Genomic DNA, 97910 nt, shown 5'->3' on the forward strand with positions numbered 1-97910 from the left:
TCCCAAATTACATCGCTTGCATTTGCATGCATTTGAATTGACTTGGTTCCTGTTCGGACGTCTGCGATGGACAACTATCCACCCGCCAGACGGCCGCACAAGTCACCTGCGCACACTGTCAAAGATCTTCGGAACCGGCCTCAGCGCCGCGTTCCGCCTCGTCACCAAAGTGCCCGAGGGAGCCGCACATCTTACAGCAGATTTCAGGGCCGTCAACACCTTTCGAAACGACTTTTTCCCGAAACCCCCGCGCCGTTCATCCTACTCGTCCCGGCAGCGGGCCGCGCATCTTACAGCAACTCCCGGGACCGTCAACCGCTTCCCGACAACCGCCTCCAACACACCCCCGACGCCTTCACTCTTACCCGGCAGCGGGGCGCGCATTGTGCACACTCACAAACACTTTGGGAAGCTTTTTTTTCGCCCCGTCCCGGCGGACGGGCCTTGACCTTGCCGGTCGCCTGCCGGAAGGTCGCTCCACCCCCTGGTCGAGCCATCCCATGAACGCCTTTTCGCCGTCACTCCGTTTCCGCCCGGCGCTGCTGCTCTTGCTGCTGTGCTGCGCGTCGTTGCCCGGCTGCGCCAGCGGTGGCGGCCTGTGGGTCGAGATCGCGGGCACGCGCTATGCGGTCGAAGTGGCGAACGACGACGCCGAGCGGGCCCGCGGCCTGATGTTCCGCGACGAGATGCCGGCCGACCACGGCATGCTCTTCATCCACGAGAGCGAGGCGATGCAGGCCTACTGGATGAAGAACACACGGATCGCGCTGGACATCCTGTACTTCGACGACGAGCGACGACTGGTCTCCCAGCAGCGCGACGTACCGCCCTGCTCGCTCGGCAATGGCTGTCCGCCCTACCCCAGCAGCGCGCCGGCGCGCTACGTGCTCGAGCTCAATGCCGGCGAGGCAGCGCGACTGGGCCTGCGCGACGGCATGGAAATGGTCTTCGGGCCGGACATCCAGAAAGCGGACTGAACCGCTTTCCCGGGGCCTCAGGCCTCGACCATCTCGAAATCGTCCTTGGTCACGCCGCAATCGGGGCAGGTCCAGGTGTCGGGTACATCGGCCCAGCGCGTGCCGGGGGCGATGCCCTCTTCCGGCAAACCCTCGGCTTCGTCGTAGATGAAGCCGCAGACAACGCACATCCAGGTGCGGTAGGGCGCGGTCACTGCTGTGTCGGACATGGGCGGATAATGGTCTGGAATGAAGTTCGTATTGTCCCATGTCCCACTTTGCGGGGCACGGGCAGGAGGAAGCCTCGCATGAAACCGCCCTGGCCGGCGCACGGCCTGTATGCCATCACACCTGACGAAATCGACAGTGCACGCCTGGTGTCCCGCGCGCAGGACGTACTGGATGCCGGCGCCGCCTGGCTGCAGTACCGCAACAAGACGGCCAGCGCCCGGGACCGGCGGGAACAGGCACTGGCGCTGCTGCCGCTGTGCCACGCGCGCGGCGTGCCACTGATCGTCAACGACGACTGGCGGCTGGCGGCGGAGATCGGCGCCGACGGCGTGCACCTGGGCGAGGACGACGGCGACATCGCCGCCGCGCGGGCCGCCCTGCCCGCGGACGCCCTGCTGGGCGCCTCGTGCTACGACGACCTGGCCCTTGCGCGGCGCGCGGTCGCGGCGGGCGCCAGCTACGTGGCCTTCGGCGCGTTCTTCCCGTCGCCGACCAAGCCCGGCGCGCGCCGCGCCAGCCCCGCCCTGCTCGCGGCGGCGGCATCGCTGGGCGTGCCGCGAGTGGCCATCGGCGGCATCACCCCGGACAATGCCTCCTCCCTGGTCGACGCCGGGGCCGATCTCCTGGCGGTGATCAGCGGCGTGTTCGATGCGCCCGATCCGGCCGCGGCGGCCCGCGCCTATCGCGCCTGCTTCGACCGTACGCCTTCCCCGCTCCCCCACGGAACCACGCCATGAACCAGAACCGCTCGCACGCCCTTTTCACCCGCGCCCAGGACCTGATCCCGGGCGGCGTCAATTCGCCGGTGCGCGCGTTCAAGTCGGTCGGTGGCGAGCCGTTCTTCGCGCAGCGCGCCGAGGGCGCCTACCTGTTCGACGTGGATGGCAACCGCTACATCGACTATGTCGGGTCCTGGGGCCCGATGGTCGCCGGCCATGCGCGCCCGGAGGTGCTCGCGGCGGTGGAAACGACCATGCGCGACGGACTCAGCTTCGGCGTGCCCAACGCGCTGGAAGTGGAGATGGCCGAAGCCATCACCCACATCGTGCCCAGCTGCGAGATGGTGCGCATGGTCAACTCGGGCACCGAGGCGACGCTGTCGGCGATCCGCGTCGCGCGCGGCGTCACCGGGCGCACGCGGATCGTGAAGTTCGAGGGCTGCTACCACGGGCATGGCGACAGCTTCCTGGTCAAGGCCGGCAGCGGCGTGATGACGCTCGGCCTGCCCAACTCGCCGGGCGTTCCCGACGCGCTGGCGGACCTGACGACGACGATCCCCTACAACGATTTCGAGGCCGCCAGCGCGCTGTTCGAGGCGACCGGCGATGAGATCGCCGGCCTGATCATCGAGCCGATCGTCGGCAACGCCAACTGCATCCTGCCCCGCGACGGCTACCTGCAGCACCTGCGCGAGCTGTGCACGCGACACGGGGCATTGCTGATCTTCGACGAGGTCATGACCGGCTTCCGCGTGGCGCTGGGCGGCGCGCAGGCACGCTACGGCATCACCCCCGACCTGAGCACCTTCGGCAAGATCATCGGAGGCGGCATGCCGGTGGGGGCCTACGGCGGCAAGCGCGAGTACATGGCGCAGGTGGCGCCCAGCGGCCCGATCTACCAGGCCGGCACGCTGAGCGGCAATCCCGTGGCCATGGCCGCCGGCCTGGCGACGCTGGCGCTGATCCGCGAGCCGGGCTTCCACGACGAACTCGAGCGGCGCACCCACCAGCTGTGCGATGGCCTGGAAGCAGCGGCGCGGGAAGCCAACGTCGCCTTCCACACCACGCGGGCGCCGGGCATGTTCGGGCTGTACTTCCGCGAAGGTCCGGTCGAGACCTTCGAGGACGCCAAGGCGTCGGACGCCGCGAAGTTCAAGCGCTTCTTCCACGGCATGCTCGAGCGCGGCGTGTACCTCGCGCCGTCGGCCTTCGAAGCCGGCTTCATGTCCAGCGCGCACGGCGACGCCGAGATCGCGCACACGGTCAAGGCCGCGCGCTCGGTCTTCAGCGACATGGGTTGAGGCCGGGCGCGCCCGACGCCGCCGCAGCGGTCAGGCGGCGGCGTAATCGCGCAGCGCCGCATGCAGGCGCTGCATGCCCTCGGCGACATCGGCGTCGCCGATGTTCAAGGCCGGCACGAAACGCAGTACGTCCGGCCCCGCTTGCAGCAACAGCAGGCCATGGGCGACGCACAGGTCCAGGATCGCGGCGGCCTTGCCGGCGTGGGCCGGTCGCAGGGGCGCACCGATCATCAGGCCACGCCCGCGGACCTCGCCGAACAGGCCCAGCTCCGCGTCGATGCGCGACAACGAGGCCCGGATCGCATCGGCCTGCCGCGACACGTTGGCGAGGATCGCGTCCGACGACAGCTCGCGCAGCACCACGCGCGCCACGGCGGCGGCCAGCGGGTTGCCGCCGAACGTGGTGCCGTGGGCACCGAAGGTAAGCGTCTCGCTGACGCGCGGACCGGCCAGCATCGCACCGATCGGCATGCCGCCGCCCAATGCCTTGGCCAGGGTCAGGACATCGGGCACGACGCCATAGCCTTCGCAGGCGAACAGGCGGCCGGTACGGCCCATGCCGCACTGGATCTCGTCGAGCATGAGCAGGGCGCCGTGGCGGTCGCACAGCGCGCGCAGGCCCTGCAGGAATGCCGTTGTCGCCGGCATCACTCCGCCCTCGCCCTGCACCGGCTCGACCAGCACCGCGCAGACGTCGCCGGCGGCCATCGCGGCCTCGGCGGCGGCGAGGTCGTTGAAGTCGCAGTAGCGGAAGCCACCGGGCAGTGGCTCGAAGCCCTCCTGGTACTTGGGCTGCGCGGTCGCGGTCACGGTCGCCAGGGTGCGGCCGTGGAAGCTGCCCTTGAAGGTCAGGATGACACGGCGCTCGGGCGCCCGGCCCTCGCCGGTCGCCCACTTGCGCGCGAGCTTGATCGCCGCTTCATTGGCCTCGGCGCCCGAGTTGCACAGGAACACGCGGCGTGCGAAGCCACTGGCCTCGACCAGGTCGCGCGCCAGCTCGAGCGGCGGCGCGCTGACGAAGACGTTGCTGGTGTGCCAGAGCCGCCCCGCCTGTGCGGTCAACGCCTCGACGAGTGCCGGGTGGGCATGGCCCAGCGCATTGACGGCGATGCCGCCGCCGAAGTCGACGTACTCGCGGCCGTCAAGGTCGTGGATGCGCGAACCCTGCCCGCGGTCGAGGACGATCCGGCGCGGGCGGTAGACCGGCACGTAGAAGTCGTCGGCGAGGGCGCAGAGGGCGTCGTTGGCGGTACTCATGGTGTCGTGGGACCGGCGAAGGGATGGATGGAGGTGCATTCTCGCCGATTGGAGGGCCGAATGCGGCACAATCCGGGGCCGGAGGGTCCCATGCGCCTGCTGTTCACGCCCCAACTCAATCCCGCGACCGAGACCGGCTGGCGCCGGCGCTGGTTCGACATCATCTACCGGCACGACACGCCGCCGTCGCGCAACTTCGACCTGCTGTTGATCTTCGCGATCTTCGCCAGCGTATTGGTGATCATGGTCGACAGCGTGCCGCACATCCATGCCCGGCATGCGAAGGCCATGTACCTGGTGGAGTGGGCGTTCACCCTGTTGTTCACCGCCGAGTACGTGCTGCGGCTGGCGGTGGTGAGGCGACCGCTACGCTATGCCCTGAGTATCTGGGGCATCATCGACCTGCTGTCGATCCTGCCGACCTACCTGTCGCTGTTGCTCCCTGGCAGCCAGAGCCTGCTGGTGGTGCGGATCCTGCGCATCCTGCGGCTGTTCCGCATCCTCAAGCTCACGCAGTACGTCGAAGAAGGCGGCGTGCTGGTGAAGGCGCTGTGGCGTAGCCGGCGCAAGATCTTCGTGTTCATCTGCGCCATCCTCACCGTGGTGGTGATCTTCGGCGCGCTGATGTACATCATCGAAGGACCCGAGCATGGATTCGCCAGCATCCCGACCGGCATGTACTGGGCCATCGTGACGATGTCGACGGTGGGCTACGGCGACATCTCGCCTGAGACCGTGGTGGGCCGCTTCATCGCCTCGATCCTGATCCTGATCGGCTACAGCGTGATCGCCGTGCCCACCGGCATCTACACCGCCGAACTGGCCAGCAGCCTGCGCGAAGCCTCCGGCGGCGGCGACCATCACGATTCGCGCGGATGCCAGGAATGCGGGCTGGAGGGCCACGACCCCGACGCCCTGCACTGCCGCCACTGCGGCACCCCCCTCCACGCCCCGATGGGGTGAGGCAAGACCGTTTGCGCGGCACTGCCGCGCGGTCTTGCCGAACGCCCAGCGCGCTGCGCTGGGCAGGGGGTTGCGTGGTGAGCGCGAAGCGCGAGCCCGCAACGGCCCCAGAGGCGAAGCCGATGGAAGACCGTTTGCGCGGCACTGCCGCGCGGTCTTGCCGAACGCCCAGCGCGCTGCGCTGGGCAGGGGGTTGCGTGGTGAGCGCGAAGCGCGAGCCCGCAACGGCTCCAGAGGCGAAGCCGATGGAAGACCGCTTGCGCGGCACAGCCGCGCGGTCTTGCCGAACGCCCAGCGCGCCGCGCTGGGCTGGGGTGAGGGGACGCGGCTTGCGAACCACCGGTTCGCGCGTCCACGAACGCCCGGGCGCTGGCGCCCGGGCCGGGGATAGAAACCAGCGCGAAGCGCGAGCCCGCAACGGCTCCAGAGGCGAAGCCGATGGGCGACCGCTTGCGCGGCACTGCCGCGCGGTCTTGCCGAACGCCCAGCGCGCTGCGCTGGGCCGGGGTGAGGGGGCGCGGCTTGCGAACCACCGGTTCGCGAGTCCACGAACGCCCGGGCGCTGGCGCCCGGGCCGGGGGTAGAAACCAGCGCGAAGCGCGAGCCCGCAACGGCTCCAGAGGCGAAGCCGATGGAAGACCGCTTGCGCGGCACTGCCGCGCGGTCTTGCCGAACGCCCAGCGCGCTGCGCTGGGCAGGGGTGAGGGGGCGCGGCTTGCGAACCACCGGTTCGCGCGGCCACGAACGCCCGGGCGCTGGCGCCCGGGCCGGGGGTAGACTTACCAGCCTCGCCAAAAGCTGGATCCCAGCGTTCGCTGGGATGACGATTTGTGGGGTCGCCGGATGGGGGCGGCTGCGCCATCACCGTAGGGTGGGTAGAGCCAAAGGCGAAACCCACCGTCGCGAAATTTCGTGCAAGACGCATGATGGGTTTTGCTTCGCGCTACCCATCCTACGATCGCGCCCAAGCCGTCATCCCAGCGAACGCTGGGATCCAGCCTTTGCCATGTCGCCTTCGTAGGTGGGTAGAGCCAAAGGCGAAACCCACCGTCGCCGCTGCCGGCCACGACGCACTATGGGCTTTGCTTCGCGCAGCCTTTCCTGCGGTGTTCGAAGCGGTCCCGTCGATTGACTGCGGAGGCGCGGCGCACGTCAGCCTCGCTCAATGCGCGACCTTGCGCGGTGCAATGCGCTGCGCTTATTGCACCCTACGAGTTATTGCCCCCTGCGAGCCTGCACCCATACCTAGCCCCGGGTGCGCTTCGCTTACCCGGGCTACGTGAACTGCGACGTCGCCTCGGGTGGGTCGAGCCGGAGGGGGCACCCAGCATCGCTCACGACCACCACGCATGATCGGTCTCGCTCAGTGCGCGACCTTGCGCGGCGCAATGCGTTTTGTTCATCGCACCCTACGGATTCGCCGCGGCCACGGTCCCCCAGGCGCTGGCACCGGTCGTGGCAATGGAGCGAGCGCGTCGCGGCGGCTACCAGCTGCCGGTGTTGCCCATCGAGGCCCAGGGTTCGGCCGGCGCGAGGCTGGCGCCCTTCTGCAGGAGTTCGACCGAGATGCCGTCGGGCGAGCGCACGAAGGCCATGCGTCCATCGCGGGGTGGGCGGTTGATGGTGACGCCCATGTCCTGCAGGTGTTGGCAGGTCGCGTAGATGTCGTCGACGGCAAAGGCCAGGTGGCCGAAATTGCGGCCGCCGGTATAAGCCTCGTCGTCGTGGTTCCAGGTCAGCTCGACCTCGGCCTCCGGATTCTCCGGCGCCCCCAGGTAGACCAGGGTGAAGCGACCTTCGGGATAGTCCTTGCGGCGGTTCTCGACCAGGCCGAGGCCCTCGCAGAAGAACTTCATCGACGCGTCGAGGTCGCGGACGCGGACCATGGTGTGCAGGTATTTCATGGGGAAGGGTGGACTCCTTGCAGGGGCGCGCGGGTGGCGCGCCGGGTCAGTCGAGGAACAGGTCGGGCAGCAACGGCTTGGCGGGGTCGACCGCATACGCGTCGAAGTCCTCGACGCCGGCCTCGGCCAGTACTTCGTCGTCGATCAGGAAGCGGCCGCTGAAACCTTCGGCCGGGCGCGTCAGCACCGCATGGGCGGCATCGCCCATGATGGCCGGCGTTCGGGCGTTCGCGGTGTCGACGCCGGGGATCATGTTGAGCGCATCGGTGGCGATCAGCGTGCGCGGCCACAGGGCGTTGATCGCCACCCCGCGCGGACCGAATTCCGCCGCCAGGCCCAGGGTGACGAAGCTCATGCCCATCTTCGCCAGGGTGTAGGCGGTGTGGGGTCCCCACCACTTGGGGTCGAGCGACGGCGGCGGGGCCAGCGTCAGGACGTGCGGGTTGGGCGCCTCGAGCAGGTGCGGCAGGCAGGCCTGCGCGCACAGGAAACTGCCGCGGGCGTTGACCTCCTGCATCAGGTCGAAGCGCTTCATCGGGGTGTCGAGCGCACCGCGCAGCCAGATCGCGCTCGCGTTGTTGACCAGGATGTCCACGCCGCCGAAGGCGTCGACCGTGGCGGCGACCGCCGCGCGCACCTGGTCTTCCTCGCGGATGTCGCACTGCAGGGCGAGCGCCTGGCCGCCGGCGGCCTCGACCTCCGCCGCCACGCTGTGGATGGTGCCCGGCAGCTTGGGGTTGGGCACGCCGGACTTGGCCACGACGGCGATGTTGGCGCCGTCGCGGGCGGCGCGCAGGGCGATGGCACGGCCGATGCCGCGCGATGCGCCGGTGATGAACAGGGTCTTTCCGCTCAGGCTCATTGGGAGTGACGATTGTGGGGTGAATGGACTGAAGGGTATCGCGGGACGCCAGGAAGGCATCTCGACGCGCTGGCTTCAGGGCTTGGGCCCCTGGCCTTCATTGTCCTCCCAGTGGAGGATGCGACGGGTGACGAACCGGTAGACCGGCTTGCCGGTGGCGAACCAGGCCTCGCGCAGCCATGAGCGGCGCTTGAGCAGCCGCTGCTCGACCGGGGTGATGGCCTCGGGGCAGTAGGTCCGCTTGTGCTTGAGCAGGTGGCGCAGGTCCTCCCGCGCAAGCAGGCGCATCCAGCGCGAGCGCGGCCGGCCGCGGACGGCCAGCTGGAAATCGATGATCGCCGGCGCGCCATCCTCGAGCACGAGCCAGTTGGCTTCCTTGGCCAGGTCGTTGTGCGCGATCCCGTGGCGGTGCAGGCCCTGCAACAGGCGCCGGGCCCGGCGGAAGTAAGCCAGGTCGCCACGCGGCGGCCGCTGGTACATCGCCGCGCCGGCCATGAAGCTGCGGTCCAGGCAACGTCCGTTCCAGGCACGCAGCTGCGGCACGGCGTCCAGCCCGACCACGGCACGCAGGGCGGCGGCCTCGCGCCGGGCCAGCCACCAGGCCGGCAGGCGCAGCCACAGCGGCACGTGGGCGAGGTCGCGGCGGACGAACAGCCCGGACTCGTCCCGCATCAGCGCGATGCGGCCGAAACTGTCGGACTTGAGGGCGGAAACTTCGATCGACATGGCGCGATTCTAGGGCGCTCGGCCGCGTTTGGCCCGGCCGATGGCCATGACCGTGCCGTCATGCATGGGCGCGAAGGCCGATCGTCCCCCATAATTCCGCGATGGAATCGGCCTGGATCGAAAACGCGACCGCCTGGATCGCGGCACACCCCACCGCCGCCGGCGCGTTGATCTTCCTGATCGCGTTCTGCGACGCCCTGGTGATCCTGGGTATCGTCGTCCCGGCCCTGCCACTGCTGTTCGCCGTCGGTGCCATGGTCGGGCTGGGGCACATCAACGGGCCCTATGCGCTCGCCGCCGCCGCCCTGGGCGCCCTGCTCGGGGATGCGCTGAGCTACTGGGTCGGCCGGCTCTGGGGGCCACAGCTGCGCCAGCGCTGGCCGTTCTCGCGCTATCCGCAATGGCTGGAGCGCAGCGAATCGATGTTCCGGCGACACGGGGTCAAGAGCATCTTCATCGCCCGCTTCGTCGGTGCGGTGCGGCCTTTCGTGCCGGCGATCGCCGGCATGCTGCACATGCCCTTCCCCCGCTACCTGCTGCCCAGCCTGGTGGCCTGCGTCGGCTGGGCCGCGCTGTTCCTCGCGCCGGGCTGGATCCTGGGCGCGTCCTACGAGGCCGTCGCCGCGGTCGCCGACCGCCTCGCCATCGTGTTCGGCGTGCTCCTGGTCGCGCTGGGCCTGGTGTGGGCCATCGTGCTCTACACCTGGCGCTGGTCGGCGATGCACGCCGACAAATGGCTGGCGCGGGCACTGGACTGGTTCCGCCGGCACCCGCGACTGGGCCGCTATGCCACCGCGCTGGTCGATCCCAACCGGCCCGAGTCGCCTTCGCTGGTAATCCTCGCGCTGTGCCTGCTGGCGATCAGCTGGATCTGGTTCTCGCTGCTGGCCACGCTGTTCGCCAGCGGTGGGCCGCTGCCGCTGGACCACAGCGTGCACACGTTCATGTGGAGCCTGCGCAACCCGCTGGCCGACCGGATGATGGCGGCGCTGGCGAGCCTGGGCGAGCTGCCGGTGCTGGGCACGGCCGCGGCCGTGCCGCTGGTCTACCTGGTCTGGCGGCGACGCTGGATGGCCGCCGCGCACTGGATCGCGGCGATCGTCTTCGGCCTGGTCCTGACCGCACTGCTGGAGGCGGCGATCGACATGCCGCGACCGCCCACCGCACCGGCCGGTTTCGGCTTCCCCTCGGTCTCGGTGACGATGGCCACGGTGGTGTTCGGCTTCTTCGCGGTCCTGATCGCGCGCGAGCTGCCGGGGCGCAAGCGCGTCTGGCCGTACCTGGTGGCCGGCGTCGCCACCACCCTGATCGGTTTCGCGCGGCTCTACCTGGGCGCGCACTGGCTGAGCGATATCGTCGGTGGCACCCTGTTCGGCATCGTCTGGCTGCTGGTGCTCGGACTGGCCTATCGCAGCCACCAGGCGCGCTCGTTCTGGATGCGGCCGCTGGCGTGGATGTTCTACGGCAGCTTCCTCGCCGCGGCCGCCTGGCACGCGCCGCGTGCGGCCGACGGCCTGCTGGCCAAGTTCCAGACAGTGGAACCGCTGCGGATCGTCAGCGACGCGGACTGGTGGCGCGAGGACTGGCAGACCCTGCCGGCCCAGCGCGACGAACGCGACGTGCGCCGCCGCTGGACGCTCGACCTGCAGGTGGCCGGCCCGCTGGCCCCACTGCAGCTTGCGCTGGAAGCCCAGGGCTGGCGGGTGCAGCCGCAGGCCGACTGGACCGCGACCGTGGGCCTGCTCGACGACGACACCCCGGCGCAGGCGCAACCGGTGCTGCCGGCGACGCTCGACGCCCAGGCCGAGTCGTTGCTGATGGTGCGCGCCCTGCCCGCGGAGCCGGGCCAGGCGCCGCGCATGCTGGCCCTGCGCCTGTGGCCGGCCCCCGCCGCACTCGACGACGGCACGCCGCTGTGGCTGGGCGCGACCCAGCGCCTGTACCTGGCACGGCCCTTCGACCTGTTCGCGCTGTGGCGCCCGGAGCCGGACGAGGGCGAGGCCTTCGCCGCCGTCCGCAAGGCCCTCGCGGGCTTCGAGCAGGCCGAGGCCGTGCACCCCGACACCGGCCTGCCGGTGCTGCGCCTGCACACCGTGGCGGACCCATCAGGGCAGTAGCGCGAGGACCTGCTGCAGGCGTTCGTGCGGATCCTGCGTCTGCAGCAGCACCTGGCGCTGGGGGTTCTCGAGCGGCAGCATTTCCGCGAGCCGCCAGCCGACCCAGGCGGCGTCGTCGAAGCGCGACTCGTCGGCCTGTGCGTGCTCGCCGCCGACCTTGTCGATGACCTCGTGCAGCAGGGTCGCCAGCAGGCCATGCTCCGGCTGCAGCGGCTCGACCGCATCGGCGGCGCACCAGCTCACGTCGGCGACCTGGAGGCCGTTGTCGCGCACGCGCACGCGGTGCACGTGGAAGCGGCGCCCGCCCCGGACATGCAGGACCAACAGGCCGTCGTCGCCGGTGCCGAAGTCCTCGACCACCGCTTCGGTGCCATAGGCCGCGGCGGAGGCGACCGCCCCCACCTCTTCGCCGTCGATGATCAGGCAGATGCCGAAGCCGTGTCCGTTGCGGCCGCATTCGCGGACCAGGTCGAGGTAGCGCGGCTCGAACACGCGCAGGCTCATCGCCGCACCGGGCAGGAGCACGGCGTGCAGCGGGAACAGCGGCAGCGATTCGACGGGCAGCGGCGGCTTAGACACGCGCCCAGTGTTACGCATCAGCCTCGCGGCGTCATCCCGTTGCGGGCCCGTTGCGGGCGTGCGAGGCGGCCTCAGTCGCCGCGCAGCCGGGCGAGGAAGCGGCGCGGTGCGCCGTCGAAGCCGCCGTTGGACATGAACACCACGTGGTCGCCTTCGCGCGTGCGCTGGACGAGGGCCTCGACGAGGGCGTCGACGTCGGCGGCGGCCACCGCGTCGCCACGCACCTGGGCCACCACCCGGGCCGCGTCCCAGGCCAGCTCGGGCCGATGCAGGAACACGACCGCGTCGGCGCCGTCGAGCGAGGGCGCGAGCGCCTGCGCATGCGCGCCCAGGCGCATGGAATTGCTGCGCGGCTCCATCGCCACCACGATGCGCGCGCCGCCCACCCGGGCCCGCAGGCCTTCGAGCGTGGTCCGTATCGCGGTGGGGTGGTGGGCGAAGTCGTCGTAGACGGTGATCCCCCGTGCTTCGCCCAGGTGTTCCATGCGGCGCTTCACGCTGCGGAAACCCGACAAGGTCGGCAGCAGTCGGGCCACGTCGACGCCGACCGCGGCGCAGGCGGCCAGGGACGCCAGCGCGTTCATCACGTTGTGCCGGCCCAGCAGGGGCCAGTGGACGTCGCCCAGGACCTGTCCGCGATGGACCACGGTGAAGGCGCTGCCGTCCGCTGCCAGCAGGCGGGCGGTCCAGTCCAAGTCGTCGCCCTCCAGGCCGAAGCGTTCGACGGGGGTCCAGCAGCCCATCGAGAGGACTTCGGCGAGGCGCGGATCCTCGCCGTTCACCACCAGGCGCCCGCGTCGCGGCACGGTCCGCACCAGGTGGTGGAACTGGCGCTGGATCGCGGCCACGTCGGGGAAGATGTCGGCGTGGTCGAACTCGAGGTTGTTGAGGATCGCGACCAGCGGCCGGTAGTGCACGAACTTGCTGCGCTTGTCGAAGAAGGCGGTGTCGTACTCGTCGGCTTCCACCACGAACAGGGGGCGCGCCGCATCGGACGACGCTTCGGCCGGCGGCCCACCGCCCAGCCTGGCGGACACGCCGAAATCCTCGGCGACGCCGCCGATCAGGAAGCCGGGCGCACGCCCCGCCGCCTGTAGCAGGTAGGTCAGGATGGTGGTCGTGGTGGTCTTGCCGTGGGTACCGGCGACGGCGAGGGTGTCGCGCCCGGGCAGGACCCGCTCGCTCAGCCACTGGGCGCCGGAAATGTAGCGTCGCCCGTCGTCGAGCACCTGCTCCACGGCCGGATTGCCGCGCGAGAGGGCATTGCCGACCACGATCTCGTCGCAGTCGTCGGAAATGTTGCCGGGCAGGTAGCCCTGGCGCAGCGCGATGCCGAGCTGCTCGAGCTGGGTCGACATCGGCGGATACACCGACTGGTCGCTGCCTTCGACCTCGTGGCCGAGCTCGCGGGCCAGCGCGGCGACACCGCCCATGAAGGTGCCGGCGATGCCGAGGATGTGCAGTTTCATGCGTCTACGATCCGTGCGCCCGGCGGCGGACTGCGCGCTGGCGCGGTGTCCGGGACGGCACCGCGCGCACCGCGATGGGACTCAGCCGACCTCGCGGACGGGCTCGATCGCTTCGATGATGCGGGTGAAGACCTCGTCCATCGACCCCACCCCGTCGACCACGGTCAGCTGGCCGTGCTGGCGGAAGAACTCGATCACCGGCGCGGTCTGCTCGTTGTAGACGCCCAGGCGCGTGCGCACCGACTCGGGCGTGTCGTCGGCCCGGCCCTCGGCGGCGGCGCGGCCGGCGATGCGCTCGACCAGCAGCTCGGTCGGGACCTCGAGCTGGACGGCGGCCTCCATCGGCTGGCCGATCCGCTTGAGCAGGGTGTCCAGGGCGTCGGCCTGGGCCAGGTTGCGCGGGTAGCCGTCGAGGATGAAGCCGTTGGCGGTGTCCGGGCGCGAGAAGCGGTCCTCGAGCATGCCCAGCAGGATGGCGTCGCTGACCAGCTGGCCGCGGGCCATGACTTCCTGGGCCTCCAGGCCCAGCTTGCTGCCGGCGGCGACTTCGGCGCGCAGCAGGTCGCCGGTGGAAATGTGGGGCACCTGGAGGTGATCCTTGAGGCGGGCCGCCTGCGTCCCCTTGCCGGAACCCGGCGCGCCCAGAAGTACCAATCGCATCAACATCGCTCCACAAAAGACGGAAAAGCGGGCCCGCATGGTGCCGCCGCGGTGGCGCTACACTGGAGCGCACGACCCGCCCGGCCGGGCGAAACGGTGTCCAGCTTACCGCATCCGGGCGGCATTTCCGGGCATTGTCCGGGCAAATCCGCCCAATGGACGAGAACTCCGCCCGGTCCGGCCCCGCCCCTTTCCAGCGCACGGAGAGCCCCATGGCCCAAGGCACCCTGCTTTACGCCCAGTCCGGCGGCGTCACCGCCGTCATCAATGCCACCGCCTCGGCGGTGATCCAGACCGCCCGCGCCCGGCGGGTCAAGGTGCTCGCCGCCCGCAACGGCATCCTGGGCGCGCTCGCCGAGGACCTGATCGACACCTCGCGCGAGCCCCTGGCCGCGATCCGGGCGCTGGCCCACACCCCCGGCGGGGCCTTCGGCTCCTGCCGGGTCAAACTGAAGTCGCTCGAGGCCGATCGCGCCCGCTACGAGCGCCTGCTGGACGTGCTGCGCGCGCACGACGTCCGCTACTTCCTCTACAACGGCGGCAACGACTCGGCCGACACCGCGCTGAAGGTGTCGCGCCTGGCGGCGGCGTTCGACTATCCGCTGGCCTGCATCGGCGTGCCCAAGACGGTCGACAACGACCTGGCCGTGACCGACTGCTGCCCGGGCTTCGGGTCGGCCGCCAAGTACACCGCCGTCTCGGTCCGCGAAGCGGCGCTGGATGTCGCGGCGATGGCCGAGACCTCGACCAAGGTGTTCGTCTACGAGGCGATGGGCCGCCATGCCGGCTGGCTGGCCGCGGCCGCCGGCCTTGCCGGCGACGGTCGCGACCAGGCCCCTCACCTGATCCTGTTCCCCGAGCGACCCTACGACGAGGCCGACTTCCTGGCCCGGGTGAAGGCCACCGTCGAGCGGGTCGGTTATTGCGTGGTCGTCGCCAGCGAAGGCATCCAGACCGCGGAGGGCCGTTTCGTCGCCGATGCCGGCGGGGGCAAGGACTCCTTCGGCCATACCCAGCTCGGCGGGGTGGCCTCGTTCCTGGCCGGCCGGGTCAAGGATGCGTTGGGCCTGAAGGTGCACTGGACCCTGCCCGACTACCTGCAGCGCTCGGCCCGCCACCTCGCCTCGGCGACCGACCTGGACCAGGCCCAGGCGGTCGGGCGCAAGGCGGTGGAGTACGCGCTGGCGGGCATGAACGCGGTGATGCCGGTGATCGTGCGCAGCGCCGACGCGCCTTACCGCTGGAAGATCGAGGCCGCGCCGCTGGAGAAGGTCGCCAACCACGAGAAGAAGATGCCGGCCGGCTTCATCCGCCGCGACGGCTACGGCATCACGGCCGCGGCACGCCGCTACCTCGAGCCGCTGGTGCGAGGCGAGGCACCACCGCCGTACGGCCGCGACGGGCTGCCGAAGTACGTGTCGCTGAAGAACGTTTCGGTGAAGCGCAAGCTGCCGCACTGGACGGGCTGAGCCGCGCCGCCACGCCCGCGGCGACGGGCCCGCCATGCGGCGGGCCCTCTCCATGCGGTACGACCGGCAGGACCGGCCCGCGGGTTCAATCGCCGTCAGGCGTCAACTGCCGCATCGCCGCGTCGAGGTCGAACTCCAGGCTGGCCGTGCGCGGCGGATATTCCTCCAGCCGCCTGCTGCGCGCGCGGCATGGCCGGACCTATCGCGCAGCGCAGGCCTCGCCTTCCACCGACATCGCCGCGGCGAACATCGGCACCTTGTCCGCGGCCGCAGCGCGGGTCTTGTCGGAGTCCTGCAGGTAGATGCGCGAGCGGCCCTGCGCGTCCAGTTCGGGCGGCGCCACTGCCGCCGGCTTGCGCCACAGCTTCACCACCGCCTGCTGGCCGGGACAGGCGGCACTGGGAATGCGGATGACGTCGTTGAAGATCCACCCGCCCGCGGCGTCCGGTTTTGCCTTGGCGGCGTCGACGAAGCGCGCGCGCGGCTGGCAGTTGGGACTCGTCTTCACCACCGCGAAGCGATAGGGCTCGGCGGCATCGCCGGTGAAGACGCCTTCGATCCGCGCGCAGGCCTCGGGGATCGTGCGCAGGGAGTGGACCGCGCCCACGGCCTGCGGCGGCGCGACCGGGCGCTCGATCTCCGGGGCCGGTTCCCCGGCGAGGACGGCGGACGGCGGCAGGGCCGCCAGCGCCAGGCACAGCATGGTTCGGATCGGCATGGGGACTCTCCTGCTCTCCTGCGTGGACGCGCTCAGGCTCGCAGACGCCCTCTGAACGCCCGGTCACGAGCCCGACCGGGCGCGCTTTCGCGCCATAGCGTCGCCCACGTGGCAGCGCGCGGCGGCCAACCTGTGCGATAGTCGGGCCGTTGCCCCCACCGGCCGCCGAGAGGCGTTCCCGCAACGCCGAAAAACTCGAGACCCAACATCCGAAATTCCACGTAAGTCCACTCGTTATCCGGGGAGGGGTTCATGCTGGAGCAGTACGGTTTGACCATGGCGCTGGGCTGCGCCGTCATCGCGATCCTGTACGGGATCATCTCGGCGCGCTGGATCGGCGTCCAACCTGCGGGCAACGAACGCATGCAACAGATCGCCTCGGCGATCCAGGAAGGTGCGCGCGCTTACCTCAACCGCCAGTACATGACGATCGCCGTGGCCGGCGCCGTGTTGTTGCTGGTGATCGGCTTCACGCTCGGCTGGACCACCGCGATCGGCTTCGCGCTCGGTGCGATCCTGTCGGGCGCGGCGGGCTACATCGGCATGAACGTGTCGGTGAAGGCCAACGTCCGCACCGCCGAGGCCGCGCGCAAGGGCATGGGCCCGGCGATGGACGTCGCCTTCCGCGGCGGGGCCATCACCGGCATGCTGGTGGTCGGCCTGGGCCTGCTGGGCGTCGCCGGCTACTGGGCGGTGCTGGGCCACATGGGCATCTATGGCGAACCCGCGCTGCACGCGCTGGTCGGCCTGGCCTTCGGTTCCTCGCTGATCTCGATCTTCGCGCGCCTGGGCGGCGGCATCTTCACCAAGGGCGCGGACGTGGGTGCCGACCTCGTGGGCAAGGTCGAGGCCGGGATCCCGGAGGACGACCCGCGTAATCCCGCGGTGATCGCCGACAACGTCGGCGACAACGTCGGCGACTGCGCCGGCATGGCGGCCGACCTGTTCGAGACCTATGCGGTCACCGTCATCGCGACGATGCTGCTGGGCCAGCTGATGGCCAGCGAAGTGGGCGCCAATGGCGTGCTGTATCCGCTGGTGCTGGGCGGGGCCTCGATCATCGCTTCGATCGTCGGCGCGTTCTTCGTCAAGGTGAAGGCCGGCGGCTCGATCATGGGCGCGTTGTACAAGGGCGTCATCATCTCCGCGGTGCTGGCGGCGATCGCCTTCTACCCGATCACCACCGCGCTGATGGGCGACAACGCGCACGGCGCGATGAACCTGTATTACTGCGCGCTCGTCGGCCTGGCGCTGACCGGTGCGATCGTGTGGATCACCGAGTACTACACCGGCACCCAGTACAAGCCGGTGCAGCACGTCGCGTCCGCCTCGACCACCGGCCACGGCACCAACATCATCGCCGGCCTGGGCGTGTCGATGAAGTCGACCGCGATGCCGGTGGTCGCGGTGTGCCTGGCGATCTGGGGCTGCCACGCACTGGCCGGCCTGTACGGCATCGCCATCGCGGCCACGGCGATGTTGTCGATGGCGGGCATGATCGTCGCGCTCGACGCCTACGGCCCGATCACCGACAACGCCGGCGGCATCGCCGAGATGGCCGAGCTGCCGTCGGAGGTGCGCGACATCACCGACCCGCTCGACGCAGTGGGCAACACCACCAAGGCGGTGACCAAGGGGTATGCGATCGGCTCGGCGGCGCTCGCGGCCCTGGTGCTGTTCGCCGACTACACCCACAACCTGCAGGCGAGCAACCCGGGCGAGGTGTTCACCTTCGACCTGTCCGACCACTACGTGATCATCGGCCTGCTGATCGGTGGCCTGATCCCCTACCTGTTCGGCGCGATGGCGATGGAGGCCGTCGGCCGCGCGGCCGGTGCGGTCGTGGAGGAAGTGCGACGCCAGTTCCGGGACATCGCCGGCATCATGGAGGGCACCGGCAAGCCGGAGTACGACAAGGCGGTCGACATGCTGACCCGTTCGGCGATCAAGGAAATGATCGTGCCTTCGCTTCTGCCGGTGGCCGTCCCCGTCGTGGTCGGCCTGCTGCTGGGGCCGAAGGCGCTGGGCGGCCTGCTGATCGGCACCATCGTGACCGGCATCTTCGTCGCGATCTCGATGACCACCGGCGGCGGCGCATGGGACAACGCCAAGAAGTACATCGAGGACGGCCACCACGGTGGCAAGGGCAGCGAGGCCCACAAGGCCGCGGTGACCGGCGACACCGTGGGCGACCCCTACAAGGACACCGCGGGGCCGGCGATCAACCCGCTCATCAAGATCATCAACATCGTGGCCCTGCTGATGGTCCCGCTGCTGTGACTTGAGCCGGCAAGCGGGCCGCCCCGCCAGGTGCGGCCCCTTCGACCCACGACCCCCGCCCCGGCGGGGGTCGTTCGTTCCGGCACTGTGCCTCCCCCGGCATCCACGAGGGCTGGACACTGTGTTCACGAGCCGTGCGGCATCGTGAAGCTTCTTCGGGAAGCTGAAGTCCTGCATTCCTGCCATCCATTCATGACGAAGGAGAGGCCGATGCAACCGTGGCTCGCGTCATTCGAAAATTCCGTGGGCAACTACCTGCCCACCATCCTCGGGGCGCTGGCGATCCTGCTGGTGGGCTGGATCGTCGCCCTGCTCGCCGCCGCCGGCACCCGCAAGGGTCTCGCCAGGCTGGGCACCAACCAGCGGCTGGCCGCGCACTCCGAGTCGAAGCTGGACTTCGAGAAGATCGCCGGGCGCGTGGTGTTCTGGGCGATCCTGCTGCTGGCCCTGATCGGCATGTTCGGGGTACTCAACGTGGATGGCGTGTCCGGGCCCTTGTCGACCCTGGCCAACACGGTGATGACCTACCTGCCCCGCGCGCTGCTGGCGATCGTGCTGGCGCTGGTCGGCTGGCTGGTCGCCACGGTCGTGCGCACCATCGTCAACAAGGCACTGGGCGCCACCCGCCTGGACGAGAAGCTGTCGGCGAGCGCCGAGATGCAGCCCCTGTCCAACACCATGGGCAATGTCGCCTACTGGCTGGTGCTGCTGCTGTTCCTGCCGGCGATCGTGGGGGTACTCGGCATCCAGGGGCTGATGGTCCCGCTGTCGGCGATGACCACCGAATTCGTCGGCATGCTGCCGAACATCTTCGCGGCGATCGTGATCGGCGTGGTCGGCTGGATCATCGCCAAGGTCGTCCGCGGGCTGGTGACCAACCTGCTGTCGGCCACCGGCGTGGACCGCTTCAGCCAGCAGAACGAATCGACCCGCGACCTCAAGCTCTCGCAACTGGGCGGCACCCTGGTCTTCATCCTGGTCATCGTGCCGACCCTGATCGCGGCGCTCGACGCCCTGCGGATCGAGTCGATCTCCGGCCCGCTCACCGACATGCTGGACATGTTCCTGGCCGCGGTCCCGAACATCATCGCCGCTGCCGCGATCCTGATCATCGCGTGGTTCCTGGGGCGCTTCGTCGCCGACCTGGTGACGCGGCTGCTGTCGAACCTGGGCTTCGACCGACTGCCCGAACGCCTGGGCCTGGCGCATGCCTTCGCGCCGCCGCCGCGGGAGGGCGAGTTCATCGCCAGCCCCGACGGCACCGTCACGGCCGAGGCGATCGGCCGAGCGCCGCGGCTGACGCTCTCGGAACTGGGCGGCCACACAGCGCTGTTCTTCATCATGCTCTTCGCCACCGTCGAGGCGGCCCACCGGGTCGGTTTCACCGGGGTGCGCGAGCTGCTGGAGACCTTCATCGAGTTCGGCGCGAACGTGCTGCTGGGCCTGGTGATCTTCGTCATTGGCTACTGGCTGGCCAACCTCGCCGCACAGGCCATCGAACGCACCAGCCCCGGCAACGCCGTCGGCATGGCGCGGATCGCCCGGGTGGCCATCCTCGGCCTCGTTCTGGCGATGGGCCTGCGGGCGATGGGGATCGCCGACGAGATCGTGAACCTGGCCTTCGGCCTGGTCCTGGGGGCGGTCGCGGTCGCGGTGGCGCTGGCCTTCGGGCTTGGGGGCCGGGACGCCGCGGGACGCCTGGCCGACCACTGGGCCGACCGCCACCTGCGCAAGTAACCCCTGACCGACGCCACCATCCGCCCGGGCCGCGCCACGCGCGGCCCGGGCGGGGGCGTTCACGGGGAGGACAGTCCCCTTGCTGCGCCGCAACAGCAACCTGCGTAAAATGCCCGGTTCCCCTCACCTTCCGCGCCGGCCCGGCCGTCGTGGAACCCAGCAGTCGGAGCTACAGCATGGGCCTGGACCTCGTCTCCACCGGCAAGAACCCGCCGGACGAGATCAACGTCATCATCGAAATCCCCAAGGACGCCGAGCCGGTCAAGTACGAGGTCGACAAGGCCTCGGGCGCGATCTTCGTCGACCGGATCCTGTCCACGCCGATGCGCTACCCGTGCAACTACGGCTATGTCCCGCACACGCTGTGCGGAGACGGCGACCCGGCCGACGTGCTGGTGATCCTGCCGCTGCCGCTGGTCCCCGGCTCGGTGATCCGCTGCAAGCCCGTCGGCGTACTGAAGATGAGCGACGAGGCCGGCAGCGACGAGAAGCTCCTGGCCATCCCGGAGCCGAAGATCTTCGGTGGCTACGCGCACATCGAGGACATCGACCAGGTGTCCAAGCACTGGCTCGAGCGCATCGGGCACTTCTTCGAGCACTACAAGGACCTGGAGAAGGGCAAGTGGGTCAAGCTGGAAGGCTGGGGCAATGCGGTCGAAGCCAAGGCCATCCTGGAAGACGCGATCAAGCGCTACAACGACACGGCCGAGGAAGAGAAGCCGAAGTTCTGAAGTCGCGCCGGCGCCGATGGCGCGCAGCATGCAGAAAAGCCGCTCCAGGGCGGCTTTTCTCGTTCGTGGCGTCCCGCCTCGTACCCACCGCGTGTCCTGCGCGTCGGCTCAGGCGTTGTCGCCCATCATCCGCTGCTGGCCCGCATCGGCGGTGGGCGCGGCCTGCTCGGCCTCGACGGCCACCTGGGCGATCATCGCGCGCATGGCGGCAAACCAGTTGAGCTGGTTGCGAAGCCCGAGGGTCTGGCCCGGGCCGGCGACCTCGGCCAGGAACGCCTGCAGGGCGGCGCGATAGGCCGGCAAGCCCTCCGGCGCGTCGCCGTGGCGCGCCCACAAGCCGCGCCAGGTGCGCACGAAGCGCAGGCTGAGCTGCTGCACGCGCGCCAGGTGCGGGCCTGGGACGGTATCGGTGAACAGGAGGGTGAACAGGGTGTTGAGCTCCCAGGGGCTCATCACGCGCGGGACGTTGGACTGCTCGCAGGCAAGCGCCGGCACGTGCCCTGCCTCCGGCGGGCATGTCCGCGCCGTCCAGTCGGCGGGCGCGGGGTGGCCCGGCGAGCGGCCGCCGGCGAGCAGGTCCCAGAAGCCTTCGCCGCCCACGGTGTCGACGACCAGATGGATGCGCGAAGCGCTGTCGTCGTTCAGTACCCGGTGCTGCCGCCAGGTGTCGAAGACCCAGCATTCGCCGGCGGCCATGTTGACCACCGACTCGCCGCATTCGAAGCGCACCGTTGGTTGGGTCACCACGGGCACGTGCACGCGCATGCGCTCGGCCCAGTAATAGCCCTGGTCGGCGTGGCGCGTGACCTCGGCGTTGCCCGCCAGGCGCATGAGCCGCGTGCGGCCAATCACCACGCCCAGGGCGTCCAGGACCTGGCACAGGTAGGGGCAGGCCCGAAGCGCGGGCGTGGGCTGCATGCGGCCGGCGAAGGCCTCGTTGGCGGGGTCACCGTCAACCGCGACCAGCGGCAACATCGAATTGCCCTCGAACCCCTGCGGGTGCGGACGCCACGGCGCCTCGCCGAGGGCGGCGATCTCGCGGGCCAGCGTCGCGGCATCGAAGGCCAGCGGCAACTGGATGAAGGGCACCTGCAGCTTCATTCCGGCATCCCGGTGGAGGGATGCCTATCGTACACAGCCCGGCAGCGGGGCTCGACTGCGAAACGCCGGGGCAAAAAAAACCGCGGCCCCTTTCGGGGCCACGGTGGTGCAGCTCGATCCGGATGGATCAGAAGCGCTGCTGGTACTTCAGGTACAGCATGCGGCCGATGTCGAAACCGCCGTAGTACGAGTAGCCCGAGTTCGGCTGGTCGTAGTTCGGCGCGGCGTAGTGGTCGAACACGTTGTTCGCGCCGACTGCGACGGTCGCATTCCACGGGGCGCTCCAGCTGACCTGCAGGTCGTGGAACGTGTTGGAGCCCAGCTCGTTCAGCGGGGTGATGTTGCCCTGCGTTTCCGGCGCCGAGTAGTTCGGCAGGCTGCAACGGTCGTCGAAGTAGCACGACTCCTTGACGCCCGAGTAGTAACGCATGCCCCAGGTGGCCGACCAGTCGCCCATCTGCCAGTTGATGCTGGCATTCGAGCGGACGCGGAAGTTGCCACCGAAGCCGTTCTGCTGCGACGGAGCGCCTTCCAGGTTGTCGACCTTCAGCTCGTTCTTGCTGACGTAGGTGGTCATCCATGCCAGGCCGAAGCGACCGTAGCTGGTGTCCATCTTGTAGTTCAGGTCGAAGTCGTAGCCTTCGGTCTCCTGGAAGCCGGCGTTGCGGCCGCCAAACGACAGCGAGGTGATCTCGCCGGTGATCGGATCACGCGTGAAGGTGTCCGGACCCTGGCAGCGCGAGGTGATGCCGCGGACGTAGCAGTCGTCCAGCATCGTGGTCGGATCGTCGGCGACGATCGTGTTGTCGATGCGGATGTTCCACCAGTCGAGCGACATGTTCAGGCCTTCGGCGAAGCCGGGGCTCCAGACGACGCCCAGGGTCTTGGACTCCGAGGTTTCCGGGCTCAGGTTCGGGTTCGAACCGGAGAGGAACGGGGTCGGGGTCTGCGTACCCGGGCCATCGGCCAGGCCGTCCGGATCGCTGGCGGGCTGGCGGTAGCCGGCCGGCACGTCGGCCAGACAGGCGGCGCTGCCACCGACGGAACCGAACGAGGTGTCGCACGGATCGGTGTAGTACTCGAAGCTCTGCGAGATGCCACCGTACAGATCAGCCACGGTCGGGGCGCGGAAGCCTTCCGACCAGGTGCCGCGGACCAGCACCGAGTCGATCGGCTTCCAGGTGAAGCCGAACTTGCTGTTGATGGTGTCGCCGAAGGTGTCGTAGTCCGAGTAGCGGCTGGCAAGGCTGAGGTTCAGCTCCTGCGCGAACGGCATGTCGGCGAGCACCGGCACGAGCAGCTCGGCGAAGACTTCGTCGAGCTTGTAGCCACCACCGGTCGGGCCGGCGGCCAGGTCGGTGGAGGTACCGGTCTGGGCCAGCGCGTCCGGCGAGAAGTAACCGCTTTCCTCGCGGTGCTCGACGCCGACCGCCAGGCCGACGTCACCGGCGGGCAGGCTGAACAGCGAGCCGCTGAGGTTGGCGAAGTAGGACTTGGTGGTGGTTTCCGACAGCGCCTGGCCCGGCAGGTACAGGAAGTCCTGCACGGCCTGGTCGGCGAGGCCACCCTGGCCAGTCACGCCGTCCGGAACCAGCGGGTTCCAGGGGGTGCAGGCGCCCGGGCCGAAGCCCAGCGGGATCGGGTTGGCGGCGGTACCGCACTGGGCGACGCCCTGCGCGTTGATGAACGACGGCCCCACGGCGGCGCCGACAGCCGACAGGCTGAAGTTGCCGGTGCTGATCTGGGTGCCCTTGTTCTGGTTGTACAGATAGCCTGCATCCCAGTCCCAGAACTTGTCGCCGATCTCGAACGCGCCGATCAGCGAGCCCGTGAAGCGGTAGGTGGTGAGGCTATTGCGCACTTCGCGCGGCACTTCCCAGCCACGACGCCAGTAGGTGACTTCCTGGCCCGGCAGCGGGTTATAGACGCTGTCGGCGGACATGGTGATGCCGTCGAATGCGTTGGAGCGCAGCGGGTAACCGGCGTTCTGCGCGAACGAGTCGCGGTCGGTGAACAGCACGTCGCTCTCGAAGCGGACGTTCTCGCTGATGTCGAAGCTCGCGTTGGCGAACACCGACTTGCGCTCGATGCCCGAGTACACGGTCGAGGCCAGCGACGGGTTGGTGCTGTCGAGGGCGGCGTCGTACGGACGGTAGTTGGAGAAATCGCTGGCGTCGCGGTCCTGGCCGTCGCGGATCAGGGTCCAGGCGTTGCCGGCGGCGTCATACAGGGTGCCGTACTGGCTGATCGAGGACAGGCCGCCCGGACGCGGGTCGGACTTCTCGCCGGTCGGGAAACGGTTGCGGCTGAACCAGCGGTCGCGCGCCCACACGGGGTCTTCCTTGGTGTACTCGACACCCAGGGTCACCGAGCCGCGGTCACCGGTCTGGCCAACCACGAAGCTGTACTGCTGGCGCTCGCCGTCGCCCTGGTCGTACTGGCTGATGTAGGCGTTGGCTTCGGCGCCTTCGAAGTTCTTGCGGGTGATGATGTTGATCACGCCGGCGATGGCGTCGGAACCGTAGATCGTCGACGCGCCGTCCTTCAGGACCTCGATGCGCTCGACCATCGCGGTCGGGATCGAAGCAACGTCCTGCAGGCCGTCGTTGGTGATGCCCAGACGCTTGCCGTTGACCAGGATCAGGGTGCGGTTGGCACCGAGGTTGCGCAGGTCGATGTACTGGCCGCCGACGGCTTCACCCGAGGACAGAGGCGAGGTGCGGCTGATGGCCGGCGAGCCCACCGCCGAGATGTTCTGAAGGATGTCGGCGACAGAGTTGAAACCCTGCTGTTCGATGTCCTGGCGGCTGATCGACAGCACCGGTGCGGCGGTCTCGAGGTCCACCTGGCGGATGCGCGAGCCGGTGACTTCGATGCGATCGAGCGTGGTGGCCTCGGCGCCGGCGTCGGCGTCCTGGGCTGCCGCGACGACCGGAGTCAGTGCGAGGGCGATGCTGGCCGGCAGCAAGCCGACGCGCATGGCGTTACGCAGTTGGTTCATCTATCTCTCTCCAAAATTATCGTTATGGGCGTGTTAAACGCCTCGCCACGTTACGTCCCGGTCCGCCAGGCTGCTTTGCGCGCCACGTCGGGAAACTTTGCCGAATCGGGCCTAGATGCTTCGGTGCGGTAGCGGCTGGCCGACATGCCGTAACGCGCACGGAACGCGCGGGCGAAGCTGCAGCAGTTGTCGAAACCGCTCGCGGCGGCGACTTCGCCGACCATCATCGAGGTGTTGACCAGCAGGTCGGCCGCCTGCTCCAGGCGCATGCGTGCGGCGGCGGCCTGCGGGCTTTCGTCGTAGAGGCCATGGAAGGTCTTGGAGAAGTACCAGCTGGAGAAGCTGGTCAGCTCGGCCAGCTCGCTGATCCGCACCACGCGGTCGCAGTTGCCCTCCAGATAGAGATGGGCGCGCTGCAGGCGACTGAAGACCTGGCGCTTGCGCGTGCCCGAGCGTCCGGGGCAGCGGGACACGCGCGCGGCGATGTGCCGCTGGAAGCCGGTGAGCTGCATGAGCATCGGCCGCAGCGCGGCCATGTCGATCGCGCCATGGCTGGCGGCGCGCGCGACCACCGCCCGCCACAGGGACAGCGCCGTACGGGCTTCGCGGGCGCTGATGCGGCCGCGGCCGGCGTAAAGCCCGCAATCGGTGAACCGGGCGATGGCCTGCAATGCCTCGGCCGAGAGGCTCAGCCCGATGCACAGGCCATGCGCGTCGGTTTGCACGGTGGGTCGGGAGTCCTTCTCCAGGGCGATCCACTGACCGCGACGGAGCCTGAAGCGGCCTTCCTTCGCCTCGACCCAGGCGCTGCCGCGCAGCTGGATCCAGACCGAGAACTGATTACCGGACAACTGCGCGCTGCCCAGGCGCGAAACGCCGATACAGCTGCTGCTCGAGGTGCCCTCGGGCGCCTCCGACTGCACTGATTGGCCACGGTCGGCCCAAAGCACCTGTTCCATCCGTCCACCCTGTATTTGCTGAGAGTGGCGGGAGGGTTGCCCGAGTCCGGCATGAAGTCCTGACGAAAGGCGGAGACTTCTGCGAAGTCCTTGCGACGTCGCTTACGAAGAAATTACGAAAGAGGTTTTCTTCGCAGTATCAATCACTTGATCCAGCCCGGAACCTCGATTCGAGCGTCCTCGCCGGGGGCTTCGGGCACCTCCATCAGGCCGATATCGGTGCCATCCTCGACGGTCTGGGCCGAGATCAGCAGGTCCTGCCGCGAGGATGCGCTGAACCCGGTGGTGGCGCTGAGGTGGTCGGGATCGAGGCAGCGGATCGGTCCCGGATCCACGCCAGGCGCCAGGCCGATCGTGCGCAGGCCGCTCAGGCAATCCGGTTGCGGCTCGATGTAGTCGATGCTGCCGTCCTCGGCCACCGTCCAGGCCTGGAAGCGCCAACGGGTCGGGCGCTGCGCGTCGATCCGCTTCACCCGCGCGAGGTCGAGGTCGAAATCGGTCGCCCAGAGGCCATCTTCCGCGATCCGGGTGAACAGGATGCGTTCGTTGGCGCGGTCCACCCGGGCCAGGGTGACGCCCTCGATCTTCGCCATCACCTTCCACGGCGAAACCTGCCGGTCCAGCAGGACCAGGCACAGCTTGCCGGACGCATCGCGCACGGTCATCAGCATCCGCCCGGGATCGGGCAGGTACATCGCCTGCATGACCCGGAAGCCCGGCCCCGGCATCGGCAGGAAGCTGACCTGTCCACGAGTGGGGATCACCTCGTACACCCCTTCGCGTCCGTTGTCGTCGTGGCCCACGACCAGCATCCGGCGACTGTCGTACGCCCACTCGGGGCGGCTGTGGGTGGCCGGATGGATGCCCTCGACCTGGCGCAGGCTGCTGGGTTGCTCCAGGTCCGCCCACCACAGGTGGAAATGGCCGGAGCGATCGGAACTGAAGACCAGCTGGCGTCCATCGGGCGCCAGCGACGGCAGGGTGTCGCGGCCCGAGGACGCGAACAGGTGCTCGCGCCGCATGGGCTGCGATTGATCGCTGCGGGTCGCCATGAACAGCCCGAACTGCGGCCTGCGCCGCACGAACGCCATGACCCCCGCGCGGCGGGCGACGCTGGGGCTCTGCGCATCGTCGAGGCCGAGGTCGCGGATCGTCCCGCTGGCGATATCCACCTGGTAGAGCCGGGTCTCGCTGTCGATGCGCCGGCCGAACACCATGCCGCTGCCGTCGGGCAACCAGTCCCAGCCGCGGAACTCGCCACCGATGCTCGTCAACTGCTCGGCCTCGCCTCCCGTGGCGCGCACCCGCCACAGGTCGCCGACCTGGGGGTTTCGGATGAACCCGATCCACTCGCCATCGGGCGAATAGCGCGGCGCGTAGTCCAGCGACATGCCGTCGCCGACGCCGGGCAGCGCGGACCATTCGCCGCTGGCCAGGCGCAGCAGGCGCAGGCTGCTGCTGCCGGTCGACATGCGCATGCTGCCGAAGACCATGCCCTGGCTGTCGGGCGTCCAGTCGAAGCTCACCAGGTCGTCGACGTTGCAGTTGGCGACGTTGCGCTCGGTGCCGCCGCCACTGGCGGCGGTCACCAGCACCTGGCACGCCTTCCCGGGCCCGTAGCGCACATACGCGATCTCGCGACCGTCCGGCGACCACGAGGGTGCGCGATCCGAGACGCCGTCGGGCGGAAAGCTGATCTGCCGTGGCTGCGAGCCGTTGGTGGTCTGGACCTGGATCACCGTGCCGCGACGATTCGGCAGCGTCGAGGCGTAGGCGGCCATGGAGGCGTCGGGAGACAAGGTCGGCGACAACTCGAAGCCCGGTGCGGAGCTCAGCAGGCGATAGGGACGCGGGGGCGTGGCGATGATCTCGCCATGGGCGTGGGGCTCGGATGCCAGCACGGCCCCCTCCTCGCGGCTGGTGCGGCCCAGCAGGACGAACGCGAGCGCGAGGGCGGCGACGACGGCCACCGCGACCACGACCACGCGTTCGCGCAGCCACCAGCGCGACGGCTGCCGTGAAGCCGACATGCGCAACAGCTCGGGAGCCTCGTCCCGCGCGACGTGTGCCCCGCCATCGCGCGCCTGCGCGGCGGCGTGCTCGCCCGGACTGGCCGGCAGCCACTCGGTCTCGGCCAGCAAACGGTATCCGGACTTGGCGATGGTCTCGATGTACGCCGGGCTGTCGCGCCGCTCACCGAAGGCTTTGCGCAACTGGGTCACCGCCTGGGTCACCACGTCGTCGCCCGGCAGGGTGTCGGGCCATACCTGGGCCAGCAACTGGTCCCGGCTGACCACCTTGCCCGGACTGTCGGCCAGCACCCGCAGCACGCCCATCGCCTTGGGGGTGATGCGGCGGGGCCGACGCGCGCCCGGCGCCACCACCTCGCGCAACGGCACGTCGACGATGCATTCGCCGACGCGCAGGCGTTCGTGGGGAGGCAATGAAGGAGTGCTCAGGTTCGACATCTGGCCGACAAACATGTGGTAACCCGCCATGATCGGCATGTGCCGAAAGGTCGGGCGCGCCCAGCCACCAGATTCGGCAAATTGCGTCGCCGCGCGTGGCCAAGCGGATCACGGCCGGCGATTCTAACGTGGATGGGCAGTCCTGCCCCGCAGGAACCCGCACCAGGCCCTCTCTCGCCGAAGTCCCATTACGCAAGGATTCATCATTCGCGCCTACGGGCGCTTTTTTTTGTTCAGCTTCCGGAGCGTTCCTGAGAGCCGGCCGCGTCGGGTGGCGCGAGAGGCCCCGAACACGGTTGACGCAGAGCCAGGAGCCCGCCGCCCCTTCAAGATTGCGGCCCCGATGGCCGCAATGCCTGCACGTACACCGGCGTTGGCGCTCCCGGCGCGCCTGCCCCTGGCCTGCAAGGCCCGGTCGCGGACGCGTCCCGGGCCCTGCACCGGGCGTCTTCAGGCCTTCCGGTAGACCTCGGCGCCGGCCTGGCGGAACTCGGCGGCTTTCTCGGCCATGCCCTCCGACAGCGCCGCCTCTGCGTCCAGCCCGTGTTCGGCGGCGTAATCGCGCACGTCCTGGGTGATCTTCATCGAGCAGAAATGGGGTCCGCACATCGAGCAGAAATGCGCGGACTTGTGCGCGTCCTTGGGCAGGGTCTCGTCGTGGTATTCGCGCGCACGCTCCGGGTCCAGGCCCAGGTTGAACTGGTCTTCCCAGCGGAACTCGAAGCGTGCCTTGCTCATCGCGTTGTCGCGCGCCTGCGCGCCCGGATGGCCCTTGGCGAGGTCGGCGGCATGGGCGGCGATGCGGTAGGCCATCAGGCCTTCGCGCACGTCGTGCTTGTTGGGCAGGCCCAGGTGCTCCTTGGGCGTCACGTAGCAGAGCATGGCGGTGCCGTACCAGCCGATCATCGCCGCGCCGATCGCGCTGGTGATGTGGTCGTAGCCGGGCGCGATGTCGGTGGTCAGCGGGCCGAGCGTGTAGAACGGCGCCTCGCCGCACTCGCGCAGCTGCTTGTCCATGTTTTCCTTGATCAACTGCATGGGCACGTGCCCGGGCCCTTCGATCATGGTCTGGACGTCGTGCTTCCAGGCGATCTTCGTCAGTTCGCCCAGCGTCTCCAGCTCGCCGAACTGGGCGGCGTCGTTGGCGTCCGCGATCGAACCCGGGCGCAGGCCGTCGCCCAGCGAGAAGGAGACGTCGTACGCCTTCATGATCTCGCAGATGTCCTCGAAGTGTTCGTACAGGAAGCTTTCGCGATGGTGCGCCAGGCACCACTTGGCCATGATCGAGCCGCCGCGCGAGACGATGCCGGTCACGCGCTTCGCGGTCAGCGGCACGTAACGCAGCAGCACGCCGGCATGGATGGTGAAGTAGTCCACGCCCTGCTCGGCCTGCTCGATCAGGGTGTCGCGGAAGATCTCCCAGGTCAGCGCCTCGGCCTGGCCGTCGACCTTCTCCAGCGCCTGGTAGATTGGCACCGTGCCGATCGGCACCGGCGAGTTGCGGATGATCCACTCGCGGGTCTCGTGGATGTGCTTGCCGGTGGACAGGTCCATGACGTTGTCCGCGCCCCAGCGGATCGACCACACCAGCTTCTCGACCTCCTCGGCGATGCCGGACGACACCGCGCTGTTGCCGATGTTGGCATTGACCTTGGTCAGGAAGTTGCGGCCGATGACCATCGGCTCGCTCTCGGGGTGGTTGATGTTGCACGGGATGATCGCGCGTCCGCGCGCGACCTCGTCGCGGACGAACTCGGGCGTGATCAGGGCCTGGATGTTCGCGCCGAACGACTCGCCGCGATGCTGGTTGAGCAGGTGCGCCTCGCGGATGGCCTCGATGCGCTGGTTCTCGCGGATCGCGATGAACTCCATCTCCGGGGTGACGATGCCACGACGCGCGTAGTGCATCTGGGTGACGTTGGCGCCGGCCACGGCGCGGCGCGGCAGGGGCCGCTTGCAGAAGCGCACCGCGTCGAGGCGCGGGTCGGCCTCGCGCTTGCGCCCGTACTCGGACGACAGGCCGGGCAGCACTTCGGTATCGCCACGCTCGGCGATCCACTCCGCGCGCAGCGGCGCCAGACCGCTGGCCAGGTCGATCCGCGCGTCGGCGTCGGTGTAGGGCCCGGAGGTGTCGTAGACCGCGAGCGGGGCGTTGTCCTCGCCGCCGAACATGGTCGGCGTGCGCTCCAGCACGATCTCGCGCATGGGGACCTTCAGGTCCGGGCGCGAGCCCTGGACGTGGATCTTGTGCGAGCCCGGGATCGGGCGGACGACGTCGGCGGACAGTTCGTCGGCCTGCTGGAGCAACGGGGAGGGAACCGCATTCATCATGTTCGTCCTATGGCGCGCCCTCGCGGGCAGGGACGAAGCGGGCGGCGTCGGACGCGGCAAGGGCCGGGCCGGCGAAGCTTCCCTACGGCGGTCTCAACCGCATCAGGTTCGAAGGGTCTGTCTCAACCCGGGCCTTCCGGCCCCGGTACCCCCGCTTCAGGCCGCTATTTGAACATGCCCGGGCCGCCGGGGGCCAATCCCGGCGGCACGCGGGCGACGGGGTTCATTCGGGCGTGAACAGCAGGTCCTGGTAGTCGAAGCTGAAATCCGCCAGCGGCGACACCGCCTGCATGGTGATCCGCTCGACCTCACCCTTCGCGTCCAGCGCGAAGGTGGCGTACGCCGGTTCGATCGACGCATCGTCCCAGTCGACGCGGAAGGTGTCGTAGCGCGCATGCGTCAGCGTGCCGCGCATGCCGGGCGTCTGTTCGAAGTCCATCCTCAGGCGCCCGTCCGCCAGTTCGACGGCGATGGGGCCGTACCATGGGTCGGCGTAGCGGCCGGCGTAGACCGGCAGCGGCGCGGCCGGCTTGCCGGTGCCGGCGCCCTTGGCCTTGTCCTGGGCGGCGATCGCATCCAGCGCGCCCAGCGCGGCGTCGACGCGCGCCTGCTTGAATGCGGCGAAGTCGCCCACCCAGTCTCGCCCGGGCAGGCCCATGTAATGGTCGAGCAGTTCGTACATCAGGCCCTTCAGGACCACGCCGTCCTCGGAGTTGATGTGCAGGGCGAAGCCGACGTCGAGGCTGGGCACCAGCACCACCATCGACTGCATGCCCAGCACCGCACCGCCGTGCTCGATGATCTTCACCCCGCGGTAGTCCTGCACGCCCCAGCCCAGGGCGTAGCTGGAGAACTGCGGCGTCGTTTCCGCGATGGGCGCGGGGGCCTGCTGGATCGGCACGTGCACCTGCGGCGTCCACATTTCGCGCGAGGCGTCTTCGCTGAAGAGGCGCGTGCCGCCCTCGCCGCCTCCGGGCAAGGCCCCATGACCGAGCTGGATGGCCAGCCAGCGCCCCATGTCGCGAGCGTTAGATGCCAGAAGCCCGGCCGGCGCGATCACCTGCGGCAGCCCGGCGGTCTCGTCGAGCATCTCCTGCTTGCCGATGCCGCGGATGCGGCCATCGATGCGAGCGTGCGGCTGGGCGCGGTCGGGATTGGCCAGCAGGTCGGCGACATCGGTGGTCGAGGCATCCATGCCCGCCGGCCGCAGCACGTGTTCGCGGACGAACGCCTCCCACGACTGGCCGCTCACCGCCTCGATCAGCTGCCCGGCGACCACGTAGAGCACGTTGTCGTACGCGTAGCCGCTGCGAAAGCTGCTGGCGGGCTTGATGTGGCGCAGGGCATCGACGATGTCACGCCGGCTCCGCGAGGTGCGCGGCACGAACATCAGGTCGCCCGCGCCCAGGCCCAGCCCGCTGCGGTGCACGAGCAGGTCGCGCACGGTGATCTCGCGCGTCACCCAGGGGTCGTACATCTGGAAGCCGGGCAGGTGGTCGATGACCTTGTCGTCCCAGCCGATGCGCCCTTCGTCCACCAGCAGCGCGAGCGCCGCCGCCGTGAAGGCCTTGGTGGTCGAGCCGATCACGAACAGCGTGTCGGGGTCCACGGGCTGGTTCCCGCCCAGGCGGCGCACGCCGTAGCCCCGGGCGACCACGTTCTCGCCGCCCTCGACGATCGAGACGGCCATGCCCGGCACGCCATGCGCCTTCATCGCCGCCTCCACGCGCGCATCCAGGTCGTCCGGCGGTGCCGCGCCCGCGGTGCCCGCCAGCAGTGCTCCCATGCCCATGGCGAACAGTCGGAAGGAACAGGTGCGAAGCATCGGGATCTCCTTGGTCGGGCGTTGGGATGGGGTCAGGGCACGGCCGTGGCCGGCGCCGAGCGGTGGCGCCACAACCAGGCGCCGCCCAGCGTCAGCAGCGGCAATACGTAGACCAGCAGGAACAGCCAGGACAGCGCCCGGTAGCCTTGGGCGATCAGTGCCACCAGGCCGAAGCGGTCGGCGATGAAGATCGAGCCGACCAGCAGCACCGTCGCGATCAGCAGGCGCGCCTGCACGGGCAGGCCCGACTGTCGCCGCGCGCGCCAGGCCGCCGACACGCGTTCGTTGATGGCATGCACGGCGCCGACCCCGCTCTCGAGCAGGGCCAGGAAGATCATGGCCTGGAACAGCAGGTGGAACCACGGCCGCCCGAGCTGCCGCAGCATGTAGTCCGACGGCAGCGTCTCGGTGGCGATGGACGGGTACCACGCGACCATGCAGACGAAGAACAGCAGAGCCGGCAGCATGGCCAGCGGACCGGCCAGCACGCCCGCGACCAAGGCGTCGCGCCGCGAGAGGAAGTGGCGCGCGACCGGCAGCACGATCACCGCGCCGACGATGTTGTAGCCGGCGTAGGTGAGGCCACCCAGGGCCCAGCCCGTGGTCGCGACCTCAGGCTCGAAGCCGGAGAGGATGCGGTCGCCGAAGGTACTGAACGAGAACACCAGGAACAGCGCATACACGCTGTAGAGGAACAGCGACGCCCACTTGAACAGGCGCTCCACCGCGCCATTGCCGAACGCGGCCACGATGCCCGTGCCGGCCATCAGGCACAGCGTGCCCACGATCAGCGGCGCGCCGGTCATGGCCTGCACGATCGCGCCGGCCGCCGCGCCGAACACCGCGAGGATCAATACCAGGAACAGCACGTAGGCGGCTTCGAACAGGCCCCAGAGCGGCCCCAGCAAGGTGCGGAAGAAGCGCTGGTATTCGAACGAGCGGGTGGCCTGGGCGAACATGAAGGTCGCCGCGCACACCAGGCTCCAGATCAGCATCGCCAGCAGCATCCCCTCGACGCCGCCCCAAGGCCCGCTGGGCATGAAGAACTCGGCGAGCTCTCGCCCGGTCGCGTAGCCACCGCCAATGACGACCGACTTGAACGCCAGGCCCGGCAGCAGGTAACGCTGGAACCAGGTCGAGCGACCGCTCACGACCCTGCCTCGACCCGCCAGCACGCGCCCTGCCTTGCCCGGATGCGCCGCCCGGGCCTCATGCCGGCGCCAGGCACTCGGCGACGAGCCGCTCGAACGCCTCGCCCCCGCGCATCGGGTCGGCGACCGGGCAATCCAGCCGCCTCGCCTCGTCCTCCAGCAGTCGCGCGGCGGCGTCCGCGTCGAGGTGCGCGGTGTTCAGGCTGACGCCCGCACAGCGGATCGCGGGGTTGGTGCGCTGGCCCAGGCGGATCGCCATGCAGATGGTCTCCTCGATCGTTGGCACGGCATGGCCGGGATAGCCGAGCATGGCCTTGCGCCCTGCCTGGTGGCAAACCACCAGCACATCGGGCTGGCTGCCATGCAACAACGCCAACGAGACGCCGGCGTAGGCGGGATGGAACAGCGAGCCCTGCCCTTCGACGACGTCCCAGTGGCCGGGCGCGGCCGCGGGCGACAGCAGTTCCGCCGCTCCGGCGGCGAAGTCCGACACCACCGCGTCCATCGGCATGCCGCCGCCGGCGATCAGGATGCCGGTCTGTCCGGTCGCCCGGAAATCCGCGTCGACGCCGCGCTCCCGGAACGCGCCGGCCAGGGCGAGCGCCGTGTATTTCTTGCCGAGTGCGCAATCCGTGCCGATCGTCAGCAGGCGCTTGCCGCTGCGTCGCCGGCCGCTGGCCACCGGGATGGCCGCGGGTGGCTGGCGGACGTCGATCAACTGGCGCCCCATCCGATCGGCCGCCTCGCGCAGCGCCGGGATGTCGCGCAGGCGCGCATGCATGCCGCTGACGATGTCGAGACCCGCCTCCAGGCCTTCCACCAGCGCGGCGACCCAGTGCGACGGGATGAAGCCGCCGGCGTTGGCGACACCGATGACCATCGCGCGCGCGCCACGGGCATGCGCGTGCGCCGGCGTCATGGCGGGCAGGCCGGTGCTCACCGAGCCACCCGCCAGGGCATGCTCGCCGATGCAACGGTCGGGCGCCCAGTCGCGCAGGCCGAACGCGGTCTTGGCGTAACCCGGTTCGGTGGTGTCGCCGAGGAACAGCAGGTAGGGGCCGGGCAGCGACAACTGCGTCGCGGCCCGGGGGGCGTGTTCGATGGGCATGGCTGTCATGCGTTGCGCTCCGGCATCCGTGTCCGCGGGCTAGAACCGGTAGTCCACCTCGATGCCGAAGGTCCGCGGAAGGATCGGCGCGGCCAGCCAGCTGGCCGTCGCGCCGGTGACCTGGTTGTCGTTGCTCGAGATCGAGGTGTAGCCGCGCTGGTCGGTCGCGTTCTTGACGTAGGCGCGGAACGACCAGTTGGCATTGCTCAGCGAGGCATGCAGGTCGAGCGAGTAGTAGCTGTCGAGCTCGAGCGGCGGGGTGATCGTGGTGTCGAGCACCGTGGGCGGCGTGGTGTCGGTGGTGATGACCTGGCGCTCGGTGGTGCCGCCGACGCGATCGTCGATCCAGCGAAGCCCCGCGCCGAGGGCACCCTGCCAGTTGTCGCCGACGTCGAAGTAGTAGTCGGCCGTGGTCGAGAACGAATACTTCGGCACGTAGGGCATGCGGTCGCCCTTCAGGCCGGAGTTGACCTGGACCACGTAGGGCGGCGACGGGATCACCAGGGTCGGGAAGTCCTGGGTCAGGTCGGCGTCGGTGTAGGCCGCGTTGAAGCCGAGGTGGAAGTCGGCGGTGGGACGGTACTGCGCCGCGAACTCCAGGCCCTGGCTGGTCGCCGTGCCGCCGTTGACCAGGCCCGAGGCCCCGTTGAAGGTGGCCACCACCTGGATGTCTTCCCAGTCGATCTTGTATGCCGCCAGGTCGATCAGCAGGCGGTTGTCGGCGAACCCGGACTTGAGGCCGAGCTCGTAGCTGGTCAGCGTCGAGGAGTCGACCGAGGCCGGCACGCCTGGCAGCAGCACGTTGGGGCCGCCGGGCTGGTAGCCGGTGGCGACCTTGCCGTACAGCATGCTGTCGTCGCCCAGCTTGTATTGCGGGGTCACGCTCCAGGTGAACACGTCCTCGCTGGAGCCGTTGGGCGACTCGCCCAGCGGCAACAGGATGCCGCCGACCACGTTCTGGCTGAAGGTCTGGTCGTTCTCGGCGTAGCGCACGCCGGCGCCCAGCTTGAAGCGATCGGTGAAGGCGTAGCTGGCGTTGGCGAAGACCGCGGTTTCCTTGTAGTCGGTCGGCAGGTAGAGCAGGGCCAGGGTGCCGGCGATGTCGTCGTAGGGCGCAGGCAGCGGGCTGCCGTCGAGCTGGTTGAGCGTGATCAGCTGGCTGTTGCCGCCCTCCTCCTTGGTGTGGAACACGCCCAGCATCCATTCCAGCGGCGAGCCGGCCTTGGAGGTCAGGCGGAACTCCTGGGTGAACTTGTCCAGCTGCAGCCCGTTGTCGAAGTAGGAGCTGCCGCCCTCGGGCAGGCCCAGCGCCAGGTCGGCGAAGTTGCCGTAGGCGACCGTGGTGTCCTGGCGACGCAGCGTGTCGGTCTCCGAGTAGCCGGTCGCGGAGGTGAAGTCCGCCCAGCCGAAGTCGACCTCCAGGGTCGCGGCGTAGTAGTCGATGTCCTTGCGGAAGACCTCGTCCACCCAGACCCGGTTCTCCAGGTCGCCGTCGAGCGGCGAACCATCGGCGGGGTCGAGCGCGGTGAACGCGTTGTTGTCGCTGTCGATGGTCTGGCGCATCGCGCTCAGCTTCAGGCTGGCGCGTTCGCCCTGCCACATCAGCGCCGCACGCGCGCTGGTCTGCAGGACGTCGTTGATGTCCTCTTCGCCGTCCACCGCGTTGTCGATGTAGCCCGGCGCATCATTGCGCGAGTAGCTCAGGCGCAGCGCCAGGCTGTCGCGCACCAGCGGCAGGTTGGCGCCGAAGCGCACGTTGTGGCCGGTGCCGCCGTCGCCGACGCTGGACAGGCCGCCGCCGATGCGGAACTCGGTGGCGGTCGTATCCGGCGCCACCGTCACGTACTTGAGCAGGCCACCCATCGAACCGGCGCCGTACAGGGTGCCCTGCGGGCCGCGCTGGACCTCGACGCGGTCGATGTCGTAGGGCAGCAGGTCGAGCGCGAGGATCGTCGCCGCCTGGTACAGGCCGCTCGAGCCGACCGGCGTCTCGTCGATATAGGTGCCCACGGTCGAGCCCGAGGACAGCGGCGCGATGCCGCGCATGCTCACCGTCGTCTTGCCCGGGGTGCCGCCGGCGGACACGTTCAGGCCGGGCACGTAGTCGGAGTAGTCGCTGAGCTGGGTCGCGCTGGCCTGCTCGATCCGCGCCCCGCCGATCACGCTGATGGCCGAGGGCACTTCGCGGATGTTCTCCACGCGCTTGTTGGCCGTGACCATGACCGTGTCCAGGTCGACCGCCCGTTGCGGCGCGGCCGGTGCCGTTGCATCGGCCGGCGCTTCGGGCGTCCCGGCCTCCTGCGCGATGGCGGGCGTGGCGGCGGCCAGTGCCAGCGCACAGGCAACGGCACCGACCAGGGGCGTACGGCGCAGGGCCGGCGTGGGCTTCGACATGTTCATTCGACTCCTCCAGGAAGGGTTCGGGTCCGGTGCGATGGCGGCATCGCGGGTGCGTGGCCGCCCATCCGTTCGCCTGATTAGAAAATTAAATCCCCAATAGGACTATTTAGCCCATTTGGAAAATTGTCAACGCCTTTCGTCCGACTGTCCCCAACCGGTCCAGCCGGGCCCGCGCACCACCCGGCCCGGGGTCGCACCGGTATGCTCGCCGTCGTGCAGCACCTGCTCGCCGTTGACGAACACGTGCCTCACGCCGACGGCGTACTGCATCGGCGCCTCGAACGTGGCGGTATCGGCGATCGTGGCCGGATCGAAGACGACGACGTCGGCATGGCAGCCCACCGCTAGGCAGCCACGGTCGCGCAGCTTCCAGTTCGCCGCCGGCAAACCGGTGAGCCTGTGGACGGCCTGCTCGAGGGGCATGAGCTTGCGGTCGCGCGCGTAGTGACCCAGGAAGCGCGCGAAGTTGCCGTAGGCGCGCGGATGCGTACTCGACTTCAAGAACACGCCCTCCGGCGCGGAGGCCTCGGCGTCCGAGCCCAGGCTGACCCAGGGCTGGGACAGGCCCAGCTCGACATTGGGTTCGCTCATCAGGAAGTAGGCCGCGCCCACGCGCGAACCATCCTCGACGATCAGGTCCATGACCGTCTCCTCGGGCGAGGTACCGCGCTCGCGGGCAACCCCGGCGAGGCTGCGACCGGTGAGTGGCTTGAGCGTGTCGCTGTTGAAGCCGATCAGCAACACGCGATCGTCCGAGCCTGCGAGCAGGCGGATGTTCTCCCAGCCAGCGTCGGGATCGCGCATCTCCGCGGCGACGCGCTCTCGGATCGCCGGATCGCGCAGGCGCTCGATCATCGCGTCCTGCCCACCGGCCTGCACCCAGGGCGGCAGGCCAGCGGTCAAGCCGGTCGCGCCGGCGGTATAGGCGTACATGTCGGCGGCGACGTCGACGCCCTCGGCGCGCGCGGCCTCGATCCTCGCGATCGCCTCGGCCATCTTCGGCCAGTTCTGCTCGCCCGCCGCTTTCAGGTGGTAGGCCTCGGCATGCTCGCCCGTCGCACGGCCGATGCCGATCGTCTCGTCCAGCGCTTCCAGGAAACGGTCGGCCTCGCTGCGCATGTGCGCCACGTAGCCGCCGCCGGATTCGGCGGCCGCCTGCGCCAGCGCGGCCAGTTCCGGCGTTTCGGCGAAGGTGGCCGGCGGGTAGATCAGCGAGGCGCCGACGCCCAGCGCGCCTTCGGCCATCGCGTCGCGCACGACGTCCTGCATGCGCGCGAGCTGCGCCGGATCGGGGTCGACGTCGTCTTCGCCCAGCTCGTGGATGCGCACGGTGGTGGCGCCGACGAAGGAGGCGACGTTCGGCGAGACGCCCTTCTCGACCAGGTGGTCGAGATAGCCGCCCAACGTGGTCCATGCGACCGGATAGTGGATGTCGCCCTGCTGGGCGACTGCGTCGGCCTTCATCGCCTCGGTGTAGGGGCCCATGGACCAGCCCTCGCCGAAGATCTCCAGGGTCACGCCCTGCGTGATGTCGCTCATGCCGCGACCGTCGGCGATCAGGGATTCCACCGCCCAGCTGAGCACGTTGATGAAGCCCGGTGCCACCGCCTCGCCGTGCGCGTCTACCTCGCGCGTGGCGACGACGAGGCTGCCCGGCGGCAGCCAGGCGGCGACGCGGTCGCCGCGGATCGCCAGGTCGACGTTCCGCGGTGCCGCGCCGGTGCCGTCGTAGACGACGCCGTTGCGGATGACCAGGTCGTAGGGGCCGGCGTCGGCCGCCTCGCGCGTGCCCGCGCAGCCGGCCAGGCCTGCGAGCAGGATGAGACTCAAGGGTCGAAGGGACATGCCGGCACTCCTCGGGCGTGGTGCGGTGACGAAGCAGGAAGACGGGTCATGGGCCCAGCCAGTTGAACAGGCCGATGCCGACGAAATTGCCCACGACGTAGCCGAGGATCCCGGTCGCGACCGCGGGCACCGCCAGTCGGCGCCAGCCGAACAGCACCGCGAAGGCGACGGCGATCGGCGGTCCGCCGATGCAGGCCGTGGAGGCGATCACCAGCTCGGCGTGGTTGAGGCGGAACAGGCGGCCGGCCAGCAGCACGAAGGCCACGTGGACGATGAACACCAGCAGCACGTAGGCGAACAGCGCCGGGGCGGCATGGAGCAGAGCGCCCAGGTCGGCGCCGGCGCCCAGCATCGCGAAGAAGAGGTACATGAAGAGCGTGGCGACCACGTCCTCGCCGGCCAGGCCGCGCAACCAGCGTCGGCCGAGGGTGGCGATCGCGACCATGATCGTGGTGATGAAGAGGATGCCGTAGCTGGGCTGGCCGATCGCCGCGGCCAGGGCGTCGCCCGTGGCGCAGGCCAGTGCGGCCAGGCCCAGCGCGATGGCCAGGTCGATCAGCGAAGGCGCGCGCGGCGCCGGCGCCGCCGCGTCCGCCGCGTCGGCCAGCCCCTCCCCGCGCCAGCCGAAGTGGCGACGGAACAGCGCCGCGTTGGCCACGGCCCCGACCACCAGCAGGTAGCCCAGGCCGACCACGTTGTCGATCGCGACACCCGCCGCCAGGGCACTGGGGTCGCGGAAGCCGATGGCCTCGGCGACGGCGGCGTAGTTCAGCGAGCCTCCGGTGTAGGTGGCGCTGAACACCGCCGCGTACTGCGCCTCGTAGGCGCCCAGGTCGAGCAGGCGCGCGCCCAGCCAGGCCCCCAGCACCACGCCGAGCGCACCGGCGGCGAACGCCAGGAGCGTGCGGCCGCCTTCCACGAGCATGCTGACCAGGTCGGCCCGCAACAGGAACAGGGCGATCGCCAGCGGCACCAGGTAGGTCCAGATGACGTCGTAGACGGGCGCGGCGCGCGGGATGACGCCCGCGTTGGCCAGCAGCATCGCCAGCGCGATGACGATCATGACGCCCGACACCCGACGCCCCAGGCGGGTCCGCTCCAGCGCCGCGCCGATGGCGGCCACCGCGAAGAACACCGCCAGCAGCGCGAAGCCGTTGCCGGCCGGCAACCAGCTCGCGGCGGCGGCGGTCGCGATCACCGTGCCGGCACCGGGCCACCCCAGACATCGTCCGGGCAATCGACGAGGCCGTCGCGGTAGACCACGGCGGGCGTGCGGTCCTGCTTGAGGAAGGTCGGGCCGTCGAGGTCGACGACGTCGCACTGCTGGCCGAGGATTAAGCCCGGCGCGGTCGCCCAGCTGCTGCCGGCCATGTTGCCGACCATGACCTTCATGCCCAGCGCGCGGGCGCGCTCGGCGATCATCAGGCCTTCGGTGAGGCCGCCGCACTTGTCGAGCTTGATGTTGACCACGTCGAAGCGGCCGACCAGGGCCTCCACTTCGTCCAGGCCCTGCACGCTTTCGTCGGCCGCGATCGGGATGGCGTGGTCGACGCCGTCGAGGTCGGCCTCGCGGCCGCGGCGGCAGGGCTGCTCGAGCAGGGCCACGCCGGCCTCGTGCAGCGCGGGCATCAGCACGTCGAGCGTATCGGGCACGTAGCCCTGGTTGGCGTCGACCGCCAGCCAGACGTCGGGGCGCACCGCACGGACCGCACGCACGCGCTCGCCGTCGAGCTCGGCCTCGCCGGTGAGCTTGAGCTTGATCGCGCGCGCCTTCGCGTAGGAACGCGCGGCGTCGGCCATCACCGCCGGATCGTCCGCGCCCACGGTGAAAGTCGTCAGCAGCGCGCGCGGGCGCCCGATGCCGGCAAGCTGCCATGCAGGCACGCCGGCGCGGCGCGCCTCGAGCTCCCACAGGGCGCAGTCGAGCGCGTTGCGCGCGCCCCCCGGCGACAGCAGGTCGCGGAGGGCATCGCGGGTGATGCCCGCCTCGACCGTGTCGCGCAGCCCATCCAGCGTCGCCAGCATGCCCTCGGGGCGGTCGTCGAGGTAGTACACCCCGGCGGCCTCGCCACGGCCTTCGAACCGGCCGTCGTCCAGGCGCACCACCGTCGCGGGCATCGCCTCGAACACGTAACCGGAGATGCGGAAGGGCGCCACCAGCGGCAGCGGCTCGTTGTGCAGCGTCATCGTCACGCGCGGCGCGATGGGGGCCATGGGGCGCTCCTTGGCAGTACGGGACAGGGCGCGGCACCGCGGTGCCGCGCCCGTGGGCGTCAGTAGTTGGCGCTGTAGCCAACGAGGTGGTAGGCGATGCTCGCCCACAGGATCCCCAGGCAACCGACCGCGAGCACGATCGCCCACAGCTTCGCCCACCAGCGACGACGGCTGCGCAGCACCTTCCACGCATTCCAGACCGCGACCAGGGCACCCAGCGGGAACACCAGCAGCGAGACGATCCGCAAGGTGCGCACCAGCCAGTCGTTGGACGGTCCCAGCATGTCGAGGCTGCCGAACATCGCCACGATCGTCCCGAGCACGCCGAGCGCGGTCACCAGCACGACCAGCGAGGCGATGCGAATGATCCGGTGGGCGCGGGCGTCCTCGCCGCCGAGGCGGTACGGCACGCCGTAATGGCGGCGCACCAGGGCCGACACCGGCCAGGCGAGCACCGTCAGCGCCAGCGCGGCCAGGCCCACGACGATGAGGGGCAGCAGCCAGGCGCCCGAGCGCCACGCGGGCACCGGTTCCATCACCATGAACGGCGACACCGGCTCGAAGCTCCAGCGCACGACCTTGCCGTCCACCACCTGGGCAGCCAGGCGGTCGCTGCCGTCCACGTCGCGCCAGACATACGGGGCGATCTCGCGCCACTTCACCGGCAGGCCGTCGAGGCCCGTCAGCGCGGGCACCGAGATGCTGCCGTCCTCGGTCGCCACGACCTTGGTCTGGCCGACCAGATTGAGGATGGCCAGGAAGTTGTCTTCCGGGCGACGGCTGCTGTCGTAGAGGCCGGCCATCTGCGCGGCATGCTCGCGCGCGGTGGCCTCGTCGACCTCACCCTCGTGCGGCTTGCCCGGCAGGTAGCGCGCGGCGAAGGCCTTGTGCAGGGCGCCGCGGATCTTGCCGGCGGCGCCCTCGCGACCGCCGCTGTTGAAGGACACGAACAGGCCGACGCCATCGTCGATGAACAACGGCATGTCGCTGTGGAACCACTGCGTGTCGCCCGCGTGGGCGACCACCCGGCGGCCGTTGACGTTGTATTCGTAGAAACCCAGCAGCATGCGGTTGAGCGGCGCGATCATGTCCAGCGCGGTGCCATGCATCTGCCTGGCGGTGTCCTCGCGGAGGATGCGTGCTTCGCCGACCGCACCGTCCTGGAGGTGGGCGATCATGAAGCGCGCCATGTCCTCGCCGGTCGCCGACAGGCTGCCGGCAGGTCCCGGGGTGACGAACTCGAACTCCTTCGGCGCGTCCTCGCCGTAGGCGTAGCCCTTGGACATCAGCGGCCGCAACGCCTCCGGCAGGGGCTGGCGGAAGCTGGAATGCTGCATTCCCAGCGGCTTGAACAGGTGCTGCTCGACGTAGTCGTCGAAGGGTTGCCCGGACACCCGCTGGACGACGTAACCGGCGAGCGCGGTCGCGTAGTTGGAGTACGCCGGCGTGCTGCCCGCGTCGAAGATCCGCGTCGGCACCCAGTGCTTCAGGTATTCCTCGAGCGTCACGTACTGCGCGGGGTCGGCGATGATGAGGCCGCGGATCGCTTCCTCCATGCCGGTGGTGTGGGTCATCACGTTGCGAAGCGTGATCGGCGTTCCGTTGCGCTCCGGGATCTCGAAGTCGAGGTAGCCGTTGATATCGGCATCGAGGTCGAGCTTGCCCTGCTCGACCAGCTGCATCACCGCCGTCCAGGTGAACAGCTTGGACACCGAGCCGGGGCGGAACAGCGTCTTCGCCGGATCGACGGGCGTGCGCGCCTCGACGTCGGCGTAGCCATAGCCCCTGGAGGCCAGCAGTTCGCCATCCTTGACCACCACCACCACGGCGCCGGGAATGCCGCCGCGCTGCATCGCGTAGGGCAGGAAGCCATCAAGCCAGGCCTCGACGTCGGCCCGGGTCAGCGGCCCCTCTTCGATGCCGGGCACCTCGCCGACCGGCACGGCGTCCGGCGTGGTCGGCACCTGGGCATCGAGTTCGACCTCGGGCACCGCCGGGCCGACCACCGGATCGGCCGCGAAGGCCGGTGGGAGCGCGGCGAGCACGCTGAGCAGGCAGGCCAGCAAGGCCGTCGAACGCTTCGACATCGTCTATCCCCTGGAATGGGCCGCCACGGCGGCATGGATCCCGACGGAAACCCGAACCCTATTTCCGTCCTGTTTGGCAATAGTGATCCTGATTGGAAAAATGTCAACCCAGACTGGCAAAGCCGATCACAAAAGTGGATCATGACTTTCGACCTGGTACCCCCCAGACACCTGCAGGAAGCGACCCCTCGATGACATCGCCCCACCCGACGATCGGCAGCCTGCTCCGGGCCCTGCGCGCCCGGAACGACTGGACATTGAAGGAAATGAGCGAGCGTTGCGGCATCCCGCTGTCGACGCTGTCCAAGGTGGAGCACGACCGCCTCACCCTGACCTACGACAAGCTCCAGCAACTGGCCCAGCGCCTGGACATGCGCATGTCCGAGCTGTTCGCCGAACAGGATGCCGACGCCGACCCACCCGTCACCGCGCGCCGCAGCATCGGCCGCATGGAAGACGCGGTGCGCGTGACCACGCCCAACTACGACTACTACTACATGTGCCCGGAACTGCGCCGCAAGCGCATGATCCCGGTGCTGACGCGCGTGCGGGCGAAGAACCTCGACGAGTTCGGCGCGCTGGTGAACCACTCCGGCGAGGAATACGTGCACGTGCTCGAGGGCGCGATCGAGGTACACACGCAGTTCTACGATCCGGTCGTGCTGACGGCCGGCGAAGGCGTCTACATCGACTCCAACATGGGCCATGCCTATACCGTCGCCGAAGGCTGCGCGGAGGCCCTGCTGCTGGGCATCTGCTCGAGCCACGACGAACAGCTGCTGGAATCGCTGATGACCCTGCACGGCGACGAGGCCGCGGCGCCGCCGCCGGCGCCCAGGCTGTCGGCGCGCGCGCGCGGCGCGGCCAACGCGGACAAGCCGGTCGACAAGCCCATCGACAAGCGCAAGCGCGGCCTCAAGCGCACCGGCTGAGCGCATGCGCCACCGTACCGTCGCCGGGTCCGGCGGCGGTTGCGGACGAAACGGTTGACATGCCCTTGGCGGCCGTGCTTTTCTCGGCCGCATGACGCAACGCAACACGCTCCCGTCCACGATCCAGCGCACGCCCCGCGGCGGCGTCGCGGTCGTGCGCGCGGCATCGCGCGGCCTGGCGTCGATCCTCACCTCCATCGCGATTACCACCACCATTACCACCACCGGCACCCGACAGCCGGGGTGTGATCGCGCGTGAAGTAAGCCACCCACGCCGCTCCGCCCCCGAACCGGGTGCGGATGCCAGGCACCGGGTTCGAAGGCGGGGCTCCACAAGGAAGCCCGCCCATGCCACACCCCGCATCGAACAAACGCCAGGACGCCGCCCCGGGCGATGCCCCGTCGCCGACGCGCGTCGCCGACGCGCCCCCGCTCCGCCAGCACGTGCAGTGCCAGGCCCACAAGTTCGGCGGCAGCAGCCTGGCCGATGCCGGCCGCATCCGCGCGGCCGCGGCCCTGGTCGACGACGGCGCCCCCTCGCGCGTGGTCGTGGTCTCGGCCATGCACGGGGTCACCGACGCGCTGATCGGCCTGGCCGACCTCGCGGCGCGGGGCGAGGACTGGATGCCGGACTGGTCCGCGTTGCGCGCACGCCATCTCGACACCGCGCGCGAACTCCTCGGTGGCGCCGCGCCCGAGGCGGCCCTGGCCGCCGACTTCGACGCCCTGCATGCCCGCCTGGTCGACATCCGCCCGCGCTGTGGCGTGGAGCCCGACCACGCCGCCTGGGTGCACGGCATGGGCGAAGTGCTGTCGTCTCGCCTGCTGCAGGCAGCACTCGGGGGCGAGGCCGCCGGCTGGTCGCGCCTGGACGCGCGCGAGGTGCTCGTCGTCCACCCCGGCGAGCTCGGCGTCGCGGTCGACTGGGAGGCCTCGCGCGCCCTGCTGCGCAGATGGCGCACGCACCACCCGGGCCATGACGTGGTCGTCACCGGTTTCGTAGCGCGTTCGGCCAACGGCCAGCCGACGACCCTGGGACGCAACGGCAGCGACCATTCCGCGGCGATCTTCTCGGTGCTCTTCGAGGCCGACGCCCTGACCATCTGGACCGACGTGGACGGCGTGCTCTCGGCCGACCCGCGCCTCGTCCCGGATGCGGTCTGCCTGCCGATGCTGTCCTATGCCGAGGCCTGCGAGCTGGCCTACTTCGGCGCCAAGGTCCTGCATCCGCAGACGATGGCCCCGGCGATCAGCCACGAGCTGCCCGTGCGGATCCGCAACTCACGCAACCCGCAGGCGCCTGGCACCCTGATCAGCGCCACGCCGGGCGAACGCGGGCAGTCGCGCGGCACCCCGGTCAAGGGCGTCAGCCTGGTCGAGGGCCTGGCCGTGCTCGAGCTGTCCGGCGCCGGCCTGATCGGCGTGCCCGGCACGGCCGAGCGCATGTTCTCCGCGCTCCGCCAGGCCGGCGTCTCGGTGATCATGATCTCGCAGGGTTCGTCCGAACACTCCATCTGCTGCGTGGTCAACCAGGTCCAGGCCGACGCCGCGCGCGACGCGGTCGAGGCCGCCTTCGCCGAAGCGATCGGCGACGGCCAGGCGCAGGGCATCGCGATGACGCCCGACATCTGCGTGCTCGCCGTGGTCGGCGACGGCATGGTCGGCGTGCCGGGCGTGGCCGCGCGCCTGCTCGGCGGCCTGGCCCAGGCACGGGTGAACGTGCGTGCGATCGCCCAGGGCGCGGGCGAGCGCAACATCTCCGTCGCGGTCGCCGCCGCGGATGCGCAGCGCGGCCTGCGCGCCGCGCACGCAGCGTTCTGGCTGTCGCCACAAACGCTCTCGATCGGCCTGATCGGACCGGGCAACGTGGGGCGCGCGCTGCTCGAGCAGCTGGCCGGGGCCGCGCCGCGCTTCTTGGCCGACGCCGCGCCGGGGCATGGCCTGGACCTGCGACTGCGGGCGGTCGCCAACAGCCGCGCCATGCACCTGCACGACAAGGCGCTCGACGCGGCGACGGCGGTGGATGCGCTGGCGGACGCCGAGGCACTGGACCTGGACCGCTTCGCCGCGCACGTGCGTGCCGAGCACCTGCCGCACGCGATGATCGTCGACTGCAGCGGCAGCGACGCCGTCGCCGATCGCTACGCCGACTGGCTCGCTGCCGGCATCCACGTGGTCACGCCGAACAAGCATGCCGGCAGCGGCGACTGGCGCCGCTTCCAGGCCATACGCGCGGCCAGTCGCCACGGCGGCCGGTTCCGTTACGAGGCCACCGTCGGCGCCGGCCTGCCGGTCGTACAGACGCTGCGCAACCTGCTCGACACCGGCGACGCGCTGCACGGCATCGAAGGCGTCTTCTCGGGCACGCTGGCGTGGCTGTTCAACAAGTTCGACGGCCAAACGCCCTTCTCCCAACTGGTCCTGGAGGCGCGCGCGAAGGGTTTCACCGAGCCCGATCCGCGCGACGACCTCTCCGGTACCGACGTGGCGCGCAAGCTGGTGATCCTCGCGCGCGAAGCCGGGCGCGAGCTGTCGCTGGACGATGTCTCGGTGGAGAACCTGGTGCCCGCACCACTGCGCGCGGTCGACCTGGCGGAATTCCTCGAGCGCATCGCCGAACTCGATCCTCCCATGCAGGCGCGCCTGGAGGCCGCGCGCGCCGCCGGCGGCCAGCTGCGCTACCTCGCCCGGCTCGATCGGGAAGGGCGCGCCAGCGTCGCCCTCACCGTGCCCGATCCGTCCCACGCGAGCCTGCATGGCCAGTTGACCGACAACCTCATCCAGTTCCGCACCGCCCGTTACCCCGACAATCCGTTGGTGGTACAGGGGCCCGGCGCCGGGCCCGAGGTCACCGCGGCCGGCGTGTTCGGCGACATCCTGGCGATCGCGCAGACGCTCGGGGCGCGCGCATGAGCGATACGATGCTCGCCCAGGCCCCATCCGCCACCCCAGGAGATGCCCGCGTGCAGGACGACGCCCCACCCCAGCAGATCGTGCAGGCGCGCGCCTTCGCGCCCGCCAGCGTCGGCAACATCGGCGTCGGTTTCGACCTGCTGGGCCACACCATCGACGGCCCGCGCGACATCGCGACGGTGCGGCGCATCGACGCCCCGGAGGTACGCATCCGCGCGATCAGCGGCGACGTCCCCGGGGTCGGCGAACTGCCGCTGGAGGCCGCACGCAACACCGCCGGCCAGGCGCTGCTGTCGCTGCGCGAGGCGCTCGGCCTGGCCCACGGCTTCGAGCTCTCGCTCGAGAAGGGCATCGCGCTCGGCTCGGGGCTGGGCGGCTCGGCCGCGTCCTGCGTCGCCGCCCTGGTCGCGGCCAACGCACTGCTCGACGTCCCGCTCACGCGCGATGCCCTCTACGCGCACGCGCTCGATGGCGAGTCCGTCTCCAGCGGCAGCCGGCATGGCGACAACGTCGCCCCGATGCTGCTAGGCGGCATCGTCATGGCAACCCACGACCGCATGATCGCGTTGCCGGTGCCCGAGGGCCTGCACGCGGTGGTCGTGCATCCGGCCCAGGTGCTGGAAACCCGCCGCGCCCGCGCCGTGCTCGCCGAGCCGTACCCACTCGACATCGTGGTGCGCCAGAGCGCGCACCTCGCCCTGTTCCTGACCGGTCTGCAGCGGTCGGACGTCGGGATGCTGCGCGAAGGCCTACGCGACCTGCTCGTCGAGCCGCGCCGCGCACCGCTGATCCCCGGCTTCGCCGAGGCCCGGCGCGCAGCGCTCGCCGGCGGCGCGATCGGGGCCAGCATCTCAGGCGCCGGGCCCAGCACCTTCGCCTGGTTCGAGTCGCGCGTGGCCGCCGAAGCCGCCGCCCCGGCCATGCGCGACGCCTTCGTCGACGCGGGTTTCGCGGCCCATGCCTACGTGAGCCCCGTCGCCGGCCCACGCGCCGACGTGATCGCCACCGACCGGGGCTGACCGCCCCTTCTTGCACAGGAAACCGACGCCGCCCGTCCGCGGGCGGACTGACGATCGCCATGGATTTCACCAGCACCCGCGGCCAGACGCCGCCCACCGACATCGACACCGCGCTCGTCGCCGGCCTGGCCCCCGACGGCGGCCTCTACGTACCGGCCCGGGTGCCGGCCCTCGCCCTCGACGGCCCCCACGCCAGCCTTGCCGACACCGCAGCGGCGGTGCTGGCGCCCTTCTTCGAGGGTTCCGCCCTCGCGGGCGACCTAGATGCGATGTGCACGACGGCCTATGCATTCCCGTCGCCGCTGCGCGCCCTGGAGGGCAACGGCGACCATCTGCTCGAGCTGTTCCACGGCCCCACCGCGGCCTTCAAGGACTATGCCGCGCGCTTCTTGGCCGAAGCGCTGTCGCGCCTGCGCGCGCCGGACGCGCCCGACACCACGATCCTGGTCGCGACCTCCGGCGACACCGGTGCCGCCGTGGCCGCCGCCTTCCACCGGCGGCCCGGCTTCCGCGTCGCGATCCTCTATCCGGAGGGCCGCGTCTCCCCGCGCCAGGCGCACGGGCTGGGCTGCTGGGGCGACAACGTGCACGCCTACAGCATCGAGGGCAGCTTCGACGACTGCCAGCGGCTGGTGAAGCAGGCGCTCGCCGACACCGGTCTGCGCCAGCGCATTCCACTGGGCTCGGCCAACAGCATCAGCCTCGGCCGGCTGTTGCCACAGACGGCCTACTACGCGCACGCCGCACTGGCGTTCCATGCGCGGCATGGCGAGGCGCTGAACTTCATCGTGCCGACCGGCAACCTCGGCAACGCCTGCGCGGCGATCCTCGCGCGACGCATGGGCCTGCCGATCGGCGAGGTGCGCCTGGCGACCAATGCCAACGACACCCTGCCGCGCTTCTTCGCCGGCGCCGACTACGCCGCGCAGGCCACCCGCGCGACGCTGGCCAACGCCATGGACGTCGGCGCGCCCAGCAACTTCGAGCGCCTGCGCTACTGGCACGACAGCGACGAGGCCCTGCGTGCATCGACCCGCGCCTCGGCCGTCGCCGATGCCACCATCCGCGACGTCATCCGCGAGGCGCCGTCGCGGCACGGCATCGTGCCCTGCCCGCATACCGCGACCGGCCTGCACGTGCTCGATGTTTTGCGCGCGAGCGGAGACGTGCGCCCATGGGCGGTGGTCGCGACCGCGCACCCGGCGAAGTTCGACTCGATCGTCGAGCCGCTCGTCGGGCACCCGGTCGAGGTGCCGCCTGCGCTCGCCGCGTCGCTGTCGCAACCCGCGCATGCGAGCCGCCTGACGGCCTCGTATGAGACCTTGGTCGAAGTCCTGCAATGACAACGCCCGCCACGCGGCGACCGTTCGTCATCCGGCCGGGCCATTTCACAAGAAACTGTTGACACCCTCGAATCGACCGTGTTTATCTCCAAGCCATGACGCAGCGCAGCAACCCTTCGCAGACGATGACCGCCCGGGCCGACGGCCCGGCCGAGGCGCTGCGTGACGCGCTTCCCGTGATCCTGGCGACCGCATCGGCGGCGCTCATTCTCGTACTCGTACTTATTACCGGGCCACTCAGCGCGGGGTACGGGGTTGCGTAGGTAACAAGCAAACCCAGGTCGAAACACCAAGACCCCGCGCCAGTAATGGCGCGGGGTTTTTCGTTTTCCAGGCTCCGAAATCCACTCGAACACGACACCCAGGAAGTCCGACACGTGAGAAGCAACGCCATCAAGCAAGGTCCCGCGCACGCGCCGGCACGCGCCATGCTCCGCGCCACCGGGCGCGACGACGCCGCCATCGCCAAGCCGTTCGTCGGCGTCGTCCACACCTGGACCGACGTCTCGCCGTGCAACCTGACCCTGCGCGAGCTCGCCGGCCACGTGCGCGAGGGCGTGGAAGGCGCCGGTGGCACCGCGGTGGAGTTCAATACCATCGCCATCACCGACGGCATCGCGATGGGCACCGACGGCATGCGCGCCTCGCTGGCATCGCGCGAGACGATCGCCGACTCGATCGAACTGGCGATCACCGGCCACAGCCTGGATGCGATGGTGCTGCTGGTCGGCTGCGACAAGACCATCCCCGCCGCGGCGATGGCGGCGGCCCGGCTGGACGTGCCGACGGTGATCCTTTACGGCGGCACGATCATGCCCGGCAGTTGTCCGTCGAAGGACGGCAAGGACACCCCGCTGACCGTGCAGGACGTGTTCGAGGCGGTCGGCGCGCACGCGGCAGGACGCATCGACGACGACGAGCTGCACCGCGTCGAGTCGCATGCCTGCCCCGGTGCCGGCGCCTGCGGCGGCCAGTTCACCGCCAACACCATGGCGATGGTGCTCACTTTCCTGGGTTTGTCGCCGCTGCAGCTCAACGACATCCCGGCGATCCACGCGGACAAGCCCGGCGCGGCGAAAGCCTGCGGCGCGCTGGTCATGCAGCAGTTGCGCAATGGCGGGCCGACACCGCGCGCCCTTCTCTCTCCCGCCGCGCTGCGCAACGCCGCGCGTGCGGTGTCGGCCACCGCCGGTTCCACCAACGCCGCGCTGCACCTGCTGGCGATCGCCCACGAAGCCGGGGTCGCCTTCGACCTGGAGGAGTTCGAGGCCGCGGCGTCGACACCGGTCATCGCCGATCTCAAGCCGGGCGGCCGCTATACCGCGGCGGAGATGTTCGAACAGGGCGGCTGCGCCCTGGTGGCGCGCGAGTTGCGCGTCGCCGGCCTGATCGAGGACGTGCCCACGGTGACCGGGCGGTCCTTTTTCGCCGAGCTCGACGCCGTGTCCGCGCCGGCGCACCAGGACGTGGTGCGTCCGATCGCCTCGCCGCTGAAGCCGCGCGGCGGCTATTCGATCCTCTATGGCGACCTTGCCCCGGAAGGCTGCATCGTCAAGCTGGCCGGCCACGGGCGCGACCACTTCGAGGGCCCGGCGCGCGTGTTCGACTCCGAGGAGGCCGCGTTCGCCGCGGTGCAGGCGCGCAAGGTGCAGGCCGGCGACGTCGTGGTGATCCGCTTCGAAGGTCCGACCGGCGGCCCGGGCATGCGCGAGATGCTGGCGGTGACCGCCGCGCTCGTCGGCCAGGGCCTGGGCAACGACGTCGCGCTGATCACCGACGGCCGCTTCAGTGGCGCCACCCACGGCTTCATGGTTGGCCACATCGCACCGGAAGCGGCGCACGGCGGTCCGATCGCGCGCCTGCGCGACGGCGACCGCGTGCGCATCGACGTCGGCACGCGCCGCATCGACGTCGATGCCGACCTCGCCACGCGCAGCCCCGCCGCGTTCTCGCCGCGCGTGCGCACCGGCGCGTTGGCCAAGTACGCACGCCTGGTCCGCTCCGCGTCGAAGGGCGCGGTCACCGCGCCCGGCCCGCTGGACGACGCGCGCGCCATTCCTTCGGCCCTCATCGAAACCGCGCGCGAGCGCGAACCCGCGCCCGCCTGAAACCCCGTTCCCGACCACCCGCCCCGGCGGCCCCTTCCGTTCCACGCACTCCCACCGACATCCACAAGGACACCGCAATGAGTTCACCCAGCCAGACCGGCCCGAAACCCCGCATCGCCATCGTCGGCTACGGCAGCCAGGGGCGCGCGCATGCGCTCAACCTGCGCGACTCCGGCTTCGACGTCACCATCGGCCTGCGGCCCGGCGGCCCGACCGGGATCAAGGCCCGGGCCGACGGCTTCACCGTCACCACGCCGGCCGAGGCCGTCAAGGGCGCCGAACTGGTCGCGGTGCTGACCCCCGACATGGTCCAGGCGCAGCTCTACGGCGAGGTCATCGAACCCAACATCGCGCCCGGCGCCTGCCTGCTGTTCGCGCATGGGTTCAACGTCCACTACCAGCAGATCAATCCGCGCGAGGACCTGGACGTGGTGCTCGTGGCGCCCAAGGGCCCCGGCGCCCTGGTTCGCCGCGAATACGAGATCGGCCGCGGCGTGCCGTCCGTCTACGCGGTCTACCAGGACCGCAGCGGCGGGGCCGAAGCGCTGGCGCTGGCCTATTGCGCCGGCATCGGCGGCGCCCGCCAGAACGCCATCAAGACCACGTTCAAGGAAGAGACCGAGACCGACCTGTTCGGCGAGCAGGCCGTGCTGTGCGGCGGCGCCACCAAGCTCGTGCAGGCCGGCTGGGAAACCCTGGTCGAAGCCGGCTACCAGCCCGAGGTCGCCTACTACGAGTGCCTGCACGAGCTGAAGCTGATCGTCGACCTGTTCTACGAGGGCGGGGTGACGCGCATGCACGAGTTCATCAGCGAGACCGCGCAGTACGGGGCGCTGACGCGCGGTCCCTACGTCGTGGACGAGAACGCCAAGGCGCAGATGAAGAAGGTGCTGGCGGAGATCCAGGACGGTACCTTCGCCCGCCAATGGATCGCCGAGTACGCGGCGGGCAACACCCGGTACAAGGCGCTCAAGCAGGCCGACCTGGACCATCCGATCGAAGCGGTGGGCCGGAAGCTGCGCGCCAACATGAAGTGGCTGTCGACCGCGCCGCAGGCCGCACCCGCCGCCGCGGCCGAGGCCCCGCAACCGGAAGAGGCCGCCGCATGAACGGCGCCCGCTGGCTCGTGCAGGCCCTGGTCGCCGAGGGCGTCGACACGCTGTTCGGCTACCCGGGCGGCGCGATCATGCCGTTCTACGATGCCCTGCACGGCTCGGACCTGAAGCATGTCCTGGTCCGCCACGAGCAGGGCGCGGCCTTCGCCGCGAACGGTTATGCGCGAGCCAGCGGGCGCGTCGGTGTATGCGTGGCGACGTCCGGCCCGGGCGCCTCGAACCTGGTCACCGGCATCGCCGACGCGATGCTCGACTCGGTGCCGATGGTGGTCATCACCGGCCAGGTCGCCACCGGCCTGATGGGCACGGATGCCTTCCAGGAGCTCGATGTCTTCAGCATGACGATGTCGATCGTGAAGCACAGCTTCATCGTGCGTCGCGTCGAGGACCTGCCCGGTGTCGTCGCCGAGGCCTTCCGCATCGCACGCTCGGGTCGGCCGGGGCCGGTCCTCATCGATTTCCCCAAGGACGTGCAGGTGGCCGATGCCGACCGCCTGGCGCCGCATGCGCCGCTGGCCATCGACGACGTGCCGGCACCGGCCGACGCCTCGCTGCACGAGGCCCTGGCGTTGATGTCGCAGGCGCGGCAGCCGGTCGTGTACGGCGGCGGCGGCATCGCGCTGGGGCATGCCGTGGAGGTGTTCCGCGACTTCGTCAATGCGACCCAGATCCCCACCGTGCTGACCCTCAAGGGCCTGGGCGCCCTGCCCGCCGGCCACGCGCTCAACCTGGGCATGCTGGGCATGCACGGCAGCCAGGCCGCCAACCTGGCCGTACAGGAGTGCGACCTGCTGATCGTGGTGGGTGCCCGCTTCGACGACCGTGCGACCGGCAAGCTGGCCGAGTTCGCGCCGCGTGCCCGGGTGGTCCACATGGACCCGGATGCCTGCGAGATCGGCAAGTTGCGCCATGCCGACGCCGGCGTCAACGGCGACATCTGCACCGCGCTGAAAGCCCTGACCCTGCCCGCCGCCGCGCATGTGCACGGCCGGCATGCGCGCGCACGGCGCGAATGGCGCGACACCTGCCAGGCCCGCGCGCGCCAGCATGCCGCGCGCTACGACGCCCCGGGCGACACGGTCTACGCTCCGGCGCTGCTCAAGCGCCTGTCCGAGATCGCGCCCGACGCCGTCGTCGCCTGCGACGTCGGCCAGCACCAGATGTGGGTCGCCCAGCACTGGCGTTTCCAGCATCCGCGCCAGCACCTGACCAGCGGTGCGCTGGGCGCGATGGGCTTCGGCCTGCCGGCCGCGCTGGGCGCGCAGATGCAGGATCCCGGTGCGCGCGTGGTCTGCGTCAGCGGCGACGGTTCGTTCCTGATGAACGTGCAGGAGCTGGCCACGGCCGCGCGCTACCGGCTGCCGGTGAAGATCGTGCTGCTCGACAACCAGGCCCTGGGCATGGTGCGCCAGTGGCAGGAGCTGTTCTTCGAGAAGCGCTATTCGGAGATCGACCTGTCCGACAACCCGGACTTCGGCGCCCTGGCCGCGGCATTCGGCATCGCCGCCCTCCACGTCGACCGCGCCGACGAGGTGGAAGGCGCGCTGCAAGCACTGATGGCCGTGCCCGGCCCGGCCCTGTTGCACGTCGCGATCGACCAGCAGGCGAACGTCTGGCCGCTGGTGCCGCCCAACCACAACAACGCCCAGATGCTCGACGGCGCCCCCGTCGAAACCGGGCCCACCGCCCTCGCCCCCACTCCGGAGACGCCCCATGCGCTACCAGCTTGATCTGACCCTGCGACAGGCCGAGGGCGCGCTCGCGCGCGTGCTTGGCACCGCCGAACGCCGGGGCTTCCGCCCGCTCGCCGTGGACGGCGAAGCGCAATCCGACGGCGACCGCTGGCATCTGCGCCTGATGGTCGAGAGCGACCGTGCCGACGCCAGCCTGCAGACGCAGCTGGCCAAGCTGCACGACTGCCTGGCCGTGGAGGTGTCGCCGTGCAGCTGAACGACGCGACCGCCGTGGCCGAGCCGCCGCGCGAGGCCGCCAACGATGCGGCGACCGATTCGCCGCGGGTGTGGTTCGACGGGCGCCTGGTGGCGATCGACTCGCCGCAGGCACCGTTGACCACCCATGCCATGCACTACGGCAGCGGCGTGTTCGAGGGTATCCGCAGCTATGCGACCGCCGACGGCGGGGCCGCGGTGTTCCGCCTGCCCGAGCACATGGAGCGCATGCGCAAGGGCGCCGAGCTGCTGGGGATCGACTTCGACGTCGAGCGCGCCAGCGAGGCCGTGCTGGAGACGCTGCGCGCCAACCGCCACGCCGATGCCTACATCCGTCCGCTGGCCTGGCTGGGCAGCGGCACCATCGGCCTGGACGTCTCGCCGCTCACCCAGCACTACATGGTCGCGACCATGGCCACACAGGTGCACCTGGCCGGCAAGGCCGCGCGCCTGGGCGTGTCGGGCTGGCGCCGCAACCCCGCCACCTCGCTGCCCCCGCTGAAGCTGTGCGGCGGCTACGTCAATTCGGTCCTGGCCAAGCGCGAAGCCAAGCAGCGCGGCTTCGACGAGGCGCTGTTCGTCGACGCCGAGGGCTTCGTCGTCGAATGCACGGGCGCGAACGTCTTCATGGTGCGCAACGGCAGCATCACCGCCGCGAGCCATCCCGACGCGCTGGACGGCATCACCCGCGCCACCCTGGTCGAGCTCACCGGCGCGCACTCGCGGCCGGTGACGCTGGAGGAGCTCAGGCAGGCCGACGAGGTGTTCGTGTGCGGCACCGCCGCCGAGGTCGCGCCGATCGCATCGCTGGACGACACGGTGTTCGGGGACAACCCGCTCACGCGCGAATTCCAGGCCTTGTATGCCCGCATCGTGCGCGGGGCCGAGCCCCGCCACGCCCGCTGGCTGACGGTGGTCTGACATGGATGGCGACGTAGCCGTAGCCGGCCCGTACCGGCGCCCGTCCGAAGCCGCACCGGCGGCCGCGGTCGGCGTCGCCGACGTGCTGGCCGCGCAGGCGCGCCTGCGCCGCTACCTGCCGGCGACCCCGGTGCACCATGCCGAGCGCTTCGGCTGCTGGCTCAAGCTCGAGAACCTGCAGCGCACCGGTTCCTACAAGGTCCGCGGCGCGCTCAACGCGCTGCTCGCCGCGCGCGAACGCGGCGATGCACGCACCGTCATCGCCGCGTCGGCGGGCAACCACGCGCAGGGCCTGGCCTGGGCGGCCTATCGCCTGGGCATGCAGGCCATCACCGTGATGCCGCGTGGGGCACCCGAGACCAAGGTCGCCGGCGTCGCCCACTGGGGCGCCACCGTGCGCCTGCATGGCGACAGCTACGACGAGGCCAAGGCCTTCGCCATCGAGCTGGCTGCGCAGAACGACTACCGGCTGCTCTCGGCCTTCGACGACCCCGACGTGATCGCCGGCCAGGGCACCGTCGGCCTGGAACTGGCCGCACTGGCGCCGGACATGGTCCTCGTGCCGATCGGCGGCGGCGGCCTGGCGGCCGGCGTCGCGCTGGCGCTGAAGTCGCAGGGCGTGCGCATCGTCGGTGCCCAGGTCGAGGGCATCGACGCAATGGCGCGCGCCCTGAAGGGCGACGCCCGCGAACTGGAACCCGCGGCCAGCCTGGCCGACGGCGTCCGCGTCAAGGCGCCGGGCCTGCTGACCCGGCGCCTGCTCGCCGAGCTGCTCGACGACGTGGTCATCGTGCGCGAGGCCGAGCTGCGCGAGACCCTGGTGCGCCTGGCATTGGAAGAACACGTGATCGCCGAGGGCGCCGGCGCCCTCGCCCTCGCCGCCGGCCGTCGCGTCGCCGGCAAGCGCAAGTGCGCAGTGGTCTCCGGCGGCAACCTCGATGCCGGCGTGCTGGCCACGCTGCTGTCGGAAGTGCGTCCGCGCGCGCCGCGCCGACCACGTCGCCGCACCCGCGAGCCCGTGCCGGCGATCGCCAGCCAGGAGCCCGCCATTCCCACCCTGCCCACCCGACCCCGACCGCCCATGGCCGCCACGCCGCCCATCCGCGTCCCGCGCGCACGCCACCCTGACGAGGAAGTCTTCGCATGAACGACCCCGCCGCCCGAGTCCGCATCTTCGACACCAGCCTGCGCGATGGCGAGCAATCGCCCGGCTGCAGCATGACCGCCGCGCAGAAGCTCCGTTTCGCCCATGCGCTCGCGGAGCTTGGCGTCGATGCACTCGAGGCCGGCTTCCCCGCCAGTTCCGACGCCGACCGCGACGCGGTGCGTGCGATCGCGCGCGAAGTGCGCGGCAGCACCGTTGCGACGCTGGCACGCTGCCACGAGGGCGACATCGATGCCTGCGCCGCCGCCCTGGAAGGCGCCGCCCATCCGCGCATCCACGTGTTCATCTCCACCAGCCCGCTGCACCGCGAGCACAAGCTCGGCCTCAGTCGCGAGCAGGTGGTCGAACGCGCGGTCATGGGCGTGTCGCGCGCGCGCCGCCTGGTGGACGACGTGGAGTTCTCCGCCGAGGACGCGTTGAGGACGGAACCGGAGTTCCTGGCCGAGATCTGCAGCGCAGCCATCGCGGCCGGCGCGACCACGCTCAACATCCCCGATACCGTCGGCTACACCACGCCCAGCGAGATCCGTGCGCTGTTCGAGTACCTGCGCGCGAACGTACGCGACGCGGACAGGGCGGTGTTCAGCGCGCACTGCCACAACGACCTGGGCCTGGCGGTGGCGAACTCGCTGGCGGCGATCGAGGGCGGCGCGCGGCAGGTCGAATGCACGATCAACGGCATCGGCGAGCGCGCGGGCAACTGCGCGCTGGAGGAACTGGTAATGGCCCTGCGCGTGCGCAGCCACTACTACGGCGCGCACACCCGCATCGACAGCCGCCGCCTGGTACCGACCTCGCGACTGCTCTCGCGCATCACCGGCATGGCCGTGCAGCGCAACAAGGCCGTGGTCGGCCAGAACGCCTTCGCGCACGAGTCGGGCATCCACCAGCACGGCATGCTCAAGCACCGCGGCACCTACGAGATCATGCGCCCCGAGGACGTGGGCTGGTCGCAGTCGCAGATGGTGATGGGCCGGCACAGTGGACGCGCCGCCCTTGCCGACCGCCTGCAGGCCCTGGGCTTCCAGCTGGAGGAGGCCGCGTTGAACCGTACCTTCGCCGCCTTCAAGACGCTGGCCGAAAAGAAGCGCGAAGTCTTCGACGCGGACCTGGAAGCGCTGGTCCTGGGCAGCGACGCGGTGGCCCACCGCGGCTGGCGGCTGTCGCGCCTGCACGTGAGCACCGGCGCGGGCGGCGAAGCCGACACCATGCCCACCGCCAGCGTGCAGTTGCATGGCGCCGACGGCGAGACGGTCAGCGAGGCCGCGGTCGGCGACGGCCCGGTGCACGCCCTGTTCGCCGCGCTCGCGCGCGCGACCGGCATCGAACTCGACGTGGACAGCTACCAGGTCTCCAGCGTCACCACCGGCGACGATGCCCAGGGCCAGGCCCAGGTGATCGCGCGCGTGGACGGCGTCGAGGTCACCGGCTCCGGGACAAGTACCGACATCCTGGAAGCCAGCGCGCACGCCTGGCTCGACATCGCCAACCGGCAGTCGCGGGCGCGCGCCCCCGCCGTCCACCGGCACGCCGCGATCGCCTGATATCCCCAACCTCCCCTCTACGTACTTCCGGCGCAGCGCGCCGGGACGCCAGCCGCCGGACACCCCGACATGACCGTACAAGCTCCCCGCACCCTGTTCGACAAGCTCTGGGACGCGCACCTCGTCAGCCCAGAAACCGAGGCGGCACCCGCCGTGCTCTACATCGACCTGCACCTGATCCATGAAGTGACCTCGCCACAGGCCTTCTCGGAGCTCGAGTCGCGCGCGCTTTCGCCGCGCCGGCCCGACCTCACCAAGGGCACGATGGACCACTCCACGCCGACCTTGCCGGCCGGTGCCGACGGCGCGCTTCCCTACGCCTCCGAGCAGGCGCGGGCCCAGGTCGAGCGCCTGCGCGGGAACTGCGCGCGGCACGGCATCGAGCTGTTCGACATGGACAGCCCCGCGCGCGGCATCGTCCACGTGATCGGCCCCGAGCTGGGCCTGACGCGCCCCGGCATGACCATCGTGTGCGGCGACAGCCACACCGCCACCCACGGCGCCTTCGGCGCGCTGGCCTTCGGCATCGGCACCAGCGAGGTCGGCCACGTGCTGGCCACGCAATGCCTGCTCCAACGCAAGCCGCGCACCCTGGCGATCAACGTCGAGGGCACGCTTCGCCCGGGCGTCACCGCCAAGGACCTGATCCTGCACGTGATCGGGGTGATCGGCGTCAACGGCGGCACCGGCCACGTGATCGAGTACCGCGGCAGCACCATCCGCGCCTTGTCGATGGACGAGCGCATGACGGTCTGCAACATGTCCATCGAGGCCGGGGCGCGCGCCGGGCTCGTCGCCCCCGACGAAACGACCTTCGACTACCTGCGCCACGCGCCGCGCGCGCCGCGCGGCGCCGCCTTCGACGAGGCCGTGGCAGCTTGGCGCAATCTCGGCAGCGACGAGGGCGCGCGCTTCGACCGCGAGGTGCACGTCGACGCCGCCGACATCCTCCCGACGATCACCTGGGGCACCCATCCCGGCCAGGTCGCCGCAGTCTCGGCGCGGCTGCCCGACACCCGCGGCAGCGACGACGCGAAGGCGCGCGATTACATGGGCTGGGACGCCGACGCCGCACTGGCCGGGCGGCCGGTCGACGTCGTCTTCATCGGCAGTTGCACCAACTCGCGACTGTCGGACCTGCGCGACGCGGCACGGGTGCTCGACGGCCGCCGGGTCCATCCGCGTGTGCGCATGCTCGTGGTGCCCGGTTCGGAACAGGTCAAGCGCGAGGCCGAGGCCGAAGGCATCGACGCCATCGTGCGCGCGTCGGGCGCGGAGTGGCGCGAGCCGGGCTGCTCGATGTGCATCGCCATGAACGGCGACATGGTCGGGCCCGGCCAGCTCGCGGTGTCGACCAGCAACCGCAACTTCGAAGGGCGCCAGGGCAAGGGCGCGCGCACCGTGCTCGCCTCCCCGCTGACCGCGGCGGCGTGCGCGGTCGCGGGCGAGATCATCGACCCGCGCGCCTTCCTGTCCCCAACCACTGCACCCGCCCGCGAACTGGAGACCGTCTGATGCGTCCCTTCACCGAACTGCGTTCGCGCACCGTCGTGTTGCGTGAACGCAACATCGACACCGACCAGATCATCCCCGCGCGCTTCCTGACCACGACCGAGCGGCAGGGCCTGGGCCAGCATGCCTTCCAGGACTGGCGACAGCGCGGGGACGGCTCGCCGGACCCGGACTTCCCCTTCAACCGCCCGGAGAATGCCGGCGCCTCGATCCTGGTCGCAGGCCGCAACTTCGGCTGCGGCTCCTCGCGCGAGCACGCGCCCTGGGCGCTCGTCGACCTGGGCCTGCGCGCGGTGATCAGCGCGGAGATCGCCGACATCTTCCGCAGCAACGCGCTCAAGAACGGCCTGCTGCCGGTGGTACTGGACGAAGCGGTGGTCGACGAGCTGCTCGACCACCCGGGGATCGAACTGCACATCGACGTGGCGCGCCGCCTGGTCACCCTGCCCGGCGGCAGCCAGGTCGAGTTCCCGCTGGACGCGTTCGCCCGCACCTGCCTGCTGGAGGGCGTCGACCAGCTCGGCTACCTGCTCCGCCAGGCGCCCGCCATCCAACGTTACGAGGCAATGCAACATGAGGGCCACGCCCATGCACGCTGACATCGTCGTCCTGCCCGGGGACGGCATCGGTCCCGAAGTGACCGCCGCCGCCGTGCAGGTCCTGCTCGCGGTCGGCAAGCGCTACGGCCATGGCTTCCGTTTCAGCGAACACCTCATCGGAGGCGCCGCGATCGACGCCACCGGCGAGGCCCTGCCGGCTGCCACCCTGGAGGCCGCCCGCCGTGCCGACGCGGTCCTGCTGGGCGCCGTGGGCGGGCCTAAATGGTCCGATCCACGGGCGCCCGTGCGACCCGAGCAGGGCCTTCTGGCGATCCGCGCCGCGCTGGGCCTGTTCGCCAACCTGCGCCCGGTGGCACCGCATCCCGCCGCGTTCGGCGCCTCGCCGATCAAGCCGCACCTTCTCAACGGCGTCGACCTGGTGGTGGTGCGCGAGCTGACCGGCGGCGTCTATTTCGGCCGCCGCGAGCGCAGCGACGATCGCGCCAGCGACCTGTGCGAATACAGCGTCGGCGAGATCGAACGCGTCGTCCGTCGTGCCTGCGAGCTGGCCCGCGCGCGCCGCGGCCGCCTGACCTCGGTGGACAAGGCCAACGTGCTGGAGACCTCGCGACTGTGGCGCGAAGTCGCCGCCCGCGTGGTGCGCGACGAATACCCCGACGTCGAGCTCGAGCACCAGCTGGTCGATTCGATGGCGATGCACCTGCTCGCCAAGCCGCGCGAGTACGACGTCATCGTCACCGAGAACATGTTCGGCGACATCCTCACCGACGAAGCCTCGATGCTCGCCGGCTCGCTCGGCCTGCTGCCCTCCGCCTCGCTGGGCGAGGGCCGGGTGGGCCTGTACGAGCCGATCCATGGTTCTGCGCCCGACATCGCGGGACGCGGCATCGCCAACCCCTATGCGGCGATCCTGAGCGCCGCCCTGCTGCTGCGCCACTCGCTGGGACTGGATGCCGAGGCGGCCTGCGTGGAGGCGGCCGTCGCCGGGGTGCTGGAGGCCGGCGTGTTCACCGCCGACCTGGCCGCGGAAGGCCAGGCGGTCTCCACGCGCGAAGCCACCCTGGCGGTGATCGACCGCCTGCAGCACGACTGCGTGGTGGTCGAGCTGCGCGACTGAGTCCAATGTTGCCGCGGTCGCCATGGATGGTAGGGTCAGGGACGGCCCGCCGCGGACACCCTCATGCCTCTTGCTTCGATGCCCCTGACCCGCCTCGCCGGCGGCGCGCTGGTCCTGCTCATCGCGGCCTGCCGTGCACCGGCCGATACGCCCCGCGTGGCAGCGCCGTACGCGCAGGCAACACGCGGCGGCGCGGGCGCATCGACCCCGGCCGACGCGTTCTTCGCGCGCCTGTCCGCCCTGTGCGGACAGGCCTTCGCCGGACGCGTCGTCGTCGACACGCCCCCGCCCGCGGGCAACGACCCCTTCGCCGGGCAGGCGCTGGTGATGCACGTGCGCGACTGCGACGAGGATGAGCTGCGCATGCCTTTCCATGTCGGCGCGGATCGCTCGCGCACCTGGGTGCTCGGCCGGACCGCGACGGGCCTGCGCCTGCACCACGACCACCGCCATGAAGACGGCAGCGAGGACGTGTTGACGATGTACGGCGGCCATACCGTCGAGCCCGGCACGCCCGGGCGGCAGGTCTTCCCGGCCGATGCAGGCTCGAAGGCACTTTTCACCCGCGAGGGGCGCGCGGTCTCGAACGCGAACGCCTGGGCGATGGAGATCGCGCCGGGAACGATGTTCGCCTACGCGTTGACCCGCCCCGGCCGGGAATTCCGCGTGGAGTTCGACCTCGCTGCACCGGTCGACCCACCTCCGCCGGCCTGGGGCCACGACGGGCCCCGATGAAACGGTCCCGTCGCCAGGCGACGGAACCGGCGGGCCGGCGCGGGGTCAGGCGTCGGCGGGCACCTTGACGCGGAACCAGGCCGCGTAGAGCGCCGGCAGGAAGAACAGGGTCAGCACCGTCGCCACCAGCAGGCCACCCATGATCGCGACCGCCATGGGTCCGAAGAACACGCTGCGCGACAGCGGGATCATCGCCAGGATCGCCGCGAGCGCGGTCAGCACGATCGGCCGGAAACGCCGGACGGTGGCCTCGACGATGGCGCGCCAGGTCTCGTGACCCTCGGCGCGATCCTGCTCGATCTGATCGACCAGGATCACCGAGTTGCGCATGATCATGCCGGCCAGGGCGATGGTGCCGAGCATCGCGACGAAGCCGAACGGCACGCGGAACACCAGCAGGAACAGGGTCACGCCGATCAGCCCCAGCGGCGCCGTCAGCAGCACCATCACGCTGCGCGAGAAGCTGCGCAGCTGCATCATCAGCAGGGTGAACACCACGAACAGGAACAGCGGCACGCCGGCGATGATCGAGTTCTGGCCGCGCGCCGAATCCTCGACGCTGCCGCCGATGTCGATCGAATAGCCGTATGGCAGGGCCTCGCGCAGGCCGTCGAGCGTCGGCGATATCTGCGCCATCACCGTCGCCGGCTGGGTGCCGTCGTAGATGTCCGCGCGCACGGTCATCGTCGGGCGCCGGTCGCGGTGCCAGATGATCCCGTCCTCGAAACCGTACTCCAGCGTCGCCACCTGCCGGATCGGCACGTTGCCGCCGCCCTGCACGGGGATCGCCAGGCTGCCCAGCCCCTCCAGGTCCAGGCGATCGGCGTCGGTGCCGCGCAGGCGCATCTCGATCAGCTCGTTGCCTTCGCGGTAGGTGCTCACGTGCATGCCCGACAGCGCACTGCCGAGGAACTGCGCGATCTGCGCCGAACTCAGGCCGATGGCGCGGGCGCGCTCCTGGTCGATCCGCAGGTTGACCACCTTGCCCGGCTCGTCCCAGTCCAGGTTGACGTTGGCGACGTGCGGGTTGGCCGCGATCTTCGCACGGACGTCGCCGGCGATGCGGCGCACCTCGTCGATGTGCTCGCCCGATACGCGGAACTGCACCGGATAGCCCACCGGCGGCCCGTTCTCCAGCCGCGTGATGCGCAGCTGCAGTTCGGGGAACAGGGGCACCACGTCGGCGATGAACCACTCGCGCACCGCCTCGCGGGCCTCGTTGTCCTTCGGCAGCAGCACGAACTGGGCGAAGTTCGCCGCCGGCAGCTGCTGGTCCAGCGGCAGGTAGAAGCGCGGCGAGCCCGTGCCGACGTAGGCCACGTAGTTGTCCAGGTCCTCGCGCGTGGCCAGGATCGCCTCGAGCTTGCGCGCCTGCGCTTCGGTGGCCTTGAGCGAACTGCCCTCGGCGAGTTCCATGTCGACCATCAGCTCCGGGCGCACCGAGTCGGGGAAGAACTGCTGCGGGACGAAACGGAACAGCAGCACCGACGCCACGAAGGCCGCGACCGTGATCAGGATGACGGTCTTGCGACGACGCACGCACCAGCCCAGCAGGTGGCGGAAGCGGGCGTAGAAGCGGGTGTCGTAAGGATCGTGGTCGCGGCCGTCGTGCGGCGCGGGCGCGATGAAGTCGGCGAAGGCCGGGTGGCGGTCGGCCCAGCGCTGGCGGCGCGCGTGCCAGCGCGCGGCCAGCGACCCGGGCTTCGGCGCGGCGCCATGACCATGGTCGGGCAGCAGCTTGTCGCCCAGGTAGGGAATGAACATCACCGCCGCGATCCACGACACCACCAGGGCAATGGTCACGACCTGGAACAGCGAGCGCGTGTACTCGCCCGTGCTCGAGGCCGCCGTCGCGATCGGCAGGAAGCCGGCGGCGGTGATCAGGGTGCCGGTCAGCATCGGGAAGGCCGTGCTGTCCCAGGCGAAGGCGGCCGCCTTCAGGCGGCTCAGGCCCTGCTCCATCTTGATGGCCATCATCTCCACGGCGATGATCGCGTCGTCGACCAGCAGGCCCAGCGCCAGCACCAGCGCGCCCAGCGAGATCTTGTGCAGGCCCACGCCGAAGAAGGCCATCACCGCGAAGGTCATCGCCAGCACCAGCGGGATCGAAAGGGCCACCACCAGGCCGGTGCGCAGGCCCAGCGAGAGGAAGCTCACCAGCAGCACGATGATCACCGCCTCGGTGAGCACCTTGACGAATTCGCCCACCGAGGCATCGACCGCGGCAGGCTGGTCGGCGACGCGATGCAGTTCCATGCCGGTCGGCAGGGTTTCCTGCAGGCGCGCGAACTCTTCGTCCAGGGTCTTGCCCAGGTCGAGGATGTTGCCGCCGTCGCGCATCGCCACGCCCAGGCCGATCGCGTCCTGGCCCATGTAGCGCATGCGGGGCGCGGCGGGATCGGCGAAGCCGCGTTCCACCTTCGCGAGGTCGTCGAGGCGGAAGGTACGGTCGCCCACGCGGATCGGGAAGGCGCGGATCTCGTCGACCGAGCGGAACCTGCCTTCCACCCGCAGCGGGACGCGGCTGCTGTCGGTCTCGAAGAAGCCAGCCGGCACCATCGCGTTCTGTTGCTCGAGCGCCTGCTGCACGGAGGCCGCCGGCACGCCCAGCGTAGCCAGCTTGTCGTTGGACAGTTCGATCCAGACCTTCTCTTCCTGCACGCCGAACAGCTCGATCTTGCCGACGTCGTCCAGTTCCTGCAGGGCCAGCTGGATGCGCTCGGCATAGTCCTTGAGCACCGCGTAGTCGAAGCCTTCGCCCGTCAGCGCGTAGATGTTGCCGTAGGTGTCGCCGAATTCATCGTTGAAGAAGGGCCCGACCACTTCGGCCGGGAGGGTGGCGCGGATGTCGCCGACCTTCTTGCGCACCTGGTACCACAGCGGTTCGATTTCCTTCGAACGCATGGAGTCCCGGGCCATGAAGATGATCTGCGACTCGCCGGCGCGCGAGTACGAGCGGATGAACTCGTACTCGCCCGTTTCCATGAGCTTCTTCTCGATCCGCTCGGTGACCTGGGTGGATACTTCCTCGGCGGTGGCGCCCGGCCACATCGTCCGGATCACCATGGCCTTGAAGGTGAACTCCGGGTCCTCGCTTCGCCCCAGGTTGAGGTACGAGAAGGTGCCGGCGATCGCGACGACCAGCATCAGGTAGACGACCAGGCTGCGGTGCCGCAGCGCCCATTCGGAGAGATTGAATCGCATGGCGGCTCAGCGCTCCTGCGCCGGCACGGCGGTCGCGGCGGCGCTGTCGGCCTCCGTCGCGCCCGGGCGCACCGGGCGGTTGTCGCGATCCACGGGGGCCACCACCTGTCCGTCCTGCAGCAGGTGGCCACCGGCCGCGACGACCCATTCGTCCGGTTCGAGGCCCTGGGTGATCGCGACGCGACTGGCGCCATAGCGGCCGACTCCGACGGTCCGCCGCTCCAGCTTCGAGCTCGCCGGGTCGACCACATACACCGTCGGCGCGCCGTCGACCTCCAGCAACGCGGCCAGCGGCACGGTCAGCGCGTCGCCGCCGCTGCGATCGAGGTACACGCGCGCACTCTGGCCGAGTTCCACGGCGTCGGTGGCCGCGTCCACGGCAACGCGCGCCGCGTAGGTGCGCGACGCCGGGTCCGCGGCCGGCGACACTTCGCGGATGGTGCCCGGCCAGCGCTTGCCGGGGGCGGACCACAGGCTCACTTCGACGGGCATGCCCGGCTTGACCTGCTCGATCGCGCCCTCCGGCACCGCGAAGGCGATCTCGCGCGGGCCGTCCGCCGCCAGGGTGAAGATGGCCTGGCCCGCCGCGACGACCTGGCCGGCCTCGGCCTGGCGCGCCGCGATCACGCCGTCGGCCGGCGCCTGCAGGCGGGTGTAGGCGGCCTGGTTGTTGGCGACGTCCAGCTCGGCCCGGGCCGCGGTGACCTGTCCCTGCGCGGCGGTGGCCGCGGCGTTCTGCGCGTCGATCGCCGAGCGGCTGACCAGGCGGTCCTCGCCCAGCTTGGCCACGCGCGCCTGGTCGGCGCGGGCCCGCGAGAGTTCGGCCTCGGCCGCGGCGAGCTGGGCGCGCGCGGCGCGGGCGCGGGCCGCGTAATCGTCGCCGTCGAGGATCGCCAGCACCTGGCCCCGCTCCACGCGGTCGCCGACATCGACCCGGCGCTCGACGAGGTTGCCGCCGACGCGGAACGCCAGCGGGCTTTCCTCGCGCGCGCGGACATCGCCGGCGAACGCATCGTCGCCGGCGCCCTGGGCGCTGGGCTGGACCACCAGCACCGGGCGGGCGCTCGCGGCGTCGGGCGAACGGTCGCCGCAGGCGGCGACCGCGATCAGGAGGGAGGCAAGCGCGGCGGCCCGCAGGGCCGGGCCGGGCCGGTACGCTTCCGTTGAACGCAGCTGTTGCATGGATCGTCCTTGGGGGAGGATTAATAAACTGACCGGTACTGTATAAATATAAAACCGAATAGTCTAGTATTGTCTGATGAGCCGTTCCGACGCATCCCCCACCAAGCCCTCCGGCCCCGGTCGCCCCAAGGACCCGGCCAAGCGCGCCGCCATCCTGGAGGCCGCCAAGCGCATGTTCACCCAGCACGGGTTCGACGGCGCCAGCATGGACCAGATCGCCACCGAGGCGGGGGTCTCCAAGCTCACGGTGTACAGCCATTTCGGCGACAAGGAGGGCCTGTTCGGCGCGGCGGTCAAGTCCCATTGCGAGCAGAGCCTGCCCACGACCCTGTTCCATGCCCGCCCCGACATGCCCCTGCGCGAGCGGCTGCTGGAGATCGCCGAGGCGTTCTACGCGATGATCTCCAGCCCCGAGGCGGTCGCCGGGCACCGCATGCTGTGTTCGCCGCAGCTGGCCGAATCGCCGTTGCCGCGGCTGTTCTGGGAAGCCGGACCGATGCGGGTCCAGGACGACTTCGCCGAGCTCCTGCAGCGCCGCATCGAGGCGGGCGAGCTGGCCGTGCCCGACGTGGCGCGGGCGGCGGGCCAGTTCTTCACGCTGCTCAAGGGCGAACCGCATGCGCAGCTGGTCTTCGGCTGCTGCCAGCCCGGCACGGCCGACATCCAGGCCCACCTCGCCGCCTCGGTCGACATGTTCCTCAGCGCCTATGGGGTGCGGGTCGACCACCGGCCCTACTGAACCGGCCATGTGTAGTGGTGACTTATGGCACTAAATCACCTCCCGCGTTGCCGCCATCCTGACCACTCGCGGGCCCCCTCGCCGCCGCTTGCCGGCCGGTCGATTAGAATGATGGGCTGACCGCGTGATACGAGAACGACATGACGACGATGGACTACGCCAAGGCACGTGAACTGATGGTCGAACAGCAGGTTCGGCCCTGGGACGTGCTCGACCCGCGCATTCTGGACGTGCTGTCCACGCTGCCGCGCGAGGCCTTCGTGGCCGAGGCGCACCGCAAGCTGGCTTACTCGGACGTCCCGCTGCCGCTGGCCCATGGCGAGTTCATGATGAAGCCCGTGCTCGAGGGGCGCAGCCTGCAGTCGCTCGACGTGCAGGTGGGCGAGAGCGTCCTCGAGATCGGCACCGGCAGCGGCTTCCTGACCGCCTGCCTGGGCCGCCTGGGCCGCGAGGTCGTCAGCATCGAGCGTCATGCCGACCTGGCCGACGCCGCGCGCGCGCGCCTGGTCGAACAGGGCGTCAACAATGCCAGCGTGGTCCACGCCGATGCGTTCGCCTGGGACAACGGCCGTCGCTTCGACGCCATCTGCGTGACCGGCGCGGTCGACCGCATCCCCGCCCGCTTCATGGAATGGCTCGCCCCGGGCGGCCGCATGTTCGTCATCCGCGGCCGCTCCCCGGCGATGGAAGCCGTCCGCCTGACCTCGGCGCAGGGCGATGCCTGCAACGACGTCAACGCCGCGCGCATCGAATCGTTGTTCGAGATCGACCTCCCCTACCTCGCGGGCGCTGCGCCCGTGCCGACTTTCGAGTTCTAAAGGAAAAAGGAACCCGCATGATCCGCCGCCCCCTCGTTCTCGCCCTCGCCTTCGTGCTGGCCCCCTCGCTGGCATCGGCCGAAGACCTGATGCAGACCTACGAGCTGGCACGCGCCGGCGACCCGCAGTTCTCCGCCGCCGAGGCCAATCGCCTGGCCGTCCGCGAGGGCGCCGTGCAGGCGCGCGCGCAGATGCTGCCGCAGTTGGGCGGTTCGGCCTCGCTCACGCGCAACAAGAGCGACAACGACGGCACCCAGGTGCTCGGCGGCACGCCGATCCCCGGCGGCGCCACCGACTCCAGCAGCGAATCGACCACGCGCCAGTACGGCCTGCGCCTGGACCAGATGATCTTCGACCGCGCCCGCTTCACCACGCTCAAGAGCCAGAAGGCGCTCAGCGAGGCCAGCGACTACCAGCTGGAGTCGGCCGGCGACACCCTCATCACGCGCACCTCGGCCGCCTACTTCACCGTGCTGGTGCAGCTGGAGACCCTGGCCGCCGCGCAGGCCGCCGAGGACGCCGCCAAGAAGCAGTTCGACTACGCCGACAAGCGCCTGGAGGTCGGCCTGGCGCCGATCACCGACGTCTACGAGGCCCGTGCCCAGTACGAGAGCGCGCGTGCCATCACCATCCTCAGCCGCAACACCCTCGAGGACGCCTACCAGGCGCTGGCCGAGATCACCGGCCAGCCGGTGCGCAACCTCAAGGGACTGCCGATGGACTTCCAGCCCGAGCTGCCCAATGCGCTGGGCGCCGAGGACTGGGTGCAGACGGCGATCGACAACAACCCGGCGCTACAGGCCAAGGAATACCAGCTCGCGTCCGCCGAGGCCGACGTCAGCACCGCGCGCGCCGGCCACTGGCCGACCCTGTACCTGGGTGGCAACTACGGCGACACCAACAACGACGGCAGCTCGACGAACAACATCACCCAGGCGACCTCCGACTACGAGAACAACTCGAAGTCGCGCAGCATCGGCATCACCCTCAGCGTGCCGATCTACTCCGGTGGTGGCGTGCAGTCCGGCGTCCGCCAGGCCCTGGCCCGTCGCGACATCGTCCAGGACGAGCTGGTGCAGCAGCGCCGTGCGCTCGAGCGCAACGCCCGCAATGCCTACCAGACCCTGGTCGCCGGGATCAGCGAGGTCGAGGCGCGCCGCCTCGCCCTGGTCTCGGCGCAGAGCGCCTACGACGCCTCCAACGTCGGCCTGGAAGTCGGCACCCGCACCGTGCTCGACGTCCTGCAGAACCAGCGCACCCTCTTCGAGGCGCAGCGCGCGTACGCGGAGGCGCGCTACAACTACCTGCAGAGCCGCCTCCTGCTCGAGCAGGCCGCCGGCACCCTCGATGCCGAGGACGTGATGGACGTCAACCGCCTGTTGACCGCCAACGCCGAAGCCGATGTGAAGCTGTAGGCCGATGCCCGGCGGGCCACCGCCCGCGCGTGCCATCGAACCAAAGGCCGGCGCAAGCCGGCCTTTTTCATTGGTTCTTCTCCCGCCTGAGGGGAGGATGGCGCATCGCCGGTCCCCATGGCCTGCACAAGACGTCATTCCAGCAAACGCTGCGCTGCGATACAGCCTTGGCTTTAACGGGGGCCCCGGGTGCGCTTCGCTTGCGCGGGCTACGCGGCTGGCGATCAGGCGTTCAGGACTTCGTAGGATGGGTAGCGCGAAGCAAAACCCATCACTCATCGTGCATGCAATCCCGCGACGGTGGGTTTCGCCTTCGGCTCTACCCACCCTACGGCGACGCAGCGCCCAAACCCCGTCAGGCAGCCCCTACAAGCCGTCATTCCAGCGAACGCTGGGGTGAGGCGGACCGCTTGCGCGGCACTGCCGCGCGGTCTGGCCGAACGCCCAGCGCCCTGCGCTGGGCCGGGGAGAAATCCCGAGGCTTGCCAAAGTCTGGATTCCAGCGTTCGCTGTGATGGAGAAAGGTGATGGACCAGCAACGTAGGATGGGTAGCGCGAAGCAAAACCCATCATTCAGCGTGCATGCAATCCCGCGACGGTGGATTTCGCCTTCGGCTCTACCCACCCTACGACGACGCAGCAGCCAAACTCCGTCTGGCAGCCCCTACAAGCCGTCATCCCAGCGAACGCTGGGGTGAGGCGGACCGCTTGCGCGGCACTGCCGCGCGGTCTGGCCGAACGCCCAGCGCCCTGCGCTGGGCCGGGGAGAAATCCCGAGGCTTGCCAACGTCTGGATTCCAGCGTTCGCTGTGATGAAGAATGGTGATGGACGAGCACCGCAGGATGGGTAGCGCGAAGCAAAACCCATCATTCAGCGTGCATGCAATCCCGCGACGGTGGGTTTCGCCTTCGGCTCTACCCACCCTACGGCGACGCAGCGCCCAAACCCCGTCAGGCAGCCCCTACAAGCCGTCATCCCAGCGAACGCTGGGGTGAGGCGGACCGCTTGCGCGGCACTGCCGCGCGGTCTGGCCGAACGCCCAGCGCCCTGCGCTGGGCCGGGGAGAACTCCCGAGCCTTGCCAAAGCCTGGATTCCAGCGTTCGCTGTGATGGAGAAAGGTGATGGACCAACAACGCAGGATGGGTAGCGCGAAGCAAAACCCATCATTCATCGTGCATGCAATCCCGCGACGGTGGGTTTCGCCTTCGGCTCTACCCACCCTACGGCGACGCAGCAGCCAAACTCCGTCTGGCAGCCCCTACAAGCCGTCATCCCAGCGAACGCTGGGGTGAGGCGGACCGCTTGCGCGGCACTGCCGCGCGGTCTGGCCGAACGCCCAGCGCCCTGCGCTGGGCCGGGGAGAACTCCCGAGCCTTGCCAAAGTCTGGATTCCAGCGTTCGCTGTGATGGAGAAAGGTGATGGACCAGCAACGTAGGATGGGTAGCGCGAAGCAAAACCCATCATTCAGCGTGCATGCAATCCCGCGACGGTGGGTTTCGCCTTCGGCTCTACCCACCCTACGACGACGCAGCAGCCAAACCCCGTCCCGCAGCCCCGCAGCCGCGCTCAGCCCAGGGGCTGGCTGCGCGGCGTGCCGTCCACCGCGGGCACCGGCGGCAGCGCCGGCTGGATCAGGGCCAGGGTGGTGGCAAGCGCCCCCCGCCCGGATTCGATGAGGGCGTGGCCGGCCTCGACCATGCGCTCGCACTCCGCCGGCGCGTCCAGCAGCGTCAGGACTTCGCGCCCGACCGCGTCGGCGTCCTCGCCGATGCGGATGGCACCGGCCCGGACGAACAGGCGCGAGATCTCCGCGAAGTTGTGCAGGTGCGGGCCGGTCACGATCGCGGTGCCCGCCGCCGCCGGCTCGAGCAGGTTGTGGCCGCCCACCGCTTGCAGGCTCCCGCCCACGAACGCGACGTCGGCCGCCGCGTAGAAGTTCATGAGCTCACCCAGGGTGTCGACCACGAACACGTCGTCCCCGGCCTGCGGCCACCGCGCGCGCGAGCGCGTCGATACCGCCATCCCCGACATCCGCGCGAGTTCGGCCACTACGCGGAAACGCTCGGGATGCCGGGGCACCCAGACCAGCAGCAGGTCGGGATGCCGTTCTCGCAGGCGCCGATGGATCGCCATCACGGCTGCTTCCTCGTCCTCGTGGGTACTGGCGGCGATCCAGACCGGCGCGCCGCCGCGGTACTGCCGGCATTCGGCGGCGAAGGCATCCAGGCCCTCGGGCACCGGTACGTCGAACTTCAGGTTGCCCGACTCCACGACCTGCTCGCTGCGCGCCCCCAGGCGCACGAAGCGCATGGCGTCGGCCACCGATTGCGCGGCGACCGTATGTACGGTCCGCAACGCGCGCGACACGAGTGGCGCGAGCACGCGGTAGCCGCGCAGGGAGCGCTCCGACAGGCGCGCGTTGAGGATGTACACCGGCACGCCGCGGTCGCGGCAGCCGAACAGCAGGTTCGGCCAGAGCTCGGTTTCCATGATCAGCGCGACGCTGGGCCGGTAGTGGTCCAGGAAGCGACCCACCGCGCCGGGCAGGTCGTAGGGCAGGTAGACGTGGTCGATCGCGCCGCCCCAGAGCGCGTTGACGCGCTCGGAACCGGTCGGCGTGATGCTGGTGACCAGCAGCCTCAGGTCCGGACGGGCGCGCCTGAGCGCATTGACCAGCGGCGCGGCGGCATTGACCTCGCCGACCGACACCGCGTGCAGCCAGATCGTGCGCGCCCCCTGCGCCTGGCTGGCCGGGGCGTCGTGGTAGACCGCGTAGCGCTCGGGCCAGCGCATGAAATAGGCCTGCTGGCGAAAGCCCCGCCAGATGAGGTGGTACAGGGTGATCGGCACCAACAGGTAGAGGACGGCCGAGTACAGGCCGCGCAAGAGGCGCTCGATGGAATCACTCCGCATGGCGCAAGGATAGCGAAGCCGCGACCGCCTGCGGGCGGCGCCGCGCCACCGGGGTCGGTAGAATCGCCGGATGCGCGACGACACCCCGCTACCATTGCCACCGATGGGCCCGCGCCACTGGCCGGCCTGGATCGGCGTCGGCGCGATGGCCGCGGCCGGCCGACTGCCGTGGCCGCTCCAGCGCGGCCTGGGCCGGGCGCTCGGCGCGCTGGCCTTCGCGCTGGCCGGGAGTCGCCGGCGGGCGGCGGCGACCAACGTGGCCCTGTGCTTTCCGGAACTGGACGAGCCCGCGCGCAGGCGACTCGTGCGCGAGAGCTTCCGCGACCTGGGCATCGGCTTCCTCGAGTTCGCGCGCGCGTGGTGGGGCACGATCGAGCCCATGCGCCGCCGCGTCAGGATCCAGGGCGTGGAGCAGGTCGAGGCCTTGCGCGCCGGCGGACGCGGCGTGCTGCTGGTCTCCGGCCATTTCATGACCCTGGAGATTTGCGGCCGCCTGATGTGCGATCGCCTCCCGCTGGCCGGCATGTACCGTCGCTACCGCAGCCCGGTGATGGAGTGGGCGGTGCGACGCGGTCGCCAGCGCTACGCGGTGGCGATGTTCGCCAACGAGGAAGTACGACCGGCGATCAAGCACCTCAAGCAGGGCGGCATCCTGTGGTACGCGCCGGACCAGGACATGCGCGGCAAGGACACCGTCTTCGTGCCGTTTTTCGGCGTCCCGGCGGCGACGATCACCGCGACCCACCAGTTCGCACGCCTGTCCAACTGCGCGGTCGTGCCCTTCTTCCACCGGCGCGAGGGCGCGGACTACGTGCTCCGCCTGGGGGCACCGCTGGAAGGGGTGCCCTCGAAGGATCCCGTCGCCGATACCGCCAGGGTCAACGCCGCGATCGAAGCCATGGTGCGCGAAGCGCCCCGCCAGTACCTGTGGATCCACCGCCGGTTCAAGCGCCGGCCGGAAGGCGAGGCCGCACCGTACTGACCGGCCGGGACGGCGCCGCGAGAGCCGGCCTCAGGACGCCGGGCGCGGCTGCTCTGCGTCCCGCGCCAGCAGGCTGCCGGCGTACAGCGCCGCCAGCAGCAGGGTAAGCCCGCCCCAGAACGTCGAGTAGAACGCCAGGTGGGTGTTGAACGGGAAGACCGTGACTGCCAGCGCGAGCATCGCCGGACGCGCCCGACGCCTCGAGGCATCGTCGGCGAACCGCCATGCCCGCCACGCCAGCGCCGCCCCTGCCAGCCACAGCAGCAGACCGAAGCCGCCGGTCTCGCTGAGCACCTCCAGCAGGATCTGGTGGGCATGGAAGGCCGGGCCCTCGCCCCAGGCCGCGACCTCGCCGGGGTTGGGGTCGCACGCCGGGAATGCTTCGCGGAAGCCACGCGCGCCCACGCCATTGAACGGATGCGTGCGCGCCATGCAGGTCGCCGCCCCCCAGATCCGCGCGCGCCCCGACAGGGCGGTGTCGACGCCCGCCTCGTCTCCGGTGAGGGCCTGCGCGGTGCGCTGCACGCGTTCGGCCACCTGCGGCGAGGTCACGCTCAACACCAGCAGCAGCACGCCGCCGAACGCGAACACGCCCAGCAACTTCTTCCAGCCCAGCAGGCGCCAGCCCGACAGCAGCAGCACCAGGCCATAGGTCAGCCACGACGCCCGCGAACCTGCCAGCACGATGACGACGCCGATCGCGGCGGAGGCGACGAGCCAGCCCGCGGTCCCGAAGCGTCGGCCAGCGGCGTAAAGCGCGAAGGGCGACAGGCTGGCGAGCACGAGCCCCAGTTTGAGATTGCACGGCCCAAGCACGCCACTGAGGCGGTCGACGCCGGCGACTTCGTCGGCGCTGCACATGCCATGTCCACTGATCGCATGCTTGACCGCGTCGATGCCGGCGAACAGCGGACTGGTGCCGAGCGCGGCCTGTGCGAGGGCATCGATGGTCCATGCGAACACGATCACCGCCAGGCCGCCGAAGGTGATGCGTCGCCCCCGGGCGTCCGCGACCGCCGATGCCGCCAGCCACAGGAATGGCAGGTAACGCAGGTCGGCGGCGGCTTCCTTCAGCGCGCGCGCCACATCGACCGCATCGAACGAGGACACGAGCTCGGGCAACCAGTAGGCAAAGAACAACACGCTGGTGAGCGCCCAGGCCTGGCCGCTGAGCAGCCGGGTGCCCCCGCGGAAGCGCGAGGCGACCAGCTTGGCCAGCGCGGCCACCGCCCCCAGCACCAGGACCGCCTCGGCGTAGCCCGGCGCCGGCCACAGCACGACGTAGGCCAGGATCCACACCGGGGCCCAGCGCCAGCCGGGGGCATGGGCAGCCGGGTCACGGGCAGTGGCGGGGGTCGCGTCAGTCGATGAGTTCGTCATAGACGGCAAGCGTGGCGTCCTGCATGGCGCGGAGGGTATGGGCGGACATCGTAACGGCTGTGGCGCCGGGCCGGGTCAACAAGCGGCGCGTGGTCGCGTGCAAGGCGCCGGTATCGAACGGCGCGACGGCCCCTTCCGGCTGCAGTTCCATCAGCAACTCGCCGACGCCGCCATGGGCCCAGCCGAGCACCGGGCGGCCGCAGGAAAGCGCTTCGATGACGGTGCGACCGAACGCCTCGGGCTTGCGCGAGACCTGCAACACCAGGTCGCTGGCCGCGTAGGCGCGGGCGACCGCATCGGTGGGCGGCGTGATCGCGAGGGCTTCGCCCACGCCCAGGCCCCTGGCGCTCGCTTCAAGCTCGGCGACATAGGCCTCGCGGCCCGCCTCGCGTGCACCGGGCAGCCACAGGCGCGCATCGCAGCCTTCGCCGCGCAGGGCCGCCAGCAGCCCGATCGCATCGGCATGGCCCTTCAGGCGCGTACCACGGCCGGGCAGCAGGAGCAGCGGCCCGTCGCCGGCGAGCGTCGGGTGCAGGCCCGCCGCCCACACGCGCGCTGCCGGGTCGGGATGCGGCGCAGGCGGGAAATCGGTCGGGTCGATCCCGCGCGGCACGACGCGCAGGCGGGCGGGATCGGTCTCGGGATAGTGGTGCAGGACATAGTCGCGGACGGTACCCGACACGCATATCACGCGCTCGCCGCGGGTCATGACCGCGCTGTAGCGCGACGGCGAGTTCAGCCCATGGACCGTGGTGACGAAGCGCGGCCGCTGCGCGGCGTCGATGCCGCGCAGCGCGCGCCACGCGACCCAGGCAGGCAGGCGCGAACGCGCATGGACGATATCGGCAGCTTCCGCGACCAGCAGGCGCCGGAGCGCGCCGGCCTTGAACAGGGTGAGCGGCGACTTGCGGCCGATGTCCATGCGTACGTGCTCGGCGCCCAGGGCTTGCAACCGTGGGACCAGGCGTCCGCCGTCGGACACGACCAGGGCACGATGGCCGGCGCGCACCAGCGCCTGTGCGATCTCCAGGGTCGAGCGCTCGACGCCACCGGATTCGAGCGCCGGCAGCACCTGGACCACGGTCAACCGGGCCATGCCGGACTCGACGCTGTGGGCACGGGGCGACGATGCACGGCCGGCCCACCACAAGGGGGCGTCCGCCGACGCTCGACGCCGCGTACTTGCCGCGGTTGGGCGGTGGGATCCGGCCGCGGCGCAGGCAAGCCGGCGGTCGCTCAGTCCTGCAGGACGAAGTGCGCGCCGCAATACGGGCACTGCACCTCGCCTTCGGCTTCGATCGGCAGGTAGACCCGCGGGTGCGAATTCCACAGCGCCATGGAGGGCGTCGGGCAGCTCAGCGGCAGGTCCGCGCGGGTGACGCTGTAACGCTGCTCGGCGTTGGCCTGGGTGGTGTGGGTGCTGGGGGCGGCGGTCATGTCGGCGTACGCTGGCGGGTATCGCGGGAGGGCGCCAGTCTAGCAGTCCGGGCGCGCGGGGGCACCGCGCGCCCGTGCTTTCAGGCCGGCAGGTCGAACAGCAGGGCCGTGGCATCGCCGTCGGCGGACAGGTCCAGGCGCGCGGACTCGTCTGCGACGCCCAGCGCGTCCCCCGCCGACAATGCATGGCCGGCATCGCCGATGCTGGCGCTGGCCCGGCCACGGGCCAGGTGCAGCCAGTAGCGCCGGCCCGGCTGGAACGGATACTGGATCGCATCGCCCGCCGCCAGGCGGGCTTCCATCAGGCGCGCGTCCTGGCGGATGGCGATGCTGCCGTCCGCGCCGTCGGGCGAGGCCAGCAGGTTCCAGCGACCGCTGGCGCCGGTGTCCGCGTCCCGTTGCGCGTAGGCAGGCAGTGCGTTGACGCGGTCGGGTTGCAGCCAGATCTGCAGGAAATGCACCGGCTCGCTGTCGGAGGCATTGAACTCGCTGTGCTCGACGCCGTGGCCGGCCCCCATCCATTGCAGCTCGCCGGGACGGATGACCCCGCCGCCGCCGCTGCTGTCCTTGTGCGCCAGCGCCCCTTCCAGCACGTAGCTGAGGATTTCCATGTTGGCGTGGCCGTGGGTGGGGAAGCCCGCGCCGGGAGCGACGCGGTCCTCGTTGATCACCCGCAACGCGCCGAAACCCATCCAGGCCGGATCGTAGTAGTGGCCGAACGAGAAGCTGTGACGGCTGTCCAGCCAGCCGGCCTCCACGTGGCCCCGGTCGCCGGATCGACGTTCGATGATCATGGTCGGCGTCCCGGCAACCTTACTTGGTCGCGCCGGCGTCGGGCTTGGGTACCATCGCCTCGACGGTGATGCGGATCTGCACCTGGTCGCTGACGTTGGGCGCGTACTTGTCGACGCCGAAGTCGCTGCGCTTGATCACCGCCGTCGCGTCGAAGCCCGCGGCTTCGCGCTTGCCCAGGGGGTGCACGCCCAGCTTGTTGATGGTCGTGTCGAGGAGCACTTCGCGGGTCACGCCATGCAGGCTCAGGTCGCCCCAGATGCGCAGCTTGTTGTCGCCAGCGGCTTCGACGCGAGTGCTCTTGAAGGTGATCTCGGGGTAGGTCGCCGCATCGAAGAAGTCGGCGCTGCGCAGGTGGTCGTTGAAGTCCGGCACGTGCGACTCCAGGCCGCTCAGCGGAATGGTGACCGACACCGACGACTGGCCGACGTTGTCGGCGTCGTAGGTGATCGTGCCGTCCACGTCGCCGAAATGGGCGATCGGGTTGGAGAAGCCGAAGTGGCTCCAGGAGGCGACCACGTCGGTGTGGTTGGGGTCGATGTCGTAGCTCACCGGCGCGGCGAACGCGGCGGCGCTGGCGACGGAGAGGGCGGTGCCCAGCAGGATTCGCTTCAGCATGGTGTTGGCTCCAGGGAGGGGGTCGGTCGAAAGGGTCAGACGATGCGCGCGGCTTCGTCGAAGGAAAGGCGCGGCGAACGCGGGAACAGCTTGGCGGTGTCGCCGTGGCCGAGGTTGATCAGGAAATTGGACTTGAAGGGGGTGCCGGCGAAGAAGGTTTCGTCCACCTTGGCGTTGTCGAAACCCGACATCGGGCCGGTGTCCAGGCCCAGGGCGCGGGCCGCCAGCAGCAGGTAGGCGCCCTGCAGGCTGCCGTTGCGGAACGCGGCCTCGTGGCGGCCCTCGCGCGGCCCCTCGAACCAGCTCTTGGCATCGGTATGCGGGAACAGGACCGGCAGCTTCTCGTGGAAATCGGGGTCGAAGCCGACGATGACGGTCACCGGCGCGGCCAGGGTCTTGGCGCGGTTGCCCTCGTCCATCGCAGGCGCGAGCCGGGCCTTGGCTTCTTCGGACTTCACGAACACCAGGCGCATCGGGCTCATGTTGGCGCTGGTCGGGCCCCACTTGGCCAGGTCGTAGAGCTGGTGCAGGGTCTCGTCGCTGACCTCGCCCCCAAGCTCGTTGTGGGTGCGGGCGGTGCGGAAGAGCTGGTCGAGCGAAGCGTCTGGCAAGGTCCTGGACATCAAGGTCTCCATGTCGGGAAGTCGGCGGTCGGCGGCGGTTTCCGGCGCTCCCTGACATTGGATTCGCAGGAGAGGCGCCGCAGGTAACGGGGTGAAGTGTAGAGTCTGGCTGTCGTGGCGCCGTCGACACGACCAGAACGGATTAATCACACCCATGCAACAAAGGCGGGAATCACCCACGATGGACGACAGCACGTGGACGCTGACCGACGGGCACGCGGGCAACCGGCGCCAGGCCGAGGCGCTGGCCGCCGCCCTCGGCCGCGACGCCCGTGCGTGGACGCTGGATGCGCGGACACCCTGGCGCTGGGCATCGCCCCGGCGCCTGCCCGGCAGCCGCCACGCCTTCGGGCCGGACTTCGCCCAGGCCCTGCGCCTCGGCCGGGCGGCCCTGCCCGACCTCGCCATCGGTTGCGGCCGCCAGGCGGCCCTGGCCACGCGCCTGCTGCATGCCCATGGCTGCCGCACCGTGCAGATCCTCGACCCGCGGATCGCGTCCCGGCATTTCGACCTGGTCGTCGCGCCCAGCCACGACGGCCTGGAAGGCCGCAACGTGATCAGCCTGCTGGGAAGCCTGCATCCGGTCGACGACCTCTGGCTGGCCGCGGCCCGACGGGAGTTCGCCGCCCTGGGCGAGCTGCCCGGCCCCCGCACGGCGTTGCTGCTGGGCGGCCCGAGCGACCACGCGCGGCATGCCGCCGGCGACTGGGAAGCCCTGCTCGACCGCGTGGCCGGAGTGGTCCGCGAGGAGGGCGGCAGCGTGCTGGCGACGGCCTCGCGGCGCACGCCACCGGCCGTGGTCGCGCGCATGCGCGAACGCCTGGGCTGGCTGCCCGGCATCGCCTGGGCCGGTGCCGAAGATGGCCCGAACCCCTATGCCGGCCTGCTCGGCTGGGCCGACCGCATCGTCTGCACCGCCGACTCGGTCAACATGCTGTCGGAGGCCTGCGCGACCGACGTGCCGGTCCATGCCGCAGGCATCGACGGACTGCGCGGACGCCCGCGCCGGTTCGCCGAAAGCCTGCTGGGCCTGGGGCGCGTGCGTCCGCTCGATGGCGGACTGTCGTCCTGGCCGGTCACGCCGCTCCGGGAAACCGCGCGCGTCGCGCGGGACGTGGCGGCCCGGCTGGGCCTTTGAGCGAGCCGGCATCGCAGGCCGGCCTTCGCGCTCATCGGCGGCTTTCGGTCGCCAGCCGCAGGGCCAGTCCGCCCAGCACCGCGCCCATCAGCCAACGCTGCATGCGCACCCAGCCGGGATGGCGGGCCAGGAACCGCGCCATCGAGCCGGCGGCCAGCACGATCGCCGCATTGACCAGCAGGCTGATCGCGATCTGCAGCGAGCCCAGCACCAGCAGCTGGCCGAGCACGCCACCAGCGGCCGGGTCGATGAACTGCGGCAGCAGCGACAGGTACAGGACCGCCGCCTTGGGGTTGAGCAGGTTGGTGAACAGCCCCATCAGGAACAGCCGACCGGGGCCGTCGCGGGCGCCGCCGGTCGCATCGGCAGCGGCCTCGAAGGGCGCGCGTGCACCGGGCCTGAGCGCCTGCCAGGCCAGGTACAGCAGGTACAGGGCGCCGGTGATGCGCAGCGCATCGTAGGCATGGGGCACGGTCATCACCAGCGCGGTGATGCCGAAGGCCGCGCACAGCATGTAGAAAACGAAGCCCAGCGCGACCCCGGCCAGCGAGGTCAGCCCCGCCCTCGGGCCCTGGCTGATGGAGCGCGAGATCAGGTAGAGCATGTTGGGGCCGGGCACCAGGACCATGCCCAGGGCGACGAACGCGAACGCCAGCAGGTGGGACGGATCGGGCATGGGGGCCTCGCGTGCGGGCGGAGCGGGACGCGCGGCGCGGTGCGCCGCGGCCGGCGAAGTATAGCCGCCGAAGCGACGGCTCAGGCGCTCGACAGGTCCAGGCCCGCCGACCGCGCCGCTTCGCCGATCGCCTCGCGCGCGGACTCGATCGCGGCGTCGGGCGCGGCGCGGCGCTGGCGCCGGTCGAGCGTGCAGGCCAGCCCGATCGCCAGCAGGTGGGCGTGCGCGGCGTGCAGGGCCTTCGCCGTGGCGGCATCGACGCCACCGGCCTCGCGCACCGCGTCGATCAGGCCAGGCGTATGCCGGGGCTGCAGCAGCGCGGGTCGCGACGCGCCGTCGCGCAGGACGAGGAACTGCAACAGGAACTCCAGGTCGACCAGTCCGCCCTCGCCCTGCTTGAGGTCGAAGAAGGCCGCGTCGGTCCGGTCCAGTTCGCGGCGCATCCTGCCGCGCATGCGCGCCACGTCCGCCGCCAACGCCCCGGACTCGCGCGGCTGGGCCAGCGTGTCGCCGCGCACGCGCTCGAAGGCCTCGACCAGGCCGGCGTCGCCGGCGACGGCGCGGGCACGCACCAGCGCCTGGTGCTCCCAGGTCCAGGCGCGTTCGCGCTGGTAGTCGGCATAGCTCGCCAGGCTCGATACCAGCAGGCCCTGGGCGCCGTCGGGCCGCAGGCGCACGTCTACCTCGAACAGGCGCCCGGCCGCGGTCACCGCGTCCAGCAGCGCCACGACCTTCTGCGCAAGGCGCCCGAACCAGCGCGAGGCCTCCAGCGGCCGGTCGCCGTCGGAGGGCGCGAACGGGTCGGCGTCGTACAGGAAGACCAGGTCGAGGTCGGAACCGAAACCCAGTTCTTCGCCGCCGAGGCTGCCGTAGCCGATCACCGCGAAACGCGCATCGGGGACGCGCCCATGCGCCCGTTCCACTTCGGCCGTGGCCAGCGCGAGCACGCGCGCGACCACCGCGTCGGCGAGCCAGGCAAGTTGCCGCGCGCAGGCCTCGGCGTCCTGGCGGCCGTCGCGGAAGGCCATCGCGATACGGAAGCTCAGGGCCTGGCGCACCTCGTTGAGCGCCTGCAGCACCGATTCGGCATCATCGCCGCCGGCGACGCCCGCGCAGGCCTCGAACAATTCGTCGCGACCCGGCAGCGGGCCGGACACCCGAGCGTCGAGCAGTTCGTCGAGCAACAACGGATGCAAGGCGAGCCGCTCGGCGAGCAGTGCGCTTTGCGACACCACCTCGACCAGGCGCGACAGCGCCGCAGGCTGCTCGTCGAGCAGGGCCAGGTAGGCGCTGCGACGCAGGATGTTGTGCAGCATGGTCAGCAGGCGGCGCAGGGCCAGCATGGGATGCTGCGCCTGCGCGGCCCCATGCAGCAGGACCGGCAGCACCCGGTCCAGGCGCGCGCGGGCCTTGTCCGACAGGCCCGCGACGCCCGGGCTGCGGGCGAGGTCGCGCAACATGCCGTCGGCGCCGGCGGACTCGACGAAGCCGGCGTCCGCGAGTACGTCCGCCTGCCCGGCGTCGGGCAGCGCGCGCCAGTAGGTCGCCAGGGCATCGGGGGCGGCCTGCCGCCGCCGCGGCGCCAGCAGGGCGTCGAATTCGGTGCTGACCACCGCGCGGTGCAGGTCGAGCGCCGCCAGGAGCGCAGTCCAGTCCTCGAAGTCGAGCCCCGCGGCCAGGCGCGCCCTGCCGGCCGCATCGCCCGGCAGGGCGTGGACCTGGGCGTCGTCGCGCATCTGCAGGCGGTTTTCCAGCCGCCGCAGGAAACGATACGCATCGGCCAGCATGTCGGCCGCGCCGGGGGCGACCTGGTGGGCCTCGACCAGGGCCTGCAGGCTGGCCAGCAGGCCACGGCCGCGCAGGGCCGGCTCGCGCCCGCCACGGATCAGCTGCAGGGCCTGCACCAGGAACTCGATCTCGCGGATGCCGCCCGGACCGCGCTTGACGTCGTCGGCGAGTTCCTTGCGCGCGACCTCGGCGGCGATCGCCGCCTTCATGGTCCGCAATCCATCCAGCGCGCCGTAATCGAGGTACCGCCGGTAGATGAAAGGCCGCAGTTCCACCAGGAAGCGCTCGCCGGCCTCGATGTCGCCAGCCACCGGCCGCGCCTTCTGCCAGGCGTAGCGTTCCCAGTCGCGTCCCTCGTGCTGGAAATACAACTCCATCGCCGCGAACGACCACGCCACCCTCCCCGCCGTGCCGTAGGGGCGCAGGCGCAGGTCGACGCGGTGGCAGAAGCCGTCGGCGGTGGTCTCGTCGAGCAGCCGCGCGAGCTGCTGGCCCAGGCGCGTGAAATAGGCTTCGGCGGCCAGCGGACGCTCGCCGTCGCTGGCATCGGCGCCACCGGATCCATCGACGTCGTAGCCGTAGACCAGGTCGACGTCGGAACTGAAGTTCAGCTCGCCGCCCCCCAGCTTGCCCAGGCCGAACACCACCAGGCGCCGGACCCGGCCGTCGCGGTCGCGGAACACGCCGTGGCGCTCGGCGAAGGCCTGCTCCAGCGCATCCAGGCCAAGCACGAGGCAAGTCTCGGCCAGCCGCGTGCTGCCGGCCAGGGTGGCGTCGACGTCGTCCAGCCCGAGCACGTCGCGCCAGACCAGGCGCGTCGACTCCGCGGCGCGGTACCGACGCAGCAGCGCCGGCCACTGCGCGGCGTCATCGGACGCCAGCACCGGGGGCGGCGGGCCGGGGGCATCGGCATCCAGGGCCAGGCGTTCCAGCAGGGCCGGCTGGCGGCACAGGGTTTCGATCGCGAAGTCGCTCGCCATCGCCACGCGTCGCAGGCGCGCAACGACGTCGGCGTCATCGAGGGCGGCGAGGTCGGGTGCGCTGGCGCGCAGGCGCCGGAGCGCGCGTTCGATATCGGGTTCGGCGGCAGGCATGGGCGGCATGCGGCGATGATGGCACGTGCGCCCGGTGCGCGACCCGCAAAAAAAAGGGCGGCCCCCGAGGCGGCCGCCCTTCGCTGCGCCGGAGAAGGCGTCAGTACTGCACGGCCTGGGCGGCGTTGACCCGGCCGAAGCCGCTCGCATCGTCCCGGCCGGGCTTGCCGACGTCGTCGGCCGAGCGCTTGAGGATCGACTCGACCTGCGAGGCCTTGATGCCCGGATGCTTGCCGTAAACGAGCGCGGCGACGCCGGTGACGTGCGGGGCCGCCATGCTGGTACCGGCATTCCAGCCATAGAAGCTCGATCCGCCGCTCACCTGCACGGTGCTGAAGACCGCGTCGAAGATCCAGCAGACCTGGGTCACCGGGCCCACCGTGCACGCCTCGTTGCCCGGATAGCGGGTGTCGCCGCCGGGGGCCCCGAAGTGGATGGTCGACTGGCCGTAGTTGCTGTAGCTGGCCAGCGGATCGAGGTCGACCGAGGGATCGATCGCCCAGCCCTCCGGCGCCAGCGCCGATACCGTCAGCACGCCGGGCAGCTGCCCGGGGAAGCTCATCGTCGAGGCGTCGTGGTCGAGGTCGCGACCGTCGTTGCCGGCCGAAGCCACCACCAGCACTTCGTGCTTGCCGGCGTACTGCACGGCCCGCTTGGTGGCGTTGATCAGCTCGGAGAGCTCGTTCGCGCCCGGGCCGCTGCGCGGCAGGCCACCGCGAACGCCCAGGCTCATGTTGATGACGTTGGCGCCGTTGTCCACCGCCCACACCATGCCCTGGATGATGCCGCCGAAATCGCCGCTGCCGGTCGCGGCGCTGAGCACCTTCACCGCCAGCAGCTTGGCTTCAGGGGCGACGCCGATCGTGCCGATCGCATTGTCGGCGGCGAGGATGGTGCCGGCCACGTGCGTGCCGTGCGAACTGCCGGAGGTGTTGCAGAAGGTCTCGCCCGGGACGAAGGACGCGCCACCGATGAGGTTCGGGGCGATGTCCAGATGGGTGCAGTACGCGCCGCTGTCGAGCACGGCCACGGTCGCGCCGGCGCCGCGGTAGCCCGCGTTCCAGGCGCCGGCCGCATCCACGGCCGCATTGCCCCATTGCAGGTCGTAGAAGCGATCATCGTCCCCCGAACCCGGCGGATTGGCGAAGTCCTCGGCCGCGATGGGCGCGGTGTCCGGATCGGCGACGTCCCACTGCAGGGTCACGTCCCGGGTCACCGACTGCAGGCCGGGAATGGCGCTGGCGGCGGCATCGAAGCCATCGCCGGCCTCGACGATCGCCACGCCGATCTGCGGGAGGTGGGCCGTGATCGTGCCGCCGGCCGCGCGAATGCGTTCCTGCTGGGTCGAGCTCAGTCCATTGCCGTGCGTCATCACCACGTAGCTGGCGGCCTGGGCGGACGCCATCGCGCCCAGGCCAATGAGGGCCACGCCAACGCTGGCGGCGAGAAGGTTCTTGTTCTTCATGGAGATACTCCGAAGCATCAAAGAGGACGTGCATGCGCACGCGCGATCAGGGTCGCCCCCTTGCCAACCCCCTTGTGTCCACGTGCTCCCGACGCCCGGCCGGCCACCTCCCTGTCGCCCGCCCGGACCGCAGCGCGCGGATCGCCAGCATCCCACGATGGCGCCATGCCTGCACCCGCAGCGCGGCACGGACCCGCTGCAACGGCTGTGGCGCCCGCGGCCCTGGCGCTCCGTCACCGCGCCGATGGACGCGTCGCGGCGCCCGCCTCCACGCGCGCGCCTGAAGGCGGGCAATAAAAAAGCCCGCCCCGGTCTGAACCGGTTGCGGGCTTGCTCCCTCCCCCACGTCGGGATGCAGGTCGATCGTGAAGGAAGTGTTAGGCGCTTGCACGCTGCACTGCAAAAAAGAACCGGCCAGTACATGAATGGCCCCTGAGCCCGGCCGTGCACGCCCCGGTCCCCAATGAAAAACCCCGCCTCGCGGCGGGGTTTTCCGTTCAAACGATGGCGCGGCGCGACGGACTCAGAAGCCCATGCCGCCCATGCCACCCATGCCGCCCATGTCGCCGCCGCCCATGGCCGGCTCTTCCTTCTTCGGAAGCTCCGCCACCATGGCTTCGGTGGTGATCATCAGGCCGGCGATCGACGCGGCGTTCTGCAGCGCGGTACGGGTCACCTTGGTGGGGTCCAGGATGCCCAGCTCGAGCATGTCGCCGAACTCGCCGGTCGCGGCGTTGTAGCCGAAGCTGCCCTTGCCTTCCTTGACCTTGTTGACGATGACCGAGGGTTCTTCGCCGGCGTTGGTGACGATCTCGCGCAGCGGGGCCTCCATCGCGCGCAGGGCGATGGCGATGCCGTGGTTCTGGTCCTCGTTGTCACCCTTCAGCGCGCCGACGGCGGCCAGTGCACGGATCAGGGCGACGCCGCCGCCCGGGACGATGCCTTCCTCGACGGCCGCGCGGGTCGCGTGCAGGGCGTCCTCGACGCGTGCCTTCTTCTCCTTCATCTCGATCTCGGTCGAAGCACCGACCTTGATCACCGCGACGCCGCCGGCCAGCTTGGCCACGCGCTCCTGCAGCTTCTCGCGGTCGTAGTCCGAGGAGGTCTCCTCGATCTGCGCCTTGATCTGCTTGATGCGCGCCTCGATGCCGCCGGTGTCGCCGGCGCCGTCGATGATGGTGGTGTTCTCCTTGGAGACCTGCACCTTCTTGGCGCGGCCCAGGTCCTCGATGGTGGCCTTGTCCAGCGACAGGCCGACTTCCTCGGAGATCACGGTGCCGCCGGTCAGGACGGCCATGTCCTCCAGCATCGCCTTGCGGCGGTCGCCGAAGCCCGGGGCCTTGACCGCGCAGACCTTCACGATGCCGCGGATGGTGTTGACCACCAGGGTCGCCAGGGCTTCGCCCTCGACTTCCTCGGCGATGATCAGCAGCGGCTTGCCGGCCTTGGCCACGCCCTCGAGGACGGGCAGCAGGTCGCGCACGTTGGAGATCTTCTTGTCGTGCAGCAGGATGAACGGATCGTCCAGCTCGGCCTGCATCGACTGCTGGTTGTTGATGAAGTACGGCGACAGGTAGCCGCGGTCGAACTGCATGCCCTCGACGACGTCGAGCTCGTTCTCCAGGCCCGAACCGTCCTCGACGGTGATCACGCCTTCCTTGCCGACCTTGTCCATCGCCTGGGCGATCAGGTCGCCGATGTTGGCGTCGGAGTTGGCGGAGATCGCGCCCACCTGGGCGATTTCCTTGCTGGTCGACGACGGCTTGCTGAGGCTCTTGAGCTCGGCGACGGCGCCCGACACGGCCTTGTCGATGCCGCGCTTGAGGTCCATCGGGTTCATGCCGGCGGCAACGGCCTTCATGCCCTCGCGGATCAGGGCCTGGGCCAGCACCGTCGCGGTGGTGGTGCCGTCACCGGCATTGTCGGAGGTCTTGGAAGCGACTTCCTTGACCATTTGCGCGCCCATGTTCTCGAACTTGTCGGCCAGCTCGATCTCCTTGGCGACGGACACGCCGTCCTTGGTGATCGTGGGAGCGCCGAAGCTCTTGTCGAGCACGACGTTGCGGCCCTTCGGGCCCAGGGTGGCCTTGACGGCGTTGGCGAGCGTGTTGACGCCGCGGACCATCTTGGAGCGCGCGTCTTCGCCGAAGCGGATTTCCTTCGCGGACATTTGCGTATTACCTCAGGAATTCAATGGATTGGGGAGAAGCGGTGGCAGGGCGAAAGCGCGATCAGCCGATCGTCGCGAAGATGTCGTCTTCCTTCACCACCAGGTACTCGGTGCCGTCGAGCTTGACCTCGGTGCCGCTGTACTTGCCGAACAGCACCTTGTCGCCGACCTTGACCACCGGCGCGCGCACGTCGCCGTTGTCGAGCACCTTGCCGGTACCCACGGCCACGACCTCGCCCTTGATCGGCTTCTCGGTCGCCGAGTCGGGGATGACGATGCCGCCGGCGGACATCTTCTCTTCTTCCATGCGCTTGATGACCACGCGGTCGTAGAGCGGCTTGATGTTCATTGGAACCTCACGCAAGTGGTTGATTGTGGGAAGCAAATCTTGGAGTTTTGGCAGTCGGCCCGGGAGAGTGCCAAACCCGGGGCGACAGCGCCCGGCACGCCGGGATGGCGAAAGGATGGGGGGGCGGCACGGGCTTTCAAGGGGGGGCGACGAAATTTTTCCGCCGATCGCGCCGGGCGACCACGGACCGCCGCGTCGCGGCGACGGGGGGCGGCGGCACTCCTTATAAATAGACGCGCATAAAGAAAGGACGCGTCCCCGAAGTGACGCGCCCTTTCCTGGTACAGAGATGGCCCTTCCTGAGCTCGCGCCTCCTTGCGCCATTCTGCTGACCAGACTTCGTGTCTGATACCGGCCTTCCTTGTCGGCCTGGGACGATATTGCGCGTTCAGTGTCAGCTTGGCCAGCCCTGCAAGCCCCCAAAAACGTGCACTACAGGTAGCATCGAGACCTGAATACGGCCGAATATGCCTTGTGCTTCACGAAATCACGACGCCAAGCGCTACCATTGGTAGACAGATGAATGTGATTATCGATCACTAGGTTATTTTTGGTAACATCCTGCCTGTTAATGCGAAAAACATCACAGGATTTCGGCCCAGGATGAACGCCAGCCCCCTCGCAGGAGCCCCGGAATGACCCCCGCGCAACGCATTCGCCTCGCCCGCCGGCATGCCGGCCTGTCCCAGTCTGCCCTGGCCCAGGCCGTCGGCGTGCAACGCAGCGCCGTCAGCCACTGGGAAGCCACCCTGGGCAAGTCCCCGAGCGCCGGCCACCTGCGCGAGCTCGCCCTGGTGACCCAGGTCCAGTTCGAATGGCTGGCGACGGGCCGTGGGCGCATGACCCTGTCCGAGGACGTCGCGATGGACTCGGTGGCCGCCGTCGACGCCCTGCTGGTGGACGACCCGCTGGAGCTGCGGCTGCTGGCGGCCTTCCGCGAGTCGCCGACGCTGGCGCGCGCGCCGCTGGTGGAGGTGGTCGAACAACTGGCCGCCCAGCGCACGGGCCGGGTCAAGCCCCTCGAAACACGCAAACCGTGACGCAGCCCCGGTCGCGAAATCGTTCGTACATCCAGGCGGGGTAGACTCGGCCCACCGCATTCAAGGAAGGATGTACGCCGATGGGCATCGACGCCGCACGCCACGCCCCCCGCCTCGCCACCGCCGCCCTGCTGGCCCTGCTGCCGGTGCCGGCACTGGCGGACGTGTTCGTGAACGAACTCCACTACGACAATGCCGGTGGCGATGTCGGCGAGGCGATCGAAGTCGTCGCGACCGCGGGCGAAAACCTGGCCGGCTACCGCATCCACCTCTACAACGGCAGCTCGCCGGGCGCCGCGGTCGCCTACGACAACGACGCCCTGCCGGGCGGCGCCGTCTTGGGCTGCGACGGCGGCGGCCAGGTCCGGGTCGCGACGCTGCAGTACCCGGCCAACGGCCTGCAGAACGGCGCACCCGATGGCCTGGCGCTGGTGGACGGCAGCGGCACGGTGGTGCAGTTCCTGAGCTACGAGGGCACGCTGGTCGCGGCCAATGGCCCCGCCGCCGGCCTGTCCAGCATCGCGATCCCTGTCTCCGAAGGCGCCAGCACGCCGGTCGGGACCTCCCTGCAACTGGCGGGCCAGGGCGACCAGGCAGCGGATTTCAGCTGGCAGGCCTCGGCGACGCAGAGCTTCGGCCGGTGCAACCCCGGACAGGGCGTGCCCGCGCCCAACCCACCGCCCCGCGTGACCCTGACCATGCCGGTCGACGGCGCGAGCGATTTCCCGGCCGCGGCCGACCTGGGCGTTGCCTTCAGTGAAAGCGTCACCCTCGCCACTGGCGCATTCCAGTTGCTGTGCGCGCAGTCGGGCAACGTGGGCCTGTCGCATGCCGCCAGCGGCGACCAGTTCGTCGTCTCGACCGATGGCGCCCTGCATGCCGGCGAGGCCTGCACCCTGACCGTCGATGCCGCCCGCATCCAGGACGCCGGGGGCGCGCGCCCGGACGGCGATACCGTGGTGGCGTTCAGTGTCGCCGCCGGCGACAGCGACGGCGACTACTACGGGCGCGTCAACACCGGCAGCCCCGGCCAGTTGCGCTGTTCGCTGCACCAGACCATCCGCGGCCACACGGCCTATCCCTACAGCGGGTCGGGGACCAGCACCTGGACCATCCTGGAGATCGCCGACGAGGACCCCGCCAACGCCGGCCGGATCCTGGATGCCTACCGCAACCGCAGCTACGCCAAGGGCAGCGCCCGCGCCGGCAGCGGCAGCGGCGCGACCTACAACCGCGAGCACAGCTGGCCCAACTCCCTGGGGTTCGGGACGCGGACCGGCGACCTGGGCCTGCCGAACGCCCCCTACACCGACACCCACATGCTTTACCTGACCGACACCGGCTACAACGCCGACCGCGGCAACAAGCCCTACGCCGACTGCACCTCGCAGGCCAACTGCGGCGAGCGTCCGACGGATGCCAACGGCGGTCGCGGGGGCGGCAGCGGCCAGTTCCCCGGAAACTCCAACTGGGTGGACAGCCAGTCCTTCCAGGTCTGGAATGCCCGTCGCGGCGACCTGGCGCGCGCGGTCATGTACATGGCGATCCGCTACGAGGGCGGCCGCGACGTCCACACCGGGCAATCGGAACCGGACCTGGAGCTGACCGACGACCGCAGCCGGATCGTCGCCACCTCGGGATCCCCGGCGTACATGGGCCTGCTCTCGACCCTCCTGGCCTGGCACCAGGCCGACCCGCCCGACGCGGCCGAACGCGAGCGCAACGAGGTGGTGTTCAGCTTCCAGGGCAACCGCAACCCCTTCATCGACCACCCGGAGTGGGCCAGCGCGGCCCTGTTCACCTCCTCCAGCCCGGCCACCTGCCAACTGCGCTAGGCCCCTCGCCCTGCCCCGCCACGGGGCAGGGTCGCGCCCGGCGGCGGGCGCACCGCGCACGGACGCGCCCGTTACAATCGCGCCATGTCCGTGCTCCTGGTCCACTGCACCTGCCCCGATGCCGAGAGCGCCGAGCGCATCGCCCGCGCGCTCGTCGACGAGCGCCTGGCGGCCTGCGTCAGCCGCCTGGAAGGCCTGCGCTCGACGTATCGCTGGGAGGGCCGGGTACAGACCGACACGGAAGTGCTGCTGCTGGCCAAGACCTGCGCCGACCGGCTCGACGCGCTGACCGCACGCGTGCTCGAACTGCACCCCCATGAACTCCCCGAGCTGGTGGCGGTCGAAGCCCACGCCGGCCACGCCCCCTACCTCCATTGGGTGGCCCAACAGACGAGACTCGATGACTGACATCCTCCGGAACGCGCGCGAGCGCTTCGCGCGCGCCCTGCCTGCGCTCGCCCCCGCCGCGCTGGTCCTGCTGGTCGCGGCCGCGGCGTTCCCGGCCGCGGCCGCGGTCGACCTGGACGACCTGCTGCCGGTCGACGATGCCTTCGCGCTCAGCGCCGAGGCCACCGCGCCCGACACCATCACCCTGCGCTGGAAGATCGCCGACGGCTACTACCTGTACCGCCATCGCACCTCGGTCCAGGCCGACGCGGCATTCGGCCAGCAGGTGCTGCAACTGCCCAAGGGGCACGCGTACACGGACGAATTCTTCGGCGACGTCGAGACCTACCGCGGCACCCTGACGGCCGTGCTGCCGGGGCGCGCCGGGGCCGGCACCGTCTCGCTCAAGGTGAAGTACCAGGGCTGCGCCGACCTGGGGATCTGCTACCCGCCCCAGACCCGCGCGCTGTCGGTGGCGATGCCCGCCGCCGGCGGAGCGGGCACCGACCCGGCCCCCGCCAGCGGGGCCCTGCGGTTGCCGGGCGGCACGGCCGGCGGCATGTCCAATGCCAGCCCGGGCAACCCCCTGCTCGCCCCGAGCGCACTGCCCGGCGGCCAGGCTCGACCACTGCCCGCCGAACAGGCCTTCGGCGTCGCCCTGGAAAACAGCGACGGCGATGTCCTGCGCGTGCGCTTCGACGTCGCCCCCGGCTACTACCTCTACCGCGACAAGACCGCGTTCGAGCTGCGCACGCCTGGCGTGCGCGCCGGCGCGCCTCGCTGGCCCGCCGGCCAGTCGCACCACGACGAGCATTTCGGCACCACCACGGTCTTCTTCGACCCGGTGACCGCGGCCGTACCGCTGCTGCGCAGCAGCGCCGACGCGGCCGCGGGCACGCTGGAGGTCGAATTCCAGGGCTGCCAGACGGGCGGTATCTGCTATCCGCTCATGCACCGCTCGCTGGCCGTGGCCCTGCCCGTGGGCGCGGTCACCGCGCCGACGCGCGACGCCGTTGGCGCAGGCCGTGGGGACGATGCGGCGGCGGCTCCAGCCCCCCTCCCGGCGGCGCCGTCGCCCGACGGGAAGGCCGGGGCGGATCCCGGCACCGCCGCCCCGATGGCCGATCCGTCGGCCGTGCGCGAGATGCCGCCGGCCTCGGCGGCGACGCCCGCCATCGAGACGGCTCCGCGTCGGCCGCGATCCGGCCTGGGCCTGTTCTCGGCCCTGTTGCTGGCCATCGGCGGCGGCCTGATCCTCAACCTGATGCCCTGCGTGCTTCCGGTGCTGTCGCTCAAGGCCCTGTCCCTGGCCGGCAGCGGCGAGAGCCCGGGCAAGGCCCGTCGCCATGCCCTCTGGTACACGGCCGGTGTCCTGGCCAGCTTCGTCGCGCTGGGCGCACTGGCGCTGGGCCTGCGGCAGGCCGGGCTTGCGCTGGGCTGGGGCTTCCAGTTGCAGCAGCCGCTGGTGGTCGCCCTGCTTGGCCTGCTGATGTTCGTCCTGGGCCTGAGCCTGTCGGGCGTGTGGCATGTAGGCGGGCGCTGGACCGGGGTCGGCCATGGCCTGGCCACCCGCTCGGGGGCCATGGGCGACTTCTTCACCGGCGTGCTGGCGGTGGTCGTGGCCACGCCGTGTACGGCCCCGCTGATGGGACCGGCGCTGGCCTGGGCCTTCACCGCCGGCAGCACCAGCGCATTGCTGGTCTTCCTCGCCCTGGGACTGGGCCTGGCCCTGCCGTTCCTGCTGATCGGCTTCGTGCCCGGCCTGGCGCATCGCCTGCCGCGGCCCGGGGCCTGGATGGACACCTTCAAGCAGGCATTGGCCTTCCCGCTGTACCTGACCGCGGTGTGGCTGGCCTGGGTCCTGGCCCGCCAGCGCGGCGCCGACGCGATCGGCTGGTGGCTGCTGGCCGCGACCCTGCTGGCCTTCGCCGCCTGGGCCTGGACCCGCGCGCGCCGCAATGGCGGCCGCGGGGGCATGGTGCTGGCTGCCGTCGCCCTGCTGGCCACGCTCTGGCCGCTCCACGCCATCCACACCCTGCCGCGCCCACGAGACGCCGCCGTCCTCGCGAGCCCGACCCACGACGCCCTCGCCCCGGTGCCCTTCTCCGAGCAGCGCCTGGCCGACCTGCGCGCGGCCGGCCGCCCGGTATTCGTCAACATGACCGCCGACTGGTGCGTGACCTGCAAGGCCAACGACAAGGCCGTGTTCGCGCGCGAGGGCTTCCGCGACGCCCTGGAGGCCGCCAACGCGGTCTACATGCTGGGCGACTGGACCGACGTGGATCCCGCGCTGACGGCCTTCCTGCAGCGGTACGAGGCGGTCGGCGTGCCGCTGTACGTGGTCTTCCCCGCCGATGGCGGCGAGGGCCGGGTGCTGCCCACCGTACTGACGCCCGACCTCGCCCGCCAAGCCCTGGAACAGGCGGCGGCACCATGAAGACCGGTGCGGTCGTGCTGGTCGCGGTGGCCGGCGCGGTGCTCGGCGGCGCCGTGGGCCTGTGGCTCAACGGCGCCGGCCCGCTACTGAAGACCGAGCTGGGCCAGCGCGCGCTGCAGGGCGCATTGGCGACGTCGGCCCCGCCGCCGCCGCCGGACCTGCCGATCGCCGCTCGCGGCGAGGTGGTCCCCACGTTCCGGCTGGACGGGCTCGATGGCGCCTCGACGACGGTGCCCGGGGACTTCGCCGGACGCCCGGTCCTGGTCAACTTCTGGGCCAGCTGGTGCGGCCCGTGCATCGAGGAGATGCCCGAACTGAACCGCTTCGCGGGCGCCCAGGGCGCGAACGGCACGCAAGTGGTCGGCATCGCGCTGGACGACGCCGACGCCGTCCACGCCTTCCTCGCACGCGTGCCGGTGGACTACACGATCCTGCTCGACCAGGCCGGGCCGCGCGACAGCAGCGTGCAACTGGGCAATCCCCGGGGCGTGCTGCCCTACTCGGTGCTGCTATCGTCCGACGGACGGTTGCTGAAACAGAAGGTCGGGCCGTTCACCCACGGCGAGATCGACGACTGGGCGCGCTGAGCCCGCCAGCGGGGCTTCCGGCCCTTGACAAGCGGGGGCGGGCCCGACCCGCAAGAAATCAAACAAGCGCTTAAATCGCGACAACTTCGCCGATTTTGCAGCGAACTCCTAGACACGGCCGAATCTGTCGCGCACACTCCCGGCCTTCCGAAGGTAATTCCGCTGCCCGATGGCGACACTGCTGGCCCTGCACGGCCCCAACCTCAACCTGCTCGGCACCCGCGAGCCCGGCATCTACGGCGCGACCACCCTCGCCGAGATCGACGCCGGCCTCGCCCGCCGCGCCGAGGCGGCCGGCCACCGGCTGGAGAGTTTCCAGTCCAACGCCGAGCATGCCCTGGTCGACCGGGTGCAGGCGGCGCGCGGCGCGGTCGATTTCATCCTGATCAATCCGGCGGCCTTCACGCACACCTCGGTGGCCCTGCGCGACGCCCTCGCCGCAGTCTCGATCCCGTTCATCGAGATCCACCTCTCCAACCCCCACGCCCGCGAGCCGTTCCGGCACGCCAGCTACTTCTCCGACCTGGCCGTCGGCGTGGTGTGCGGCTTCGGCGCCGACAGCTACCGCTTCGCGCTGGACGCCGCGCTCAAGCGCCTGGAGGCCGGGGCATGAGGGCGGTTGCGCTGGCCCGGGGCGCATGGGCGCTGGCCCTGCTGCTGGCCGCCCCCGCGGCATGGGCCGGCGATACCGGCGTCGACGCCTGCCAGGCCGACGCGATCACCACGCAGGACATCAACGACTGCGCCCAGGCCGACCTGGACCGCGCCGAAGCCGAGCTCAATGCAACCTACCGGCGAATCCGCGCCCACCTGGCCGCGCCCGAATGCGGCGCCGGCTGCGCCCGTACCCGCGAACTGCTGACGCAGGCGCAGCGCAGCTGGGTCGCCTACCGCAAGAGCGACTGCGACGCGGCCTGGCAATACAACGCCGATGGCACCATCCGCACCGTCGTCTACCTGACCTGCATGAGCGAGCGCGCCCGCACCCGCACCCGTGAACTCGAACTGCTGCTGGCGCCCGACGCCTGACGCCCCCATCCGACCGACCGCCCCGCCCGGGGCACCTGACCGAGAGGCCCTTCCATGGACCTGCGAAAAATCAAGAAACTGATCGACCTGCTCGAGGAATCCAACCTCGCCGAGATCGAGATCAAGGAAGGCGAGGAATCCGTACGCCTGGCACGCACCCCGAAGGGCGGCGTGGCGATGGCCGCGCCGATGGCGCCGAGCTTCCACGCTCCGGCGCCCGCGGCTGCCCCGGCCGCCGCCCCGGCCCCCGGCGCCAGCGCCGAGCCCGCGGGTGAGGCCCTGCCCGACGGCCACGTCGTCCGCGCGCCGATGGTGGGCACCTATTACGCCTCCCCGGCCCCCGACAAGCCCGCGTTCGTCAGCGTCGGCCAGTCCGTCAAGGCCGGCGAGACCCTGGGCATCATCGAAGCCATGAAGATGTTCAACCCGATCGAATCCGACGTCGCCGGCACCGTGGTCAAGATCCTGGTCGAGAACGGCCAGCCGATCGAATTCGACCAGCCCTTGGTCGTGATTGGCTGATACGGGATTCGTGAGTCGTGATTCGTGATTCGCTCCCGCGCCCCCACCAGCGCCTCGAGGTGTGGCACGACGCGATGGCCCTGGTGACCGGGGTCTACGAATACTCCTCGCGACTCCCGCGCGAAGAACGTTATGGCCTGGTGCCCCAACTCCGGCGTGCCGCCATCAGCGTCCCATCGAACATCGCCGAGGGCGCGGCGCGCGGTACCCCGCGGGAACTGCACCGCTTCCTGTCGATCGCACGCGGCTCCCTCTCCGAGCTCGACACGCAACTCGAGATCGCCGCGCGCCTCGAATACGGCAGTGCTCCCGACGACCTGCAGCAAACGCTCGACCGCACCTTCGCGCGCCTCAATGCCCTGATGAAGAGCATCGTGGCGCGGGCGGACGAATCACCTATCACCCATCACCCATCACCCATCACGGCTCCCAAATGCTCGATAAAGTCGTAATCGCAAACCGGGGCGAGATCGCGCTGCGCATCCTGCGCGCCTGCCACGCCCTGGGCATCCGCACGGTGGCGGTGCATTCCACCGTCGACCGCAACCTCAAGCACGTGGCCATGGCCGACGAGTCGGTCTGCATCGGGCCGGCGCCGTCCACCGACAGCTACCTCAACATGGCGCAGATCATCGCCGCCGCCGAGGTCACCGACGCCCAGGCGATCCACCCGGGCTACGGTTTCCTGTCGGAGAACGCCGACTTCGCCGAGCGCGTGGAGGAGTCGGGCTTCGTGTTCATCGGGCCGAAGGCCGAGACCATCCGCCTGATGGGCGACAAGGTCGAGGCCATCCGCGCGATGAAGGAGGCCGGCGTGCCCTGCGTGCCCGGCAGCGGCGGCCCGCTCGGCGACGACGCCGACACCAACGCCAAGATCGCCCGCGAGATCGGCTACCCGGTCATCGTCAAGGCGGCCGGCGGCGGTGGCGGTCGCGGCATGCGCGTGGTCCATACCGAGGCGCACCTGCACAGCGCCGTGCAGACCACCAAGACCGAAGCCAAGGCCGCGTTCGGCAACGACATGGTCTACATGGAGAAGTTCCTGGAGAACCCGCGCCACGTGGAGATCCAGGTGCTCGCCGACGGCCAGGGCAACGCGATCCACCTCGGCGAGCGCGACTGCTCCATGCAGCGCCGCCACCAGAAGGTGGTCGAGGAAGCGCCCGCACCGGGCATCACGCCCGAGCAGCGCGCCGAGATCGGCAAGGTCTGCGTGGAGGCCTGCATCCGCATCGGCTACCGCGGCGCCGGCACCTTCGAGTTCCTGTACGAGAACGGCCGCTTCTACTTCATCGAGATGAACACCCGCATCCAGGTCGAGCACCCGGTCACCGAGATGGTCACCGGCATCGACCTGATCCGCGAGCAGCTCAACATCGCCGCGGGCCAGAAGCTCGGCCTGACCCAGGACGACATCGTGCTGGAAGGGCATGCCATCGAGTGCCGCATCAACGCCGAGGACCCGGAGACCTTCATGCCCAGCCCGGGCCTGATCCAGCACTTCCACTCCCCGGGCGGCCCCGGCGTGCGCGTCGACAGCCACATCTACGAGGGCTACCGCGTCCCGCCGAACTACGACTCGATGATCGGCAAGCTGATCGTGCACGGCCCCGACCGCGAAACCGCGATCGCCCGCATGCGCGTGGCGCTGAGCGAAATGGTCGTGGACGGCATCAAGACCAACATCCCCCTGCAGCAGCGCATCCTGTCCGACATCGGCTTCCAGCAGGGCGGCCAGAACATCCACTACCTCGAGAAGCGCCTGAAGGAACAGAAGGAAAAGTCGCTGTCGATTGTTTGATGGAGGGAAAGGGGAATCGGGAATAGGGAATTGTCAGAAGCACCCACCCATTCACCTCTCCCCACTCCCCTCTCCCCATTCCCCATTCCCGCCCGACCCATGCCCTTCCTCGAACTGACCCTGCCCTGTACCGAAGTCCAGCAGCCGCGCTACGAGCGTGCGCTGGAGGACGTCGGTGCGCTCGCGGTGACGCTTGCCGATGCCCATGCCGACGCGCCGGACGAGCAGGCGATCTTCGAGCCGGGCGTCGGCCAGACGCCGCTGTGGGGCGAGATGGTGCTGACGGCGCTGTTTCCCGGCGAGACGCCGGCCGAACTGCTGCTGCAGGCCTTGTCGGCGACGGACGAGGGACTGGACTGGTCGCGCGCGGCGTTTCGTGAAGTCGAGGACCAGGACTGGGAACGGGCCTGGATGGACCAGTACGAGCCGCTGCGCTTCGGCGAGCGCACCTGGATCGTGCCGTGGAACCACGACCTGCCCGAGGGCGCCGACGCGGCCGATGCCGCGGTGGTGCGCCTCGACCCGGGCCTGGCGTTCGGCTCGGGTACCCATCCAACCACCGCGCTGTGCCTGCAATGGCTCGATGCGCTCGCGGGCGAAAGCCGACTGGCCGGGCGAGACGTGCTTGATTTCGGCTGCGGCTCGGGCATCCTCGCCCTCGCCGCGCTCAAGCTCGGCGCGGCCCGTGCCGTGGGCGTGGACAACGACCCCCAGGCCGTCACCGCGACCCGGGACAATGCCGAACGCAACGGCGTGGCCGATCGCCTGGCGGTGTACCTGCCGGCCGGCGAACCGGTCCGGCGCTACCCGGTCGTCGTCGCCAACATCCTGGCCTCGGCCCTGGTCGAGCTGGTCGAGACCATCGCCAGCCGTGTCGAGGCGACGGGCGTGATCGCACTGTCGGGCATCCTGGAAGGACAGGAGGCGGAGGTCATCGCGGCCTACGCGCCCCACTTCGACGGGCTTGCGACCGAACGTTCAGGCGACTGGATTCGGGTCACCGGCGTCCGCCGCGGCTGAAGCCGGACCGCACGGCATCCACGCCACGCTTCGCCGGCCCCGGTTCCGCTGCCGGCAACCCGCACCGTACACTCGGCACCATGTTCGTTCCCTGTCCCCATTGCGGCTTCCTGATCGCACAGGCCCTGAAGGATGGCGCGACGCCGGCTCGATGCCCGCGCTGCCGCGCCGCCCTCGGCGATGCGGCGTCCAGCACTCCCGGCCCGGCGACGTCGCCGCCTGACCCGGTACCCTCGCCCGGTGCCGCGGCCACCCCGCCTCCCGCGAGCTCCGCGCCGCCTGCCAGCGCACCGGCGCCGGCCCCGCAGCGGCCCGGGCCGGAAGGCGCTGGCCCCGCCGTCGCCGCGCCACCGGCGACGCGGAC

General features: G+C 70.4%; 77 protein-coding genes and 1 riboswitch. Of the genes, 41 read left to right on the top strand and 36 right to left on the bottom strand.

The features are described from left to right. Window positions 1–500: 500 nt before the first annotated feature. On the top strand, window positions 501–977 hold the full coding sequence (locus tag H4F98_RS13785; RefSeq protein ID WP_182688417.1) for a DUF192 domain-containing protein: 477 nt from the start codon (window positions 501–503) through the stop codon (window positions 975–977). A gap of 17 nt (window positions 978–994) precedes the next feature. On the opposite strand, the gene H4F98_RS13790 is transcribed toward H4F98_RS13785, so the two are convergent. Then, window positions 995–1186 (bottom strand): rubredoxin, encoded by a 192-nt coding sequence (locus tag H4F98_RS13790; RefSeq protein WP_141516802.1) that lies wholly within the window; start codon window positions 1184–1186, stop codon window positions 995–997. A gap of 78 nt (window positions 1187–1264) precedes the next feature. On the opposite strand from H4F98_RS13790, the gene thiE reads away from it, so the two are divergent. Together thiE and hemL are read left to right on the top strand one after the other, a co-directional pair. Then, entirely contained in the window at window positions 1265–1924 is a 660-nt protein-coding gene (gene thiE / locus H4F98_RS13795) for a thiamine phosphate synthase (protein WP_182688418.1), read from the top strand. Then, entirely contained in the window at window positions 1921–3207 is a 1287-nt protein-coding gene (gene hemL / locus H4F98_RS13800) for a glutamate-1-semialdehyde 2,1-aminomutase (protein ID WP_182688419.1), read from the top strand. The genes thiE and hemL overlap by 4 nt, the downstream gene beginning before the upstream one ends. A 30-nt stretch (window positions 3208–3237) precedes the next feature. On the opposite strand, the gene H4F98_RS13805 is transcribed toward hemL, so the two are convergent. Beyond that, the gene (locus H4F98_RS13805) at window positions 3238–4464 is read right to left on the bottom strand and encodes an acetylornithine/succinylornithine family transaminase (protein ID WP_182688420.1); all 1227 of its coding nucleotides are present in this window, start codon (window positions 4462–4464) and stop codon (window positions 3238–3240) included. 90 nt (window positions 4465–4554) lie between these two features. On the opposite strand from H4F98_RS13805, the gene H4F98_RS13810 reads away from it, so the two are divergent. Beyond that, complete coding sequence (locus tag H4F98_RS13810; RefSeq protein WP_182688421.1) at window positions 4555–5427, top strand: ion transporter; 873 nt, start codon at window positions 4555–4557, stop codon at window positions 5425–5427. A gap of 1484 nt (window positions 5428–6911) precedes the next feature. Here the strand turns inward: H4F98_RS13810 and H4F98_RS13815 are convergent. The 3 genes from H4F98_RS13815 to H4F98_RS13825 form a co-directional block, all read right to left on the bottom strand. Further along, window positions 6912–7331, bottom strand: coding sequence for a VOC family protein (locus H4F98_RS13815; RefSeq protein WP_182688422.1), 420 nt, complete (start codon window positions 7329–7331; stop codon window positions 6912–6914). Window positions 7332–7377: 46 nt separating this feature from the next. Beyond that, window positions 7378–8193, bottom strand: a complete 816-nt coding sequence (locus H4F98_RS13820) for an SDR family oxidoreductase (protein ID WP_182688423.1) — start codon at window positions 8191–8193, stop codon at window positions 7378–7380. 75 nt (window positions 8194–8268) lie between these two features. After that, window positions 8269–8919, bottom strand: coding sequence for a protein kinase family protein (locus H4F98_RS13825; protein ID WP_182688424.1), 651 nt, complete (start codon window positions 8917–8919; stop codon window positions 8269–8271). A 101-nt stretch (window positions 8920–9020) separates the two neighbouring features. Here H4F98_RS13825 and H4F98_RS13830 point away from each other — a divergent pair, with 101 nt between their 5' ends. After that, entirely contained in the window at window positions 9021–11036 is a 2016-nt protein-coding gene (locus H4F98_RS13830; protein ID WP_182688425.1) for a bifunctional DedA family/phosphatase PAP2 family protein, read from the top strand. On the opposite strand, the gene H4F98_RS13835 is transcribed toward H4F98_RS13830, so the two are convergent. The 3 genes from H4F98_RS13835 to H4F98_RS13845 all read right to left on the bottom strand — a co-directional run bounded on the left by H4F98_RS13835 (window position 11025) and on the right by H4F98_RS13845 (window position 13744). Then, window positions 11025–11615, bottom strand: a complete 591-nt coding sequence (locus H4F98_RS13835) for an LON peptidase substrate-binding domain-containing protein (RefSeq protein WP_343064774.1) — start codon at window positions 11613–11615, stop codon at window positions 11025–11027. The two genes, H4F98_RS13830 and H4F98_RS13835, sit on opposite strands and share 12 nt — an antisense overlap. A gap of 71 nt (window positions 11616–11686) precedes the next feature. Next, the gene (mpl, locus tag H4F98_RS13840; RefSeq protein ID WP_182688427.1) at window positions 11687–13084 is read right to left on the bottom strand and encodes a UDP-N-acetylmuramate:L-alanyl-gamma-D-glutamyl-meso-diaminopimelate ligase; all 1398 of its coding nucleotides are present in this window, start codon (window positions 13082–13084) and stop codon (window positions 11687–11689) included. Between the two features lie 81 nt (window positions 13085–13165). Next, complete coding sequence (locus tag H4F98_RS13845) at window positions 13166–13744, bottom strand: adenylate kinase (protein WP_182688428.1); 579 nt, start codon at window positions 13742–13744, stop codon at window positions 13166–13168. A gap of 212 nt (window positions 13745–13956) precedes the next feature. Between H4F98_RS13845 and H4F98_RS13850 the strand changes: the two genes are divergently transcribed. Next, the gene (locus H4F98_RS13850) at window positions 13957–15213 is read left to right on the top strand and encodes a 6-phosphofructokinase (RefSeq protein ID WP_182688429.1); all 1257 of its coding nucleotides are present in this window, start codon (window positions 13957–13959) and stop codon (window positions 15211–15213) included. A gap of 199 nt (window positions 15214–15412) precedes the next feature. Here H4F98_RS13850 and H4F98_RS13855 read toward each other — a convergent pair whose 3' ends face one another. Continuing rightward, window positions 15413–15916, bottom strand: a complete 504-nt coding sequence (locus tag H4F98_RS13855; protein WP_182688487.1) for a hypothetical protein — start codon at window positions 15914–15916, stop codon at window positions 15413–15415. A 267-nt stretch (window positions 15917–16183) separates the two neighbouring features. Here H4F98_RS13855 and H4F98_RS13860 point away from each other — a divergent pair, with 267 nt between their 5' ends. The 3 genes from H4F98_RS13860 (at window position 16184) to ppa (ending at window position 20679) form a co-directional block, all read left to right on the top strand. Further along, window positions 16184–18211 (top strand): sodium-translocating pyrophosphatase, encoded by a 2028-nt coding sequence (locus H4F98_RS13860; protein ID WP_182688430.1) that lies wholly within the window; start codon window positions 16184–16186, stop codon window positions 18209–18211. A 210-nt stretch (window positions 18212–18421) separates the two neighbouring features. Continuing rightward, a complete protein-coding gene (locus H4F98_RS13865) occupies window positions 18422–19948 on the top strand; it encodes a mechanosensitive ion channel (protein WP_182688431.1) in 1527 nt (508 codons plus the stop codon). A 176-nt stretch (window positions 19949–20124) separates the two neighbouring features. Next, complete coding sequence (gene ppa, locus H4F98_RS13870; protein ID WP_141516786.1) at window positions 20125–20679, top strand: inorganic diphosphatase; 555 nt, start codon at window positions 20125–20127, stop codon at window positions 20677–20679. Between the two features lie 108 nt (window positions 20680–20787). Here ppa and H4F98_RS13875 read toward each other — a convergent pair whose 3' ends face one another. The 13 genes from H4F98_RS13875 to H4F98_RS13935 form a co-directional block, all read right to left on the bottom strand. Further along, window positions 20788–21780, bottom strand: coding sequence for an aspartyl/asparaginyl beta-hydroxylase domain-containing protein (locus H4F98_RS13875; RefSeq protein ID WP_182688432.1), 993 nt, complete (start codon window positions 21778–21780; stop codon window positions 20788–20790). Between the two features lie 127 nt (window positions 21781–21907). Next, a complete protein-coding gene (locus H4F98_RS13880) occupies window positions 21908–24781 on the bottom strand; it encodes a TonB-dependent receptor plug domain-containing protein (RefSeq protein WP_246373223.1) in 2874 nt (957 codons plus the stop codon). A 50-nt stretch (window positions 24782–24831) separates the two neighbouring features. After that, the gene (locus H4F98_RS13885; RefSeq protein ID WP_182688433.1) at window positions 24832–25740 is read right to left on the bottom strand and encodes a helix-turn-helix domain-containing protein; all 909 of its coding nucleotides are present in this window, start codon (window positions 25738–25740) and stop codon (window positions 24832–24834) included. A gap of 143 nt (window positions 25741–25883) precedes the next feature. Further along, entirely contained in the window at window positions 25884–28247 is a 2364-nt protein-coding gene (locus tag H4F98_RS13890) for a winged helix-turn-helix domain-containing protein (protein WP_182688434.1), read from the bottom strand. A gap of 411 nt (window positions 28248–28658) precedes the next feature. Beyond that, complete coding sequence (thiC, locus tag H4F98_RS13895) at window positions 28659–30536, bottom strand: phosphomethylpyrimidine synthase ThiC (protein WP_182688435.1); 1878 nt, start codon at window positions 30534–30536, stop codon at window positions 28659–28661. Window positions 30537–30600: 64 nt separating this feature from the next. Further along, a riboswitch (TPP riboswitch) is annotated at window positions 30601–30702 on the bottom strand. Between the two features lie 60 nt (window positions 30703–30762). After that, window positions 30763–32364, bottom strand: a complete 1602-nt coding sequence (locus tag H4F98_RS13900; protein WP_246373224.1) for a serine hydrolase — start codon at window positions 32362–32364, stop codon at window positions 30763–30765. 32 nt (window positions 32365–32396) lie between these two features. Next, a complete protein-coding gene (locus H4F98_RS13905) occupies window positions 32397–33515 on the bottom strand; it encodes a hypothetical protein (protein WP_182688436.1) in 1119 nt (372 codons plus the stop codon). Between the two features lie 58 nt (window positions 33516–33573). Then, window positions 33574–34632, bottom strand: coding sequence for an N-acetyltransferase DgcN family protein (locus tag H4F98_RS13910; RefSeq protein WP_182688437.1), 1059 nt, complete (start codon window positions 34630–34632; stop codon window positions 33574–33576). Window positions 34633–34662: 30 nt separating this feature from the next. Further along, window positions 34663–37023 (bottom strand): TonB-dependent receptor, encoded by a 2361-nt coding sequence (locus tag H4F98_RS13915; RefSeq protein ID WP_182688438.1) that lies wholly within the window; start codon window positions 37021–37023, stop codon window positions 34663–34665. Window positions 37024–37149: 126 nt separating this feature from the next. Continuing rightward, on the bottom strand, window positions 37150–38868 hold the full coding sequence (locus H4F98_RS13920; RefSeq protein ID WP_182688439.1) for an N-acyl-D-amino-acid deacylase family protein: 1719 nt from the start codon (window positions 38866–38868) through the stop codon (window positions 37150–37152). Between the two features lie 46 nt (window positions 38869–38914). After that, complete coding sequence (locus H4F98_RS13925) at window positions 38915–40066, bottom strand: DUF819 family protein (RefSeq protein WP_220479228.1); 1152 nt, start codon at window positions 40064–40066, stop codon at window positions 38915–38917. After that, window positions 40063–41082 carry a dipeptide epimerase gene (locus tag H4F98_RS13930; RefSeq protein WP_182688440.1) on the bottom strand — a complete coding sequence of 340 codons (1020 nt, stop codon included), beginning with the start codon at window positions 41080–41082 and terminating at the stop codon, window positions 40063–40065. The genes H4F98_RS13925 and H4F98_RS13930 overlap by 4 nt, the downstream gene beginning before the upstream one ends. 59 nt (window positions 41083–41141) lie before the next feature. Next, window positions 41142–43169, bottom strand: a complete 2028-nt coding sequence (locus H4F98_RS13935; RefSeq protein ID WP_182688441.1) for a serine hydrolase — start codon at window positions 43167–43169, stop codon at window positions 41142–41144. A gap of 191 nt (window positions 43170–43360) precedes the next feature. On the opposite strand from H4F98_RS13935, the gene H4F98_RS13940 reads away from it, so the two are divergent. From H4F98_RS13940 to H4F98_RS14015, 16 genes are all read left to right on the top strand, one after another. Continuing rightward, the gene (locus tag H4F98_RS13940) at window positions 43361–44101 is read left to right on the top strand and encodes a helix-turn-helix domain-containing protein (RefSeq protein WP_182688442.1); all 741 of its coding nucleotides are present in this window, start codon (window positions 43361–43363) and stop codon (window positions 44099–44101) included. A gap of 91 nt (window positions 44102–44192) precedes the next feature. Then, on the top strand, window positions 44193–44360 hold the full coding sequence (locus H4F98_RS13945; protein WP_182688443.1) for a hypothetical protein: 168 nt from the start codon (window positions 44193–44195) through the stop codon (window positions 44358–44360). 89 nt (window positions 44361–44449) lie between these two features. Then, on the top strand, window positions 44450–47014 hold the full coding sequence (thrA, locus tag H4F98_RS13950; RefSeq protein ID WP_182688444.1) for a bifunctional aspartate kinase/homoserine dehydrogenase I: 2565 nt from the start codon (window positions 44450–44452) through the stop codon (window positions 47012–47014). Then, window positions 47011–48033, top strand: coding sequence for a homoserine kinase (locus H4F98_RS13955; RefSeq protein ID WP_182688445.1), 1023 nt, complete (start codon window positions 47011–47013; stop codon window positions 48031–48033). Before thrA ends, H4F98_RS13955 begins: the two co-directional genes overlap by 4 nt. Before the next feature lie 59 nt (window positions 48034–48092). Beyond that, on the top strand, window positions 48093–49376 hold the full coding sequence (gene thrC / locus H4F98_RS13960) for a threonine synthase (RefSeq protein ID WP_182688446.1): 1284 nt from the start codon (window positions 48093–48095) through the stop codon (window positions 49374–49376). 377 nt (window positions 49377–49753) lie between these two features. Then, window positions 49754–51484 (top strand): dihydroxy-acid dehydratase, encoded by a 1731-nt coding sequence (ilvD, locus tag H4F98_RS13965; protein ID WP_182688447.1) that lies wholly within the window; start codon window positions 49754–49756, stop codon window positions 51482–51484. 77 nt (window positions 51485–51561) lie between these two features. Further along, complete coding sequence (gene ilvC, locus H4F98_RS13970) at window positions 51562–52593, top strand: ketol-acid reductoisomerase (protein ID WP_182688448.1); 1032 nt, start codon at window positions 51562–51564, stop codon at window positions 52591–52593. Next, window positions 52590–54329 (top strand): acetolactate synthase 2 catalytic subunit, encoded by a 1740-nt coding sequence (gene ilvG / locus H4F98_RS13975; RefSeq protein WP_182688449.1) that lies wholly within the window; start codon window positions 52590–52592, stop codon window positions 54327–54329. Before ilvC ends, ilvG begins: the two co-directional genes overlap by 4 nt. Then, window positions 54313–54549 (top strand): ACT domain-containing protein, encoded by a 237-nt coding sequence (locus H4F98_RS13980; RefSeq protein ID WP_182688450.1) that lies wholly within the window; start codon window positions 54313–54315, stop codon window positions 54547–54549. Before ilvG ends, H4F98_RS13980 begins: the two co-directional genes overlap by 17 nt. Then, the gene (locus H4F98_RS13985) at window positions 54540–55469 is read left to right on the top strand and encodes an aminotransferase class IV (RefSeq protein ID WP_182688451.1); all 930 of its coding nucleotides are present in this window, start codon (window positions 54540–54542) and stop codon (window positions 55467–55469) included. Before H4F98_RS13980 ends, H4F98_RS13985 begins: the two co-directional genes overlap by 10 nt. A 1-nt stretch (window position 55470) precedes the next feature. Continuing rightward, the gene (locus tag H4F98_RS13990; protein WP_182688452.1) at window positions 55471–56616 is read left to right on the top strand and encodes a threonine dehydratase; all 1146 of its coding nucleotides are present in this window, start codon (window positions 55471–55473) and stop codon (window positions 56614–56616) included. Then, on the top strand, window positions 56613–58178 hold the full coding sequence (locus tag H4F98_RS13995; RefSeq protein ID WP_182688453.1) for a 2-isopropylmalate synthase: 1566 nt from the start codon (window positions 56613–56615) through the stop codon (window positions 58176–58178). The genes H4F98_RS13990 and H4F98_RS13995 overlap by 4 nt, the downstream gene beginning before the upstream one ends. 69 nt (window positions 58179–58247) lie before the next feature. Then, a complete protein-coding gene (gene leuC, locus H4F98_RS14000) occupies window positions 58248–59693 on the top strand; it encodes a 3-isopropylmalate dehydratase large subunit (protein ID WP_182688454.1) in 1446 nt (481 codons plus the stop codon). Beyond that, the gene (gene leuD / locus H4F98_RS14005; protein WP_182688455.1) at window positions 59693–60289 is read left to right on the top strand and encodes a 3-isopropylmalate dehydratase small subunit; all 597 of its coding nucleotides are present in this window, start codon (window positions 59693–59695) and stop codon (window positions 60287–60289) included. The genes leuC and leuD overlap by 1 nt, the downstream gene beginning before the upstream one ends. Continuing rightward, the gene (gene leuB, locus H4F98_RS14010; RefSeq protein WP_182688456.1) at window positions 60279–61367 is read left to right on the top strand and encodes a 3-isopropylmalate dehydrogenase; all 1089 of its coding nucleotides are present in this window, start codon (window positions 60279–60281) and stop codon (window positions 61365–61367) included. Before leuD ends, leuB begins: the two co-directional genes overlap by 11 nt. Before the next feature lie 63 nt (window positions 61368–61430). Beyond that, window positions 61431–62102, top strand: a complete 672-nt coding sequence (locus H4F98_RS14015; RefSeq protein ID WP_246373228.1) for a hypothetical protein — start codon at window positions 61431–61433, stop codon at window positions 62100–62102. A gap of 45 nt (window positions 62103–62147) precedes the next feature. Here H4F98_RS14015 and H4F98_RS14020 read toward each other — a convergent pair whose 3' ends face one another. Continuing rightward, window positions 62148–65306, bottom strand: coding sequence for an efflux RND transporter permease subunit (locus H4F98_RS14020; protein ID WP_182688457.1), 3159 nt, complete (start codon window positions 65304–65306; stop codon window positions 62148–62150). A gap of 6 nt (window positions 65307–65312) precedes the next feature. Continuing rightward, window positions 65313–66488: an efflux RND transporter periplasmic adaptor subunit gene (locus tag H4F98_RS14025; RefSeq protein ID WP_182688458.1), complete on the bottom strand. Its 1176-nt coding sequence runs from the start codon at window positions 66486–66488 to the stop codon at window positions 65313–65315. A 76-nt stretch (window positions 66489–66564) separates the two neighbouring features. On the opposite strand from H4F98_RS14025, the gene H4F98_RS14030 reads away from it, so the two are divergent. The 3 genes from H4F98_RS14030 (at window position 66565) to H4F98_RS14040 (ending at window position 69460) form a co-directional block, all read left to right on the top strand. Continuing rightward, entirely contained in the window at window positions 66565–67227 is a 663-nt protein-coding gene (locus H4F98_RS14030; protein WP_182688459.1) for a TetR/AcrR family transcriptional regulator, read from the top strand. 140 nt (window positions 67228–67367) lie between these two features. Then, the gene (locus H4F98_RS14035) at window positions 67368–68045 is read left to right on the top strand and encodes a protein-L-isoaspartate O-methyltransferase family protein (protein WP_182688460.1); all 678 of its coding nucleotides are present in this window, start codon (window positions 67368–67370) and stop codon (window positions 68043–68045) included. Between the two features lie 17 nt (window positions 68046–68062). Beyond that, a complete protein-coding gene (locus H4F98_RS14040) occupies window positions 68063–69460 on the top strand; it encodes a TolC family outer membrane protein (protein WP_182688461.1) in 1398 nt (465 codons plus the stop codon). 1569 nt (window positions 69461–71029) lie between these two features. Here the strand turns inward: H4F98_RS14040 and waaA are convergent. After that, window positions 71030–72376 carry a lipid IV(A) 3-deoxy-D-manno-octulosonic acid transferase gene (waaA, locus tag H4F98_RS14045; RefSeq protein ID WP_182688462.1) on the bottom strand — a complete coding sequence of 449 codons (1347 nt, stop codon included), beginning with the start codon at window positions 72374–72376 and terminating at the stop codon, window positions 71030–71032. Between the two features lie 70 nt (window positions 72377–72446). On the opposite strand from waaA, the gene lpxL reads away from it, so the two are divergent. Next, entirely contained in the window at window positions 72447–73358 is a 912-nt protein-coding gene (lpxL, locus tag H4F98_RS14050) for an LpxL/LpxP family Kdo(2)-lipid IV(A) lauroyl/palmitoleoyl acyltransferase (protein ID WP_182688463.1), read from the top strand. A 30-nt stretch (window positions 73359–73388) separates the two neighbouring features. On the opposite strand, the gene H4F98_RS14055 is transcribed toward lpxL, so the two are convergent. The 6 genes from H4F98_RS14055 to H4F98_RS14080 all read right to left on the bottom strand — a co-directional run bounded on the left by H4F98_RS14055 (window position 73389) and on the right by H4F98_RS14080 (window position 78208). Beyond that, window positions 73389–74738, bottom strand: coding sequence for an O-antigen ligase family protein (locus tag H4F98_RS14055; protein WP_182688464.1), 1350 nt, complete (start codon window positions 74736–74738; stop codon window positions 73389–73391). Further along, window positions 74719–75834, bottom strand: coding sequence for a glycosyltransferase (locus H4F98_RS14060; RefSeq protein ID WP_182688465.1), 1116 nt, complete (start codon window positions 75832–75834; stop codon window positions 74719–74721). Before H4F98_RS14060 ends, H4F98_RS14055 begins: the two co-directional genes overlap by 20 nt. A 140-nt stretch (window positions 75835–75974) precedes the next feature. Then, window positions 75975–76175 (bottom strand): zinc-finger domain-containing protein, encoded by a 201-nt coding sequence (locus H4F98_RS14065; protein ID WP_182688466.1) that lies wholly within the window; start codon window positions 76173–76175, stop codon window positions 75975–75977. A gap of 80 nt (window positions 76176–76255) precedes the next feature. Beyond that, window positions 76256–76969 carry a pirin family protein gene (locus H4F98_RS14070; RefSeq protein ID WP_182688467.1) on the bottom strand — a complete coding sequence of 238 codons (714 nt, stop codon included), beginning with the start codon at window positions 76967–76969 and terminating at the stop codon, window positions 76256–76258. A 19-nt stretch (window positions 76970–76988) separates the two neighbouring features. Beyond that, the gene (locus H4F98_RS14075) at window positions 76989–77585 is read right to left on the bottom strand and encodes a YceI family protein (RefSeq protein ID WP_182688468.1); all 597 of its coding nucleotides are present in this window, start codon (window positions 77583–77585) and stop codon (window positions 76989–76991) included. 35 nt (window positions 77586–77620) lie between these two features. Next, window positions 77621–78208, bottom strand: a complete 588-nt coding sequence (locus tag H4F98_RS14080; protein ID WP_182688469.1) for a malonic semialdehyde reductase — start codon at window positions 78206–78208, stop codon at window positions 77621–77623. A 181-nt stretch (window positions 78209–78389) separates the two neighbouring features. Here H4F98_RS14080 and H4F98_RS14085 point away from each other — a divergent pair, with 181 nt between their 5' ends. Next, window positions 78390–79346 carry a mitochondrial fission ELM1 family protein gene (locus H4F98_RS14085; protein ID WP_182688470.1) on the top strand — a complete coding sequence of 319 codons (957 nt, stop codon included), beginning with the start codon at window positions 78390–78392 and terminating at the stop codon, window positions 79344–79346. A 31-nt stretch (window positions 79347–79377) separates the two neighbouring features. Here H4F98_RS14085 and H4F98_RS14090 read toward each other — a convergent pair whose 3' ends face one another. The 5 genes from H4F98_RS14090 to groES all read right to left on the bottom strand — a co-directional run bounded on the left by H4F98_RS14090 (window position 79378) and on the right by groES (window position 86888). Next, window positions 79378–80022 (bottom strand): LysE family translocator, encoded by a 645-nt coding sequence (locus H4F98_RS14090; RefSeq protein ID WP_182688471.1) that lies wholly within the window; start codon window positions 80020–80022, stop codon window positions 79378–79380. Between the two features lie 80 nt (window positions 80023–80102). Beyond that, entirely contained in the window at window positions 80103–82913 is a 2811-nt protein-coding gene (gene glnE / locus H4F98_RS14095) for a bifunctional [glutamate--ammonia ligase]-adenylyl-L-tyrosine phosphorylase/[glutamate--ammonia-ligase] adenylyltransferase (RefSeq protein WP_182688472.1), read from the bottom strand. A gap of 91 nt (window positions 82914–83004) precedes the next feature. After that, a complete protein-coding gene (locus tag H4F98_RS14100; RefSeq protein ID WP_182688473.1) occupies window positions 83005–84369 on the bottom strand; it encodes a S8 family peptidase in 1365 nt (454 codons plus the stop codon). 523 nt (window positions 84370–84892) lie between these two features. Next, the gene (groL, locus tag H4F98_RS14105) at window positions 84893–86539 is read right to left on the bottom strand and encodes a chaperonin GroEL (protein WP_182688474.1); all 1647 of its coding nucleotides are present in this window, start codon (window positions 86537–86539) and stop codon (window positions 84893–84895) included. Window positions 86540–86600: 61 nt separating this feature from the next. Continuing rightward, a complete protein-coding gene (groES, locus tag H4F98_RS14110; RefSeq protein WP_182688475.1) occupies window positions 86601–86888 on the bottom strand; it encodes a co-chaperone GroES in 288 nt (95 codons plus the stop codon). A gap of 635 nt (window positions 86889–87523) precedes the next feature. Here groES and H4F98_RS14115 point away from each other — a divergent pair. The 11 genes from H4F98_RS14115 (at window position 87524) to prmA (ending at window position 97546) form a co-directional block, all read left to right on the top strand. Then, complete coding sequence (locus H4F98_RS14115) at window positions 87524–87928, top strand: helix-turn-helix transcriptional regulator (protein ID WP_182688476.1); 405 nt, start codon at window positions 87524–87526, stop codon at window positions 87926–87928. An 80-nt stretch (window positions 87929–88008) separates the two neighbouring features. Continuing rightward, the gene (locus H4F98_RS14120; RefSeq protein WP_182688477.1) at window positions 88009–89763 is read left to right on the top strand and encodes an endonuclease; all 1755 of its coding nucleotides are present in this window, start codon (window positions 88009–88011) and stop codon (window positions 89761–89763) included. A gap of 84 nt (window positions 89764–89847) precedes the next feature. Beyond that, the gene (gene cutA, locus H4F98_RS14125; protein ID WP_182688478.1) at window positions 89848–90171 is read left to right on the top strand and encodes a divalent-cation tolerance protein CutA; all 324 of its coding nucleotides are present in this window, start codon (window positions 89848–89850) and stop codon (window positions 90169–90171) included. Further along, window positions 90164–92587, top strand: a complete 2424-nt coding sequence (locus tag H4F98_RS14130) for a protein-disulfide reductase DsbD family protein (protein WP_182688479.1) — start codon at window positions 90164–90166, stop codon at window positions 92585–92587. The genes cutA and H4F98_RS14130 overlap by 8 nt, the downstream gene beginning before the upstream one ends. Continuing rightward, the gene (locus H4F98_RS14135; protein ID WP_182688480.1) at window positions 92584–93174 is read left to right on the top strand and encodes a TlpA family protein disulfide reductase; all 591 of its coding nucleotides are present in this window, start codon (window positions 92584–92586) and stop codon (window positions 93172–93174) included. Before H4F98_RS14130 ends, H4F98_RS14135 begins: the two co-directional genes overlap by 4 nt. A gap of 169 nt (window positions 93175–93343) precedes the next feature. Continuing rightward, window positions 93344–93787, top strand: a complete 444-nt coding sequence (gene aroQ / locus H4F98_RS14140) for a type II 3-dehydroquinate dehydratase (protein ID WP_182688481.1) — start codon at window positions 93344–93346, stop codon at window positions 93785–93787. Continuing rightward, the gene (locus tag H4F98_RS14145; protein WP_182688482.1) at window positions 93784–94203 is read left to right on the top strand and encodes a lysozyme inhibitor LprI family protein; all 420 of its coding nucleotides are present in this window, start codon (window positions 93784–93786) and stop codon (window positions 94201–94203) included. The genes aroQ and H4F98_RS14145 overlap by 4 nt, the downstream gene beginning before the upstream one ends. A 54-nt stretch (window positions 94204–94257) precedes the next feature. Then, complete coding sequence (gene accB / locus H4F98_RS14150) at window positions 94258–94725, top strand: acetyl-CoA carboxylase biotin carboxyl carrier protein (RefSeq protein WP_182688483.1); 468 nt, start codon at window positions 94258–94260, stop codon at window positions 94723–94725. Window positions 94726–94784: 59 nt separating this feature from the next. Next, window positions 94785–95177 carry a four helix bundle protein gene (locus H4F98_RS14155; protein WP_343064775.1) on the top strand — a complete coding sequence of 131 codons (393 nt, stop codon included), beginning with the start codon at window positions 94785–94787 and terminating at the stop codon, window positions 95175–95177. Continuing rightward, on the top strand, window positions 95159–96526 hold the full coding sequence (gene accC / locus H4F98_RS14160; protein ID WP_182688485.1) for an acetyl-CoA carboxylase biotin carboxylase subunit: 1368 nt from the start codon (window positions 95159–95161) through the stop codon (window positions 96524–96526). The genes H4F98_RS14155 and accC overlap by 19 nt, the downstream gene beginning before the upstream one ends. A 99-nt stretch (window positions 96527–96625) precedes the next feature. Further along, a complete protein-coding gene (gene prmA, locus H4F98_RS14165) occupies window positions 96626–97546 on the top strand; it encodes a 50S ribosomal protein L11 methyltransferase (RefSeq protein WP_182688486.1) in 921 nt (306 codons plus the stop codon). The last annotated feature ends 364 nt before the right edge of the window (window positions 97547–97910 follow it).

Origin of the sequence: Marilutibacter spongiae, assembly GCF_014145325.1 — a bacterium.
GTDB lineage: Bacteria > Pseudomonadota > Gammaproteobacteria > Xanthomonadales > Xanthomonadaceae > Marilutibacter > Marilutibacter spongiae.

Coding starts and splice junctions, on each gene's coding strand:
- H4F98_RS13785 (WP_182688417.1), top strand. CDS start 501: ATGAACGCCTTTTCGCCGTCACTCCGTTTCCGCCCGGCGCTGCTGCTC.
- H4F98_RS13790 (WP_141516802.1), bottom strand. CDS start 1,186: ATGTCCGACACAGCAGTGACCGCGCCCTACCGCACCTGGATGTGCGTT.
- thiE (WP_182688418.1), top strand. CDS start 1,265: ATGAAACCGCCCTGGCCGGCGCACGGCCTGTATGCCATCACACCTGAC.
- hemL (WP_182688419.1), top strand. CDS start 1,921: ATGAACCAGAACCGCTCGCACGCCCTTTTCACCCGCGCCCAGGACCTG.
- H4F98_RS13805 (WP_182688420.1), bottom strand. CDS start 4,464: ATGAGTACCGCCAACGACGCCCTCTGCGCCCTCGCCGACGACTTCTAC.
- H4F98_RS13810 (WP_182688421.1), top strand. CDS start 4,555: ATGCGCCTGCTGTTCACGCCCCAACTCAATCCCGCGACCGAGACCGGC.
- H4F98_RS13815 (WP_182688422.1), bottom strand. CDS start 7,331: ATGAAATACCTGCACACCATGGTCCGCGTCCGCGACCTCGACGCGTCG.
- H4F98_RS13820 (WP_182688423.1), bottom strand. CDS start 8,193: ATGAGCCTGAGCGGAAAGACCCTGTTCATCACCGGCGCATCGCGCGGC.
- H4F98_RS13825 (WP_182688424.1), bottom strand. CDS start 8,919: ATGTCGATCGAAGTTTCCGCCCTCAAGTCCGACAGTTTCGGCCGCATC.
- H4F98_RS13830 (WP_182688425.1), top strand. CDS start 9,021: ATGGAATCGGCCTGGATCGAAAACGCGACCGCCTGGATCGCGGCACAC.
- mpl (WP_182688427.1), bottom strand. CDS start 13,084: ATGAAACTGCACATCCTCGGCATCGCCGGCACCTTCATGGGCGGTGTC.
- H4F98_RS13845 (WP_182688428.1), bottom strand. CDS start 13,744: ATGCGATTGGTACTTCTGGGCGCGCCGGGTTCCGGCAAGGGGACGCAG.
- H4F98_RS13850 (WP_182688429.1), top strand. CDS start 13,957: ATGGCCCAAGGCACCCTGCTTTACGCCCAGTCCGGCGGCGTCACCGCC.
- H4F98_RS13855 (WP_182688487.1), bottom strand. CDS start 15,916: ATGCTGTGCCTGGCGCTGGCGGCCCTGCCGCCGTCCGCCGTCCTCGCC.
- H4F98_RS13860 (WP_182688430.1), top strand. CDS start 16,184: ATGCTGGAGCAGTACGGTTTGACCATGGCGCTGGGCTGCGCCGTCATC.
- H4F98_RS13865 (WP_182688431.1), top strand. CDS start 18,422: ATGCAACCGTGGCTCGCGTCATTCGAAAATTCCGTGGGCAACTACCTG.
- ppa (WP_141516786.1), top strand. CDS start 20,125: ATGGGCCTGGACCTCGTCTCCACCGGCAAGAACCCGCCGGACGAGATC.
- H4F98_RS13875 (WP_182688432.1), bottom strand. CDS start 21,780: ATGAAGCTGCAGGTGCCCTTCATCCAGTTGCCGCTGGCCTTCGATGCC.
- H4F98_RS13880 (WP_246373223.1), bottom strand. CDS start 24,781: ATGAACCAACTGCGTAACGCCATGCGCGTCGGCTTGCTGCCGGCCAGC.
- H4F98_RS13885 (WP_182688433.1), bottom strand. CDS start 25,740: ATGGAACAGGTGCTTTGGGCCGACCGTGGCCAATCAGTGCAGTCGGAG.
- H4F98_RS13890 (WP_182688434.1), bottom strand. CDS start 28,247: ATGCCGATCATGGCGGGTTACCACATGTTTGTCGGCCAGATGTCGAAC.
- thiC (WP_182688435.1), bottom strand. CDS start 30,536: ATGAATGCGGTTCCCTCCCCGTTGCTCCAGCAGGCCGACGAACTGTCC.
- H4F98_RS13900 (WP_246373224.1), bottom strand. CDS start 32,364: ATGCTTCGCACCTGTTCCTTCCGACTGTTCGCCATGGGCATGGGAGCA.
- H4F98_RS13910 (WP_182688437.1), bottom strand. CDS start 34,632: ATGACAGCCATGCCCATCGAACACGCCCCCCGGGCCGCGACGCAGTTG.
- H4F98_RS13915 (WP_182688438.1), bottom strand. CDS start 37,023: ATGAACATGTCGAAGCCCACGCCGGCCCTGCGCCGTACGCCCCTGGTC.
- H4F98_RS13920 (WP_182688439.1), bottom strand. CDS start 38,868: ATGTCCCTTCGACCCTTGAGTCTCATCCTGCTCGCAGGCCTGGCCGGC.
- H4F98_RS13930 (WP_182688440.1), bottom strand. CDS start 41,082: ATGGCCCCCATCGCGCCGCGCGTGACGATGACGCTGCACAACGAGCCG.
- H4F98_RS13935 (WP_182688441.1), bottom strand. CDS start 43,169: ATGTCGAAGCGTTCGACGGCCTTGCTGGCCTGCCTGCTCAGCGTGCTC.
- H4F98_RS13940 (WP_182688442.1), top strand. CDS start 43,361: ATGACATCGCCCCACCCGACGATCGGCAGCCTGCTCCGGGCCCTGCGC.
- H4F98_RS13945 (WP_182688443.1), top strand. CDS start 44,193: ATGACGCAACGCAACACGCTCCCGTCCACGATCCAGCGCACGCCCCGC.
- thrA (WP_182688444.1), top strand. CDS start 44,450: ATGCCACACCCCGCATCGAACAAACGCCAGGACGCCGCCCCGGGCGAT.
- H4F98_RS13955 (WP_182688445.1), top strand. CDS start 47,011: ATGAGCGATACGATGCTCGCCCAGGCCCCATCCGCCACCCCAGGAGAT.
- thrC (WP_182688446.1), top strand. CDS start 48,093: ATGGATTTCACCAGCACCCGCGGCCAGACGCCGCCCACCGACATCGAC.
- ilvC (WP_182688448.1), top strand. CDS start 51,562: ATGAGTTCACCCAGCCAGACCGGCCCGAAACCCCGCATCGCCATCGTC.
- ilvG (WP_182688449.1), top strand. CDS start 52,590: ATGAACGGCGCCCGCTGGCTCGTGCAGGCCCTGGTCGCCGAGGGCGTC.
- H4F98_RS13980 (WP_182688450.1), top strand. CDS start 54,313: ATGCGCTACCAGCTTGATCTGACCCTGCGACAGGCCGAGGGCGCGCTC.
- H4F98_RS13990 (WP_182688452.1), top strand. CDS start 55,471: ATGGATGGCGACGTAGCCGTAGCCGGCCCGTACCGGCGCCCGTCCGAA.
- H4F98_RS13995 (WP_182688453.1), top strand. CDS start 56,613: ATGAACGACCCCGCCGCCCGAGTCCGCATCTTCGACACCAGCCTGCGC.
- leuC (WP_182688454.1), top strand. CDS start 58,248: ATGACCGTACAAGCTCCCCGCACCCTGTTCGACAAGCTCTGGGACGCG.
- leuD (WP_182688455.1), top strand. CDS start 59,693: ATGCGTCCCTTCACCGAACTGCGTTCGCGCACCGTCGTGTTGCGTGAA.
- leuB (WP_182688456.1), top strand. CDS start 60,279: ATGCACGCTGACATCGTCGTCCTGCCCGGGGACGGCATCGGTCCCGAA.
- H4F98_RS14015 (WP_246373228.1), top strand. CDS start 61,431: ATGCCTCTTGCTTCGATGCCCCTGACCCGCCTCGCCGGCGGCGCGCTG.
- H4F98_RS14020 (WP_182688457.1), bottom strand. CDS start 65,306: ATGCGATTCAATCTCTCCGAATGGGCGCTGCGGCACCGCAGCCTGGTC.
- H4F98_RS14025 (WP_182688458.1), bottom strand. CDS start 66,488: ATGCAACAGCTGCGTTCAACGGAAGCGTACCGGCCCGGCCCGGCCCTG.
- H4F98_RS14030 (WP_182688459.1), top strand. CDS start 66,565: ATGAGCCGTTCCGACGCATCCCCCACCAAGCCCTCCGGCCCCGGTCGC.
- H4F98_RS14035 (WP_182688460.1), top strand. CDS start 67,368: ATGACGACGATGGACTACGCCAAGGCACGTGAACTGATGGTCGAACAG.
- H4F98_RS14040 (WP_182688461.1), top strand. CDS start 68,063: ATGATCCGCCGCCCCCTCGTTCTCGCCCTCGCCTTCGTGCTGGCCCCC.
- waaA (WP_182688462.1), bottom strand. CDS start 72,376: ATGCGGAGTGATTCCATCGAGCGCCTCTTGCGCGGCCTGTACTCGGCC.
- lpxL (WP_182688463.1), top strand. CDS start 72,447: ATGCGCGACGACACCCCGCTACCATTGCCACCGATGGGCCCGCGCCAC.
- H4F98_RS14055 (WP_182688464.1), bottom strand. CDS start 74,738: ATGACGAACTCATCGACTGACGCGACCCCCGCCACTGCCCGTGACCCG.
- H4F98_RS14060 (WP_182688465.1), bottom strand. CDS start 75,834: ATGGCCCGGTTGACCGTGGTCCAGGTGCTGCCGGCGCTCGAATCCGGT.
- H4F98_RS14065 (WP_182688466.1), bottom strand. CDS start 76,175: ATGACCGCCGCCCCCAGCACCCACACCACCCAGGCCAACGCCGAGCAG.
- H4F98_RS14070 (WP_182688467.1), bottom strand. CDS start 76,969: ATGATCATCGAACGTCGATCCGGCGACCGGGGCCACGTGGAGGCCGGC.
- H4F98_RS14075 (WP_182688468.1), bottom strand. CDS start 77,585: ATGCTGAAGCGAATCCTGCTGGGCACCGCCCTCTCCGTCGCCAGCGCC.
- H4F98_RS14080 (WP_182688469.1), bottom strand. CDS start 78,208: ATGTCCAGGACCTTGCCAGACGCTTCGCTCGACCAGCTCTTCCGCACC.
- H4F98_RS14085 (WP_182688470.1), top strand. CDS start 78,390: ATGGACGACAGCACGTGGACGCTGACCGACGGGCACGCGGGCAACCGG.
- H4F98_RS14090 (WP_182688471.1), bottom strand. CDS start 80,022: ATGCCCGATCCGTCCCACCTGCTGGCGTTCGCGTTCGTCGCCCTGGGC.
- glnE (WP_182688472.1), bottom strand. CDS start 82,913: ATGCCGCCCATGCCTGCCGCCGAACCCGATATCGAACGCGCGCTCCGG.
- H4F98_RS14100 (WP_182688473.1), bottom strand. CDS start 84,369: ATGAAGAACAAGAACCTTCTCGCCGCCAGCGTTGGCGTGGCCCTCATT.
- groL (WP_182688474.1), bottom strand. CDS start 86,539: ATGTCCGCGAAGGAAATCCGCTTCGGCGAAGACGCGCGCTCCAAGATG.
- groES (WP_182688475.1), bottom strand. CDS start 86,888: ATGAACATCAAGCCGCTCTACGACCGCGTGGTCATCAAGCGCATGGAA.
- H4F98_RS14115 (WP_182688476.1), top strand. CDS start 87,524: ATGACCCCCGCGCAACGCATTCGCCTCGCCCGCCGGCATGCCGGCCTG.
- H4F98_RS14120 (WP_182688477.1), top strand. CDS start 88,009: ATGGGCATCGACGCCGCACGCCACGCCCCCCGCCTCGCCACCGCCGCC.
- cutA (WP_182688478.1), top strand. CDS start 89,848: ATGTCCGTGCTCCTGGTCCACTGCACCTGCCCCGATGCCGAGAGCGCC.
- H4F98_RS14130 (WP_182688479.1), top strand. CDS start 90,164: ATGACTGACATCCTCCGGAACGCGCGCGAGCGCTTCGCGCGCGCCCTG.
- H4F98_RS14135 (WP_182688480.1), top strand. CDS start 92,584: ATGAAGACCGGTGCGGTCGTGCTGGTCGCGGTGGCCGGCGCGGTGCTC.
- aroQ (WP_182688481.1), top strand. CDS start 93,344: ATGGCGACACTGCTGGCCCTGCACGGCCCCAACCTCAACCTGCTCGGC.
- H4F98_RS14145 (WP_182688482.1), top strand. CDS start 93,784: ATGAGGGCGGTTGCGCTGGCCCGGGGCGCATGGGCGCTGGCCCTGCTG.
- accB (WP_182688483.1), top strand. CDS start 94,258: ATGGACCTGCGAAAAATCAAGAAACTGATCGACCTGCTCGAGGAATCC.
- accC (WP_182688485.1), top strand. CDS start 95,159: ATGCTCGATAAAGTCGTAATCGCAAACCGGGGCGAGATCGCGCTGCGC.
- prmA (WP_182688486.1), top strand. CDS start 96,626: ATGCCCTTCCTCGAACTGACCCTGCCCTGTACCGAAGTCCAGCAGCCG.